At 64.4% G+C, this 115,343-nt stretch carries 87 protein-coding genes, 1 pseudogene and 1 riboswitch (1 of these 89 only partly in view); of the genes and pseudogenes, 51 read left to right on the top strand and 37 right to left on the bottom strand.

The genetic code is table 11. The features are described 5' to 3' along the window. Positions 1–185: 185 nt before the first annotated feature. Positions 186–365: pseudogene (locus J8F10_RS40620) on the top strand (helix-turn-helix domain-containing protein); the annotation flags it as partial. Here the strand turns inward: J8F10_RS40620 and J8F10_RS05535 are convergent. After that, a protein-coding gene (locus tag J8F10_RS05535; protein WP_210661762.1) for an ISNCY family transposase occupies positions 348–1,861 on the bottom strand; the annotation gives its coding sequence in 2 pieces (ribosomal slippage) (positions 348–977 and positions 980–1,861; 1,512 coding nt in all). The pseudogene J8F10_RS40620 and the gene J8F10_RS05535 sit on opposite strands and share 18 nt — an antisense overlap. 190 nt (positions 1,862–2,051) lie before the next feature. Between J8F10_RS05535 and J8F10_RS05530 the strand changes: the two genes are divergently transcribed. The 3 genes from J8F10_RS05530 to J8F10_RS05520 all read left to right on the top strand — a co-directional run bounded on the left by J8F10_RS05530 (position 2,052) and on the right by J8F10_RS05520 (position 2,823). Next, positions 2,052–2,189: a hypothetical protein gene (locus tag J8F10_RS05530; protein ID WP_210652862.1), complete on the top strand. Its 138-nt coding sequence runs from the start codon at positions 2,052–2,054 to the stop codon at positions 2,187–2,189. Positions 2,190–2,238: 49 nt separating this feature from the next. Beyond that, complete coding sequence (locus J8F10_RS05525; protein WP_210652861.1) at positions 2,239–2,556, top strand: hypothetical protein; 318 nt, start codon at positions 2,239–2,241, stop codon at positions 2,554–2,556. Between the two features lie 66 nt (positions 2,557–2,622). Beyond that, a complete protein-coding gene (locus J8F10_RS05520; protein WP_210652860.1) occupies positions 2,623–2,823 on the top strand; it encodes a hypothetical protein in 201 nt (66 codons plus the stop codon). A gap of 197 nt (positions 2,824–3,020) precedes the next feature. On the opposite strand, the gene J8F10_RS05515 is transcribed toward J8F10_RS05520, so the two are convergent. Together J8F10_RS05515 and J8F10_RS05510 are read right to left on the bottom strand one after the other, a co-directional pair. Then, positions 3,021–3,221, bottom strand: coding sequence for a hypothetical protein (locus J8F10_RS05515; protein WP_210652859.1), 201 nt, complete (start codon positions 3,219–3,221; stop codon positions 3,021–3,023). A gap of 18 nt (positions 3,222–3,239) precedes the next feature. Further along, positions 3,240–3,626 carry a hypothetical protein gene (locus tag J8F10_RS05510; protein ID WP_210652858.1) on the bottom strand — a complete coding sequence of 129 codons (387 nt, stop codon included), beginning with the start codon at positions 3,624–3,626 and terminating at the stop codon, positions 3,240–3,242. 396 nt (positions 3,627–4,022) lie between these two features. Between J8F10_RS05510 and J8F10_RS05505 the strand changes: the two genes are divergently transcribed. From J8F10_RS05505 to J8F10_RS05490, 4 genes are all read left to right on the top strand, one after another. Beyond that, positions 4,023–4,601, top strand: coding sequence for a sigma-70 family RNA polymerase sigma factor (locus J8F10_RS05505; protein ID WP_315854073.1), 579 nt, complete (start codon positions 4,023–4,025; stop codon positions 4,599–4,601). Further along, complete coding sequence (locus J8F10_RS05500) at positions 4,598–6,802, top strand: serine/threonine-protein kinase (protein WP_210652857.1); 2,205 nt, start codon at positions 4,598–4,600, stop codon at positions 6,800–6,802. The genes J8F10_RS05505 and J8F10_RS05500 overlap by 4 nt, the downstream gene beginning before the upstream one ends. A gap of 58 nt (positions 6,803–6,860) precedes the next feature. Beyond that, positions 6,861–10,844, top strand: coding sequence for a PVC-type heme-binding CxxCH protein (locus tag J8F10_RS05495; RefSeq protein ID WP_210652856.1), 3,984 nt, complete (start codon positions 6,861–6,863; stop codon positions 10,842–10,844). A gap of 283 nt (positions 10,845–11,127) precedes the next feature. Then, positions 11,128–11,448 (top strand): hypothetical protein, encoded by a 321-nt coding sequence (locus J8F10_RS05490; protein WP_390891095.1) that lies wholly within the window; start codon positions 11,128–11,130, stop codon positions 11,446–11,448. A 145-nt stretch (positions 11,449–11,593) separates the two neighbouring features. On the opposite strand, the gene J8F10_RS05485 is transcribed toward J8F10_RS05490, so the two are convergent. Further along, the gene (locus tag J8F10_RS05485; protein ID WP_210652854.1) at positions 11,594–12,763 is read right to left on the bottom strand and encodes a DUF7638 domain-containing protein; all 1,170 of its coding nucleotides are present in this window, start codon (positions 12,761–12,763) and stop codon (positions 11,594–11,596) included. 522 nt (positions 12,764–13,285) lie between these two features. On the opposite strand from J8F10_RS05485, the gene J8F10_RS05480 reads away from it, so the two are divergent. Next, entirely contained in the window at positions 13,286–16,489 is a 3,204-nt protein-coding gene (locus J8F10_RS05480) for an RNA polymerase sigma factor (protein ID WP_210652853.1), read from the top strand. A 16-nt stretch (positions 16,490–16,505) separates the two neighbouring features. Here J8F10_RS05480 and J8F10_RS05475 read toward each other — a convergent pair whose 3' ends face one another. After that, the gene (locus J8F10_RS05475) at positions 16,506–18,515 is read right to left on the bottom strand and encodes a protein kinase domain-containing protein (protein ID WP_210652852.1); all 2,010 of its coding nucleotides are present in this window, start codon (positions 18,513–18,515) and stop codon (positions 16,506–16,508) included. After that, complete coding sequence (locus tag J8F10_RS05470; RefSeq protein ID WP_210652851.1) at positions 18,512–19,117, bottom strand: ECF-type sigma factor; 606 nt, start codon at positions 19,115–19,117, stop codon at positions 18,512–18,514. Before J8F10_RS05470 ends, J8F10_RS05475 begins: the two co-directional genes overlap by 4 nt. 185 nt (positions 19,118–19,302) lie before the next feature. Here J8F10_RS05470 and J8F10_RS05465 point away from each other — a divergent pair, with 185 nt between their 5' ends. Beyond that, on the top strand, positions 19,303–19,779 hold the full coding sequence (locus J8F10_RS05465) for a sterol desaturase family protein (protein ID WP_210652850.1): 477 nt from the start codon (positions 19,303–19,305) through the stop codon (positions 19,777–19,779). After that, positions 19,776–20,519, top strand: coding sequence for a fatty acid desaturase CarF family protein (locus J8F10_RS05460; protein WP_210652849.1), 744 nt, complete (start codon positions 19,776–19,778; stop codon positions 20,517–20,519). Before J8F10_RS05465 ends, J8F10_RS05460 begins: the two co-directional genes overlap by 4 nt. A gap of 163 nt (positions 20,520–20,682) precedes the next feature. On the opposite strand, the gene ahcY is transcribed toward J8F10_RS05460, so the two are convergent. After that, on the bottom strand, positions 20,683–22,104 hold the full coding sequence (ahcY, locus tag J8F10_RS05455; protein WP_210652848.1) for an adenosylhomocysteinase: 1,422 nt from the start codon (positions 22,102–22,104) through the stop codon (positions 20,683–20,685). Between the two features lie 18 nt (positions 22,105–22,122). Further along, a riboswitch (S-adenosyl-L-homocysteine riboswitch) is annotated at positions 22,123–22,211 on the bottom strand. Between the two features lie 309 nt (positions 22,212–22,520). On the opposite strand from ahcY, the gene J8F10_RS05450 reads away from it, so the two are divergent. The 4 genes from J8F10_RS05450 to tsaD all read left to right on the top strand — a co-directional run bounded on the left by J8F10_RS05450 (position 22,521) and on the right by tsaD (position 27,170). Beyond that, positions 22,521–22,799 (top strand): type B 50S ribosomal protein L31, encoded by a 279-nt coding sequence (locus J8F10_RS05450; protein ID WP_210652847.1) that lies wholly within the window; start codon positions 22,521–22,523, stop codon positions 22,797–22,799. 153 nt (positions 22,800–22,952) lie between these two features. Further along, positions 22,953–24,029: a peptide chain release factor 1 gene (gene prfA, locus J8F10_RS05445; RefSeq protein WP_210652846.1), complete on the top strand. Its 1,077-nt coding sequence runs from the start codon at positions 22,953–22,955 to the stop codon at positions 24,027–24,029. A 330-nt stretch (positions 24,030–24,359) separates the two neighbouring features. Then, on the top strand, positions 24,360–26,117 hold the full coding sequence (locus J8F10_RS05440) for a serine/threonine-protein kinase (RefSeq protein WP_210652845.1): 1,758 nt from the start codon (positions 24,360–24,362) through the stop codon (positions 26,115–26,117). Between the two features lie 39 nt (positions 26,118–26,156). Beyond that, entirely contained in the window at positions 26,157–27,170 is a 1,014-nt protein-coding gene (gene tsaD, locus J8F10_RS05435; protein WP_210661758.1) for a tRNA (adenosine(37)-N6)-threonylcarbamoyltransferase complex transferase subunit TsaD, read from the top strand. 106 nt (positions 27,171–27,276) lie between these two features. Here the strand turns inward: tsaD and J8F10_RS05430 are convergent, their stop codons facing one another. Next, positions 27,277–27,528 carry a hypothetical protein gene (locus J8F10_RS05430; protein WP_210652844.1) on the bottom strand — a complete coding sequence of 84 codons (252 nt, stop codon included), beginning with the start codon at positions 27,526–27,528 and terminating at the stop codon, positions 27,277–27,279. 23 nt (positions 27,529–27,551) lie between these two features. Here J8F10_RS05430 and J8F10_RS05425 point away from each other — a divergent pair, with 23 nt between their 5' ends. The 3 genes from J8F10_RS05425 to J8F10_RS05415 all read left to right on the top strand — a co-directional run bounded on the left by J8F10_RS05425 (position 27,552) and on the right by J8F10_RS05415 (position 29,916). Next, on the top strand, positions 27,552–28,787 hold the full coding sequence (locus J8F10_RS05425; protein ID WP_210652843.1) for a class I SAM-dependent methyltransferase: 1,236 nt from the start codon (positions 27,552–27,554) through the stop codon (positions 28,785–28,787). Between the two features lie 92 nt (positions 28,788–28,879). Beyond that, positions 28,880–29,344, top strand: a complete 465-nt coding sequence (locus tag J8F10_RS05420) for a TIGR03067 domain-containing protein (protein WP_210652842.1) — start codon at positions 28,880–28,882, stop codon at positions 29,342–29,344. Between the two features lie 71 nt (positions 29,345–29,415). After that, positions 29,416–29,916, top strand: coding sequence for a hypothetical protein (locus J8F10_RS05415; RefSeq protein ID WP_210652841.1), 501 nt, complete (start codon positions 29,416–29,418; stop codon positions 29,914–29,916). A gap of 43 nt (positions 29,917–29,959) precedes the next feature. Here the strand turns inward: J8F10_RS05415 and J8F10_RS05410 are convergent, their stop codons facing one another. Together J8F10_RS05410 and J8F10_RS05405 are read right to left on the bottom strand one after the other, a co-directional pair. Further along, entirely contained in the window at positions 29,960–31,621 is a 1,662-nt protein-coding gene (locus tag J8F10_RS05410) for an amidohydrolase (RefSeq protein ID WP_210652840.1), read from the bottom strand. Positions 31,622–31,887: 266 nt separating this feature from the next. Beyond that, the gene (locus tag J8F10_RS05405; RefSeq protein ID WP_210652839.1) at positions 31,888–33,339 is read right to left on the bottom strand and encodes a Gfo/Idh/MocA family protein; all 1,452 of its coding nucleotides are present in this window, start codon (positions 33,337–33,339) and stop codon (positions 31,888–31,890) included. Positions 33,340–34,019: 680 nt separating this feature from the next. Here J8F10_RS05405 and J8F10_RS05400 point away from each other — a divergent pair. The 3 genes from J8F10_RS05400 (at position 34,020) to J8F10_RS05390 (ending at position 38,175) form a co-directional block, all read left to right on the top strand. Continuing rightward, positions 34,020–35,489 carry a DUF1501 domain-containing protein gene (locus J8F10_RS05400; protein ID WP_210652838.1) on the top strand — a complete coding sequence of 490 codons (1,470 nt, stop codon included), beginning with the start codon at positions 34,020–34,022 and terminating at the stop codon, positions 35,487–35,489. 178 nt (positions 35,490–35,667) lie between these two features. After that, positions 35,668–36,615 (top strand): response regulator, encoded by a 948-nt coding sequence (locus tag J8F10_RS05395; RefSeq protein ID WP_210652837.1) that lies wholly within the window; start codon positions 35,668–35,670, stop codon positions 36,613–36,615. Between the two features lie 51 nt (positions 36,616–36,666). Beyond that, the gene (locus J8F10_RS05390; protein ID WP_210652836.1) at positions 36,667–38,175 is read left to right on the top strand and encodes a hypothetical protein; all 1,509 of its coding nucleotides are present in this window, start codon (positions 36,667–36,669) and stop codon (positions 38,173–38,175) included. Positions 38,176–38,247: 72 nt separating this feature from the next. On the opposite strand, the gene J8F10_RS05385 is transcribed toward J8F10_RS05390, so the two are convergent. Further along, positions 38,248–38,793, bottom strand: a complete 546-nt coding sequence (locus tag J8F10_RS05385; RefSeq protein ID WP_210652835.1) for a MarR family winged helix-turn-helix transcriptional regulator — start codon at positions 38,791–38,793, stop codon at positions 38,248–38,250. 80 nt (positions 38,794–38,873) lie between these two features. On the opposite strand from J8F10_RS05385, the gene ilvC reads away from it, so the two are divergent. From ilvC to J8F10_RS05370, 3 genes are all read left to right on the top strand, one after another. Continuing rightward, complete coding sequence (ilvC, locus tag J8F10_RS05380; RefSeq protein ID WP_210652834.1) at positions 38,874–39,923, top strand: ketol-acid reductoisomerase; 1,050 nt, start codon at positions 38,874–38,876, stop codon at positions 39,921–39,923. A 519-nt stretch (positions 39,924–40,442) separates the two neighbouring features. Further along, a complete protein-coding gene (locus tag J8F10_RS05375) occupies positions 40,443–40,829 on the top strand; it encodes a hypothetical protein (protein WP_210652833.1) in 387 nt (128 codons plus the stop codon). 17 nt (positions 40,830–40,846) lie between these two features. Then, positions 40,847–41,617 carry an MlaE family ABC transporter permease gene (locus J8F10_RS05370; protein ID WP_210652832.1) on the top strand — a complete coding sequence of 257 codons (771 nt, stop codon included), beginning with the start codon at positions 40,847–40,849 and terminating at the stop codon, positions 41,615–41,617. A gap of 26 nt (positions 41,618–41,643) precedes the next feature. Here the strand turns inward: J8F10_RS05370 and J8F10_RS05365 are convergent, their stop codons facing one another. Continuing rightward, entirely contained in the window at positions 41,644–42,948 is a 1,305-nt protein-coding gene (locus J8F10_RS05365; RefSeq protein ID WP_210652831.1) for a Gfo/Idh/MocA family protein, read from the bottom strand. A gap of 501 nt (positions 42,949–43,449) precedes the next feature. Here J8F10_RS05365 and J8F10_RS05360 point away from each other — a divergent pair. Further along, on the top strand, positions 43,450–44,289 hold the full coding sequence (locus J8F10_RS05360) for a sugar phosphate isomerase/epimerase family protein (protein WP_210652830.1): 840 nt from the start codon (positions 43,450–43,452) through the stop codon (positions 44,287–44,289). Positions 44,290–44,582: 293 nt separating this feature from the next. Here J8F10_RS05360 and J8F10_RS05355 read toward each other — a convergent pair whose 3' ends face one another. Continuing rightward, positions 44,583–45,557, bottom strand: coding sequence for an SMP-30/gluconolactonase/LRE family protein (locus tag J8F10_RS05355; protein WP_210652829.1), 975 nt, complete (start codon positions 45,555–45,557; stop codon positions 44,583–44,585). 71 nt (positions 45,558–45,628) lie between these two features. On the opposite strand from J8F10_RS05355, the gene J8F10_RS05350 reads away from it, so the two are divergent. Then, entirely contained in the window at positions 45,629–46,432 is an 804-nt protein-coding gene (locus J8F10_RS05350; RefSeq protein ID WP_210652828.1) for an SDR family NAD(P)-dependent oxidoreductase, read from the top strand. 100 nt (positions 46,433–46,532) lie between these two features. Here J8F10_RS05350 and J8F10_RS05345 read toward each other — a convergent pair whose 3' ends face one another. The 3 genes from J8F10_RS05345 to J8F10_RS05335 all read right to left on the bottom strand — a co-directional run bounded on the left by J8F10_RS05345 (position 46,533) and on the right by J8F10_RS05335 (position 49,402). Next, positions 46,533–47,078 carry a hypothetical protein gene (locus J8F10_RS05345; RefSeq protein ID WP_210652827.1) on the bottom strand — a complete coding sequence of 182 codons (546 nt, stop codon included), beginning with the start codon at positions 47,076–47,078 and terminating at the stop codon, positions 46,533–46,535. Positions 47,079–47,146: 68 nt separating this feature from the next. Continuing rightward, positions 47,147–48,040: a sugar phosphate isomerase/epimerase family protein gene (locus tag J8F10_RS05340; RefSeq protein WP_210652826.1), complete on the bottom strand. Its 894-nt coding sequence runs from the start codon at positions 48,038–48,040 to the stop codon at positions 47,147–47,149. 633 nt (positions 48,041–48,673) lie between these two features. Beyond that, a complete protein-coding gene (locus J8F10_RS05335; RefSeq protein WP_210652825.1) occupies positions 48,674–49,402 on the bottom strand; it encodes a BON domain-containing protein in 729 nt (242 codons plus the stop codon). Between the two features lie 401 nt (positions 49,403–49,803). Here J8F10_RS05335 and J8F10_RS05330 point away from each other — a divergent pair, with 401 nt between their 5' ends. From J8F10_RS05330 to J8F10_RS05295, 8 genes are all read left to right on the top strand, one after another. Next, entirely contained in the window at positions 49,804–51,189 is a 1,386-nt protein-coding gene (locus J8F10_RS05330) for a hypothetical protein (RefSeq protein WP_210652824.1), read from the top strand. A gap of 74 nt (positions 51,190–51,263) precedes the next feature. Beyond that, positions 51,264–52,322, top strand: coding sequence for an AAA family ATPase (locus J8F10_RS05325; protein WP_210652823.1), 1,059 nt, complete (start codon positions 51,264–51,266; stop codon positions 52,320–52,322). Further along, positions 52,315–54,174 carry a hypothetical protein gene (locus J8F10_RS05320; protein WP_210652822.1) on the top strand — a complete coding sequence of 620 codons (1,860 nt, stop codon included), beginning with the start codon at positions 52,315–52,317 and terminating at the stop codon, positions 54,172–54,174. Before J8F10_RS05325 ends, J8F10_RS05320 begins: the two co-directional genes overlap by 8 nt. Continuing rightward, positions 54,164–55,102 carry an ABC transporter ATP-binding protein gene (locus J8F10_RS05315; protein ID WP_210652821.1) on the top strand — a complete coding sequence of 313 codons (939 nt, stop codon included), beginning with the start codon at positions 54,164–54,166 and terminating at the stop codon, positions 55,100–55,102. Before J8F10_RS05320 ends, J8F10_RS05315 begins: the two co-directional genes overlap by 11 nt. Further along, the gene (locus J8F10_RS05310; RefSeq protein ID WP_210652820.1) at positions 55,099–56,610 is read left to right on the top strand and encodes a hypothetical protein; all 1,512 of its coding nucleotides are present in this window, start codon (positions 55,099–55,101) and stop codon (positions 56,608–56,610) included. Before J8F10_RS05315 ends, J8F10_RS05310 begins: the two co-directional genes overlap by 4 nt. Continuing rightward, complete coding sequence (locus J8F10_RS05305) at positions 56,607–57,473, top strand: DUF58 domain-containing protein (protein WP_210652819.1); 867 nt, start codon at positions 56,607–56,609, stop codon at positions 57,471–57,473. The genes J8F10_RS05310 and J8F10_RS05305 overlap by 4 nt, the downstream gene beginning before the upstream one ends. Before the next feature lie 45 nt (positions 57,474–57,518). Next, positions 57,519–59,285, top strand: a complete 1,767-nt coding sequence (locus tag J8F10_RS05300) for a vWA domain-containing protein (protein WP_210652818.1) — start codon at positions 57,519–57,521, stop codon at positions 59,283–59,285. Beyond that, positions 59,282–62,068 (top strand): VWA domain-containing protein, encoded by a 2,787-nt coding sequence (locus tag J8F10_RS05295; protein WP_210652817.1) that lies wholly within the window; start codon positions 59,282–59,284, stop codon positions 62,066–62,068. Before J8F10_RS05300 ends, J8F10_RS05295 begins: the two co-directional genes overlap by 4 nt. Positions 62,069–62,080: 12 nt before the next feature. Here J8F10_RS05295 and J8F10_RS05290 read toward each other — a convergent pair whose 3' ends face one another. The 3 genes from J8F10_RS05290 to J8F10_RS05280 all read right to left on the bottom strand — a co-directional run bounded on the left by J8F10_RS05290 (position 62,081) and on the right by J8F10_RS05280 (position 65,907). Next, complete coding sequence (locus J8F10_RS05290) at positions 62,081–63,259, bottom strand: class I SAM-dependent rRNA methyltransferase (protein ID WP_210652816.1); 1,179 nt, start codon at positions 63,257–63,259, stop codon at positions 62,081–62,083. Between the two features lie 164 nt (positions 63,260–63,423). Then, positions 63,424–64,779 carry a serine/threonine protein kinase gene (locus tag J8F10_RS05285; RefSeq protein ID WP_210652815.1) on the bottom strand — a complete coding sequence of 452 codons (1,356 nt, stop codon included), beginning with the start codon at positions 64,777–64,779 and terminating at the stop codon, positions 63,424–63,426. 93 nt (positions 64,780–64,872) lie between these two features. Then, entirely contained in the window at positions 64,873–65,907 is a 1,035-nt protein-coding gene (locus J8F10_RS05280) for an aldose 1-epimerase (RefSeq protein WP_210652814.1), read from the bottom strand. Between the two features lie 78 nt (positions 65,908–65,985). Here J8F10_RS05280 and J8F10_RS05275 point away from each other — a divergent pair, with 78 nt between their 5' ends. Both J8F10_RS05275 and J8F10_RS05270 read left to right on the top strand, forming a co-directional pair. After that, a complete protein-coding gene (locus J8F10_RS05275; RefSeq protein WP_210652813.1) occupies positions 65,986–67,038 on the top strand; it encodes an Ldh family oxidoreductase in 1,053 nt (350 codons plus the stop codon). A gap of 70 nt (positions 67,039–67,108) precedes the next feature. Next, on the top strand, positions 67,109–67,681 hold the full coding sequence (locus J8F10_RS05270; RefSeq protein WP_210652812.1) for a DUF1990 family protein: 573 nt from the start codon (positions 67,109–67,111) through the stop codon (positions 67,679–67,681). On the opposite strand, the gene J8F10_RS40615 is transcribed toward J8F10_RS05270, so the two are convergent. Both J8F10_RS40615 and J8F10_RS05260 read right to left on the bottom strand, forming a co-directional pair. After that, positions 67,678–67,959 carry a CPBP family intramembrane glutamic endopeptidase gene (locus tag J8F10_RS40615; RefSeq protein ID WP_246523972.1) on the bottom strand — a complete coding sequence of 94 codons (282 nt, stop codon included), beginning with the start codon at positions 67,957–67,959 and terminating at the stop codon, positions 67,678–67,680. The genes J8F10_RS05270 and J8F10_RS40615 overlap by 4 nt on opposite strands. A gap of 574 nt (positions 67,960–68,533) precedes the next feature. Beyond that, positions 68,534–69,124 (bottom strand): D-sedoheptulose-7-phosphate isomerase, encoded by a 591-nt coding sequence (locus tag J8F10_RS05260; RefSeq protein ID WP_210652810.1) that lies wholly within the window; start codon positions 69,122–69,124, stop codon positions 68,534–68,536. A 647-nt stretch (positions 69,125–69,771) separates the two neighbouring features. On the opposite strand from J8F10_RS05260, the gene selB reads away from it, so the two are divergent. Beyond that, on the top strand, positions 69,772–71,868 hold the full coding sequence (selB, locus tag J8F10_RS05255; RefSeq protein WP_210652809.1) for a selenocysteine-specific translation elongation factor: 2,097 nt from the start codon (positions 69,772–69,774) through the stop codon (positions 71,866–71,868). 37 nt (positions 71,869–71,905) lie between these two features. On the opposite strand, the gene J8F10_RS05250 is transcribed toward selB, so the two are convergent. Further along, the gene (locus J8F10_RS05250; protein ID WP_210652808.1) at positions 71,906–72,493 is read right to left on the bottom strand and encodes an RNA polymerase sigma factor; all 588 of its coding nucleotides are present in this window, start codon (positions 72,491–72,493) and stop codon (positions 71,906–71,908) included. A gap of 127 nt (positions 72,494–72,620) precedes the next feature. After that, on the bottom strand, positions 72,621–73,469 hold the full coding sequence (locus tag J8F10_RS05245; protein ID WP_210652807.1) for a DUF6624 domain-containing protein: 849 nt from the start codon (positions 73,467–73,469) through the stop codon (positions 72,621–72,623). A gap of 102 nt (positions 73,470–73,571) precedes the next feature. On the opposite strand from J8F10_RS05245, the gene J8F10_RS05240 reads away from it, so the two are divergent. The 5 genes from J8F10_RS05240 to J8F10_RS05220 are packed head-to-tail and all read left to right on the top strand — an operon-like array spanning position 73,572 to position 81,694. Beyond that, positions 73,572–74,237, top strand: coding sequence for a hypothetical protein (locus J8F10_RS05240; protein WP_210652806.1), 666 nt, complete (start codon positions 73,572–73,574; stop codon positions 74,235–74,237). Next, entirely contained in the window at positions 74,230–75,366 is a 1,137-nt protein-coding gene (locus J8F10_RS05235; protein WP_210652805.1) for an AAA family ATPase, read from the top strand. The genes J8F10_RS05240 and J8F10_RS05235 overlap by 8 nt, the downstream gene beginning before the upstream one ends. Next, positions 75,363–76,100, top strand: coding sequence for a hypothetical protein (locus tag J8F10_RS05230; RefSeq protein WP_210652804.1), 738 nt, complete (start codon positions 75,363–75,365; stop codon positions 76,098–76,100). The genes J8F10_RS05235 and J8F10_RS05230 overlap by 4 nt, the downstream gene beginning before the upstream one ends. Next, complete coding sequence (locus J8F10_RS05225; RefSeq protein WP_210652803.1) at positions 76,093–78,987, top strand: hypothetical protein; 2,895 nt, start codon at positions 76,093–76,095, stop codon at positions 78,985–78,987. The genes J8F10_RS05230 and J8F10_RS05225 overlap by 8 nt, the downstream gene beginning before the upstream one ends. Continuing rightward, positions 78,935–81,694, top strand: coding sequence for a hypothetical protein (locus J8F10_RS05220; protein WP_210652802.1), 2,760 nt, complete (start codon positions 78,935–78,937; stop codon positions 81,692–81,694). The genes J8F10_RS05225 and J8F10_RS05220 overlap by 53 nt, the downstream gene beginning before the upstream one ends. Before the next feature lie 9 nt (positions 81,695–81,703). Here J8F10_RS05220 and J8F10_RS05215 read toward each other — a convergent pair whose 3' ends face one another. Then, positions 81,704–82,354 (bottom strand): GntR family transcriptional regulator, encoded by a 651-nt coding sequence (locus J8F10_RS05215; protein WP_210652801.1) that lies wholly within the window; start codon positions 82,352–82,354, stop codon positions 81,704–81,706. Between the two features lie 198 nt (positions 82,355–82,552). On the opposite strand from J8F10_RS05215, the gene J8F10_RS05210 reads away from it, so the two are divergent. Next, on the top strand, positions 82,553–85,741 hold the full coding sequence (locus J8F10_RS05210; RefSeq protein ID WP_210652800.1) for an efflux RND transporter permease subunit: 3,189 nt from the start codon (positions 82,553–82,555) through the stop codon (positions 85,739–85,741). Then, positions 85,738–86,991, top strand: coding sequence for an efflux RND transporter periplasmic adaptor subunit (locus J8F10_RS05205; protein WP_210652799.1), 1,254 nt, complete (start codon positions 85,738–85,740; stop codon positions 86,989–86,991). The genes J8F10_RS05210 and J8F10_RS05205 overlap by 4 nt, the downstream gene beginning before the upstream one ends. A gap of 89 nt (positions 86,992–87,080) precedes the next feature. Here J8F10_RS05205 and J8F10_RS05200 read toward each other — a convergent pair whose 3' ends face one another. From J8F10_RS05200 to J8F10_RS40610, 3 genes are all read right to left on the bottom strand, one after another. Next, the gene (locus J8F10_RS05200) at positions 87,081–88,763 is read right to left on the bottom strand and encodes a DEAD/DEAH box helicase (RefSeq protein ID WP_210652798.1); all 1,683 of its coding nucleotides are present in this window, start codon (positions 88,761–88,763) and stop codon (positions 87,081–87,083) included. A 599-nt stretch (positions 88,764–89,362) separates the two neighbouring features. Continuing rightward, positions 89,363–89,605, bottom strand: a complete 243-nt coding sequence (locus J8F10_RS05195) for a hypothetical protein (RefSeq protein ID WP_210652797.1) — start codon at positions 89,603–89,605, stop codon at positions 89,363–89,365. Positions 89,606–89,607: 2 nt separating this feature from the next. Continuing rightward, positions 89,608–89,754 carry a DUF6862 domain-containing protein gene (locus J8F10_RS40610; RefSeq protein ID WP_390891094.1) on the bottom strand — a complete coding sequence of 49 codons (147 nt, stop codon included), beginning with the start codon at positions 89,752–89,754 and terminating at the stop codon, positions 89,608–89,610. Positions 89,755–89,962: 208 nt separating this feature from the next. Here J8F10_RS40610 and J8F10_RS05190 point away from each other — a divergent pair, with 208 nt between their 5' ends. From J8F10_RS05190 to J8F10_RS05180, 3 genes are all read left to right on the top strand, one after another. Continuing rightward, positions 89,963–90,553 carry a sigma-70 family RNA polymerase sigma factor gene (locus J8F10_RS05190; RefSeq protein WP_210652796.1) on the top strand — a complete coding sequence of 197 codons (591 nt, stop codon included), beginning with the start codon at positions 89,963–89,965 and terminating at the stop codon, positions 90,551–90,553. Continuing rightward, a complete protein-coding gene (locus J8F10_RS40235; RefSeq protein WP_210652795.1) occupies positions 90,550–96,303 on the top strand; it encodes an alpha-2-macroglobulin family protein in 5,754 nt (1,917 codons plus the stop codon). The genes J8F10_RS05190 and J8F10_RS40235 overlap by 4 nt, the downstream gene beginning before the upstream one ends. Before the next feature lie 647 nt (positions 96,304–96,950). Then, positions 96,951–99,737 (top strand): sigma-70 family RNA polymerase sigma factor, encoded by a 2,787-nt coding sequence (locus tag J8F10_RS05180; protein ID WP_210652794.1) that lies wholly within the window; start codon positions 96,951–96,953, stop codon positions 99,735–99,737. 63 nt (positions 99,738–99,800) lie between these two features. On the opposite strand, the gene J8F10_RS05175 is transcribed toward J8F10_RS05180, so the two are convergent. The 6 genes from J8F10_RS05175 to J8F10_RS05150 form a co-directional block, all read right to left on the bottom strand. Then, positions 99,801–100,370: a hypothetical protein gene (locus J8F10_RS05175; RefSeq protein ID WP_210652793.1), complete on the bottom strand. Its 570-nt coding sequence runs from the start codon at positions 100,368–100,370 to the stop codon at positions 99,801–99,803. A gap of 82 nt (positions 100,371–100,452) precedes the next feature. Next, the gene (gene eutC / locus J8F10_RS05170; protein WP_210652792.1) at positions 100,453–101,241 is read right to left on the bottom strand and encodes an ethanolamine ammonia-lyase subunit EutC; all 789 of its coding nucleotides are present in this window, start codon (positions 101,239–101,241) and stop codon (positions 100,453–100,455) included. Continuing rightward, positions 101,238–102,809, bottom strand: a complete 1,572-nt coding sequence (locus J8F10_RS05165; RefSeq protein ID WP_210652791.1) for an amino acid permease — start codon at positions 102,807–102,809, stop codon at positions 101,238–101,240. The genes eutC and J8F10_RS05165 overlap by 4 nt, the downstream gene beginning before the upstream one ends. Positions 102,810–102,833: 24 nt before the next feature. Next, a complete protein-coding gene (locus tag J8F10_RS05160) occupies positions 102,834–103,316 on the bottom strand; it encodes a hypothetical protein (protein WP_210652790.1) in 483 nt (160 codons plus the stop codon). 36 nt (positions 103,317–103,352) lie between these two features. After that, the gene (locus tag J8F10_RS05155) at positions 103,353–103,592 is read right to left on the bottom strand and encodes a hypothetical protein (RefSeq protein WP_210652789.1); all 240 of its coding nucleotides are present in this window, start codon (positions 103,590–103,592) and stop codon (positions 103,353–103,355) included. A 504-nt stretch (positions 103,593–104,096) separates the two neighbouring features. Next, positions 104,097–104,657 (bottom strand): YybH family protein, encoded by a 561-nt coding sequence (locus J8F10_RS05150; RefSeq protein WP_210652788.1) that lies wholly within the window; start codon positions 104,655–104,657, stop codon positions 104,097–104,099. A gap of 151 nt (positions 104,658–104,808) precedes the next feature. On the opposite strand from J8F10_RS05150, the gene J8F10_RS05145 reads away from it, so the two are divergent. The 3 genes from J8F10_RS05145 (at position 104,809) to J8F10_RS05135 (ending at position 108,978) form a co-directional block, all read left to right on the top strand. Next, positions 104,809–106,209 (top strand): M20/M25/M40 family metallo-hydrolase, encoded by a 1,401-nt coding sequence (locus J8F10_RS05145; protein WP_210652787.1) that lies wholly within the window; start codon positions 104,809–104,811, stop codon positions 106,207–106,209. Between the two features lie 520 nt (positions 106,210–106,729). Then, entirely contained in the window at positions 106,730–107,350 is a 621-nt protein-coding gene (locus J8F10_RS05140) for a hypothetical protein (RefSeq protein WP_210652786.1), read from the top strand. A gap of 104 nt (positions 107,351–107,454) precedes the next feature. After that, on the top strand, positions 107,455–108,978 hold the full coding sequence (locus J8F10_RS05135) for an MlaD family protein (protein WP_210652785.1): 1,524 nt from the start codon (positions 107,455–107,457) through the stop codon (positions 108,976–108,978). A gap of 12 nt (positions 108,979–108,990) precedes the next feature. Here the strand turns inward: J8F10_RS05135 and J8F10_RS05130 are convergent, their stop codons facing one another. Beyond that, entirely contained in the window at positions 108,991–109,836 is an 846-nt protein-coding gene (locus tag J8F10_RS05130; protein ID WP_210652784.1) for a hypothetical protein, read from the bottom strand. Positions 109,837–110,062: 226 nt separating this feature from the next. On the opposite strand from J8F10_RS05130, the gene J8F10_RS05125 reads away from it, so the two are divergent. Further along, on the top strand, positions 110,063–111,094 hold the full coding sequence (locus J8F10_RS05125) for a sialate O-acetylesterase (protein ID WP_315854072.1): 1,032 nt from the start codon (positions 110,063–110,065) through the stop codon (positions 111,092–111,094). Positions 111,095–111,178: 84 nt separating this feature from the next. On the opposite strand, the gene J8F10_RS05120 is transcribed toward J8F10_RS05125, so the two are convergent. The 3 genes from J8F10_RS05120 to J8F10_RS05110 form a co-directional block, all read right to left on the bottom strand. After that, positions 111,179–112,009 carry a S8 family serine peptidase gene (locus J8F10_RS05120; RefSeq protein ID WP_210652782.1) on the bottom strand — a complete coding sequence of 277 codons (831 nt, stop codon included), beginning with the start codon at positions 112,007–112,009 and terminating at the stop codon, positions 111,179–111,181. A 127-nt stretch (positions 112,010–112,136) separates the two neighbouring features. Next, entirely contained in the window at positions 112,137–113,357 is a 1,221-nt protein-coding gene (locus tag J8F10_RS05115) for a response regulator (protein ID WP_210652781.1), read from the bottom strand. A gap of 166 nt (positions 113,358–113,523) precedes the next feature. Then, positions 113,524–115,343 carry the 3' portion of an RNA polymerase sigma factor gene (locus tag J8F10_RS05110; protein WP_210652780.1) on the bottom strand. It continues 274 nt past the right edge of the window, so only the last 1,820 of its 2,094 coding nucleotides appear in the window; its start codon lies off the right edge, out of view; it ends in the stop codon at positions 113,524–113,526.

Genomic DNA, 115,343 nt, shown 5'->3' with positions numbered 1-115,343 from the left:
GTCGGCAACCTCGTGGGCCCATCGGGTGTCACGGTCCGGGCCGTCCTCCACCACTGGAATGAACACGGACCCGATGGGCTGGTGGATCGGCGTCGGGGCAACGGAGCCGAGCCGAAGTTGACCACCCGGCGGCGAGGCGCGCTGTACGCGGCGCTCCAGAAAAGGCCCCGGGCGGCGGGCTCTGGACCGGTCCCAATGTCGCTCTCTACGTCCGAACGCGGTGGCAGGTGACCGTCCGTTCCGAGACCGGGTGGCGGTGGCTGGTGGAGTTGGGGTTCTCTCCTCAGGTGCCACGACCGAGCCATCCGAGCGCGGCCGATCCCCGACGCGCCGAGCCTGGAAAAAAGCTATGCCGGCAAGCCTGACTGGCGGGCCAGGTTTTCCAGGCTTTTGAGGTAGCTGGCGGGATCGCGTCGGAACTGCCGCTGTTGGGTCCGGGCCGCTTCACGAAACCCGAGCTCCTCTCGCAACTCGCGCCAGGCGAGCACCGACGTCGGTGCCAACTCCTCGGCCGTCGCCTCGCCCAGCCGCGTCATCAGCCCGGCCACCAGCCGCACGCTCCCGCGCACGACCAGCCCCGGCGACGCCACTTTCCGACCGCTGCACCGCCGCTCGTGGTGCCGGTGGCTCCCGAACAGTTGCTCCAGGTCGTTGTTGGTCCGCGGCAGGTCCCCCACGTCGTAGGTGTGGAACAAGCCCGGCTCGTAACTGCGGCTCACCTTCACGAAGTGATCCAGCGGCTCGGACAGGTCGGGGCGCTGTCGGCTCATCGCGTCCATCTCCCGGACCCGTTCGTCCCACCGGGCGCGGACCCCGGCCCCGGTCCGGCCGTCGTAGTTCGAGAGCTCGTGGGCGACCCGGTACACCCGATCGAACAGCTCCTTCACCGGCGCGAACAGTGCCGCCGTCCCTTCGAGCCCGCGTGTGATCATTCCGTGCAACCGGGTCAGCTCCCGGCCCGCCCCTTTTTCCCCGCGCCCAGCTTCTTCAGGCTCCCCGCCACCGCGTCGAGCCGCCCGCGCAGCCGCAGCCCGGCCGAGTCCAGCGGCGGACGCCCGTCGTCGGTCAGCGCGCTGCGGACCGCGGAACAGTACCCGCGCACGACCTCCGCCTCCGCATCGCTCCGGTCCTCGACTCGACGCTCGACCTCGCGCACCCCGCGGACGCGCTTCTTGAGCTCCTTCTTGGCGTGCCGGTCGGCCTCGTAAACCGGCCCGGCCGCCTCCCGCAGGTAGTGGAACTGGCACAACTGGTGCGGCACTCCGGGCAGCGCTTGGGCCACCGCGTTGCGGATCGAGTGCTGCCCGTCGGACACGACCCCGGCGATCGGCACCCCGACGGCTTCGGCGGCCTGGGCCAGCAAGGCGGCCAGATCCGCCCGGCACGCCGACAGCAGCGACTTGGCCAGGACCACACGCCCGCTGAGCACGTCGCGGATCACCCACAGCACCTCGTGCCCGACGTCCGGCTGGAGCCCGTCGAGCGCGAGTAATACCCGCCCCTGCTTCTCGAACGCCGGGCGCATCCGGTCCGGGTTGGTGGCACCCAAGGTGCGCAGCTCGTCGAACCGGTGGAGCAGGTTGGTGACCGTGCGAACTGACAGGGCCACACCGCGGGCAACGAGTTCGGCGTGGATCTCGGGCGCGGTCCGGTGCGCGGTGTACCGGCGGTTGCCGGCGTACGCGACGACGTCGAGCCCGAACTCGTGGTGCGGGAGGGCGATTCGGCCTTCGGCCTCGGGTCGGAACGGGACCGAATACAGGTCACACGGGCGGTGACGGCAGCGGCCGATGCGCAGTGTGTACCGGGCGACGCCGGCCAGCGTGGTGACGGTGCGGAAGTTGGAGTAGTCGAGGTACAGGTGATGCCCGCACGCCACACACGCGGTGGCGACCGGGGTCAGCGTTTGCTCGGCGGTTGGCGCGGGACGACAGGTGCGACGGGCCATACGAACACTCCGTGGAGGCGCAACCCATCATCACTCAACGCCTTCTGCACCACCAGTCAGGCTTGCCGGCATAGAAAAAAACTTACGACGACCGGTAAGGCGCGTGCGGGCGGCGAACCCCGGGAAGGCCGTCGAGGTGTGGGCCGAAGACGAGGCGCGGCTCGGATTGAAGCCCATCACGCGCCGGGTGTGGTGGCGCAAGGGATGCCGACCGGGGTCGTGCGGCCGGACCAAGCGCTAGTGCCTTTGTGTATATTATCGCCCGCCCGGCCACCGGGGGGACGTTCACGGTGATCCTCCCCCGCGTGAAGACCGAGCACATGGCCGAGGCGCGGGAGGCGTTCGCCACCCGCGCCGACCCGGGCCGGACCAAGATCGTGGTCCGGGTGGTGGACAACGCCGGGTGGCATCGGGCCAAGCGCCTGGCGGTCCCCGGCGACGTGCGGCTGCATGTCCTCCCCCCTGCACGCCGGAACTGCAACCGGTCGAGCCGTTCTGGGTGCGGGTTCGGTAGGCGCTGGCCAACGACACGTTCGCTCACCTCGCCGACCTGCGACGGCGCGTCGTCCGCCGATGCCAGCGACGGGCGGCCGACCCAGCGACCGTGAAAGGGGCCATCGGGTTCCACTGGGCCGTCAACCTTGAAAAGTAATGACTCAATGCAAAGTGGTCTCATGGCCGAATTGCGCCGAGGCCACCCCGACAAGGAGGTCGAACGGTGGTGCGAGGACGAGGCCCGGCTCGGGCTCAAGCCCGTGGCCCGGCGCGTGTGGGCGCTCGCGGGGAGGCGCCCGGCGAGCAACGGGCGGCACAAGTTCGAGTCCCTGTTCGTGTACGGGTTCGCGCACCCCAGAGCGGGCGCAGCCGGTTCCTGATCCTCCCCAAGGCGAACGCGGAACTCGTGGGCCAAGCGCGGAATGACTTCGCCAGGCGGGAGGTCGGCAATGGTGATCGTGAGGGTGGTGGGACGGGGCATCGGAGAATCCTCAGAGGCCCGCTCATTCCACCACATCGACTCACCCAGAGATAGACCTCATTCCTGACCGCGAAGAGTATAACCCACCGATCGCACTCATCCCTTACCGAACGGGGGCCACTTCCGATTGAGGCCCTCGTTCTCGACCGCGCGCACCACCTCGACATCGACCCCGAACCGGCGGGCGATCAGTTCCCGCGAGTCCCAGACGCTCAGTCCCTCGTCCTGCGCCGCGACCACGGCCACGAACAGTTCCCGCCGCCGCTCGAGTGTCAGCACCTCGGCTTCGTCGCTCATCGTTTGCTCCTTGCGTTACTATGCCCAGGCCCAGCGGCTCCGCGGGACCAATACGAACCCGTCCCGGTCCGGCGTCATGAACTTGTCGTACTTGCCACAGCGCTCCGGCGGCCCCGCGACCGCGAACTCGTCGCCCCGCCGCATCACGATCGCGGCCGGCGGTTCCGTGGTCCCCGTGCGATACGCGCGCCAAGCGAACGTGGTCGTCACCCGAATCCGCGTGCGGGACGTGACCCGCACGTGCTCGCCGCAAACGCTCTCCTGCCCCCACCGGAACACGGTCTGTGCCCACTGCCCGCACCGAGAACACCGGACCTCGGTTCCAACCTGCAACTCGTACACCCGGCTATCGTCACCCCAGAACACCCCGGGGACTTGTGTCATCTTCAGCCGAACGGATCGCATCCGCGTGCCTCACAGGTACCCAGCGGTCCGCGGTTCCACCCACGGGACCGATCGGGCGGGTCGGAGGTGAGAAGATTACAAACCAGAATTCGCACGGACAGGACTTGACCGCACAACCGGATTAACCGTGTGTAACACAACTCCCCAAGTCCCGGTCAGCTATCATGTTGTTTCCACTCCTTTCGCTGAAGAAAGACGGTGAGCGGCCCTCGTGCCCGGCGCGCGATTTGTTTTTGCCGGTGCGTTCAACGGGAGCTGTTTCTCACCACCAAAAGTCTGGCGAGACGAGTTCGGCCACTCAATGATATTCGGAAGAGCGCGGATCGAAAAAACTCCTCGCGCGCTGCGCCGGCGCCGGTGCCGCATCTAGTCAAGGAGAGGAGGGCGCGCACTACTGTGGAGAACCCACCAACGACCAACGATCGCACGCTGGGACGGTACCGCGACTACCTCCTGGTGCTCGCCCGTCTCCACCTGGGCGCGCGCCTGCGGGCCAAACTCGACGCCTCGGACATCGTGCAGCAAACGATCCTCCAGGCCCACACGCACAAAACGCAGTTCCGCGGGTCGAGCGAGGCCGAGTGGCTCGGTTGGCTCCGCGTCATCCTGGCGAACACGCTCGCGGGCGTTGTGAGGGAGTTCGAGACCGCGGCGCGCGATCTGAGTCGCGAGCGCTCGCTCGAAACCGAACTGGAACAGTCTTCGGCCCGGCTGGAATGCTTGCTCGCGGCCGATCAGTCGTCCCCGAGCGCGGGGGCCACCCGCAGAGAAGACCTGCTCCACCTGGCCCGGGCGCTGGGGCGCCTCCCGGACGACCAACGGATCGTGGTGGAACTGCATTATTTAAAAGGACTTCCGGTCGCCGATGTCGCAGCGCACGTCGGCCGCACGCGACCGGCCGTTGTCGGGCTTCTCTTCCGCGGGCTGAAGAAACTCCGTGAGTTGCTCCGCGAACCGGAGGAGGGTGCTGCGTGACTCGAAACCCGGCCGATGCCGGCCACGAGGACCGGTTGAACGAAGTTCTGCTCGCGTACCTGGAGGCGCGCCAAACGGGTGCGGAACCGGACCGGGCCGCGCTCCTGACCGCGCACCCCGAACTCCGAGACGACCTCGGCGCCTTTTTCGCAAGCCACGACGAAGTCGAGCGCCTGACCGCTCCCGCACGCGAGTTCGGAGCGGGTGCGGAAAGTCCGAAACCGGCGCCCGGATCTTCGCGCGCCGTTCCGCGCTCCGCACTCGGGTGTTTGGGCGACTTCCACCTCATTCGCGAGGTGGGTCGCGGGGGAATGGGGGTGGTCTACGAGGCCGAGCAGATTTCTCTGAACCGCCGGGTGGCCCTGAAGGTACTTCCCTTCGCGGCAGCCGTTGACCCCAGGCAGCTCCAGCGGTTCAAGAACGAGGCCACGGCCGCCGCCCACTTGCGCCACGAAAACATCGTTCCGGTGTTCGCGGTCGGTTCCGAGCGCGGCGTTCACTACTACGCGATGCAGTTCGTGGAAGGACAAAGCCTCGCAGCGCTAATCGCGGAACTACGGCGGCCCAAAACAGACGCTCCCGGCGCGCCCCCGACCGGAAGTACCGCCCCGATTGCTCAATTCGCGACCGAGCGCGAGTCCGGTGGACCCGCGTACTGGGACCGCGTCGCCGGACTCGGGAGGCAATCGGCGCTGGCCCTCGAACACGCGCACCAAATGGGCATCGTTCACCGCGACGTGAAGCCCGGGAACTTGCTCCTCGACCCACGCGGGCAACTCTGGGTCGCCGATTTCGGACTCGCTCAAGTCGTCGGCGACAGTGGGCTCACGGCAACGGGCGAACTCCTGGGCACGCTGCGTTACGCCAGCCCGGAACAGGCGCTCGGCCGGCGCGGGGTCGTCGACCACCGCAGCGACGTGTACTCTCTCGGCGCGACGCTTTACGAACTGCTGACGCTCCGCCCGCCGTTCGAGGGCCGTGACCGGCACGAACTCCTTCGACAAATCGCCGACGAAGCCCCGGCGCCGCTCCGGTCGATCAACTCCGCGGTACCAACGGGCCTGGAGACGATCGTCCTCAAAGCACTGCGGAAGGAACCCGCCGACCGCTACGCGACCGCTCAAGAACTGGCCGACGACCTTCAACGGTTCATCGAGCGCCGGCCGATTCTGGCCCGCCCGCCGAGTTCCGCCGAGCGGTTCCGCATGTGGGCGCGCCGGCACCCGTCCACGTTTTTCGTCTGCGCGGCCGTTCTGCTCCTCGTGACCGCCGGTTCGCTCGTGAGTGCTGCGCTCGTGAGCGCGGAGCGGGATCGGACGCGCGCGGAACACCACCGGGCCGAGGAGTCGTACCAGCGCGAGCGCCAGCGCGCGGAAGAGGCCGAAGCGCGGCTCGTGCTCGCGCGCCGGGCCGTCGACGAACTGTTCCGGGCGAGCGAGGAAGAACTCGCCGACCGCCCCGGAACCGAACACCTCCGCAAGCGCCTCCTACGGTCCGCCCTCGCGTACTATCAGGAACTTCTCGTCGAACTGCGGGACAACTCCCGGGCACAGGCCGAGCTTCTGGAAGCTACCCGGCGCGTGGAAACGATTCTGGCCGATCTCGCGGTCCTGCGCGCCGCGACGCACTTCTATCTGCTCTGTCAGCCGGCCGTTCTCGACGAACTCCGACTCGATTCCGACCAGCGAACTGCGATGAAGGAACTCACCGCGCGCGTGGGTAAGCAGTGGGGGGAGTGGTTCCGCGACGTCGGCCGTATGCCACCCACGGAGCGGGGCCGACGCGCGATCTCCCAGGCGCGGGGCAACGAAACGGGCCTCAACGCGATCCTCGACCACGCCCAACAAGTTCGGCTCCGCCAGATCGGGTTGCAGTCGGAAGGCCCGAGCGCGTTTCGTGACCCCGAAGTGGCCGCGGTTCTGGGTCTCACGTTGGACCAGCGCGAGCGCATCCGGGTGATCGAGGACGCGGCCACCTTCGCCTGGGCGCGGGGCATGAACCGCAACAATTTCGAGTCGCCGCCAGAAGTCCAGGAACCATCGCCCAACGAGCGCATCCTCGCGGTGCTAACGGGGGCGCAAGCCCAGAAGTGGCGCGAGATGACCGGCTCCCCTCTCAAGGAACCGCTCCTTCCGTTCGGCGCGCCCGTTCCCGCCGCTCCGAAGAAAGGCCCGAAAGGGCACTCCAAGAACGCGCAGTAACCTCGTTTCCCTCGTTCCCGTCGCGATCCCACGAGACGAACTCCGGGAGTAAATGACAATGATTAGACGATTTATGGCACGAGTTCCCGTGCCAATTTGCGGCTTCTTGCTCGCCGCGCTGCTCGGCGGCGCGCAACCCGTGCGACCCGCGGCGGCGGAAGACCCGAAGGCGGAGGTCACGAACGCCTTCGGGCTAACCAAGGTGTGGACCGTTCATCTCGATTTATCCGCGAAGGAATTTGATGCGCTGGCGCCCGCACTCGGCGGGTTCGGGTTCCCCGGTGGCCCGCCACCCAAGAAGGAAGAAAAGAAAGACGACAAAAAGCGCGACACCGAGAAGAACCTGTTCGGGACCGATTTCCCGTGGGTGGAAAGCGACGTCACGATCGAAGGCAAGACGCTGAAAAAGGTCGGGGTGCGCTACTCCGGCGACATGAGCTACTTCGTCTCCGCGCGCGGGCTCAAACGGCCACTCAAGATCGCGTTCGACAAGTTCGGCTCGCAGCAGTTCGGTGGGCTCTCCGCCGTTCAGCTCAACGCGATGCCGCTCGACGCCACGAAAGCGCGCGCGGCGCTCGCGAACGCGGTCTTCCGCGCGATGGGCGTACCGGCCCCGCAAACCGCGTTCGCGGAAGTCACCCTCACCGTCCCCGGCAAGTACGACAAGGAGTTCGTGGGGCTCTACACGGTAGTCGAGAACGTGGACGCGCAATTCCTTAATGACCACTTCGCGAGCGATAAGGGCCTGTTGATGAAGCCGTTCCGCGTGCGCGGAATTGATGCCCTCGGCGACGACTGGGAGCAGTACAAGGGGCAGTATCAGCCGCACCGCGCCGCGACGAAGGACGAATCGCAGCGCGTCATCGGCTTCGCGAAACTCGTCAACCAGTCCACGGACGAAGAGTTCAAAAAGCAAATCGACTCGTACCTCGACGTCGATACGTTCCTGCGCTTTTTAGCCGCGAACGCATTCATCTCGAACCTGGACAGTTTCTTCGCGGTGGGGTGGAACTACACGCTCTACCTCGACCCGAAAACTAACAAGTTCGCGTTCATTCCGGGCGATCTGGAAAGCACCTTCGCGAGTGTCTCGTTCCTGGGCACGCCCGAGCAGCTCATGGACTTGAGCCTCGCGAAGCCGTACCCGGGGGAGAACAAACTGCCCGACCGGTTGCTCGCGATCAAAGAGGTCAACGAGAAGTATCAGAAGCTGGTTAAGGAGCTTTCCACGACCGTCTTCACGAAGGAACGGCTCCTGAAGGACATGGAAGCCATCGACAAAGCGACGAAATCCGCGCGAGAGAAGGAAACAAAGGCGGTCGCGGCCCGCAAGGAGCCCGCGCCCGCCTTCGGACCGCCCGGGGCAATGGGACCGCAGGCGCCCGACATCAAGACGTTCGCCGAGAAGCGAACCGCGTCCATCGCCGCACAAGTTGCGGGGAAGAGCAAGGGCTACGTGCCGCAATTCAACTTCGGCCCCCCGCCCGGCGGGGGTGGCGGACCGGGGGGCGGGAACGCCCAGCCGATCGACGAGAAATCGTTCCGCGACACTGTGCAAGTCGCGCCCGAGTTCGAGGCCACGCTGTTCGCGATCCCGCCGAAGGTGAACTACCCCGTTGCGATCGCGGCCGAGCCGACGGGAGCGATCTACGTCGCGGTGGACGAACAGGGGTCGCTCGGCCGCACGCCCGGCGGCGGGAAGATCCTGCGCTGCGTCGATAAGGACGGCGACGGCAAGGTGGATGACGTGACCGTGTTCGCGAAGGTCGAGCACCCGCGCGGGGTGTGTTACCGGAACGGCTCGGTCTGGGTGATGCACCCACCCACGCTCTCCGTCTTCCACGACGACAACGGCGACGGCGTATCCGACCGACAGGAAGTGCTCGTCACCGGGCTCACGACCGACCAGGTCACCACCCGCGGCGGCGACCACACGACCAACTGTGTCCGCATGGGCATTGACGGCTGGCTCTACATCGGCGTCGGCGACTACGGCATCAAGGAGGCCAAAGGAAAAGACGGCAAAACGATTGTGCAGCGCGGCGGGGGCATCGTCCGCGTGCGGCCCGACGGCACGGACCTGGAAGTCTACTGCACCGGGTTGCGGAACCCGTTCGATATCGCGATCGACCCGTTCATGAACGTGTTCGCACGCGACAACACGAACGACGGCGCCGGGTGGGATACCCGCGTCAGCCTGCTCCGGCAATCCGCGCTCTACGGCTACACGCAATTGTTCGCCAACTTCACCGACGAAATCATGCCCGCGCTCGGCACCTTCGGCGGGGGCGGGGCTACGGGCGGGTTGTTCGTGCAGGACGCGCGCTGGCCGTCCCAGTACCGTAACGCGCTGTTTACCGGGGATTGGGGCCGGAGCGAGGTCTACTTCCACGACTTGAAGCCGAACGGCCCGACGTTCGATCTGAAGCAGGACGTGTTCATGAAGATGCCGCGTGCCACCGGCATGGACATTGATGGCAGCGGTCGGTTGTTCGTGGCGAGCTGGCGCAACGGCTCGGCGGTGGGGTTCGAGGGACCGAACATCGGGTTCGTGGCCCGCGTCACTCCCAAAGGGTTCAAAGCGGAACCGTTCCCCGATCTCAAGAGCGCCGGCCCCGCGCAACTCATCGAACTCCTGGGGTCGCCGAACTCCGTGACGCGCTTCCACACACAGGGCGAAGTGCTGCGCCGCGGAAAGAGCGCCGACACCTCGAAGGCACTGGTGGCCTTGGCCTCAGATGCGACCGCAGCCCCCGAGGGCCGCGTTGCAGCGATCTACACTCTGAAGCAACTCGACGGTAAGGATTCGCACGCCGCGCTTCTGAAGCTCAGCGAAGACACGGTCGTCCGCGAATCCGCGTTGCGAGCACTCACGGATCGAAAGGGAGAATTCGCGGAGCTCGAGACAAAAGCGTTCGTAACCGCCCTGACCGATGAATCGCCCCGCGTGCGGGCACAGGCGCTCATCAGTTTGGGCAGGCTGAATGACGCGGGAGCGATCAAGAGCATCATTCCGCTGACGGCGCGGCCAAAGGGGTCGGCGATACCGACCGCGAAGCCGCTCCAGAATCAGCCGGACCCGGATCGCGTCGTCCCGCACCTGGCCGTTCGCGCGCTCGTTGCACTCAACGCAACCGATGCGTGCCTCGAAGCGCTCGACGGCCCGCACTCGGAGGGCGCGCTATGGGCACTGCGGTACATGCACGATCCGAAGGCGGTCGAGGGGCTCATCAAGAAACTCGCTACAGCACGCACACCCGAACTGCGCCGCGGAATCCTGGTCACTCTGATTCGACTGTACCACCGCGAGGCCGATTACAAGGGAACGTGGTGGGGCATCCGGCCCGATAACACGGGGCCGTACTACGACCGCGTCGAGTGGGAGATGAGCAGGCGGATCGGCAGCGTTATTACCGCAGCAGTTCTCGACGGCGATAAGGAGACGGTCGCGTTCCTCAAGAGCGAACTCGCGCGGCACAAAGTCGCGCTCGCGGGCGTGCCGAGTGGGTCCGAAATCGCGAAAGTCGAGAAGGAGAACCCGATCGTACTGCCGAAGGCCGACCCGAAGAACCCGGACCAGATCGGTAACGCGACCTATGAGGCAGCGGCAAAGCTGACCCTTACGGCAAAAGGCGACGGCAAGAAGGGTGAGGCACTGTTCAAGACGCAGTCGTGTATCGCGTGCCACACGACCGCCGACGGCCAAACCCCGAAAGGTCCGCACCTGGCGGACATCGGCAAGCGGTACAAGGCGGACGAACTGGTGGAATCGATCCTGAAACCGAGTGCGAAACTCGCCCAGGGGTACGAGACGTACCGGTTCGTGACCACCGACGACCGGGTGTTCCAGGGTTTCGTCGTCAGCGAACGGGCCGACGCCACAATCATCCGCGAATCGACCGGGGTGCAGCGCGAACTCAAGCGCAGCGAAATTGCGACGCGCCAGCAACAGAAACAATCGGCGATGCCGGAGGGCCTTGCTGCGAACCTGACGCCGGCCGATCTCGCGGACCTCATTGCCTACTTGCAATCGTTGAAATAATTCCGCGCTCGTTCGCACCGCATTTTGCTTGGTGAGACCGGTTCTCACCAAGCAAAATGCGGTACACTTCCCTCAGATTCAGCCCGTCGCACTCCCCCGCGAGCACTCCGCCGTGCCGTGCCGTTCGCTTCGCACGGCCATTGTGAGAAAAGAATTACACTTCCCCTGGCAGTCACCTCTTGCTCTCCGCGGTTCGTGAGGTTAAATTCCACCTCAACTCGCAATATTCGCCCAACGTCGAACTCGCGTTCATGCAAACCTTCTTTTTCCACATCGCATGGAGATGCCCGTGCCCGTACGCCCCACATCCCATTTCACCTGGCAAGTGCTCCGAACCGCCAAGCGCAGCAAGAAGGCCCTGAACGGGCGCGCCCTGCGATTGGTCCCCACGCGCAACACGAAGGACGGCACGTTCCTGACGGCCCTGGTCGCGGACGGGCTCCTCGAGCGCGCGACCGGCTCCGAGGCCGATCCCTTCGAGGCGACCTACACGCTCACCGAAAAGGGAAAGTTCGCCGCCGAGTACGGCGAATACGAGTTCGATCTCAAGCGCCCCGAACCGGGCGCGGCCCAAAGCACCCCGACGCGCGGGCGGACGCGATAACCGCCGCGAACACACAAAGACAATTTTGAGCGGGGGTGCCCGGACAGTATTGATCGCCGGGCACACAAGCCGTGCCTCAACGACGCGCTCACTTGAGTGAGCGCGTCGTTTCGTTCTAAATAACGGCAGAAATACGAACACGGATTTATTCCGACTCGTCTTCGCGCTGGAAGCGAGCGAGGATGCTTCGGATCGGCCCGTCCTTCGAGTCCATGTCGCCGCAGAACCGGCGCAAGTGCTCGGGCACGGCCGCGTAAGCCGCGCGCAGGGTCTTGCGCCGGTCCCGGCTCGGGTCCGACCGGTAGGCTTGGTGGGCTTCGATGCAGCGCTGAATCGCACCCGGGCGGCCGTTCAACTGATCGAGGATGTCAGCGGCTTCACGCAGGCGCTCGGCGGGTTTAGTGGACCAGTACCCTTCCCCGGCCTGGAAGCGCCCGAGCCCGTCCAGAGTGACCCACGCCCCCGCCGGCACCGACAGCGTCAGCCGGCCCTCCTCGAACATCCGCGCGACCGCTCCCAGCGGGAACAGTTCGTTGGCGTAACCGAGTTGCGAGAGGCCGTCGGCGTAGATGAGCCAGCGGCGCAGTCGATAACCGTCTGCGACGACTTCGAGCACGGGGAGTTCCGCGCCCGCGATCTCATCGCCCTCCGGGGAGATGCGATACGGCTTCGCTTGGCCCAGACCGAGTTTGGCGTAGCGCACGCCGTTGCGTACCTCAATGTCCGTCCCCTGCATATCGAGTAACCCTTCCAACGACGGGTTCAACTCACTCAGAGTTTCCATCACTTCGCGTTGGATGTCCCGGCGAGTACGTCCCCAGTTCGCGGCGACCACACGGGCTTGGCCCAGATTGTGGATACTGACGGTTCCCCCAACTCGCGCCCGCGGCACCACCCAACCCTGAGCGAGTTTGTCCCGAAAAAGCGCTAAATCGACGAAGCCCCAGCAGTTGATCGCGCCGTCGGCGAACACGTCAACCGTCGAGAGGAAATAGCTGCCGTTGTGGATGAACGCCGAGATCGCCTTACCGTAGGTCTTCGGTGCCGGCTTCGTTCGGACGATCCGCCAACCGGCCTGCGGGCGGTCGACCTGCGCTAACCAGCGGGCGTCGAGTGCGCTCCGGGCCTGGTGGAGCCGCTCGCGCTGTTTGCGGGTTCGGGCGTCGGTTTCGGTTCGGTGCAACGCGACCTCGAGCCGCAGGAACGCGGCGCGCGGATCACCGCATTCTTCCAGCCAGTCGGCGTAGACCAACCGTAAGGTGTCTTCTTCCGGGCTCGCGAGCAGCCCGCGGAGAAAAGCCAGTTCGTCGGACATGGTTCGCTCCCAAATTTTACCGCAAGCCTCACGCCGACCCCGACAAGGTCAAATTCTTGATCGTTCAGACATCTTACAGCACCAGCCACACCGAAGCGGGATGTGCCCATCCAATCCATATTCTCCCGGTAGCCGCGCCACAAACCCATTTCGTCACAACTGAACTTGCGTATATTTTTAGCTCTGGTAACATCGCTTGAATAGGGAGAATCTCTTCTCAAAACGGTCGAGAGATTTACACACGAACAACACTTGAGATGGCCGGCGGAACACGGGATTTCAGGTTAACATCCCGTGTTCCAGCGACTGATCCGTAATCGCTTTTCGGGTAAGCGATTACGCCAATTCGCTAACGTGGCTTGGGGTCCGAAAATGTTAGCGAATGTTAGCCGCCCGAAGCTCTACCCAACGATAGATTATCGCGTGCGGCGCTGTCGATTTAGCTGGTCGCGTGCGAAACGCGCGACGCGCCGGCGATCAGCCACACACTATTGGGGCGAACCGTAATTCGGAGGGTCGATCATGCCCCGCTCCGCCGTCGCGCTCGTGCGCTTTGCCGCACCGCCCGCGTCCAGAACCACGGACACTCAACTCCTCCGCACGTTCATCAGCGCGCGCACCGACGATGCGTTCGCCGAACTGGTCCGGCGGCACGGGCCGATGGTGCTCGCGGTGTGTCGCCGCATTCTGTCCGACGCGCACGACGCGGAAGACGCCTTCCAAGCCGTGTTCCTGGTACTCGCGCGCAAAGCGGGCGCGGTTCGTGGGTCGAACGTGGCGGGGTGGCTCTACAGCGTGGCCGTGCGAACCGCCCGGGGAGTACGCATCATGCGCGATCGGCGGAAACACCTACTCACGGCTCCGGGAACCAGAGCCAGCGCCCCCACAACCCCGGACGCACTCGTCGTCACGGAGCAAGCCGCCATCATTGACGAGGAACTGGCGAAACTCCCCGATTTCCTGCGTGAAGCCGTTGTGATGTGTGAACTGCGTGGGCTGTCCCGCAAGCAGGCCGCGCTCGAGCTGGGCATCGCCGAAGGTACCCTCTCCAGTCGGCTCGCCGCCGCGAAACGGAAACTCGCGGAGCGTCTATCGGCGCGGGGTGTAACGTCCGCCGTCGCGCTGAGCGCACTGCTCCCGTCCGTCGCGGTGTCCGCCGGGTTGCTCCGAACGACGACGGCCGCCGTGCGCGGGGCCGCGGGGGGCGTGGCGAACGCGGCCGCGTCCACGGTGCTCAAGGGAATGCTATTCGACCAACTGAGGGCCGTTGCGCTCACCGCCGCACTGGTCGCTACTGTCGTGTGTGGCGGATACGCGATGACGACTTCGCCCGGCTCCCCTTCGGACGCGAAGCCCCTCGCACCCGCTCCGCGTCTCGCCGAAGACCCGGCCGCCCCGCTGGTAAAACAACTCGGCAGCGAAGACTTCAACGAGCGCGAGACCGCGGACAAAGAACTGCGCAAACTCGGCTCGAGAGCCGAACCCGCGCTGAAAGCCGGTCTGAAGTCCGAAAACCCCGAAGTGCGCACACGCGCCGCAGCGATCCTGACTGTGGCCCGGAAGACCGCGCTCGATGATCTGGTAAAAACCTTTGACCCTACTAAAGCCGACGACGAACCGAGCCACCCCATCTGGAAGCGCTACCGGGCCATCACCGGGAACACCCGTGCGAGCCGCGATTTGTTCGCACTGATCGTTAAGCACGCGGACTGGCTGCACCGGCTCGACACCGCGGAAGCCGGTCCCGAATCAGCGGAGCAACAATACCGTGAGGCAATGGTTCACGTTGGCCGGCATTTCCTGGGCAACCTGCGCGTGTTCTTCGAGATCTCGGTGTGGCCGTGCGACCGTGGCGAAGAGACCGCGTACCTGATGCTCCTCGGCAGTTACCCCGGCACCGAAAAGGCGCGGTCCAAATGTGCCGGTGAAGAGGCTGAACTGCTCTTGCACGGCGAGGGGCGCGTCCACTTCGCACGCGGATTGGAACTCGGGCTCCAGGGTAAGATACTCGAACAGAGCCCCAAGTTTCGCCCCGATGCGGTTGATGCAGCGCCGGGAATGAATCGCGTTTTTGGAAAATTGCTCGCATCGTGGCTCACCCACCGGACCGAACCGGCCGTCATCTACTGTGCGTTCGAGCTGGCCGTGAAGTGGCGCATAGCAGACGTGTTATCCGCGGCTCGAACCATCGCGGCCGACAAGGGCCGCGGACCGGATTCCCGGTGCGCCGCCCTGCACGCCGTCGCCCAGTTCGGCAATATCGCGGACCTACCGCTATTCACCCCGCTCTACGACGACCCAACGGCTCTCGTCGTTCCCCCTTCGCCGTCGGTCGGACTCGGCCCGCGCTCGCGCCGCATGCAGGTCAGCGACCACGCCATCGGTCTCGCGCTCTTACTGTGCGATCAAGACCCGTTCGAGTTCGGGTTCCCCTACGCACAGAACCGTTTCGCGCGCGAGAACGGCCGCCCGGTCGTCGCGGTCTACTTCGGGGAGCCGTTCGGCTTTTCCAACGAAGAAGCTCGCACCGCGGCCCACACGAAGGCGCGAGCGTTCCTCGATAAGCAGAAGGACGTAGTGAAACCGGACCCGGCGCACATGAAGTTCGTCGAGCAACTCGGCAGCGAGGATTTCGCCGAGCGGGAGGCGGCGCAGAAACAGCTGAAGGAACTCGGATCGAAAGCCCGTGCCGCTCTCGAAATTGGGCTGAAGTCCGGGAACGCGGAGATCACAAAGCGGTGCCGCGAGTTGCTCGACCAACTGTTCCGCGCCGAGTTCGACGCGACACACTGGAAGCGGTTCGCAAAGGTGATCGGCGACGACAAGCCGAGTCGTGCCCTCTTCGAGCGCATTCGGAGCCTACCCCACAACGTCGCGTTGCTCGACGCCGTTGCCGCGGACCCGAGCACGGCCGGCAAACTCTACCACGACCGCTGGGCCGAACTGAACAAGGCCGCGCGCATCCCGATCGGGGTCGGATCGTTCCAGCTCGTTGCCGCGCCGCTCGCGGACGTGGTGGGATGGATGTATTTGGGTACCTTCCCCGGCACGGAAGGGGCGTTCCACACGTCCCACAGCCTCGACTTCCTGCCCGGTGGGAAGCACTCAAATGATGCGATTGCGGCCGCACTCAAGGACAAAACTGTTGCGCCCGCGATTCGTCAACTCGTCGGTAAATGGACTGCGGCGCGGGTCGATTACACCGGCCGCGCGCATGGCCTCCAACTCGCGCTCGATTTTGGTATCGAAGAGGTGCTCCCCGCCGCGCGCGAGACCGTTCGAGCGAAAGTCAAGGACGACCCGTACCCGGGAAACACGGCGCGGAATGTCGGGCTTGCAATTCTCGCTGTTGGCAAACTCGGCACGAAGGACGATCTCCCGTTGCTGGAGGCACACGCGGCAAACGGTGCCCAGTCCGGTGTCTTCCTCCACGATCCGCCGACGAAACCGGGCGAACCGGTCTTCCGCATCTACCGGACACCAGTCGAGGGGCAGGACACCACGACCCAGTTGCGCGACGTGGCCACCGCGATGCGGCTGCACCTACTCGGCCAAGACCCGGACGACTTCGGCTTCTACTGGCGCTGGCCCCACGGCCCGGACGCCGGGAAGCGCATGAATCCCGAAGATCGATTCGGCCCGTACTCGGTTGGGTTCCTGCGCGACGCCGATCGCGTTGCGGCACACAAGAAAGCAAAGGAGTGGTTCGACAAGCAGAAGAAGTGATTCGCGACGTGATCGGTCAGCGCGCCCACTGGTCGCGAATCCGATCGAATTCGCCGTCGTCTTTCATGGCCCGGAGCGCGTCCTCGATCGCTTTTCGGAGCGCGCGAGCCTCCGTTCGGAGCGCGATCCCGAGCGGTTCGGAGTCGAGGGCACACCCGACCTCGCCCTGGATCACCAGTTTGCGCTCCCGGCTCGCGTACCGGGCGATCAACTGGTGATCCAGGGCGAGGTCGGCAGTCCCGGACTGAACGGCGGCGAACGGTTCGGGTGAACTACGATAGCGCACGATCTCCTTGCTCCCCAAACCCTCGCGCTGCAAGCGCTCGACGGTGTCCTGCGCGGTGGTACCCTCCTGCACCGCGATGATCTTACCAACCAAGTCGCGCGGACTTGCGAAGAGCGCTCCGGGGCGCGCGGTGAACACGAGCGGGTCGCGCGCGTACTCAATGAACGCGACCTGCTGTTTCCGCTCCTCGGTGATGGTCGTGGCCGAAAGGAGAACATCAAGGCGCCGGGTCTTAAGTTCGCGGTTCATCCCGGCCCAATCCCAATACAACTCGTGGTGCTCCGCCTCCACCCCTAATCGGGCGGCGATCGCGCGCGCCAGTTCCACGTCGAACCCCGTGAGCTGGCCGTCTTTCTTGAAGGCGTAAGGCGGACAATTCGGATCGATGCCGACGGTCAGCTTGTGGGAGCGCTGGACGCGCCAGAGGGAATCATCGCGGGGCGGTAGAGTGACTCCGAGTGCGACCAGCGCGACGAGGCTGAAGAAGCCGGTAAAACTCACTATTTTCGTGAGCACCGGCTTGCGCCGACACCGCCGGCGGAACCGTGCCCAAGCACCGGGTACTTTGACGTGAGCCATAGGCTTCCCGGCGAGGAAGTTGGCGACGTCTTCTGCGAGCGCGAGCGCGGTTGGGTACCGGTGACTCGGCTCCTTTTCCAGACACTTCAGACAGACCGCCTCCAGCTCTTTTGGCACCGCGGGGGAAAACGACCTCGGCGCGGGAGCCTCTTCGCTCTCGACCATGCGCAAGAGCGCGGCCGTGGTCTCGGCAACAAAGGGAACGCGCCCGGTGAGTAACTCGAACAGGATCACCCCGAGCGCGTACACGTCCGCGGCCGCGTCGACGCTCTTGCCGTCCCCGCGCGCCTGTTCGGGCGCCATGTAACTGGGGCTACCCATCACCGCGCCGGTCACGGTCAGGCTCGCCCCGACGTCAGCCACTTTCGCCAGCCCGAAATCGGCGATCTTCGGCTCACCGGCTTCGGTCAAAAGCACGTTCCCCGGTTTCAGGTCGCGGTGTACGACCCCGCGCTCGTGAGCGTAGGAAACGGCCCGCGCGAGTAGTTCGACCAACCGGGCGGCAGCGCGAAACGGTTGCGGGGACCCATCGAGTTTCTGCGCCAGGTTCCCGCCCTCGACGAACTCCAGAACGAAGTAGGGCAGGTGATCGGCCTCGCCGATTTCGTGGATCTGCACGATATGGGGGTGGCGCAGCCGGGCGATCGCGTGCGCTTCCGCCAAGAACCGGGCCTGCTGCCCCGTGTCCGCGTGTGCCCCGGCCAGGATCATTTTGAGCGCCACCGGGCGGTTCAATTTGATTTGCCGCGCCTCGTACACGACGCCCATCCCGCCGCGCCCCAACTCGCCGAGCAATTCGTAGCCGGGTACCTCAACCCGGGGACGTTCGGGCACCGTATTGGTGCTCGAACTCTCAACCAACGTCGGCGGTTCTGTGGGTACCCCGGTGAAGGCGCGTGCGACCAACTCGGGGTACTCCGGGAAACGCCGGTGGTACTCGTCGGGGTTCGGCGCATCACCCGTCCGGCCGCGGTAGTGCAACTCCAGTAGCAGCAGCTCGCGAAGGAGCGTCGGCCGGTCGAGTTCCGCGGCGCGGCCCAATAAATCTTCGATCAAAGGACGAAGGCCCGCGCGCAAGGCGTCCTCGAACTCGTCGCACGCCCGCTCTACCCGGAGCAGCCGCGCACGCGCGTCATCGTCCCATGATAAAGTGGCACTCACGGCGGCAGCTCCTGCCCCCAGAGGGTTCGGATCACGCGCAACTTCCGCTCCACACTACCCAGCGATCGACCCAGTTTGGCGGCGATTTCCTCGTTCGTGTGGCCCTCCATCTTCCAGACCGCCACCGCGCGCAGTTCGGGATCGCTCAACTTTTCCAAGAGCCGCCGACACTCCTCTGCCACTTCGACCGCGACCCCCGGATCCGGTTCCCGGTCGATCAGTTGAGCCAGCGCGGCCTCGTCGCCGCTCGTATCACCGAGGTTGGCAGAGGCACGCGGCGCCCGACCACCACGTTTCAGGGCGTTCTCGTGCTTCAACAGGTTGACGGTTTTGCGGACGGTGAGGACCAACAAGATTTGCCACAAATCGTCCCGATCGAGCAGTCGCGGGAACCGCCCCTCGACCGCGCCGCGACAGAAGTTGTCGAACGCACTGAGGGCGGCGTCTTCTTCGTCCGCGGCCCGGCGCGGGGCGGAACCGAGTTTCTTCCGGGCGAGGCTCACAAGGCGCTCGTAGTAGGTCTCCCAGATCTTCTGAACGGCCCGTTCGTCGCCGGCTCGGAGCGGGCCGAGGAAGCGAGTGATGGAACCCTCAGCGGACATGTGCGGTCGCCTTTGGCAGCCCCGTAATCGGGTCGAAGTGAGAATGAGTCTAGAGGCGGACCAGACAGTTGACAAGCACGAGTACGGCCGGGCCGATTCTGAAAAAGAACACGGGCGCGCAGGGTTCGGGAACCGGTTGTTGAGGAACGGGTAGCGGGCCATTCCCGTACACCGGAGCCGACCCCATGTTAACCGTGACCACGATCCTGATTGCGTTCGCATTAGCGTTTCCCGTTGGAACACTCGTCGAGTACGTCCTCCACCGGTGGCTCCTCCACGCCCGGAGCCGCACGTTCGTGTCACACCGGCACCGGATGCACCACAAATCGAACGAAGCCGACACGCTGTGGGGCGACTTCCGCGACTTCTCCCTCGGGGCGGTTCCGTTCTGCTGGTTGGGGTTCCTGCACTCGCCGGTCGCGGGCACCGGGTTCCTTCTGGGCGGTGCGGCCTACGTGTTCGTGCTCGCGCTGGTCCACAAACTGTCCCACGAGCGCCCGCGGCTCGTGTTCTGGATGCGCCCGACCTCACACGAACTGCACCACGGCGAAACCCCGCGCTACAACTTCGGCATCGTCACCCGGTTATGGGACCGCGTGTTCGGCACCTTCGCCGACCACGGAATCACGTCACGTCACCCGCGCCACGGGGGCACGCGATGAATACCCCGGCGCGACCAAGCACTCAGGGTGAGCCCGAATTCCCGCTCCAGCCGATCGAAGTGGTCTCGGTCCTCGGAGCGATCGGGCTGGTACTGACACACGTGGCCCTGTTCGCCCGCATGCCCGAGTTCTGGCACTGGACAACACCGGTCGTCATCGTGCTCGGGCTGCTCGGCGCGGACTTCTTCGCCGCGGTACTTCATTGGGCCGGGGACACATGGGGAACAGAACACACGCCGTGGGTCGGCAGGCGCTTCTTGCACCCGTTCCGGTACCACCACGCCCGCCCACTCGAGATGCTGAAGAGTAACTTCTTCACCACCAACGGCGACACGGCTCTCTCCGCCCTTCCCTTTCTCCTGGTGCCGTTCTTGATCCCGCTCGGTACCGCGGGCGGGCGCATCACCGCCTTGTTCTTCGCCGCAGTTGGCGGCTGGGGAATGTGGACGAGCCAGTTTCACCAGTGGGCGCACATGAAATCGCCGCCGCGCGTGGTCGCGTGGTTGCAGCGGCGCGGGGCGATTCTGAGTCGCGAGCACCATCGCAAACATCACAAGGCGCCGTTCGCAACGAACTACGGCATTACCACGGGCTGGTGCGACGGGTTCCTGAACGCGATCCGCTTCTTCCAAACTCTCGAATGGAGCGTGACCAAACTTACCGGATGCGAACCGCGAAGTGAGTCCGTTCCCATTGCAACTGAGCGCCCGCGTGGAACCAACCAACAGGAGGTTTCCTGATCGCGCTGGGGCGCATCAACAACCAGTCGGTCTCCGATTCGGCACCTGTTGTCGCGTTCCGCACTGTCCAAAGAAATGGGTATCGGACTACCACCCGGCGTTGAAGACGTCCGGGTATTCAAACGCGGCACCAGGGAGCGACTCCCTGGTGCCGCGCCGCCGATCAATAGCGGTAGTGGTCGGTCTTGTAGGGGCCTTCCTTCGGGACGTGGATGTAGGCGGCCTGTTCAGTCGTCAGCTCGGTGAGTTGGACGTTCAACTTCTTGAGCTGCAACCGGGCGACGTGCTCGTCCAGTTTCTTGGGCAGGACGTAAACGCCGACGGGGTACTTGGCGTTGTGCTGCCAGAGCTCGATCTGCGCGAGGGTCTGGTTCGCGAAGGAGGAACTCATCACGTAAGAGGGGTGGCCGGTGCCGCAGCCGAGGTTGACCAGGCGCCCCTTGGCGAGCAGGATGATCCGCTTGCCGTCCGGGAAGATGACGTGATCGACCTGCGGCTTGATCTCCTCCCAGCGGTAGTCTTCCAGCGACGCCACGTCGATCTCGTTGTCGAAGTGACCGATGTTGCAGACGATGGCCTGGTTCTTCATCGCCTTCATGTGGTCGTGCGTGATGACCCTGAAGTTGCCAGTGGTCGTCACGAAGATGTCGGCCTTGTCAGCGGCGTACTCCATCGTCACGACGCGGTACCCTTCCATCGCGGCTTGCAGCGCGCAAATGGGGTCGATCTCGGTGACCCACACCTGGGCGGAGAGGGCGCGCAGGGCCTGGGCCGAGCCCTTGCCCACGTCCCCGTAGCCGGCGACGACGGCGACCTTGCCCGCGATCATCACGTCGGTGGCCCGCTTGATGCCGTCCACCAGCGACTCGCGGCACCCGTACAGGTTGTCGAACTTGGACTTGGTGACCGAGTCGTTCACGTTGATGGCGGGGAACTTCAGCTCGCCGCGCTTGTGCATCTGGTAGAGGCGGTGGACGCCGGTGGTGGTTTCCTCGGTCACGCCCTTGACGGCGGCGAGCCGCTCGGCGTACCAGCCCGGCTGCGACGCGATCCGCTTCTTGATGGCGGCGTAGAGGACGCGCTCCTCCTCACTGGTGGGCTTGTCGAGGACGTGAATGTCCGCCTCGGCGCGGGCGCCGAGGTGCAGCAGCAGGGTCGCGTCGCCGCCGTCGTCGAGGATCATGTTCGTGTGCCCGCCGTCGGCCCACTCGAAGATGTTGTGGGTGTACTCCCAGTACTCGGTGAGGGACTCGCCCTTGTAGGCGAACACGGGGATACCGACGGCGGCGATGGCGGCGGCGGCGTGGTCCTGGGTCGAGAAGATGTTGCACGAGGCCCAGCGGACCTCGGCCCCGAGAGCCTTAAGCGTCTCGATCAGGACGGCCGTCTGAATGGTCATGTGGAGCGAGCCGGTAACGCGGGCACCCTTGAGGGGCTGGCGCGCAGCGTACTCCTCGCGGATGGCCATGAGGCCGGGCATCTCGGTTTCGGCGATGGCGATCTCGCGGCGGCCCCAGGGGGCGAGCGCGATGTCGGCGACGTGGTAGTCGTTGAAAGTAGCAGGTTTTTGCGCAACAGTGGTCACGTTCAAAGTCTCCTAAACGATGAACGGGCGCCGTTGCACGGTAGTAATCCACCCCATCGAGCCTGGCAAGTACGCCCATGCGTCCCGTTGCAGCGCCCCTCGAGAAGTGGTGGTGGTTCATAGACTCTATGTAAAGCCCCGTCGAATGTTCATCCGTTGACTATATACATAGAATGAGGAATAGGTCAGGGTCAAGGGGAAGGACCCAAAATCCGGGCGACCAACATTCCTCGTGCGTCGGTCTCGGTGACGGCCCGATCTGTGTGAAAAAGGCGACTCTGTAGCGAGGAACGGAAGTTATTCCCCTCTCGACTGTTTAATGGAGAGGGACGGGGACAGGTTCTTCTGATTGCCTTGTCGCATTGCGGCCAGATTCCTACCATAACAAGCCTAACCGACATCCGCGGAGCAGAGTCATGAAGAAGGGCATTCACCCGAACTACCGGCCGGTCGTGTTCCAAGACGCCGCCGCGAACTTCGCTTTCCTGTCGCAGTCGTGCGCCCCGACCACTGAGACGATCAAGTGGACCGACGGCAACGAGTACCCGCTGTACAAACTGGAAATCTCCAGCGCCAGCCACCCGTTCTTCACGGGCAAAATGAAGCTGCTCGACACCACCGGGCGCGTCCAGAAGTTCAACGACAAGTACAAGAAGACCGGCGCCGGCTACGCCAAGAAGGACGGCGCGAAGTAATCGCGTCGCGTTCGGGGTTCACCTCCGGCGGAGAGTGTTTGTGACGGGTACTTCACAGAACCGTGCCGCATACGACCTGGGGCCGCTTTAGCGCCCCGGGCCGGCTCGCGTTTTTGAGTACCAAACACTCACACTCAACTCCAAGCACGAACTATGTTTCCGGCACTCGAATCGCAACTCGCGCGCTATCTCGAACTCGAACAACAACTCTACGACCCCGTCATTGCCAGCGACCCGTCGAAGGCCGGCGCCATCGGCAAGGAGCGCGGGGCGCTCGCCAAAACCATCGAGCCGTACATCGAGTACAAGCGGCTCTGCGCCGCGATCGCGGACGCGGAGGCAATGGCCGCCGATCCCGACCTCAAAGCGATGGCGGACGAGGAGTTAGCGGAACTGCGCCCCAAGCGCGACACGCTCCACACGAAAATCGAAGAACAACTCCTGGTCGACCCGGGCGAAGACTACTCGAAACTGATCGTCGAAATCCGGGCCGGGACCGGGGGGGACGAGGCCGCGCTGTTCGCGGGCGACTTGTACGAAATGTACACGCGCTACGCTCGCGAAAAGGGCTGGAAACTCGAAGAGATCGCGTTCAGCCCCGGCGAGGCGGGCGGGTTCAAGGAAATCACCTTCGGCGTGTCCGGCGACGACGTGTACCAGTACCTGCGGTACGAGTCCGGCGGGCACCGGGTCCAGCGCGTCCCCGCCACGGAAACGCAGGGCCGCATCCACACGTCCGCCGCGACCGTCGCGGTGATGCCGGAGCCGGAAGAGGCGCAGGTCTTTGTCAACGAGGCCGCGGACATCGAGTGGGAGCGGATGCGGGCCGGCGGCGCGGGCGGTCAGCACGTCAACAAGACCGAGAGCGCGGTCCGCATCTGGTACAAGAAGGGCACGCCCGAAGAGATGGAAGTGAAGTGCCAGGACGGGCGGAGCCAGGGCAAGAACTACGAGCAGGCGATGCGCATTCTGCGCTCGCGCCTGTTCGAGCGGCAGCAGGAGAAGCTGCACAAAGAGCGGTCCGACATGCGGAAGTCGCTGATCGGCACCGGCGACCGGAACGCTCGCATTCGGACGTACAACTTCCCGCAGAACCGCTGCTCGGATCACCGCATCGAGTTCACCGCGTACCGGCTCGACGCGATCATGGCCGGTGACCTCGAGCAGATGGTCCAGCCCATGCGCGACCACGTGCGAAAAGAGAAGCTGGCCGCGAACAGCCCGAAGTGAGCCGCCCCGCCCACGTACCACGAACTCACAGTTGGCGCGAACCGGTGAGAGTTCCTCGATCCGGGGCTGCGAACGGGATTCTCTGTTCTCGGGAACCTCCCGTATTACCGGGGCGAGTTCCTGAATGAGTACCCAAATCACGGCGCGAAGCCCGTGGCAGGCGACGAAGAACAAACCCAATCCGTTCGATGAGTGGTCCGGTATCCCTTCCCCCGTCGCCCGCCCCTAATTCCTGATTCGGTGCACGCGATGAAATCCCTCTGGCCCACCCGAAGTAGTGCTAGGATGTAATGTTCTACTTTCCTGGAATTGCGCTCGTTGAGCCGCCTCATGCCGGATATTTCGGACTTCACCGCAACTCACCCGCCTGAACCGGACGTGTCGGGCGCCACGATCGTGCGCGAGGCACCAAGGACCACCGACGAAACGCTCGTGCGCCCGTCCGAGCCCGGCCCTCAGACGGGCGTCACGCTCCCGCGCGCGACCTCGACCGGTTCCGCGGGCTTCGTCGAGGAAACGCGCCAACTGCTCCGCAAACGGTTGCTCGTCACACACGGTGCGATCGGTATTGCAACGGGCCTGATTACGCTTTTTGGAATCACCGGGCTCGCGGTGCTGCCGGCCGAGGCCGGATTGGGCCGGTGGGCAATCGGGCTCCCGCTCCTCGGGTTCGCGCAGAGTATCGCCGGCCTCGTGTTCATCCTGCGGAACCCGGACGTGGCGCTCCCCGCACTGCGTACCGTCGAAGTGAGTCAGTTCGCCGTACTCGGGTGGGCCGCGGGCACCGCCCGGTTCGCCGTGCTGTACGCGACCCCCGCCGAATCGACGGACCTGCGCTACTACGACCTCGTTTACCGGTTCGATGCCGTTATGACGAACTACCCGATCGTGTTCGCCGTCATCTTCTACGGCGTGCTGATCCCGAACACCCGGCGGCGCAGTTTAATCGGTGCCGGGCTCCTGATCCTCGTTCCGATCGTGGCGACCGCACTGGCCGTTGCGCTCAACCCCGCGGTGCGCCCCTCGCTCCCGCGCCTCCTCCCCGGGACCGCGATCCCGCTGCTCATGGCCGGGATCATCGCGGTGTTCAGCGCGTCGCGCTCGATCGCGCTCCAGCGCCAGGCGTTCGACGCGATCCGCGAGGCGAAGCAACTCGGCGCGTACACGCTCCGCAAGAAACTCGGCCAGGGCGGGATGGGCGAAGTGTGGCTCGCCGAACACCGACTGCTCAAGCGCCCGTGCGCGATGAAGTTCGTGCGCTCCGAACTCGCGGCCGAACCCGCGACCGCGGCCCGGTTCGAGCGCGAGGTGCGCGCCGTAACGACCCTGACGCACTTCAACACGGTCCGCATTTACGACTACGGGCGCAGCGACGACGGTAGTTTTTATTACGTGATGGAGTACCTCGAGGGGCCGACCCTCGACCGCTTGGTGAAAGAACACGGACCATTGGCGCCGGGGCGTGCCGTGTATTTGTTGCGCCAGTTGTGCGGCGCGCTCGCGGAGGCGCACGCGGGCGGGATGGTTCACCGCGACCTCAAGCCGAGCAACATCCTCGTGGCCACCCTCGGCGGGCAACGGGACGTTGCCAAGCTCCTCGACTTCGGGCTCGTGCAGGACCACGGTTCAGAGGCCGACGTGAAGATCACGCGGGCCGGGACGGTGCTCGGCACGCCGTCGTACATGTGCCCGGAACAGGCCGCGGGCGAGAACGTGGACCCGCGCGGCGATATTTACAGCCTCGGGGCGGTCGCGTTCTTTGTGCTGGCGGGGCGCCCGCCCTTTGAAGGCACGAGCGTGGGGAAGTTGCTTACCGCGCACCTCACGCAGCACGCGCCGGACCTTTCGACACTGCGAAGCGACGTTCCGGCCGACCTCGCAACAGTCGTGGCGAAGTGTTTGGCAAAAGACCCGGCCGAGCGGTTTCAAAGTGCGCGGGATCTGGAAGCCGCACTCGCAGGCTGTGCGTGCAGCGCGGAGTGGAACGCGACGCACGCCGCAAGGTGGTGGGAACCGACCGCGCTAATCGAAACGCCCGCGCCTTCAGTAACCACGGAACACACAAGGACGCTGGTTCGTGGGGCGTAGTGACGGGCACGCTTCGGCGCGCTCGCTACTATGAACCTCATGACACACTTTCTGGCTCTGGAAACCTCGTGCGACGAAACCGCCGCGGCGGTGTTCACGGACGATTTGCAGGTACTCTCGAGCGTGGTCGCGTCGCAAACGGACCTGCACGCCCGGTTCGGGGGCGTGGTGCCCGAAATCGCGTCCCGCGCGCACCTCAGAAGTCTCCTTCCGGTTGTGGATGAAGCACTGGCCCGCGCGAACGTGTCGCTCAAAGACATCGGCTGCGTCGCGGTTCACAACACGCCCGGTTTGGTTGGCGCGCTGCTCGTGGGGGTCAGCGCGGCGAAGGCGTTCGCGTTCGGTCTGGGCGTTCCGCTGATCGCGGTGAACCACGTCGCGAGTCACATTTTCGCGTGCCGACTCGCGGCCAATCGCGACATCTTCCCCTGTTTGGGCCTCGTCGTGAGCGGCGGGCACACCGCGCTGTTCCGCTGCGATACGGCGTTGTCGCTCGAACTCCTGGGTAGCACGCGCGATGATGCGGCCGGCGAAGCGTTCGACAAGGTCGCGGCCATCTTGGGCTTGGGGTTCCCCGGCGGACCGGCGGTCGAGCGCGAAGCCGCGACCGGCAACCCGAAAGCCTACAGCTTCCCGCGCGCGTTCATTGACGACGGCCGGTTGGAGTTCAGTTTCAGCGGACTGAAAACGGCAGTTCTGTACGCCTGTCACGGACAGGATGTGAAGAAAGCGACTCCGCCCGGACCGGGCCAAAAGCGCGCCGACCTCGCCGCGAGCTTTCAGGCCGCGGTGGTCGACGTACTCACAATGAAGTGCAAACACGCGCTGCGCAAAACGGGCCTTTCGCGACTCGCCGTGGGAGGCGGGGTAAGTGCAAACAAGCCGCTCCGGGCGTCACTGGAAGCGATGTGTGTAAAGGAGGGGGCGGAGTTGGTCATTCCCCCACTCGACCTCTGCACGGACAACGCGGCAATGGCGGCGCTCGCGGTGGAGAAGTGGAAGCGCAAGGAGTTCGCCCCGCCGGACTTAGACGCCGAACCGAACTGGCTGTAATTTCAGGAATTGTGCGGTCGAGCGTACCGAACGGCTTACGAGAACACGTGACGGAAACGAAGACGGCCGGCTTTCGCCGGCCGCACACTCTATCGATAGAGCGAAACTACTCTTTCGGCTTATCCGCGGGGGCCGGAGCCGCCGCCTTCGGAGCGGCCTTCTTCGCCTTCCGCTTGGCTTCGCGCTCCACTTTCACCTTCGCTTGCCGCTCCTTCTCGGTGGCAGCAAACTTTTCCATCTCGGCGTTCACCTTCAAGCGCTCGTCTTTCGGGAGGTACACGCCCGGCCCGAGGCGCTGTTCGTACTTCTTGCGGCGCTTTTCGGTCGCCTTCCGCTTCACGGTTGCGGGATTACCCATGATCGGCTCCGTTAATGGTCTGTGTGCCTAAACTGATTCGGTTTAAGGTAGCGGAGCAGTACGCGAACGTCGAGGGCGAGCGGGTAATCATGGACCTAGAAGCGTTTCGTCAGTTGCTGAGCCCGTTGGGGCAAAGCGCACTCGGGCAGGCGGTCGCGCTCCAACCGACGGAGGCCACGTTCCTCGCGTGCAGCGCGGCCCTTCGCAAGCACCATTCGCCGGAACTCGCGAAGATCGCCCTCGAAACGGCCCTTCTGCGGATCAAAGCCCGCGACAAGTTCGCCGACGCGGACCGGATGTACTTCACACGAGAAGCGTTGGAGCAATCGACGAGCGATGTCGTCGCCCGGTACCGCGCGGCTCGTTCCGCGGGGTTCGGGCACGTCGCGGACTTGTGTTGTGGAATCGGTGGCGACGCGCTCGCCCTCGCCTCAACGGGTTTGACTGTGGATGCGGTGGATATTGATCCGCTCCGCGTCGCAATGACGGAGGCGAATGCCGCCGCGCTGGGGTTGAGTGATCGGGTGCTAGGGATTGTGGGGGATGCACTGACTGTGCCGCTCGTCGCGAAGGCCGCGTTCGCCGATCCGAACCGGCGCAGCGGGAATCGCCGGTTCCTCAGCCCCGAAGACTACACGCCTTCATTGAGTGCTCTCCGGGCACGGTTCCCCGCGGGTTTCCCACTCGCGGTAAAGATCGCTCCCGGGGTCGCGAAATCGGACCTCCCTTCGGATGCGGAAGCGGAATTTGTCTCGCTTCGCGGGGAACTGAAAGAGTGCGTGCTGTGGTTCGGACCGCTGCGCGGGGCCGCGCGACGCGCGACGCTGCTCCCGTCCGGAGACACGCTCTCGGCCGAAACGCCGTCCGATTCACTTCCGCTCGCTGAGAAAGTGGGCGCGGTGGTGTACGATCCCGACTCCGCGGTCACTCGGGCCGGATTAGTGCGCGAACTGGCCGAGCGCATAGGCGCGGACCCGATCGACTTCGAGGTGCAACTACTCACTTCGGATCAGCACACGGCCACACCCTTCGCAACCGCGTTCGCTGTGGAACATGCTGTACCATTCCACCCGAAACAACTGCGGGACTATTTACGAGAGCACGGCATCGGCCGGGTCACGCTCATCAAGCGCGGGTCGCCCGCGGACGCCGACGAGGTGCTCAAGAAACTGAAACTGGACGGCCCGAACCACCGCACGCTGCTCCTCACCCGGGTTGCCGGCACGCACACCGCGGTCGTGTGCGAACGGCTCAGTTGAGGTTGACGCGAACCCCGCGCGAAGCCATATCGCGTGCCCAAAGCCAGTCGAGTTCCCGAAGAGGGCATGCGATGATTCGCGTGGGGGCGTTGATGAGCGCGTTAGCTTTCGGTGCAGTCGCGTGGGCCGATCCGCCCGCGGCGGTCCCGGCGGGTGATCTGGACAAGGTGCAGGGCTACTGGAAGCCGCTCCAGTGCGACTACGAGGGCAAAGCGCAGATGCCCACCGAGGTGATGAAACAGGTCACCGTGGTGTTCGATAAGAGCGAGTACCACTTGTACTTCAAGGACACGAAACTCGATAAGGACGGGAAGCCGATCATCTTCCGGCTCGCCCTCGCCGGCGTCAGCTTCGACTCGAGCACGTCGCCGAAGTCGATCACGTTCGAGTTCGCCGAAGGCCCGCTGAAGGGCAAAAAGAGCCACGGCATCTACGAACTGGCCGGGAACCAACTGAAAATGTGCTACGGCTCGACCGACAAACCGAAGCCGACCAAGTTCGAGGCCCCCGCCAACAGCGGGCTCTTCCTCGAAACGTGGGCGCGCCAGGTGAAGTGAGTTTGGACTGGCGGCGCCCACCGTCCGACGCGAAAATACCTCCGGTTCGTGCAAGTCTCAGGAGGTACGCGATGAACCCCGTGCTAAAAATGATTGCCGCGGTCGCACTGCTGTCGGTGCCGACCGCCGGTGCGTTGGTACAGGCGGCGCCGGCCAAAGACGGCGACCCGGTTCTGGTCGGTACCGTGTGGAAGGGCAAACTGACGCAGAAGGGCGAGTTCAAAGGGATGGGCGGCGGGCCGCCGGAGTTCGACTGCGCGCTCACCGTGACCAAGCGCGACGGGGAAAAGTTCGAGGCCGATCTCGTCGAAAAGACCGACGAGTTGAAGGTGACCTACCTCGTCCGCGGAACGATCGCCCTCGTGGACAAGGACAACAAGGACAAGGGCTACAAGATCGAGTTCGAGTCGGTCGGCTCGAAGGACGTCGAGAACACCGAGGCCATCACCAAGATTCCGTACACGGGAACGGTGAAGGACATGAAGCTCAAGGGCACCTGGAAGTACCCGGCGAACGAAGACGGGACCACACTCGAGGGCACCTTCGAGTTCGAGTTGACGAAGAAAGATTAGCTCTTGTCCGGGGCCGCGGGCAACTGACGCGCGGCCCCGACGTTCACTTCCGCTCGAAGACCACCTTTCCGCCGACGACCGTGAGTAGCACTTTTGTGTCAGCGATTTTGTCTTTCTCCGCGGGCACGAAGATGTCGCGCGAGAGCAGTACGAAATCTGCCAACTTGCCGGCCGCGATGCTCCCACGATCCTTCTCCTGAAACCCCGCGAACGCACTACCGAGCGTGTACCCCTCGACCGCCTCCGCAACGGTGATCCGCTGTTCCGGGTACCATCCGTTCGGGTGCTTGCCGTCGAGCGTGCGGCGGTTCACGGCCGCGTCGATACCGGGTAGCGGGTCGATCGGCGCCACCGGCCAGTCCGAGCCGAACGCGAGCTTCGCCCCGGAATCGAGCAGCGAACGGTAGGCATACGAACTGGCACAGCGCTTCGCCCCGATGCGCCCCTCGGCCCAGCGCCCGTCATCGATCACGTGGTACGGCTGCATCGAGGCGATCACACGCTGGTCTTTGAAGCGCGTGTAGTCCTCCGGGCGCAAGTGCTGAGCGTGCTCAATGCGGAACCTACGATCCTTCGCGCCGTTCTGCTTCGCCGCGTCCGCGAACAGGTCGAGCAGCACGGCATTCGCTTGATCGCCGATCGCGTGAACACACACGTTGAGCCCCGCCGCGTCCGCGCCCCGGATGTAACTCCGCATCGTGTCCGGTTCGGTGACGTAAACGCCGGTGACCTTCGCGTCCGTTTCATACGGCGAGAACATCTTCGCGGTGCTGCTCCCGAGTGACCCGTCCATGTACCCCTTCACGCCACCAATGCGCACGAAATCGTTGCCGAAATCCGCGGTCGTGCCGGTGTTCGCGAGTTCCTTGTAAAACGCGATCGGCCAGCGCAGATCGATGCGGCACGTGAGCTTCCCCCCGCGCGCGAGCCGCTGGTAAGTGCGGAAGAGCGTGCGCCGCGTTTCGGGCGCGTTCCCGTCGAGGTCTTGGACGCTCGTCACGCCGACTTCGGCCGCGGCCTTTTGAGCCGCAAGTACGGCTTCGAGGATTTCTTCGTCGCCGGGTTCGGGAACGAGCCGGTCCACGAGTGACATCGCGTTGTCTTTGAGAATCCCTGACGGCGTTTTGCCGTCCGCGAGCCGGTAGATCACCCCGCCGGCCGGGTCTTTGGTGCCGGCCGTGATACCGGCGAGTTTAAGCGCCGCGGAGTTCGCGAGCCCCATGTGCCCGTCGTACCGGCGGATGAATACGGGGCGGTCCTTCACGAACTTGTCGACGGTCGCGGCAGTCGGCAGTTCGCCCTTAAAGGTACGATCGTGGTCCCACAACCCGCCCACGATCCACCGCTCGCGCGAGGTGCTTTTGTCGAATGCGGTGAGCCGCTTACCGAACTCCACTTCGTCCTCCGCATCCTTGAGATCAACCCGAGAGAGCGATTGCCCGCCCGCCAGGAAGTGCAAGTGGCTGTCGTAGAACCCGGGAACGAGTCGCCCGCCCTTCAGGTCGATGAGCTTCGTGTTCGCTCCCGCAAGAGCCTTCACTTCGGCATTGGTACCGACCTTCAGGATGCGATCGCGCCACACTGCCACCGCTTGTGCTTCGGGTTGCTTGGCGTCCCCGGTCCATACTTTGCCGTTGTGAACGATGAGATCGGCTGCGACCGGCGGTTCTGCAGCGGGGGCGAGGAGAAGCAACAGAGGAAGCATGGGTTCACCCCGAGAAAACGAAAGAGCCGCGGATCACACGGATAACGCGGATCACAACAAAAGACAGGATGGCCACAAAAAAGCACAAAGGGCACAAAAGGAAACAGAAGAGAAAGGACAATATCAGAATGAATTTCAGCTCTGATTTCTGTTTTCCTTTTGTGCCCTTTGTGCTTTTTTGTGGCTAATCCGTCTTCTTGCCCTCTGTCGTGTCTGATCCGCGTTATCTGCGTAATCCGCGGTTCTTCTTTTCTCCCCGACTTCGCCTACACCTTGTCCGGTACGGTGAACGGCGCGCGGTACTTTCGCGTCAGGAGCGCGTTGGCTTCCGAGTCTTTGGAGAACGTTTCGGTCTTCGCGTCGAAGTCGAGTTTGCGCCCGGCGAAGAAGTTCTTGCCGTCGAACTTGATGCCACTGTCTTTGAGGTGTTCGGTCATTCGTTCCAGCGCGTCGGTGCCGGACTCGCTACCCGCGACCTTGCCAAGCTTCGGGTCGTAGCTCGATGCCTTACCTAACCGGTAGCTGATGTTCCCCAGGTGGCACAGGCCGGCGGAGACGTGCCCCACCTCGATGTCCGCGTGGAGCTTCGCGGTGTCGCGGCTGCGGACGCAGTCGATGAAGTTCGTGAAGTGGTCCCCATTGAGTTTCACGTCCGACGCCACCTTCGGGATCGGCTGCCCCTCGTCCTTCCCCTTCGGGTAGAACTTGGTGCCCGCAACCACACCTTCCTCGAAGTGCAAGATGTTCCCGACCGACTGCCCCCGGAACGCCGGCGACTTCAGCCCGCGCGTCTCGAAGATCAGTTGCGTTTCGCCGTAATCGAACACGCTCACGAGTGCGTTCGGCGTTTCGGCCTGGTCGCTGTTCGCGTAGCGCCCGCCGAAACTGATGACCGACTTCGGCCACGTCGCACCTGGAATGAGCCAGCGGGCCTTATCCATCTCGTGAACGCCCTGGTTGCCCGCGTCGCCGTTGCCGAACGCCCAGAACCAGTGCCAGCGGTAGTGAACGAGATTCTCGTGGTACGGCTGCTCCTGCGCCGGCCCGAGCCAGATGTTGAAGTCGAGGTCCGCGGGCGGGGCCTTTGTGGGCTTGGTGCCGATATCGCCGCGGGTGCTACCACCGGTGCCACCGTCCTTGTAACACAGCCCGCGCGACACGAGCAACTTGCCGAGTTTCCCGGACTTGGCGAGCACCGCGAGGTCGGACCACCCCTGCGAACTGCGGTTCTGCGTCCCGTGCTGGACGACCCGCTTGTGCTTGCGGGCCATTTCGACCGCGATCCGGCCCTCGTGAATGTTGTGCGAGCACGGCTTCTCGACGTAGACGTCCTTTCCCGCCTCGCACGCCCAGATGGTCATCAGCGCGTGCCAGTGGTTCGGCGTGGCGATGGAAACCGCGTTGAGGTCTTTGTCTTCGAGCGCTTTGCGAATGTCTTGCAGGCACGGCGCGGCGGGGCGCTCCTTGCGGGCGATCTGGTCGAGCCGCTTCTGATAGGTCCGCTTGTCCGGGTCCACGAGGTACGCGATCTCGACGTTCTTCATGCCCAAGTACGCGCCGACGTGCGACTCGCCGCGCCCGTTCAAGCCGGCGACCGCGATCCGGATACGGTCGTTCGCCCCCATCACGCGGCCGGACGACTTCGTCCCCGAAATGGTGATGGTAGCGGCCGTGGCGAGCGACGTTTGAAGGAACCTTCGGCGCGAAACGCGAGTCATGGATTGGCTCCGGCAGCATGGAGAGACGGGCGGTCACGGTGAACCATACCCGCCCCTCGTGCGCCGAGCAAACGTGATCTTCACGGGATAAAAGGCACGGAATGGCCACAAAAGGCACGAGAGCAGACAGAGGACAGAGATCAGAAGGCAGAGATCAGAGATCAGAAGGCAGAGATCAGAGATCAGAAGGCAGAGCCGCGGATCACGCCGATAACGCGGATCAAAACAAAAGGCGGATTAACCACAAAAAAGCACAAAGGGCACAAAAGAGGACAGACGTGTGTTGTTTTATAGCCCCGGCCGGGGCGACCGATTGTAGCCAGGGGTGCAAGCGAGCTATGCGAGCTAAACCCCTGGCGAACCCCCGCGAACCCTGGCGCCCCGCCAGGGGTTGCGCTGCGCTCCACCCCTGGCTACAATCGGTCGCCCCGGCCGGGGCTACAAAACAACACACGTCTGTCCTCTGTCCTCTGTCCTCTGTCCTCTGATCTCTTCCTTTTGTGCCTTTTTGTGGCCATTCCACGCCTTCTGTCTTGATCGGCGTGATCCGCGTTATCTGCGGTTCATTTTCACTCTTTGCCAACTCATAAAAACCGTTTGCGGGCGCCCCCCATTTCGGGTACGCTTCTAACACCTACCAAACGGTCCGACCCTCCTCCCAACTCCCCACGGAGTTTCACATGCTGGTCATTCCCGGTGCAGCCGCAAAGAGCGATTGTGATGGCGTGACGCGCCGCGACCTCCTGCGCGTGGGCGGGTCCGGGGTTTTAGGACTCACTCTCGGCGACCTGTTTTCGCTGCAAAAGGCCAGCGCGAGCACCAACAAGGGCGAAGCCGGGAACGGGCCGGGTTTCGGTAAGGCGAAGAGCGTCATCTTCATCTACCTGCAGGGCGGGCCGAGCCACCTCGACTTGTGGGACCCGAAGGACAACGTCCCGGACAAGGTGAAGAGCGTCTTTAAGCACCAGCAGACGAAACTCACCGGCACGCACGTCACCGAATTGATGCCCAAACTCGCGAACGTGCTCGACAAGACCACCCTGATGCGCGCGGTGAGCTACACCCCCTACGGGTTGTTCAACCACACCGCGGCCATCTACCAGATGCACACGGGCTACACCACCGACAAGGTGAGCGCGTCCGGGCAACTGGAACCGCCCAGCCCGAAGGACTTCCCCACGCTCGGCTCGAACATCATCAAGATGAAGCCGCCGACCGTGCCGATGCTGCCCTTCGTGATGATGCCGCGGCCGTTGCAAGAGTCGAACGTCGTGGGCAAGGGCGGCAGCGCGGGGTTCCTGGGTAAGGGGTATGACCCGTACCTGCTCTACCCGCCCGGTGACGACATGGACATGGCGAAGATGGACCGCATCCGCACCGACGACCTGAAGCTCCGCGAGGAACTCACGCCGGTCCGGATGGAGCGCCGGGCCACGCTCCGCGAGACCATCAGCAAGGGCATGCCGGAAGTGGAAGCGGCGGTCGCGAAACACGACCTCGACGAGTACTACGGCAAGGCGCTCGGGCTGGTCGTGAGCGGGCGCGCGAAGAAAGCGTTTGAATTGACAGAGGAAAAGGCCGAACTCCGAGAGAAGTACGGCAAGAACACCTTCGGCCAGAGCCTCCTCTTGGCCCGCCGACTCGTTGAAGCCGGCACCCGGTTCGTCGAAGTCGTGTGGCCGAAGGTCGCGAACAGCGACAACCACTCGTGGGACGTTCACACGGGCCTGTCCACGCGAATGAAGACCCAGGCCGCCCCGATGCTCGACAGCGGGCTCTCGACCCTGATTACCGACCTCGACGAGCGCGGGCTGTTGAAGGAAACGCTCGTGGTGTGCGTCGGCGAGTTCGGGCGCAGCCCGCAGCGCGGGGTCAGCACCTCGGGCAACCAGAACAACGACGACGGCCGCGACCACTGGCCGTACTGCTACACCGGCGTCATCGCGGGCGCGGGCGTCAAGCGCGGGTACGTTCACGGGAAGAGCGACAAGACCGCCAGCGCCCCGGTCGAAGGTGCGATCCACCCGACGGAATTGCTCGCCACAATCTACCACTCGGTCGGCATCAAGCCGGACACGATCGTTTACAACCACCTGAACCAGCCGCGCGAACTGGTCAAGGGCGAGGTCGTCAGCGGTTTGTTGAGCTAACCGCGCCCCGAACGGGAACAAACGAAGGCACCCGCGTCCAGGTGGCGCGGGTGCCTTCGTTTATTATAACGGACGAACCGCTTAACATTCGGAAACCCGTCGGTTGTGCCACCGGACCGGGAATCTGGTAGAATTTTCGCACACTGCACACGTCGCCCGTGCCGCGAGGTAGCCGCTGATGGCCGGCCCGCCCCCTGTCTCTGCGCCCAACGCGGTACCGGATTTACCCGTTATTCTCGTCGCGGACGATTCGCTCCTCGAGCAGCGCTACGTGGGCCGATTACTCGATCAGCACGGCGGGTGGCGCGTGGTGTTCGCCCGGAGCGGCGAGGAGGCGCTCGCGGCTATTACCAAGTCGCAACCGGCGCTGCTGCTCACCGACATGAACATGACCGGGATGGACGGGCTGACGCTCGTCGAGAAGGTGCGCGAGCAGTTCGCGCGCGTGCCCGTTGTGCTCATGACCGGTAGCGGGAGCGAGCGCGTGGCCGTCGCCGCGCTCAAGGCCGGGGCCGCGGACTACGTCGCCAAACAGTCCCTCGCGCACGACCTCATTCCCGTCCTCGATCGCGTCCTGTCCGTCGGCCAGGCGGCCCACCGGCGGTACCAGGTCCTCCAGGGGATGACGCGCCGCAGTTCGCAGTACGTGATCGAAAGTGATCCGCTGCTGGTTCCGCCGCTCGTCGCACAGTTCCGCGAAGACCTCATCGAGATGGGCTTGTGCGATCTCACCGGCGCGACCCGGGCCGGCATCGCGATCGAAGAAGCGCTCCTCAACGCCATCTACCACGGCAACTTGGAAGTGAGTTCCGACCTGCGCGAGAACGGCGACGAGGAGTTCCACAAACTGGCCCGCGAGCGCCGGGGTACCGAGCCCTACAGCGCGCGGCGGGTGCGGGTCACCGCGCGCCTCACCCCCGCGCGCGCCGTATTCGTTGTTCTCGACCAGGGACCGGGGTTCGATATCACGAAACTCCCCGACCCGACCGACCCCTCGTTCATCGAGCGCGCGAGCGGGCGCGGCGTGCTCCTCATGCGCGCCTTCATGGACGAGGTGCGGTACAACACGACCGGCAACCGCGTCACCCTCGTGAAGCGCCGTGATCGTTCTTCGCGCGACGACTGATGACGCGCGGTACAATGCGTTCGGATCGCCCACCTCTCCCGGAGCGATAGCATGTCCACTTCTCCCGATCGCAGATCGTTCCTCCAAACGTCCGCCGCGCTGGGCGCGGGGAGCCTCGGGTTCCTCTCCGGACTCCCCGTTGTGAGCGCCGACGACGCGAAGCTCGAGAAGGACTTGGTGCGGCTCGCACCCGACATCGAACCGCTGGTGTGCCTCATCGAAGACACCGGGCGCGACAAGTTACTCGAAGAGATCGGTTCGCGCATCAAGAAGGGCTTGGCCTACCGCGATGTACTCGCGGGGCTACTGCTCGCGGGCGTGCGCAACGTGCAACCGAGGCCGAGCGTCGGGTTCAAGTTCCACGCGGTGCTGGTGGTGAACTCGGCGCACCAGGCCGCGCTCGCGGGGCCGGACAACGAGCGCTGGCTCCCGCTGTTCTGGGCGCTCGACAACTTCAAGAGCGCGCAAGCCACCAACCTGAAAGAAAGCGGCTGGCGGATGAAGCCGGCCGACGAGTCAAAGGTACCGACCGCACCGCGAGCGCGCGAGGCGTTTGTAACCGCGATGGACAACTGGGACGTCGAAGCCGCGGACGCGGCCGTGACCGGATTGGTACGCACCGCGACCGCGGGCGAACTGTTCGACGTGTTCGCGAAGTACGGCAGCCGCGACTTCCGCGACATCGGGCACAAGATCATCTACGTGTGCAATGCGTTCCGCGTGCTGGACGTGATCGGCTGGCACCACGCGGAACCGGTGCTGCGTTCGCTCACTTTTGCCCTCCTGAAGCACGACGGCAAGAATCCCGCGAAAGAGGATCTCGAGCCGGACCGCCCCGGGCGCAAGAACGTGCTGCGTGTGAAGGAGTTCCGCGCGCCGAACGCGGTCAAGCCCGCGCGCCCCGCGACTACCGACGTGCTGAACGAGCTGCGGACGGAATCGGCAGACGATCTGGCCCGAACCGTTACCGCGCTCACCCAAAACGGGGCCGCCCCGCGCTCGGTTTGGGACGGGCTGTTCCTCGGTGCCGGCGAACTCCTGATGCGGCAACCGGGCATCGTGAGCCTGCACACGCTCACCACACTGAACGCGCTGCACTACGCCTACCGCACCACCAACGACGGCGCGCTGCGGCAATTCACGCTCCTGCAAGCCGCGTCTTTTTTGCCGATGTTCCGCGACGCGATGAAATCGCGGGGGAAGCTTGGCGATGCGAAGATCGATGAACTCTCCCCGCGCGATGAGAACACCAAATTCACGGTACCGCAAGTGTACGGGGAGTTGTCTCGTAACAAGGAGAAGGCCGCGCAAACCGCGCTCAGCGTTTTGGGTGGGAGCCCCACCGCTGCGAAAGAACTCATCGACGAGGGGCGCCGACTGATCTTCCTGAAGGGTACCGACTCGCACGACTACAAGTTCAGCGCGTCGGTGATGGAGGACGCGGCGTTCATCGCACCGGAGTGGCGCGCCCGGTTCCTGGCCGCGAGCGTGTTCTGGCTGAAGGGGTCAGACACGCCCGATTCGCCGCTCGTGACGCGCACCCGCGCGGCACTGGCCTGAGCGTCATACAGAGCGGAGATAGCCGCGATTTAAGAGCCCACTCGCGCGTGCCAACGAGCGGGTGGTGCAGCATCACCCCGCGACTTCGGTGAGCCAGCGCCGGAGCAGTCCGGTCAGCACCGTCATCTCGTTCTCGTTCAGAGCGGGGAGCGAGTCCTTGGCCTCGTTGAAGCGCGTCTTGGTCGCGGTGTCGATCACCCGGCGCCCCTTCGAGGTGAGTTCGATCAGCACCATGCGGCGGTCGGTCGGGCTCGGCTTGCGGGAGATGTACCCCGCCTCCGCGAGCGCGTCGAGCCGGGCCGTCATCCCGCCGCTGGAGAGCACCACGCTCTCGAGCAACTGTGTCGGCGTCAGCCCGCCCTTCTTCCCGCGGCGCCGGAGCGTCGCGAGGATGTCGAACTGGCCCAGTGTGAGTTTGTGTTTCTCTAAACTAATTTCGACGCTGCGCTCCAGGTGCTGCGCCAGCACGATGACGCGGCCCACGACCTCCAGCGGCGACGGGTCCAGGTCCGGGCGCGCCGCGCGCCACTGCACGAGGAGCCGGTCCACCACGTCGCGCTCGGCCCGGGCGCCGAGGTCGGGGGAACCGGCCGGCCGCTGTGCGTCTGTCGTGTCCATGTTTGATTTCTTGACGTCGAGGTAATTTCCCGTACCCTCTCGGGAGAGCATATTCCCTTCCTCTTCAGGCGAGTAGACCCATGAAAGAGATTCGCATCGGCGACACCGTGGAGCAGGCGATCGAGCGCGCCGACTACCCACTGGACCGCGTCCGGGGCATCCTCAAGGACGAAGTGGTCGCGGTCCTCGGGTACGGCGTCCAGGGCCGCGGCCAGTCGCTCAACATGCGCGACAACGGCATCAAGGTGATCGTCGGCCAGCGCAAGGGCGGCAAGGCCTACGACCTGTGCATCGAGGACGGCTGGAAGCCGGGCGAGACGCTGTTCGACCCGGAAGAGGCCGCCACGAAGGGGACGGTGATCCAGTACCTGCTCTCCGACGCCGGCCAGAAGGAGATGTGGCCCAAGATCAAGCCGCTGCTCACCAAGGGCAAGGCGCTGTACTTCTCCCACGGCTTCTCGATCGTGTTCAGCGACCAGACGGGCGTGATCCCGGGGCCGGACATTGACGTGATCCTCGTCGCCCCGAAGGGCTCGGGCACCACCGTCCGGCGCCTGTTCCTCGAGGGCCGCGGGATCAACTCCAGCTTCGCGATCCACCAGGACGCGAGTGGCAAGGCCCGCGAGCGCTGCCTGGCGCTCGGCATCGCGATCGGGTCCGGGTACCTGTTCGAGACCACGTTCAAGAAGGAAGTCGTCTCCGACCTCACCGGCGAGCGCGGCGTGCTCATGGGCGCGATCTACGGGCTGTGGCTCGCGCAGTACGAGGTGCTCCGCGCGAACGGGCACTCCCCGAGCGAAGCGTTCAACGAGACGGTCGAGGAAGCGACCCAGAGCCTGTACCCGCTGATCGCGGAAAAGGGCATGGACTGGATGTACGCGAACTGCTCGACCACCGCCCAGCGCGGCGCGCTCGACTGGTTCAAGGCGTTCCGCGACGCCTCGAAGCCGGTGTTCGAGCAACTGTACCAGTCCGTCGCGACCGGCGAAGAGGCGCGGCGCACGCTCGACGCCAACAGCCGCCCCGATTACCGCCAGCAGCTCGAGAAGGAACTGAAGGAGATCGCCGAGAGCGAGATGTGGAAGGCCGGCGCCCAGGTGCGGGCGCTGCGCCCCGAGCGCCAGGAGTGATCGGCACAAGTGGGACCGAGCCGCGGCGGGTGAGTGACAACACATTGTCACTCACCCGCCGCGGCTCATTTTTATCCGGCGGCGCCCATTTCCTTACAAGTGCCCAGCAATCCCAGTTGTTCCACACTATAAAGTGACACCCCATAATCACAAACGAATGTAATTACGACTAAAGCGATTTCCAATATTTCCTCTACCGACTTCAATTTAGTTAGAATTTTTTTTCGCCCCACATCCGTCGCAGCCGTCGGCCATAACTGCTTACCCCTCCCGCTGAACCGCGTACCACCCGGGACGCTATCACCATCGGGCGATTGTCGCCGGAGGGGTGGCCTATTGACACCCCTTAAAACCACCTTCTATGATGCCCTCACTCAACTGAGCCGCCGCCACTGTCATCCCTGTGCGGCCCAGACGATTCGTGCCGATGATTTGACCTATCATACCGGCACACAAGCTTTTACAGTCAGAACTTCGTTTCCGCCGGTCCGCGGTCCGGTTCCGCGGGGGAGTGTCGCCGTGCCGACTCACGATCCCGTGTCCGAGTTTCGGGTCGAATGGCTGCCGCACGTTACGAAAGACGGGCTTTCGCGCATTATCGAGCTGCTGGAAAAGGACAGCCCGCTGCTGATCCACGGTGCGTTTACGCGAACAATGCCGATGGGCTGTCTCGCGTCGCACATTGCCTGGAATCACCCGCAAACGTGCAAGTACCAGCACGAGGCGGGCGTGATGTGGCTCTCGCGGGTCGCGAAGCTGAATCCCGCGACGTCGTCTGTGATTCTGGCCTGGGACCGCCACGGGGCCGCGGACTTCTCTCTGCGGTCCGACTTGCTCGAAGCCTGCCTGGAAGAGCAACAACGGCGCGAAGAAGCCTATGATACCTGCGAACCCGTGCTCTGCTGATCCTCCCGGCGCCCAGCGTGCTCAACGCGATCACGAATCTCGAACGTTTCGGCCGGCTCGTGGCGTTCGCGCTGCGGGCCGTGCCCACTTCCGTCACCGCCCTTCCCCGACTCGGACAGTGGCTCCGGCCGTTTTACAGCGTCGTCGTCGGTGGGCTCCCGCTCGCGATCGTCACGGGCCTGGCACTCGGGGTCGTGATCTGGATGCACACGCGCGACGTCCTCGCGCGCACCGGGACTGGGGCCGTTGAGTATTTACCGACCTTCCTGGCTGCGGCCGTATTGCTCGAGCTCGCACCCGTGGGGGCGGGATTGATCGTCGCGGCGCGCACGGGCGCGAGTTTGGGGGCGGAACTTGCTTCGATGCGTGTGACGGAACAGATCGATGCGCTCGAATTGCTCGGTGTGTCCCCACTGCGTCGATTGGTCGGTCCGCGGATCGTCGCGTGCGTGTTCGCGGTGCCCGTATTGCACGTTCTGATCGCCGCGACCGCACTCGGGAGCGGGTTCGTCGCGGAACAGGCGACCGGTTCAACGACTTACCTGAAGTACGACACAGCGGCCGTGCGCGAATTGCTGCTGCAAGACGTGATCCCGGCGGGCCTCAAGACCCTCGTTTTTGGTCTCGTGGTCGGCGTGACGGGCTGTTTCATTGGGCTGAACGCGCGCGAAGGGTCCGAAGGTGTGGGCCGCGCCGCGACCGACAGCGTGGTCGCGTGCGTGCTGCTCGTACTCGCGGTGGACGTGCTGCTCGTTGGGCTCATCAAGGCGGCCCAGCAGTTCTTGTAGGAGCTGCTGCGCCCGCTCAAGGCAAACTACTTCGGCAGTTCCCATCCCTTGCGATACTCGCGACTCAGGAACACATCGGCCGCGGCGTCGCCGGTCGTGCCCTTCGCTGCGTCCCAACTGATCTCTTTGCCCGCACGGAACGCGACGTTCCCCAAAAGCACCGCTTCGGCGAGGCGCCCCGAGTAGGCGAAGTTGCAGAGCGTGGTGCCGTTACCCTTTATCGCTTCGGTCCACTCTTTGTGGTGCCCGATCGACGGCTTGATGCTCTTTTCCGGCGCCTTGAACCCCTTCGCGAACTCGCCCGGCAGAATCAGGTACTTGCCGTAGTCCGCGACGAGTTTCCCCTTCGTGCCCTCGAACAAAATCCCCGAGCCGTAGCCCTTGTAGGTGTCCTTCCCGCCGTTCGGCCCCGTCACCCCGTGTTCCCACGACAGTTTGACCGCGGGGCGGGTCTTGATTGCGGGGAACGTGTACGCCACCTGCATCACGTCCGGCGTGGTGTTGTCACCGGTGTAGGTCTTGGTGCCGGTGGCCGAAGCCGAGGTCGGTGACGTGAGCCCGAGCGCCCAGTACGGCAGGTCGATGTAATGGCAGCCGAGGTCCGCGAGCGTGCCGCCGCCGAACTCCCACCACCAGCGCCAGTGGAAGTGCGGCCACGCGAAGTTCCAGCTCGACTTATTCATCTCCGCTTCAAAGAACTCCGCCCTGGTCGGCCCGAGCCAGAGGTCGAGATCGAATGCCGCCGACGGCTTGGTCGCGAGCCGCTTCCCGCCCACCGGCTTGCTGCTGTTCCACACGCGAACTTGCGTGATGTCGCCGAGCAGCCCGGACTGCACGATCTCCACCACGCGGCGATAGTTTTCGCCCTCGTGGATCTGCGTACCCATTTGCGTCACGACTTTGTACTTCGCCGCTAACTCACGCATGTGGCGCACTTCGGCCACCGTCTCGGCCATCGGCTTTTCGCAATAGACGGGCTTCCCCAGGCTCATCGCGATGCACGCGGGCAGCGCGTGCGTGTGGTCCGGCGTGCTCACGACCACTGCGTCGATGCCCTTCGCCGACTTGTCGAACATTTGCCGGAAATCGGTGTAGAACTCCGCCTTCGGGAACTGTTCGCGGGCCTTCTTCGCGTTGTTCGGGTCCACATCGCACAGTGCCACGATGTTTTCGTGGGTTACGCCCTTCAGGTTCTCCGCGCCGCGGTTCGCGACCCCGATCACAGCGACGTTGAGCTTCTCGTTCGCGTTGCGCGCGCGAACGATCGAAGGCGCAGCGAGCGCGACCGCGGACGCGGCCAGGAACCTTCGGCGATTGAGTTTGGCAGCCATCGTACCTCCAGGAGCGAACCCGGGCCGCGCAGCGCGACCAGGGGTTGCTTCGAGTGTACCCGGAGGAGTTCGTGCGGGAAGTCCGAAGACGTGACGAAAACCGGACGAGGGAGGACGGCGCGTAGGGCGAACCTGGGCGACGCGCCGTCCTCAACCCCGACCCGTGCTCCTGGGCGACTTGGAGCTTGCTCGGTGGTAAGGCTCGTGTGAGCCGTTTGTCTGCTGCTATTACTGTCTAACGCATTGAATCATTGCATTCGGCCTGCCAATCTCGCTAACCATTCTCTAATTTTCTCGCAAACCCATACTCATCAAGTCATTACGGGTTAAAAAATTTTACGGATCGGTGTCCGCTCGACACGAAGAGCTGTCCGGTGCTCCGACACAGTCAGACATTCTCGACAACGCTCGCTCAGGGCACTTGTGCCGATCGCCTCGCGACATTGGTCAGGCGAGTCATTACAATCGCGGCGAGACGCTCCACGTTCCGAGGATCTTGCCATGCCGATTCCGCCGCTCGCGATTGGGGTTTGTAGCTGGTCGCTCCAGGTAACCAACGTTCCGGAGCTGAAGGGCTTTCTCGACAAACTCGGAATTAAGGTGGTGCAAATTGCGTGTGGCGACCCGCACCACGCGAGTTGGGCGGAAGGGGACGCGATGCCCGCGGCCGCGCGCGCGGCCGGGTTCCAGATGTCCGGCGCGATGCTGGGCTTCCCGGGAGAGGACTACACCTCGCCGCAAACGATCGAGAAAACTGGCGGGTTCGGCGACCCGGCCACGCGCCCGGAGCGCCTGGAGCGCTTCAAATGGAGCCTGGCGCGCACGAAGGAACTCGGGCTGACCGACATCATGCTGCACGCGGGGTTCATCCCCGAAGTGGGCGCCCCCGAGCGCAAAGCCTTCCTGGACACGTTGACGCAGGTCGCGGACCTCGCGAAGCAAGCCGGTGTGATTGTCGCGTTCGAGACGGGTCAGGAGTCCGCTACCCTGCTCCGCCGGACGCTCGATGACCTGAAAGCGCCGAACCTGAAGGTGAACTTCGACCCCGCGAACATGCTGCTCTACGACAAGGACGAGCCGCTCAAAGTGCTCGACCTACTCGCGCCCGACATCCGCAGCGTTCACCTCAAAGACGCCAAGCGCCCGACCGTAAAAGGCTCGTGGGGCGAGGAAGTGCCGCTCGGCACGGGCCAAACGGACACGAAGGGGTTCGTGAAAGCGCTCCAGCGGATCGGGTACGCCGGGGCGCTGTGCATCGAGCGCGAAGTGGGTACGCAAGCCGACCGGTACCGCGACATCGAGCACGGCGTCCGGTTCCTGCGCGAGTGCCTCGCCGAGTGACTGCCGTTGTGGGGCTCAAAAACGAGCCGCGACCGCAAGGGAGCGGGAAGCGCAACCTGTCTCGTGAAGCTCCGACTTAGCACCTTGAGAGCCGCAGCCAGAAGGCAAACGAGCCGCGACCGCAAGGGAGCGGGAAGCGCAACGTATCTCGGGAACGCGGTTTAACATTGGGGAAGCCGCGGCTCCGCTCCCTTGTGGTCGCGGCTCGTTCAAACGGCTCCATCTCGTGACCTGGTTCGAGCCGCAGCCCCGCTCCCTTGCGGTCACGGCTCGTTTAGATTGCTACGACGGGACTACGACACCTGAACGAGTTCGGGCGCCGGGCAATCGGTGAACTGTGTGTCCGCAATGAACAGGCAGCCGGCATTCGGGCACTTCGCCCGCATGTCGGCGGGCATGCCCTCGGCCGCGGTCGTGAGGACGAGTTTCACGCCCCCGGGTCGCTTCACGAGTAACGGGCACGTGACACGCGGCGAACCGGGCGTGGTCCACTCTTCGAGTGCCTCACCCGTCGTGAGTGAGAACCGCACCGCCCTCCCCTTCTCTGCAAAGTCCGGATTGAAGAACGCGACAATCACGGTCCCGTCGCCGCAACCACACATCCCATCTGGAAAACCAACTTGATTCGCGAGGTCGAGTGCCACGCCGTCGGGGGTCGCGGTGCGGGCCGCCACATCGAGTCGGTAGCGCACAACCTTCCGCGTCGGGGTGTCGATGTCGAACAGAATCAGCCCGTTCGCGTCACTCGCGAACACCTTCCCGTTGGAACAGACCTGCTTATCCACCAACACAGTTACTTGGTCGTCATCGGCGGTGTAGAGGTACAACTGAGCGAGCTTCGCGTCGGCGTCGAACTGCGTGTCCTTCGTGCCGAAGACGACGGCTTTTCCGCCGGGAACAATTTCGGCGTCGTTGATGATCGTTCGCGGGTTGTCGTCGGGAACGGTCGCGAGCGGTTCGGTCCAGGTCGAGTCCGCGAGGTTACAGATCCGTAGCGCTTTCTCCACTCCGACGAGAACACAATCCGAATCATCCGCGGGAAGAATGAAGCCGGGCCGACCGGGACAGGGTAGCCCCGAATCGCTGCTTCCATCAGTGCCGGGGAAATGAACGTTAATCTCGCCTTCGCGTGCGCTCGCATCCAGTTGGATGTTGACCCACACCAGCGCCGGCTGCCCCCCGATCGTCGCCCAACGCGGGCCTTCGGGCAGGAACCGATCGGGTTCTTCCGTGAAGTCGATGTACACGCTGGCTTCGGTGCTTCTCATGTGGTACTCCCGTTGCGGTGCGGTTGCTACGTTAGGCGGTACTCGCTCCCGCGGCGAGCCGGAGATTCGGCATGTTGAAGGGTAAGTCCGCACTCATTACCGGGAGCAGTCAGGGCATCGGCCTCGGCGTCGCGCAAGCGTTCGCCGCGAGCGGAGCCAATGTCGTTGTTACCTCGGAGAAACCGCTCGCGAAGTGCCCCGAAGTGCAGCGCTTGCTCAGCGACTACGAGCACACCCGGTACGTGCAGGCCGATTTACTCGCGGACGACGAGCCCGAGCGCCTGGTTGCGGAAGCGTGGGCCGCGTTCGGTGGAATCGACGTGCTGGTGAACAACCTGGGCACGTACAAGGAACCGCCGCTTCCGCAGATCACGCGCGACCACTTCGACTTCATTTTCAGGCTGAACGTCTGGATTCCCGTTGCCCTGTCGCGCGAAGTTGTTCGGCGCGCGCAAGCCGCCAAGCGCGGGGGCCGAATCTTGTTCAGCACCTCGCTCAACGCGACCCGCTCCGAACCGCTCCACACGCTCTACGACGCGAGCAAAGGTGCGGTGAACGCCCTCACGCGGCAATTAGCGGTCGAACTCGCGCCTCACGGCTTCACGACGGCCGCCGTTGCGCCGGGGTTGGTGGAAACGCCACTCACCGACTTCGGGTTGCAGTCCTCACCGACCGAGCGCGAGGCCGTGATCGCCCAGATCCCGATCCGGCGCATCGCGACGGTGGAAGACGTCGCGTGGTGGTACGTGTTCCTCGCGTCCGACCGCGCGAGCTACAGCACCGGGAGCGTCTTCACGGTGGATGGCGGACTCGATGCTCAACAAATGGCCCAGCGCCCCGTGACGGAAGCCGAAAAAGGGGACAAGAAAGAATGAGCCGCGGATCACGCAGATAACGCGGATCAAGATCGAAGACTGAACCTACGCCTAACGGCGGCGTATTGCAGGGCCGACCGCGGGATGAAACTATCTGACATTAATATACACCTCTAATGGGAATGAGACATACTCCCTTCAGCTCTTGTTCCGGTAGCCGCTCAGTTATGGCATTTGAAACGATCAGCGCGGGCTCCTCCTTTGCAAGTCGAAATACATGCAGATGCTCAGGAATTTTGTCGACTTGAACCTCAAATTGAGTGATGAGTGGTTCTGATGCTATGCACTGCGGAGTGAGTGCGCTCAAGACTCGGAGTGGGTTGACGAGGTGATAACCGGTCACCCGCTGCCCTGTGAATTCGGAATAAATCGGCGCACCGAGAATTTGCACCTCTTCCTGATTGACCAACGGACTGAGAATACCGAGCAACCGATCTGAAACGATCGTGAGTGAGAGAGGATTGGGCAGTAAGTCCGTGCGGGGATTATCATTCACCATGAACCGTATTGAATTCAACCCTTTCTGATCAAACGCTTTCCCCCGCCAGAAGCCCCGAATGTCAACTCCCCCAGCGTCATATTCAACGACCCATTGAAGATCAGTCCTCGCCGCATCGTCGGATAAAATTGAGTAGGATCGTGTCACGTTTACCCCACCATCAGAATCGAGTAGGCGGCACACTAAGTTGGTGCCCGCCCTGGCATCAATTCAGATCACTTCCAAGTGCGGTACGTGGGTCGCGGTCCCGGCTCTTTGCCAGCGAGTTCCGGGAGTAACCACTTCAACCCGTCGAGATTGTCCGCGAGGCGCTCGGCCGCATCGTCCTGTGTGTGGCCGAGGATGCCAATCGGCCCGCTGTAGCCGCTCGCGCGGATCGTGCGAAGCAATGTCAAATCGAGTTCGCCCGCGCCGAGGGGCAGAATCTTCTTGCCGACCTTATCGCCGCCCTTCGCACTGCCGTTGATGTTCAGCGCGAGCAAGTGCGGCTTCATCAGCTTGAGGAGTTCCGGGAACCGGTCGAAGTGGTCGTGGCCGTGGTGCTGGTTGTACACGATGCCGACGTTCTTGAGCTTGATCGCTTCGATGACCGCGATCTGATTTTCCGGTTCACCGAACCAGCCGCCGTGGTTGTACAGCGCCAGCTTGCACCCGTGCTTCGCGGCTTCCTCCGCGATGGGTTTGAGAGCCTTCGCCGTACTCTCGACTTTGGCCGCCTGATCCTTCCCCGCGGGGTCGCCCATCGTCACCCAGAGTTGCGTCTTGATCTCGTGCTTTTTGAGGACTTCAAGGAGCTTCTGCGCATCGGCGCCGAGGTTCGCGGGGAACCAGACCGCCGTCAGCTCGATCTTCGCCTTCTTCAGCAACCCGACTTCCTCGTCGAACGTCGGGAGGTGTTCCGCGCGCCAGTCGTAGGCGTACTTTTTGAACCCGAGTTTCTGGAGCATCTCCACCCGCTCCGCCGGCGTTCGCTTCTTCGCGTCGAAGGGAACAATGCACCACGCGACGAGGTTGTCTTGCTTGAAGACGTCCGCGGGAGCCGGCTCCGCGGCGCGCGCGGGTTGAGGAAAACACGCGACGAGGGTGGCGAGTAGCAGTGCTCGTGACATGGGAATATGGGTGCTGGGGAGGGAGTGAAGCGTGACACCCTCTAACTACGCGCCGTCGAACCGACGGGCCATCGCGAAAGCGGAATCGCACAGGGCTTCCGCCCTGTGCGATAAACGCCGGCCGCTCCGCGGCGGAATGCACTGTCTGTTCTTCGCCCCGGAGGGGCTGACTTTCGTAGCACAGGGCGGAAGCCCTGTGTGCTCTTTCTACATCGTGATTCGGGACGAAACTATTTGTATCCTTCCGTCCACTAGCGTACAATTTGTCATATAGCACCGACCGTTCGCCAAATGCTCTCTGAGCGCCGGCCATAGCTGCGAGATGAATGTTAGCCGAGTTCACCGAATGTTAGGCGATGTTAGCCGCCGGCAAAGCATCACTGATTGAGGTTGTGGGCCTTAAAGCCTTGAAATATCAACACTTGGAGCATTCGAGTCTTGTACTGCGGACCCCAAAATAGGCCCCAGGCCAGAAATGTTAGCAATTGTTAGCTTGGCCTGGGGATGAAGAAGTGCAAAGTGTTTGTACTGCACGAGATGTGATGATCGACGGGGCACGATGGCCCCGCCGAGTCCGAACCACGAAGCTTTAACCGCTACATCCCATAGAACCGGGAGTTGTATTCTAACCGATCACCAGAACTTGACGCGCCAGTAGTCGTGCGGGGCGGACTGACGACCGAGGTACCAGTGGCCGTCGTCCCATTCGAGGGTCACTTTCCGCCAGCCGAGCGGAACCTTCGGGAACGGGTAGTACGGCCCGATGAACGGGAAGGCGTTGTACGGGTACGCTTGCGGGTACGCGACGCGGCTAACGTTCCCGTAAGGAGCGTAGGTCGGCCACGCATACGGGGGCATGTTCGGGGCTTGCATGTCGGGAGCGGCCTGGCCCTGGAAGCCGAGGGGCACCGGCTCCACGATCGGGCCACCCACCGGGGGGTTCGGGGCCAGCGCGAAGTTCTGCGGGGTACCGGTCGGGCCGAGCGGGGTCGGCGCGATCGGAGCCAAGTTGACCGGCGGGTCTTGGACCTGCACAACGCCCGCGGCGATCGTGCGGATCTTATCGCTCACGACGATGACGCCGGTCACGCCCTTCGCGTCCGCGATGATGCGGGCCTTTTGGGTCGCGTCCTTCGCGGTGCCGGAGAGGGTCACGGTCCCTTCTTGGGCCACGATGGACACATCGGCGCCGGCCGCGTTCCCGCTGGAACGCAGGCGGTACGCCACGTCATCGGCGAGGGTCTGGTTCGGGTTGGTGCTGGAAGCAGCAGCCGAGGCCGGGAGCGGAGCCGGCGGAGTTGCGATCGCGGAACCGGACAAGCCGGCAGCGATAGTCAGAGAGAACAATGCACGCACTTTCACAGCGGACCTCCATGTACGGGAGAAGGTGCGGGGCACTCATCACCGAAAGGATCATTGCCCCGGGTCGTGCTCCGGTCAAATTACCAGCGGGAAAGTTTCCCTCCGCTCGGAGCCCGCGCCCCAGCACGTTGCGTGCAACCATTCGGACGGCTACACCCCGCGGAAGTCGGCGCAATTCCCGGGTTAATGGCCCTAATTCGGTCAGAATCGTTCAAGTCGGCCGCGTTGAAATGTACTGGCGCGAGATCGGACACAAGCAACGGGTGAATTGGGTTCGCGGCACAAGCGTTTCTTGCTCCGGGATCGCAGCGCGAACACGACTCGCGGCTTGACATCCCCTTCATTCTCCGGTCTGATACAACAATACATACAGATCTGAGTCGATTCACGAGGCGCGTCTCATGTCGCACGACGAGCAACTGGTCGGCCGGTTCTACAAGCACCTCGCGCGCTGGTTCATTCTCCGGCAAGCCGTCGCCGCCGTGACCGTGTGGGCCTTCCTCTGGGGCACCGCGATCCTCGTGCTGAAAGTCACGCAGAGCACATCAGTACCCACTCTCGCGTGGGGCGCGATCGGGCTCCCGATTGCTCTCGGCATCGCCGCGTGGGTCGCGCTTCGCAGCTTGCCCGATCGCACTTCGGTCCGGGCACTGCTCGACGGGCGCGGGGAGTGCGGCGGGTTGCTCATGGCCGGCGCCGAGTGCGATCTCGGCGCGTGGGAAGCAAAACCGACCACTGAAATGCCCACTCTTCAGTGGCGCGGCCGGCGCCCTCTCGCGTTTCTCACCGTGGCGATCGTGTACGTTGCGCTCGGCTTCCTCCTGCCCGCGCGCAGCCTCGCCGTCAACGAAACGCCGCTCGACATTAACCGCCCCGCGGATCGGCTCGTGGAGCAAGTCCGCGTGCTGCAGGAAGAGAAGATCCTCGATCCCGAGCGCGCTGAGAACTTGAAGCAGAAGATCGAAGAACTGCGTTCACAATCCACCGGCAAAGATCCGGCCAAAGCACTCGAAGCGCTCGACCACCTCAACGAAGTGGTACGTCAGGCCGCGCGGCAAGCCGCCGAAAACAATGCCCGGCAAGTGAATCAACTGGGCAAGGTCGATGCTGCGGCCGAAGCACTTCAAAAGGCCGCAGCGGGACTCGATCCGCAAGCCGCGGCCGAATTGATGAAGGAGTTGGCCGCGCTCGCACAGAAAGCCGCATCGGAAGGCGACGCCCTGGAAAGTGAACTCGGATCGGAACTGGCCGAAGCACTCAAAGAGGGTAAGTTATCGCCCGAACAACTGGCGAAACTCGCGGCCGCCGCCAAGAGCGGTAAAGGGTCGATCTCGAAGACCGGCAAGAAGCTGCACAACGCCAAACTCATCGACGCGGACCAACTCAAAGCGTGCGAGGGAGGCCAGTGCGACTCGGATGCCTTAGCCAAATACCTCGCAAAAAACGGGAAGAAAAGCCTGAAGGAAGGGCTCAAAGACCAAGAGGGGAACGGCGGGCTCGGTGACGACGGCCCCGGAAATACGGCCCTGAATTTCGGCGACCGAGCGAGCGAAGAGGGGGCGAAATTCAAAGAGGAAGCGTTGCCGCCTTCGGACTTATCCGCACTGAAAGAGAGTCAGCTCTCGGGCGTCAGTAAGATACCGCCCAAACCGGATACCAAAGCGGGTGCGCCGCAATCGGGCGGGCTGACCGGCGCCGCGGCCGGAGGCGGATCAGCGAACGCCGCGCCGGTGTTGCCGCAGCACCGCGGCGCGGTCGGCCGCTACTTCGATCGACCGATGAAGTGACCTCGGTACTTTACACGGCGTTTTCCGAGTTCGGTCGGCCCGGTTCATCCGGTCCAGAATGGAATGAGGCCCGCATGTCCGACCCCGCGAAGCCCGCCGCGCTGCTGGAACCCGATGAACTGAAACCGGCCACCGAACTCGCCGGCCGACTGCTAGAACAACTCGACACGATGCTCTTCGGGCGGCCCGAATTGCACCGGCTCGTCATGATCGGCATTCTGAGCCGCGGGCACGTGCTGCTCGAAGGGGTTCCCGGCGTCGGCAAGACCGCACTCGTCAAAGCCCTCAGCCAGCTTCTCGGGCTCGATTTCAAGCGCGTGCAGTTCACCCCGGACCTGATGCCCGGCGACATCCTCGGTTCGCACATTCTGCAAGAGGTGCCCGGCGCGGGGCGCGAAATGGTGTTCCGCCCCGGACCGATCTTCACACACTTGTTACTGGCCGACGAAATCAACCGTGCCTCGCCGAAGACGCAGTCGGCCCTTCTCGAAGCGATGCAGGAGCGCTGCGTCACGCTGCTCGGCGCGACCCGGCCGCTCCCCGATCCGTTCTTCGTGCTCGCGACTCAAAACCCGATCGAACTCGAGGGCACGTACCCGCTGCCCGAAGCACAACTAGACCGGTTCCTGTTCAAGCTCGTTGTTGCCCCCGCGGACGCGGACACCCTCGATCGAATCATCAGTTCTCGGCGCCGCGGCGAGCCGCCACAACCGACGTGGACGATGAGTGCCGAACAACTGCGCAACGTGTTCGGCATCATGGACCGGATCTTCTTGCCGCGCCCGGTGGCCCGCTTCATCTCGCGGCTCGTCGCGGCGACGCACAGCAGTTCGGCCGAAGCGCCGCCTCTCGTGAAGACGTACATCGCCTTCGGAGCGTCCCCGCGGGCCGCGATCGCCATTGCGGAAGCGGCCCGCGCCGCAGCGCTGCTCGCGGGCCGACCGACGGTCGGGTTCGCTGACGTTCGCGCGGTGGCCCCCGCCGTTCTGAACCACCGGCTCATTCTCAATTACAAGGCCCGCCTCGACGCGGTTGATGCGTTCGCGATCGTTCGCGAACTGTTCGACAAGACGGACGAGGCCGGTTTGAATCTCCCCCGCGATCTGACCGTTGCCGAGGTGAACCGTGCGTGACATCCAGAACGAGCGGGGACGAACGACGGCACTGGTACTCGGCCCGCGGGGGCAATTGGTTCTCGCGCTTCTCGCCATTCTCTTCAGTTCGTCACTCGCACGGGCTGCCAAGTACGGCGACATTGAGGTGACGATCAAGAGCGAGCCGCGCGGGACCGCGGTCCACGGGTACGCCGAGGTCGAGTTCGTCGTCACCAACCGTTCGTCGCAGGCCGCACACGACGTCCGCATTACCTACCCGAAGTCGAGTTACTCTTACGGTGGCGATTACCTCCGGGCCGTTTCTCGAAACGTGAGCGTTGGAGCGGGCGAGAGCGCCCGGGTGGTCATCGCGTACCCCGAGAGGATCGATCTCCGGGGCAACGGTGCCGGTGTCACCATTGACGGGCGCGAAGAGGACTCAGCGCTCCCGGTCGGGACCAGCACCGGCTCGCGCGGGCACTCGTCGTATGGCTCCGCTCGCAGTTGGGGGACTCAGTTACTCGCGCTCTACAGCAAGAGCGTCGATACTCGGTTCTCGGACTGGACCGCGCAAACGCAAGCTCAGCTCCAGTCCGCGGGCAAGTACCTCACTGCCGAGACCGTTCGTGCGGACCAGGCGGTCGATCAGTGGAGCACCAACTGGCTCGGGTACACGCGGTACGACGGTGTCGTGGTCACCGCCGACGACCTGCGGCGCATGCCGGCCGAGGTTCGCAGCGCCATCGGGCAGTACGTGGAGTGCGGCGGGGCACTTTTCGTGCTCGGGCGCGATCCGCAATTGCCCGGCCCGTGGAAGCTCAAACCCGACCCACAGCACCCCGTTTCCGTCGCAGCGCCCGGCTTTGGGCAGTGCATTACCACGGACCAGACCGATATCGCGACGTTCCCGGCCCGTGTACTGACTCCCGTACTCGAATCCTGGTCCAGTACGGCCGCACCGTGGCTGCGCACGCGGACGCCGAGCGACGCGAACCGCACCTTCCCGGTTGTCGAAGACATCGGTGTTCCGGTGAAGGGTTTGCTGGCCCTCATGTTCGTGTTCGCGATCGCTATCGGGCCGGTGAACTTGATAATCCTGATCCGTAAGAAGCGGAAGCTCTGGCTCTTCTGGACCGTGCCGCTCATTTCGTTCGTCACGTGCCTCACCGTGTTCGCTTACATGGCGCTCACCGAAGGGTGGCAGGGTCGCAGCCGGATCGAAGGATTCACTGTGTTGGACGAAAACAGCCGACGGGCTTCGACGCTGGGGTGGACCGGGTTCTACACGCCGCTCCTTCCCAGCGGCGGGTTGCGGTTCAGCGCCGAGACGGAGGTGAGCTACCAGAACGGCGAAGACCCGTACTCGTCCTCGTACAGCCGGCGCGGGTCTTCCAACTCGGCCCTCACCATCGACTGGACGCGGGAACAACACCTCGCCTCCGGTTGGTTGACCCCGCGCGTGCCCGCACACTTCGCGCTCCGCAAGAGCGAACTCCGGCGCGAACGCATGACGATCTCGAAAGGGGCCGATGGAGCGCCCGAAGCCGTGAACGGGCTCGGCGCCGATTTGAGCCAGTTCTGGTACCGGGACGAGGGCGGGAACGTGTTCTTCGCGGAGGGGATTCCCGGGGGCGGGCGCGCCGCTCTGAAACCGTTGCCGGGCGCTCCAGCCACCGCCGGAGCGAAGACATTGCGCAGTATTTATGCGGGCGACTGGTCTACGCTCCCGGACCGGATGAAATCCGATGGTCCGGCACTGCTCGCGCCGCGCACCTACCTCGGTGTGATGGAAGCCGCCCCGTTCGTGGACGACGGCATGCCCGGCGCGTCCGTTCGGAAGACGCGGTCCGTCGTGTATGGAATCTTGAAGGAGGGCGGCGATGGAAGTTGAGATCCAGAACCTGCGCAAGCAGTACGGCCAGACGCGCGCCGTGAACGGCATCTCGTTCAGCTTCTCGTCCGGCCAGATCTTCGGTTTCATCGGTCCCAACGGGGCCGGAAAATCGACCACGATGCGCGTGCTGGCCACGCTGGAGGAACCCACGTCCGGGAACGCCACCATCGACGGCGTCTCCGTGATCGAGGAGCCCGAGAAGGCCCACAAGTACATCGGCTACGTACCCGACAACCTGCCGTCGCACCGCGACGTCACGGTCCACGAGTACCTCGACTTCTTCGCCCGGGCCTACAACATTCGCGGCGAGAAGCGCCGACAGACCGTGGAGGGTGTCGAGGAGTTCACCAACCTGCTCGGCATCCGCGACAAGACCCTCAACGCGCTTTCCAAGGGGATGAAGAACCGGGTGAGTATCGCCCGGGCGCTCGTCCACGACCCGCCCGTGTTGCTCATGGACGAACCGGCGGCCGGTCTCGATCCCCGTGCGCGCATCGAACTGCGCGAACTGCTCAAGGTGCTCGCCTCCCAGGGGAAGGCGATCCTCATCAGCTCGCACATTCTCTCGGAACTGGCGGAGATCTGTACCGGCGCCGTAATCATCGAGCGCGGGACGATCCTCCGCGCCGGCACGCTCCAACAAATTCTGTCGCGTAACAACAAGGGCAAGGCGCACCGTACCGTCGTGATCCGCCCATTGAACCGCACCGAGGAGTTGCTCAAAGCGGTGCTGGAGCTACCGGGAGTCGAGGACGCGCGGCCCGTCGAGGGAGCGGTGGAAGTGGACCACTCCGGAGACGACGAGGGGTGCTGCGACCTCTTGGAGAACGTCATTCGCGCCGGGTTCCGGCTCCTCGAGTTCCGGCCCCGGCGGGCCGATTTGGAGCAGATCTTCCTGGACGTGACGCGGGGGGACGTGCAATGACCGAGTTCCTGACGCGCGTCGGCGACCGCATCAACCCGATCGTGGTGAAGGAGACGCGCCAGGCCGTCAACAGCCGGCTCGTCGCCGGGTTCTTGCTGCTGTTCCTCACCGTCCAACTGGTGGTCATGCTGCTCATGATTACCGGGCGCGAACTGGCGGACTCGGACGACATCAACCTCCGGGCCGGGCGCGACATGTTCACGTTCGTGCAGGGCATCTTGCTCGCCGCGTGCATGATCCTGATCCCGACGATGACGGGCGCGCGGCTCGCCTCGGAGCGCTCCGATGTGAACGTCGATCTTCTGTTCATCTCGTCACTGACCCCTCGGGCGGTGCTCGCGGGGAAGTTGATCGCGGCGGGCGCTCTGGCGCTGCTCATTTTCAGCGCCTGTGCGCCGTTCATGACCTTCGCCTACGTGATGCGCGGGCTCGACGTTCCCACCATTCTCGTCGTGCTCGCCGCGGACTACCTCGTCGTGTTGACGGGAACGACGTTCGCCCTGTTCCTGGCCGCCGTGCCCGCGAACCGCGGGTTGCGCATCCTGCTGGGGCTCGGCGGTTTCATCACCATTTGCTACCTCGGCGCGGGGTTGTTGGCACTGTCGACCGCGTTCCTCCAGGGCGAGACCGCACTCGACACCCTTTCTTGGGAATTTTGGGCCGGTTGTGCGGGGCTCGTGGTAGTGATTTTCGGCACCATCGGCCTCCTGTTCGTGTGGGCCGTGGCCCTGATTAGCCCGCCGGCCGCGAACCGGGCGTTCACCGTGCGGGTCTACACGCTCGCCTTGTGGGTCGTTCAGGCCGTCGGCTTCGGTATTTGGAGCCTCCACATCAGACGGCCCGAACCGATGGCCGTTTGGGGCGTGCTGGGTTGCGTGCTCTTTTCGCTCCAGATGATTATCGCGAGCTGCGAGCGCGACGGATGGGGCGCACGAGTCGCGCGGCGCATCCCGAGCCGGGTCGTCCTCCGCGCGCCGGCGTTCTTCTTCTACAGTGGCGCGGCCGGCGGGCTCGCCTTCGGCGTCATCGGCGCCGGGCTCAGCGCACTCGGTCTCGCCGCGTGGTACCTCGTCGTGCCCTCAACGAGACTGCCCGACTCCGAAACGAAAATCGTGCTGATTGTGGCCCTGATCGCCGCATACACGTACTGCTACAGCCTCTCCGCGATCGTGCTCCGTCGCGCGCTCGCCGGGTCCGGGTTTCGCTGCGGCTACACGTGGATCATCGGTGCCCTTCTCTTCGGGATCGGTTGCACGCTACCGTACATCGTTCGCTTCGCCCTGTTCGAGCGCTCGTCGCGGTACACGGACGATGTGATCGGCCTCTACCTAACGAACCCCGTCGTGATGATCGACGACGCGATTCGGTCCTCGGGCAGTCACGTCGGGCTCACGACCTTCTTTTTGGTCGCGTGGGCCGGTGTCGTAACGCTGGCGAACGTTACGTGGCTCGCGAAACAGGTCATGAACTTCCGGCCGCCCGAAGCGGAGAGCGAGGCGGACGAATGAGCGCGTCCGCGTTCCTGCAAAAAGGGGTAGTAGCGGCCCAGCGGTTCACACTGGCCGCCCCGCGCCACGGCCCCGCGAACCGCACCGGTTCAGCGCTCGGCGCGCGCGCCGGCTCCTCGCTGGAGTTCCGCGACTACCGCGGGTACGAACCCGGCGACGATTTGCGGCACGTGGATTGGGGCGCCTTCGCCCGTAACGACCAACTGAGCGTGAAGCTGTTTCGCGAAGAGGTCGCGCCGCACCTGGACGTGCTCATTGACGGATCGAAGTCAATGGCACTGGCGGGTTCGGCGAAGTTGCAGGGCACGCTGGCCCTCGCCGGGTTCTTCGCGGCGGCAGCGGTGAACGCGGGGTACTCGCATTCGGGGTGGCTCCTCGGCGCCGACGCGGTACCACTCGGCGACCACCGGCACCGCCCCGCCGAATGGGACGCGATTCGGTTCGAGCACCGCACCAGCCCCGTGCAAGCTCTCGCGAGTGTCGCGGCGCGCTGGCGCCCCCGCAGCGCGCGCGTTCTGCTCAGCGACTTGTTGTGGAACGCGGACCCGGGGCAAGCCGTTCGGATGCTGGCCGATCGCGCATCGACCGCGGTCGTGGTTCAGGTGCTCGCCCACGCCGACGCGAACCCGCCGACCGGCGGGTACTTGCGCCTTCTCGACAGCGAGACGGACCAGGTGCGCGAAGTGCGCATTGATGCGACGGCCGCCAACCGCTACCGCGAAAACCTGGCCCGGCTCCAGGGCCACTGGCACGACGCCTGTCGCGCGGCCGGCGCGGTCTTCACCACCGTCGTGGCCGAAGACGTTCTCCGCGACTGGCGCCTGGACCCGCTCGTCGCCGCGGGGGTGCTAGAAGTCGGGTGACGTGTCCCGAAGTGAACCTCGTCCCGGGCCTCGCAGAGCCGCTACATGCTCCCCGTGCTCTCGACTCCACTGGCGCTCCTTGGGTTCGCAGCGCTCCCGGCGCTGGCGGCGATTTACTACCTGCACACGCGCTCGCGGCTCCACCCCGTTTCGAGCTTGCTCCTGTGGACGGACGCCCGGGTCGCCCCCGACGGCGGGCGCCAAGTCGATCGCCCGCGCCTTCCGCTCGTGTTCTGGCTCGAACTTCTCGTGCTCGCGCTCCTGGCACTCGCGGCGGCCGGGGTTCACGTGCCCGCGACTACGGGCGCCGGTCCCCTCATTGTTGTGCTCGACGATTCGTTCTCGATGCGGGCCGGGGCGCCCGAGTCGCCCCGCAAGCGCGCAGCCGAAGCTCTACTCGATGACCTCCACCGCGTACCGCGAAGTTCGGTGCGATTCGTCCTCGCGGGCGACCGCCCGCAAATCCTGGGAGAAGCGGTTTCGCACACGAGCGAAATCGAACACCTCCTGGAAGGGTGGACGTGCCAAACGGCGACCGCTCGACTCGACTCCGCGGTTGCCCTCGCACTGGAATTCGGTGGGGAATCGGCCCGCGTGCTCGTACTCACCGACCACGCCCCCGAAGCGCCACTAAAAGAGGGGCGCGTGCGCTGGTGGGCACTCGGTTCGGCCGCACCCAACTGGGCGTTCGTGAACGCGAGCCGGACCGCCGGGCCGCGCGGCGACCGTCTCTTAATCGAAGTCGCGAACCTCGCCCCGGAAGCCCGTTCAACGACACTCCGCATCGAAGAAGTGCAGCCCGCCCGCGAGCTGCGCCGCTCGGAGCTGAAGGTCGGCGCCGGCGAAACGCAGCGGCTCGTGTTGGAACTGCCCGAAGCGACGGGGACCGTGCGTGCCATCGTAGACGACAGCGAACTGGACATCGACAATTCCGCGTCACTTCTCGCGGCAGCGCGCAAGTCCGTGACTTACGAAGTGCGACTCGCCGACAAGGAACTGCGGTCGGCGTTCGAGCGAGCACTGAAGGCGACCGGCACCGCCGTCCCCACCAATCTTCGACCACAACTCGTTCTGGTTGATGGCGCAGTGGTCGCACCGGATGTTGAGGATTCCTGGGCCGTGCGCGTGCTCCGGGAACCCGAGGCCGAGGCGTTCACCGGGCCGTTCGTGCTCGATCGCGCGCACCCGTTGACGGACGGGCTTTCGCTGACGGGTGTCGTTTGGGGCGCGGGCAAAGGCCCGTTGTCCGGTTCCCCGGTGGTGATGGCGGGGAACGTTCCGCTCCTCACCGACACCGAATCCGCGACCGGGCGGCACGAAGTCCAGTTGCGCCTCCGACCCGATCTCTCGACGTTGACGCAATCCCCCGCGTGGCCCGCGCTCGTCTGGAACCTAGTTCACTGGCGCGCGTCGTTCCAACCCGGCCTCCAGCGCGCGAACGTGCGCCTCGGTGAAGAAGCCGTATGGACGCTGAACACGTCACCCGGCTCGATCGAGGTCACCAAGCCGGGGGGCGAACGGTCCACTGTGCCGGTCTACGCCCGGCGCGCGGCCATCCGCGCGGAACGGCCCGGCGTCTATTCCTTGCGGGGCGGAACCGAGAGTGCCGACTTCGCCGCGAACGCGCTGAACCGCGACGAATCGGACCTCACGAAATGTGTGACCGGGCGCTGGGGCGATGAACTCAATGAAACGACGCTCCGCAACGATTACCGTGACGTGACCGCGTGGTTCGTATTGGTGGCCCTGGCAATCGCCACGCTGCACGTGAGGCTGTTGGCCCGAAAGCCTGCCACGGGAGCGAATCCGTGACGCTGCTCGAACCCCTCTGGCTGCTGCTCGCCGTGCCACTCCTGGCCGCACTGGTTCGGTACCCGTTGCCCGGTCGGTTGCTGAACGGGCTCCGCGTGGCGATCGTCCTCTTAACCATTGCCGCACTCGCGGGGCTGGCGCTGCGCTTCCCGAGTCGCGCGGGCACCGTCGTCGTCGTCGTGGACCGCAGCCGGTCCATGCCGGCCGGCTCGGACGCCGACCACAAGGAACTCATCGACCTACTACACTCTGCGATGGGCTCGAACGACCGGCTCGCAGTAGTGTCGTTCGGGGAAACGGTGGTCGTTGAACGCGCACCGAGCAGCGACAAGTTCACAGGTTTTACACACGAAGTCGGCGCCGATGGGTCCAATTTGGGTGAGGGGATCGATGCCGCTTTGTCGTTGGTTCCGAAAGACGCACCGGGGCGCGTGTTGGTGCTCTCCGACGGTCGGTGGACGGGGCGCGACCCATCGGCCCTCGCCGGGTTAGCCGCGGATCGCCGCATCGCGGTCGATTATCGCCACCGCAGCCGACCGACCGCGGGCGATCTGGCCGTGGCCCGGGTCGATGCGCCCACAGCGGTCGCGCCCGGCGAAGGGTTCCTCATCACGGCCTGGGTGCAATCACCCGTCGAAGACACCATTCGGTTCGAGGTGACACGCGGGGACAAGGTCATCGCCAGTGGCGAACAGCGCGTGACGGCCGGGCTGAACCGCCTGACGTTCCGCGACCGCGCCGCCGAACCCGGGAGCCAAAACTACCGCGTCCGCGTTCGTGCTGCGGCCGACGACCCGGTGCCCGAGAACAACACCGCTCGTGTACTGGTCGGTGTCAACGGCCCGCGCCCGATCCTGCACCTCACACCGACCGCGTCCTCGGGTCTGACAGCCCTCTTAAAATCCGGGGGACTCGATGTTCGTGCGATCCAAGCAGACCGCTTCAACTTCACGCTCGAAGAACTCTCGGGGTATTCGGCGGTGATCCTGGAGAACGTGCCCGCCGAGAAAATCGGCACACGGAACATGGAGACGCTGGCGAGTTGGGTTCGGGCGAGCGGGTCCGGCCTCATGGTCACCGGTGGGAAGCAGTCTTACGGCCCCGGCGGCTACTACAAATCACCGCTGGAGCCGATCATGCCCGTATCGATGGAGCTCCGCCAGGAGCACCGCAAACTCGCGCTGGCGATCGTTGTCGCCCTCGATCGCTCGGGCAGCATGGCGATCCCGGCCGGAGGGGGGCGAGTGAAGATGGACCTCGCGAACCTCGGCGCGGCGCAGGTGCTCGACATGCTCGGCCCACTGGACGAGTTCGGGTGCTTCGCCGTCGATACCTCCGCCCACGAGATCGCCGAACTCGGTCTGGTGAAAGACAAGGACCGCGTTCGCGACAAGATCCTCCGGATTCAGTCCTCGGGCGGTGGCATCTACGTGGACGAAGCATTGACCGCGTCTGCGGACATGATCCGCCACGCGAAAGCGGGTACCAAACACATCGTGCTATTTGCGGACGCCGCGGACGCCGAGCAGCCCGGAAACTACAAGGAGCTTCTCGCCAACACCCGTAAGGCCGGCATCACGGTGAGCGTCATTGGCCTCGGAAAGAACACCGACAAAGACGCCGCACTGCTGGAAGACGTGGCAAAGCGCGGGGGCGGGCGCATCTTCATCACCGATAGTCCGGAAGAACTCCCGCGGCTCTTTGCTCAGGACACGTTCGTGGTTGCGCGGAACAGCTTCCTCGAAGACCCGGTCCGCGTGCAGCCCACCGCCGGGCTCGCGGCTCTCGCCGGTCGATCGTTCGCGCTCGATCGCAGTATCGGTGGATACAACCTGTGCTATCTGCGTCCCGAAGCCACGTTAGGCGTCGTGAGCCGGGACGAGTACAAGGCACCGGTCGTCGCGTCGTGGCAAGCGGGTTCCGGGCGCGTGCTGTGTTACACGGGAGAGGCGGACGGCAAATTCGCCGGGGCGTTCGCCAAGTCACCCGAAACCGGCGAGTTCTATGCGAGCCTGGCTCGCTGGACCGCCGGGCAATCGGGCGCCTTGGCCGACGGCATGGCCGTGACACAAGAAGTGAGAAACGGGGTGAGCCGAATTCAGTTGCACCTCGACCCGGAACGAAAGGCAGAGCCGTTCGCGGGCGTTCCGCAACTCCGCACGCTGCGCGCGCGTCCCGGCGAGGCGCCGCGAACCGAAACCGTCCCACTCGTCTGGGCCGGACCCGATACGCTGGTCGCCGATGTTTCGTTGGAAGGCGAAGAAACGGCTCTGAGTACGGTTTCGGTCCCGGGGCAAAAGCCGCAATCGCTCCCGCCCGTCTGTTTGCCGTTCTCGCCCGAGTATGCCCCAGCACCGCTCGGCGCGAGCGACGATCGCGGGCGCGCAACACTCGAACGGCTCGCGCGGTCCACAGGCGGTGTCGAACGGGTCGACCTTTCGGGCGTCTGGAAAGATCTCCCGCGGCGCCCGCGATCGTTCCCGCTAACCCCGTGGCTCTTACTCACGGCCGTCGTGTGTTTGCTACTCGAAGTGCTGGAACGGCGAACGGGCTTGGTCACATCCGCCATCGCTGCAATACGACCGAAGTCGTTCCGGTTCCGGTTCAAGAGAAAACTAATCGCCTCTACGCCGGTTGCCGTGACGAGCAAACCGGCCGCGAAGGAATCGACCGCACCGAGCACGGCCCCCGAACAACCGAAAGTGGTCCCGCCCCCCGAAGTCAAAGGCGGTTTGCTCGATGCCATGCGCCAAGTGCGGGATCGCAAGCGTGGCGACGGTTGAGCGGCGGGGCACTTACTCGACGCGACAGAACACGGCCTTCAGGTAGCGGCCTTCGGGCACGTGCAACAAGAACGGGTGGTCCGAAGCCGCACCGGTGATCTTGAACACCTGGATCGTGCGCCCGGCCTGCCACGCGGCCCGGCGAATCGACTCGAGGAAGTCGTATTCACTCACCAGCCCGGTGCAGGAACACGTGAGCAACACGCCGCCGGGCTTCACCACGTGCAGCGCGAGCCGGTTCATGTCGCAATATTTTTTCAGCGCCTGCTCGACGTCTTCGCGGTCGCGAGTGAGCTTCGCAGGGTCGAGTACGACCGTATCGAACTTCTCGCCGTTCGGGATGATGTCTCGCAGCCACGCGAACAGGTCGGCTTGTACGTAGCGGATCTGGGCGCCGTTCAGTTTGGCGTTCTGTTTCGCCATGTCGAGCGCTTGTTCATCGAGGTCCAGCCCGACCACCTCCGACGCGCCGCCGAGCGCCTTCGCATACACGCCGAAACCGCCCGTGTTGCAGCAGATGTCCAGCACGCGCTTCCCGCGGCAGAACTCGGAGAGGGTCTTGCGGTTGTCGCGCTGGTCGACGAAGAAGCCCGTTTTGTGCTTGCTCCCAGGAGCCACGCGGAACTTCAGTCCGTGTTCGGTAATCACGTCGGGCGGCGGTGGTTCGGGCGCGCGGCAGTCGAACGATTCTTGCTTGCCGACGTGTTCTTCGGCAAAGTAGTAGAACCGCGCAGCGGGGTAGTGCGCGCGGAGGGCGTCCATAATCACGCCGCGCTGCTTGTACATGCCGGCCGCGAAGAACTCCAACACGATCGTGTCGCCGAAGCGATCCACGATCAGCCCACTGAGTGCATCGGCCTCGGAGTGGACGAGGCGGTAAGCGTTTGTCACGTCGTCGAGTTTGAGGGCCTCGCGCCGGAACGCGACCGCGGCGGCAATCTTCCGCGCGAAGTAGTCCGCGTCCACGGCTTCGTCTTGCTTCGTGGTGAGTACGCGGAGTGTTATGCGCGAGTGGCCGTTGTAGAAGCCGCGGGCGACCCACAGGCCGTTCTTGTCCTGAATGTCGACGATGCTGCCCGGCGCGATGCGCGCAGCGGGCTTCTCGACCATCTTTTGGAAGATCCAGGGGTGCGACGATCGACGCTCGATCTTCAGCGCAACAACGGGAATCGGAGCAATTTCGGAGTTCATCTAGTCATGATAGTAGTGAAGGCCAAAGACAGAATGGCGACGAAAGAGCACACGGGGCACAAAAAGGAACCGAAGAGAAAAATTGAGTTCCACGAACTCGTTCTCTCAGTTCCCTTTGTGACTCGTGTGCTCTTTCTGGTTGCTCGAGCCTCATTTACCGGAAATTACGCCCCCAAATACTGCCGCAGCGCCATGTGAAGTTTGTCGCAGCGCTCGTGCCAGTGGTTCTGGTCCTTCGGCGGGTAGTCCTTGAGTGGGCGAAAGGCCGCAACAACACACAACCGCGGTTGGCCGGGGTCGGGCTTGTCCATCTGGAGTTCGAGTTCGATCGGCTCCTGACCACGTGGCACGGAAGGCCGGCGCGCGGCGAACCACCCGAGGAGGCCGCTGCCCTCTTTGGCTTCCTTGTAACCGTTAGGGACGCCGAGGCGCATCCGAATCACCCCGGGTTCGCTCGTGAGCACCTGCCCGCCGAAATCCTCCACGAACCCGCGGAGCTTGGCCGCGGCAAGGCGCTCCGGCATGAACGCCTCGAACTCGTGGGTCACGTGGTAGGGATCGATCGATGCCCGCGTCACCTGAGCCGGTGGGGGTGCATCACCGTCGTCTTCCGCGACCGCCATCGGCTCCCAGCCCTCGGGCATCGCGGCTTCCCAGTAATCGTCACCGAGTGCCTGACCGAACATCATGGCGAGTTCGCGCGCGGACTGCTGGCGCTCGTTCGGGTACTTGCACAGTGCGAGCTGTACCACCGCTTCGACCATCGGCGGAACGTCCCCGCGCCCGATCTTGGTAAACTTGGGCGGCGACTCCTTGATGTGGGCCGCGAGGAGCTTGTCCTGATAGTCGTAGTTGAACGGCAACCGACCCGTGAGCATCTCGTACAGGATTACACCGACCGAGTAGAGGTCGCTGCGCGAGTCGACGCGATCGCCGCGGACCATCTCCGGGCTCACATAGCCGGGGGTGCCGATCGCGTAGATCGGGCCGTGTCCCGTGAGTTCGGCGAGCTGAATGTGCGGCTTCGCGGCGAACCCGGCGAACCCGAAGTCCATGACCTTGAGCGTTTCCCGTTCCGTGTCCGCGTTCAGTACCATTAAGTTCGAGGGCTTCAGGTCGCGGTGAACGATCCCCGCGTCGTGCGCGGCCTGGAGCGCCTGACAGAAGCACGCCAGCAACCGCCCCACGCGCTCCGGCGGGAGTCGGCGGTGCTTGGCGAGTAGGTCTTCGAGCGTGATCCCGGGCACGTACTCCATCACGAGGCACGGGCCGATCGGGTCATCGACCGCGGCTTCGAGGAGTTGCACCGCATAGGGGTGATTGAAGTTCGCCATCGACCGAACTTCCGCCTCAAAGAGCTGGCGGAACTTCGGATGCGTGACAACGTGATCGTGGATGCGCTTCACCACGACGCGGAAATCGGGGTGCTGGAGCGGTTGGGCCAGAAACACTTCGGCGTTGCTCCCGCTGCCGAGTGAGTTGAGCAGCCGGTACTTGCCGAGCGCCGTGGTCCCCGCCATCCCGCGTACCCCCACCGAGCGTACATCGAAGTACGCAAAGCTAGGATGCGTTCGGCCGGCCGGCAACCGCTTACTGCCAGAGGTGAAACCCGGTCAGAGTTCGGTCGGCTCCCAAACGTATTCGACGGCCCCCTCCCAATCGCCCCCCGGTGGAAGAATCCGCCACCCGCTGTCGATTCCGCGCGCCTGCAAGTTCGAGGCGTCGGCGGAACAGGTGTAGGGCTCGATCGCGAGCGCGTGACGGTGGGCGGGCGTGAACAATACGAGTTCACGGAAAGAAGCGTCCGCGCGCACGCGAAGGCTGCCCGCCGCGTTCGGGTGCGAGAGCCGCGCGAGGTCGACAAAACCGCTGTTACGGGTCTCACTACTCAGCACGCCCGTAAACACATTATCGAGGGCGGTGCTTCCGACTGCGCGCGGTTGCCGGAAGTTGAGGTCGGCGGGCAGTTCCTTGCGCCAGCCGGTCGGGAGGTTGTTCTCGTTCACTTCCCAGACCTCGTTTACGTTCGCCTGGAGCACGCAATCGGCGACGTCGGGAGTACTCATTCCGGGAAGCCGAAAGTAGCCGTGGTAGCCCAATCCGAAGGGAAGTGGTCCCGATCCGACGTTCTCAACGCGGGCGTCCACACGCAACTTGTTCGCGTAGAGCCGGTACGTCACGCTGAACCGAAAATCCGACGGCCATAGCGATAGAGATTCGGGCAGATCTTTCGCGAGGTTGAACTCACCCGTAACGAATGCGAACTCTGAATCGCCGTTCCAGTCCGTGACGCGCCACTTGTTGCGCGGGGTGAACCCGTGGATCGCGTGGAGCTTCGTCGATTCATTGAGCGGGAGCTGGTACGTCTTGCCCTCAAACGTGAAACGCCCGTCGCGCAGCCTTCCGGGAAATGGGAACAGTATCGGGTGCCCGCTCCGCGTCGGGACCGGGTTACTCTCCCAGTCCGGCATGTGAAAGAGGATGTCGGCCCAGCGATTATCTTCCTGCCGGACCTGCCACTTGAGGCAGTTGAACCCCCACTGCGGCCACACTTCGGCCCGTACCGTGCCGGTGTCGTTCGTGAGTTCGTACACTTCGCCGCTGCGGTCCCCCGCCCCGCCCTGCGTTGTGCGCACTTCAAAGGCCATGATTCCCCTCCCCTACGATAATGACGGTTCGCGAGGTGATTGTACCCGCAGCCTCTCCCCAAATTCACGGGCCTTCTGATGCCGACTTTCTCCTCTTCCACACTCGTCACCTTCACGCAGGCACTGTTCGAGTCGGTGAGCGTTCCCGCGGCCGATGCGAATGTGGTCGCGCGAAGCCTGGTAGATGCGAACCTGTGTGGGCACGATTCCCACGGCGTGATGCGCGTACCGCAGTACATCGACTTCTTGAGGAAGGGGACGTACAAGGCCGGCGCGCCATTAACAGTGATCTCCGAAACTCCGGCCGTCGTCGCTGCGGACGCGGGTTGGGGATTGGGGCAGGTTCAGACCTACCGGTTGCTCGACAAACTGCTCCCCAAGGCCAAAGCGCTCGGGATCGCGGCCGGCACGCTGCGGAACTGCGGTCACACCGGGCGCCTGGGTGAGTACGCGGAGTTCGCGGCGAAGAATAACATGGCCCTGTTCGCGGCGGTGAACTCACACGGTTCGGGCCGCCGCGTTGCGCCGCCGGGAGGCACCGAGGGCCGTATCAGTACCAACCCGATTTGCATGGGTGCGCCAACGTCCAACGCGCCGGTGGTCATCGACTTCGGCACAAGTGCGGCAGCCGAAGGTAAGGTTCGCGCCCAGTTCCAGAAGAAAGAGCCCGCGCCGGACGGCTGGCTCATCGACCACACCGGCGCACCCACAAACGACCCCGGCGTGCTCTACAGCGAACCGCGTGGCAGCCTGATTCCGTTCGGTGGAACGCAAGCCTACAAGGGCTTCGGCCTGGGCTTGCTGCTCGACCTCTTGTGCGGTGGATTGTCAGGCGGAGCGTGTAGCAATCCCACATTCCCGCTCGCGGGTCAGGGAAACGCCGCCGTGTTCGTGCTGTTCAATCCGGCGCTTTTTGGCGGCACTGAGCACTTCCTGAAGGAAACCGACAGCCTCACGGCATACGTCCGCTCGTGCCCGACGGTCGCAGGTGTGAACGCGATCACACTCCCAGGTGACCCCGAACGGTTCACAAAGCAAAAGCGCCTCGTGAGCGGCATCCCGGTACCCGACGGCACGTGGGAACTCATTGCAAAGGCCGCAGCGGAGTTGAAAGTATCGCTCCCGGTGTAGGCCGCCGTTAAAAAACCGGGCCGATCCGCGGTTCGATTCACGTGGATTCGGCACCGCAACGAGCACCACCATGCCCCTACTCCGCAAGCCTTCGCCCGAAGTTATTCAGAAGTTTCTCGCCGCGCAATCCCGGCTCGATTTCTCTTACGCAGCCGTTGGCACCACCGCGACCACACCGCCACCCGGCTATGTCGTGGATCGCACGCGGGTCAAACTCGGCGACGGCGAAGGCACGTTCCTCGCTGCAAAGGCGGCCCTCACACGCTGGGAGCACTTTCGCCTCGGTTGGGTCGAAGCCGAACCAGCAGACACGCTCATCCAAACCGGCTCGTGCGTGGCGGTTATTGCGCGCGTGATGGGGTTCTGGTGGCTCAATGCGTGCCGGATCGTTTATGTCGTGAACGAAACGGACTCCGTAGCCCGTTTCGGATTCGCTTACGGCACCCTTCCAGGACACGCCGAATCGGGCGAAGAACGGTTCATGGTCGAATGGGACCAAGCCAGTGACGCCGTCTGGTACGACATTCTGGCGTTCTCGCGCCCGAACCATCTGCTGGCCCGATTGGGCTACCCGCTCACGCGGATGACGCAGCGCCGCTTTGCCCGAGACTCGGGCCGCGCGATGCAACAGGCCGCACACTAACTGAGCATCAGTTCCAACCGGATATTGTAAAGCGCATGGGCCAAAACCAACGGCCACACGCGCCCAATACCCAAGAAGATCATCCCGTACATCACCCCGAATACGAACACGTCAATGAACCCTTGCAGCCCCTGATACACGTGGTACGAGGCGAACAGGATCGCAGCCACGAGCACGGCCTCTCCGCGCGACCTCAACAATGTCGTTAAGCGAGTAATCAGGTACGCACGAGTCACGATCTCCTCGGCGCACGCGGCGAAGCCGTATTTCAGCGCCATCATCGCGTAATCAACCCTGGCGCGCGGGCGCGGGAAGTAGTCGTGCGCGAGTGGTTTCTCCGGCAGTCCGAAGTCTGGTATCAAGCGCCAAATGAGTATCGATGCGATGAGAACAATGAACGCAAACGGCGCATCGATCGGGCAGACCGGTGCGACACCGAAGTGCTCCCATGATTCCCCGCTTCGGCTCATCAAATAGAGGGTCACAAGGATCGTGCAGCCGCTCAAGAACACGAGTTGAAGTGAATCGAGCCAGTAGGGTACAGGCGGCGGCGGATGAACCAAAGAGTGTACCGCACCAAGCAGGTTCGGCACGACCCCGACGGCCACCACCGCCGCAACCTCCCACCACAACCCCCGCGGCACGGAACCGGATACCAAGGGCGCGCTAGTGGAGGTAGGCACTAACGCCAGCTCGGACTCGTTCACTAGCGAGTCCGAGCCGGCCACTTCGCTCGTTCCAGTTGCCCCCGGGCGCCCGCAGGTGGGGCAATTGTTCACCATGCGCTCTCCGTTCCGCCGAAACGAGTGATCCGATCAATCGAGTCGCTCATCCGCCGCAGGAGCAGGGCACTCACATGCTGATCCGGCGGTAGGTGTCGTCCACGACCCAGTGGAACGCGGTCAGGTGGATCGACTCGACGATCCCCATGTCGTCGAGCGGCACGTGCAGCCCGAAGTGCGCGAGCCCGCGGAGCTTCCCACCCGAAAAGCCGGTACAGCCGTAGGTGGTCAGCCCGTGCGCGTTGGCCCACTCGACCGCGCGCAGGATGTTCGGACTGTTCCCACTCCCACTAATCGCGATCAGCAAATCCCCAGGGCTGGCGAGGTTCTTCAACTGCTCCGAAAACACACGGTCGAAGCCCTCGTCGTTGCCCCAAGCCAAAATGTACGGCGTGTTGTCGGTGAGGCTCAGCACCTTCAGCCGCTTCTTCGTGTCGTCGTCGAAGAACTTGCGTGCGAGCGTGCCCTTCCCCATGTCCTCGCAAAAGTGCGAAGCGTTCGACCCGCTCCCACCGTTACCGATCACGAACACGAACCGCCCCGCGACGTACCGCTCGTGAACCAGATCGGAGAGTTTTTGGATTTCGGCCGGGTCGATGCGGTCCATCTCTTCGGCCACGCGGGAGAGGAACTGCTTCGGATTGAGCGTCGAGCCAAGCATGTGTCATTCTCAGTTCGAGAGGATCGGATGACGTGACCCCGGTACGCGGGCGTACCAAGTCGGGTCGAGTCAGTGCAGCGGTAAGGAGTGTTCTATCGCCGCAGCCACTACGATGGCACCGTTTACCCTCGAACCACATTGGTGGAAAACCTACCGACGGTACGGTCCGAAAACCTATCGCCCGAAGATCAAAAGATTATCAATTAAACGTAAATTTGTTTCTAATGTAGCCAGCCACCGCGCCGGCCGCACAGGTCCGATTCGCTAAGCCCCTCAAACCTGCGGCAACTTTGGCTAACAATTGCTAACTTTTTTGGATCGGGCAAATGTTACCATTTCAACACAAAGTCAATCACTACAATAGTTTAAATCTACCTTATTCGCAGCAGCGCCGGACTCGACGGCAATACCATTTTGACTCTAAAACGCTTAGGACAAACTCCCAAGGGAAGAAGAAACACCAAATTATACGCTATCACAAATAAAAAGTATACCCAAGAATAAAATTCACTTCTGTCGAGTACAGGAATCCGAGTCGCGGCCCGTCCCCGAAGATGCTGTCACGATAGCCGAACGCTCGGTCGCGTCAGCCGGTGCGCGCTGGGATAGAATGCGCGGGGGAACAGCACCGTTGCGAGCCGTTTCACATGCCACGCGACCTCATACTCGGCACCGCCGGGCACATCGATCACGGGAAAACGTCGCTCATCAAAGCGCTCACCGGAATCGATTGCGACCGGCTCCCCGAAGAGAAGGCGCGGGGCATCACCATCGATATCGGGTTCGCCAACCTCGATCTGGGCGACGTGCGCCTCGGTATCGTGGACGTTCCCGGCCACGAGCGGTTCGTGAAGAACATGCTCGCAGGGGCGACCGGTATCGACTTCGCGCTCCTCGTCGTCGCGGCCGACGACTCGATCATGCCGCAAACGCGCGAGCACCTCGAAATCCTCAAACTCCTGGGAATCCGAAACGGCCTCGTCGCTCTCACAAAAGCCGATCTGGTAGACGAAACGACGCGCGACGTGGTCGGCCTCGAACTCCGCGAACTCGTGCGCGGATCGTTCCTCGAAGACGCGCCGATCATTCCCACTTCCGCACACACCGGGCTCGGCATTGCAGAATTGAAGGGCGCGCTGCGGGAGATGTGCGTGCGTGTGGGGGGCGAAGAACCTAACCCCCTAACCCCCTTCCCTAAAAAGGAAGGGGGAACAGAACTGAACACAAAGACAGAAACACTACAAGCGCCGGTTTTAAGCCCCTCTCCTCTTGGGGGAGGGGTTAGGGAGGGGTTACAGGCAGCCCCCCACCAGCCCCCCTTCCCTTCAGCGAAGGGACACGGAGGCGGTTCCTCCTGGTTCCGGCTCCCCATCGACCGCGCGTTCGTGGTGCAGGGTCACGGCACGGTCGTCACCGGGTCGGTCGTGTCGGGGTCGATCGCGGTCGGCGATGAACTCGAATGGCACCGAGGAGACGGAAGCACTGAACTCGTGCGCGTGCGCGGATTGAACAACCACGGGCGGCCCGTCACGGAAGTCCACCGCGGACAGCGTGCGGCTATCAATCTCGCGGGCGTGCCGCACGACCAGGTGCGCCGCGGGCAAGAACTCGCGCGCCCCAGCTATCTCGTTCCGAGCAAGGTACTTACAGTAAGGCTCTTCGCTTCGGCCGAAGGAAAACACGGTATCAAGCACCGCCTTCCAGTGCGGTTACACGTCGGTACCGCGGAAATCATGGCCACGGTGTCACTCCTCGACTGCGACACCGTTGATCCCGGACAATGGGGGCTTGCGCAACTCTTCCTCACGGAACCAGTCACGACCGCGTGGGGGCAACCGTTCGTGCTGCGTGATTCGTCTGCGGAACAAACGCTCGGCGGTGGACAAGTTGTGCAACCGACCGCGACAAAGGTGCGACGCAGACACATCGAAGCCATCGAACACATCGAAAAGTTGTGGTCCGATGCGGCGGAAACACGGGCACTTGCGGTCGCGTGGCTCGCGGGCTCCCACGGCTTCGCGCCGAACGATCTCGTGCGCGCGGCGGGGGTCGAGCCGGGTCGAGTGGAAATACTCGCTTTGCAACTCACATCGAGCGGTAAACTCACGGATCTAACGCTCGCGTCCAACCGGCGGTTGCTCGTCCACAGCGAGCGCGTCGCGGAACTGGAAGCGCGCGTTCTCGATACGCTCGGCACGATGCACGCCGAGAACCCACTGATGACGACTCACGACCGCCAGAAGGCGCTCGCCCGGCTCGACTACGTGAACGACGAGCAACTCCTTCAAGCGGTTACCGATCGCCTCATTCGCGCGAAGAAGGTTGTGGGGGACGCTCGACGGATCGCGCGCGCGGACTTCAAGCCCAAGCTCAGTGCGAACCAGCGCAAACTGAAGGACAAGATCGTCGAGGCGCACGCCGGAGCGGGATTCGCGCCACCGGAGCCAAAAGAGTTCGCGAACCAGGCCGGAGGGAACGCGGGCGCACTCAAAGACATCTTTGAAGTCGCGTGTGCGGAAGGTTTTTTGGTGCGTTTGACCGACGAGTTCTACTTGTCGGCGGAAGCGGAGGCAGAAATGCGCCGGCGCGTTGTCCAGCGGTTGCAGAACGGATCGGGCGCGACCGTCGCCGAGATCCGCGACCTACTCGGCACGACGCGGAAGTTCGCCGTGCCCGTGTGCGAATACCTGGATCGCGTCGGGTTAACGAAGCGCGCGGGCGACCTGCGCGTGTTGGTGGAGTAGATCGTTCACCGGGGCACCAACGCACGGCCAAGAACACTCAAACGCGATCGTCACCGATGATCGCGCGGAGCCGGTCGCAGGCCCGGGACCAGCGGCGGCGAATGGTGCGCTCGTCCACGCTGAACAATTGCGCGATCTTCACCTGCGTCCAGCCGTGGTAAAACACCAGCCCGACGACCTCGCGTTCCTCGACCGGCAGCACGTCCACGGCTTCGTGGAATCGCACCCACAGATCGAAATCCGGCGGAGCGTCCGCAGCCGGTTCAACGGGCGGGTTGGAATCACCGGGCACATCGAACGGGAGCCACGCTTTCCCGCGACACCGGCGGGCCAAGTCGATTAACTCGCGCCGAATGTGGACCGCCGCGAGGTTGAAGAAATCCCGGGTCGTTTCCGGGTGCATCGTGCGGAGGGACCGCAGGAGCCGAATCGTGCTGTTTTGCAGCACATCGCCCGTGTCCGCCTGCGCACGAATGTTCGGAAACGAGCGCGTCATCCGCCGGGCGAGTTTCTCCAACCGTTTACCCGTTGCGCGCAGCAATTCGTCCGCCGCTTCACGATCCCCCGAGCGCCACCGGTTCAGGCAGTCCTGGAGGTTAATCGAGTCAAATGTGGTGTCAGCCATACGAGTGCCGCATAAAGGGATTGGTGCGAGCAGAAATATCCTACCCGACCCGAACACCCGATGCCAAGCGCGGTGTTTGAAGTTTAGAACGCTGGTCTTCTCCCACTTACACCATACGCTCTGGCGACTACGGGAATATCAATACGGCTTCCGCTTTTCCGTTCGTGATCCAAACGCTGACCTTCACCCCATCCTTGATGTCACTTAGCTCGGCCGCCGGTACGAGTTTTCCCATTTGTTTGTGGATCGCGGTCGTCTTGGTGACCGGGATGCCCGCGTCACGGCCCTTCACGAACACGGTGGCCAGCACGTCCTTCTCGCCCTCTTTAGCGGGAAGAACCTTCGACACGACGGCCTCGAACTCCGGTTTACGGATCGGGATCGCGGGCTTGAGCTTGTACATCCGCTCGGCGAACGCCACGTACTCGGCCATTGGCATGAGCCCGAGTTCCTTGCGGCGCACATCGAGTTTCTCTTGATCCTCAACGGGTTTGGGGACGAGCTTGCCGTCCTTCTGTTCGAGCTGCGTGCCGTAGCGCTGCTTTTTGCCCTCGGCGGCGAGGACGCGGTCGGTGAGGTACGCCAGGTCCGTGCCCGTGGCCTCACCCGCCTTCACCGCGGTTTCGAGCAAGCCCAGGCACTTCTTCTGGAACGGGAGGTCCGCGTCTGAGTGCTGAACTAATAGCCACGCGGCGTGAGCCCCGTCCGTCCCAACGAGCGCCTTGCCGGGCCAACCGTGCTTCTCGACCACGCCCTTGAGCCACGCCCGGTTCGTGTCATCAACCTTCTTGAGAGCCTCAATCAGTTCCTTGGGGGGCGGGGAGCCTGCCTCAATCAGTTTGGTGCGGGCGTCCTGATCGGTCTTCACACGCGCGAGCAGTTCCTCGCGCAGTGCAGGCTCCTTCGCCGCGTCCAGCGGGGCGGCTTGAAGCACGGTGGCGAAGATCAGGACGGCGGAGACGACAATCTGTCGCATATCGCATGACTCCGAGGGTGCGAGGTATCATCCCATTTTCGAGCCGTGCGGTCGAGATTCTGTAACGACATAATCTCGAACCCGGAGCCGGTACTGGATGTCGTGCTGCTGTATTATGATGGCGGAACCCGACACTGGTTGCACATGCGCCCGTTCTACGATTGGCTCGACCGCGTACTCACCGCCGGCGAATCCGTACAGGACGCGCCCCCTCAACTCGCGCCGGCCGAACGGCCCGCGGTCGAGGCGCAGTTGCGTTCCGCGTTCGATACGCACGCGCTGGACGTGGCGGGGCCGCCGGTCGCGTTCGATGCAGACATTGCACTTCGTGCGGCCACAGCCCTCGCTCGGGCGTGTTGGCTGTTGGTCGGCGCCGAAGAGGACGAGCCCGTAGCGATTTCACTTGATGCCGTGGAATCGCCGGCCGCGAACCTTTCGGCCGATGTGGTGCTCCGGTTCATGCCGGCCGTCTACCGCCGCGCGCAGGTGCGCGCTCCCGACGACGCGCTCGCGACCGAGCTCGCGCGCCTGCTCCGGGCGTGGCCGTTATCCGGCGTTCTGGCGGACCTCGCGGGTGCTCCAACGGCCCCGCTCGATTTCGGCGGGCACCCGGGTTTGCAGTTGCTTTATGCTGAGCGCCTCGTCGCCACGCCCCGTCTAAACTGGATGCCGGTACACGGTCCCGCCCGGGCGTGGGCCGAGCGAATATTCGCCGAGCGCGGGGCACAAATCCCCGTCGAACTCCCAACTGGTGACGCCCATGCTTGATGCGCCCGCCGACCGCCTCCGTCACTCGGCCACCGATCGACTCAAAGCGCGATTCGTCGGGCGCGACGAGGTCATCGACCTGATCGCCCTGGCGATCGTTGCGGGCGAACACCTGTTCCTGTTCGGCCCCCCGGGGACCGCGAAATCGCTCCTCGTCCGCGAGTTCGCCGGGGCCGTTCACTGCCGGTACTTCGAGTACCTCCTCACCCGATTCTCCGAACCAACCGAACTGTTCGGCCCGGTCGATCTTGCCCGATTACGAGAGGGCGTGGTCGCCACCGTCACCACCGGAATGCTGCCGGAAGCCGAGTTCGCGTTCCTCGACGAACTCTTCAACGCGAACAGCGCGATCCTGAACAACCTGCTCACGGTGCTCAACGAGCGCGTGTACCGGCGCGGCGCGGAGACGCACCGGTTGCCGCTCTTGAGTGCGTTCGCGGCGTCCAATCACTTGCCGGAAGACGATGCGCTCCAGGCGCTGTTCGACCGGTTCCTACTCCGGTGCAAGGTGGACGCGCTGCCGCGCTCACAACTTCCCGCACTGCTCGCTGCGGGCTGGGCGATCGAGCGCAACGGCAAGCCGACGGCCGATGCGCGCGACGCGCTAACCGCGGAGGATCTGCACGCGATGGGCCGACTCGTAAAGGATGTGGCCCTTGATCCGGTGATGGAAACCTATGCCGACGCGGTGGAGAAGGTGCGCGACCTTGGCGTCGCCCTGTCCGACCGGCGCGCGGTGAAAGTTCTGAAGTTGGTCGCAGCTTCGGCGGTCATGTGCGGGCGTGCATCGGCGAACGTGTCGGACCTGTGGGTGCTCCGGTACGTGTGGGACCGGGTCGAACAAATCGGCCCGCTGGGGGCGCTGGTGTCCGGTATTTTGGATCGCGCCGAGAAGCCGGACTCCCCTCACCCGCGCGCGGCCCGGCCCGAAGAGATCGATGCCGAAGCCCTGGCCGCGGAACTGGCTACCGCCGAGCGCGAACTGGCGAGCGGCCCCAAACTGGTGGAAATCGCGCGCCTGCGCGAGCGCGTACAGGCGGTTGCCGATCGCGCCGCGTGGGTGACTGATGCGACCAGTCGGGGACACCTTCTGGCCCAAACGGGCGCACTTCTGAAGAGGCTCGGATGACCACGCCCACACACGACCCGTGGCGCAGCGTCTCGGCCGCTCGGCTGCCCAGAGAGCACCTCACCGCGCTCGCCGCGGTCCGTAACTACGCGGACGTGCGTGTGCGCCTGGCTGATGAAACGGCGTGGGTCAATTGGCCCACAGGCCGAAACGAAGTCATTCGCTGCCTGCTGCCCGTTCCCGGCGTGGTGTTCTTCACCCGGCGCGCGGAGGGGTGGGTCCGCTTCGGGCGCCTCGTCCCCACCGATGATGCGCCACCCGATGGAGAGGGGAAGCCGATAGCCGAAGTGCTGGTGCCGGCCCGATTCGAGCCGCTCGCGCCGGACGAAGTGGTACCGACACCGGTCGTGCTCACGGTGGCACGCGGGGGCGCACCGAGGCCAGCGACGGCACTCGTCTGCACTCTCACCGAACTCGCGAATTGGGCCGACAGTGCGACCACAAGCGAACTCGCGCGCGTTCGAGCAGCGCAGTCCGGCGAGCGCGTCGTCGTGCTCGGCGAACGGCTCCCCACAATCCCCAGCGCGTTGCGCTTCTGGGGCCGGGACGTCCTCGTCCCGATTGGGTTCCGACCCGAACCAGATTTGCCGACAGCCGCCCTCCTCTCGGCAGCCGGGGTCACAACCGGCGAGTTCTTACTCCTCGACGAGACCGGCGCAGATGTGATCCCCCGGGCGGTGTTCGAGCCGCTCACGCGCGCCGGGGTGCGGTTGGGGCACGCAACACATGAATGAACTCGACCGCGCCGAACAGTACCTCACGATCCCGCCGCAATACGGTGCCGAATTGGGCGGCCTGTGGTGGTCGTCGCGCCGCGACGCGATCGAACGGCGCGACGGGACCACGCTCGCCGTCGCTGACGAGATCCGCACCGTCCTTGAAGGTGCCCTGGCCCACCCCGCGGTGCCAGCGTTCGCGTTCGTGCTGAACGTGCTGTGTTTGATGAAATCCGATGGCGAGCCCCGGTTCGCTCCGCTCCGGCAGGCCTATGCGAACACGCGCGGAGTCACCGCGCGCGGCCGCAACGTCGGGCTACTGATCGCCCGGTTGTGCCGCGACCTGCCCCGAGTTCCGGGCGCGATCAAAATCGAAGACGTCACAGTTGCGCTCCGCTCGCTCCGCATGTACGGGCCGCACACGCGACCCGAAGCGGTCGAAGAACCGCCGCTCACGCGCGCCGAATTCGAGCACCACCTTGCGGACCAATTAACCCACTTCGATAGTACGGCGCTGGTTCACTGGCTCACGCACGGGTGCGCGCCCGGCACCGGTGGAAGGGAGTTGGCCGAGCGCGCCGAGACGCTGCCGGAGCGCGTGGTCAAGTTGCTGGCTCTCGCGCGCAAACGTGCCCGACTCGTCGGCGCGGCGGCCCTCGTTCCCGCACTCGATGCCGCACTCACGCTCCCTCCGCGGGGCCGGCCGCCCAACGCGCTGCCGCTCGGCGGGTACTGCGACGTCACGACCCGCGGCGACCCGGAGCGCCTCCTCCCCGGGCAGTTCGCCCTCGACCCGGACGAGTTCGTGCGCCGGTTCGCCGCGAGCGAACTGCTTTACTTCAAGCGCGAGGAACCGCACGAGGCCGTGCGCCCCGAGCGCATCATCGTTCTCGATCAGGGGGTCCGAACCTGGGGGAGCGTTCGGCTCGCGCTGGCCGCGGCTGCGTTCGCGCTGCTCCGCGTGGACGCGAAACGGTCCGGCCCCGCGCGACTGTTCACCACCTCCAGCGCCGACGCGATCGAGCTACTCCACCCGAATCCGACCACGATCGCGGAGCGGTTGGAAGCGAGCGACTTGACCCCGAACCCGGGTGAGTGCCTCGCCCGGGCACTGGGTACGGGCGGGGGAGAACCGCGCGACATCATCGTGCTGACGCACCCACGGAACCTGCGCGAACCGAGCGTGACTTCGGCCACAGCGGAATACGGGCCTAACGATCGCCTGTTCGCGGTAACGGTCGACGAAACGGGCCGGGCCGAACTCTCACAGTGGGCGCCCCACGGCGTACAGGCCCTGCGGTCGTTCCGCGTCGATCTCGTTGCCGCAGAAGCCGCACGGCCCGAAAGCGATCCGCGCCCCGCACACCCGCGCACGGCCTCCCGCGCACCCGCACTCTCGTGGAGCGGTGACGTCGAGCCGGTGCCCTTCCCGTTCCGCCCGGGGATCGTCAGCGAACCACTGCACTTCGGCTTCGCCGCCCACTGCAACTGGCTCGTGGCCGCCGGGCGCGACGGCGTGCTGCACGGGCTCGCGTTCGACGGCTCGGCCCCGGAAGTGCTCCCGCGCCCGTACCGCAACGGCGCGGTGCTAAGACAAGTAGACGCCGTTCTCGGCGCGACCGGGGGCGTGGTCGTGTGCGGGCGCATGTCCGTACCAGGCGGGACAACGGTCATTGCGCCCGCGCCCCAAGCCGAAACCCTGCACGCAGCCGGCACACCGATCGTGGCGTCCGGCGCATCGGAGCCACCCGTCGCTGAGCAACTCGTCGCCGCGCACTACGACCGGGAAGCGCGCCGGGTCACGTTGCACGTGCTCGGCCCGGCTGCGAGCGACGCGCACTGGTCCGCTCACTCGGACCTGCACTGTATCACGGTCCGCACGGCTTCGGGCACCGGGTGCGCCCTCGATCTCGGCACGCACGGCCGGTTCCCCTTCCCCGGGCCGCCCGTTTCGACACTCATCAGCCTGGCGTGCCTCGCATGGGACCGCGCTGTGTACGGGGCACCGCCCTTCGAGCTGCCCGTGGTGACCCAGTTCCCGAGTACCAGCACATGGGCCACACCGTTCCTGCTCCACACAAATCGGGGCGCCATCACGATCCAACAACCGCCGACCGCCTGGCGCACCCCGGCCCCGCTCCGGGACGGGAAGTTGTTCCTCGCCGGCGCGGAGTTCCACCGCGTCCAACTCGCCGGTGACGTCTTGGCCCTGTCCTACTCGAACGCCGGCGAACGAAACCTCCTACTGCTCCGCGGACCCGACGGCGACGTTCTCGGCGAGGTCCAGCACCCCCCGCGCAACGCCTTCGCGCTATCCGCCAACGGGATGCTACTCGCCCGCTGCGACGCACTGCACGCGGTCGTGGTGACGGACACGGCGGTACCCGCCCAGCCCATCGCCACCGAAGCGCACGCCGCACTGCATAACGGGTTACAGGTCGATTTCAACGCGACACCATTCATGCTGACGATCAAGATCGGCGGGCACCAACACCGGTTCCGCACCGAAGCCGGCGCGCTCCACTATGCGTCGCGCTGGGAGGTAACCGAACAGGCAAAACCACAGAGAACTATGGCTTATTACTCCCCGGCCAACTACGACCCGGTTCGGTTCCCGCTCCGCGAATCGGTCTACGTTGACGGGTGGAGCGCGATCGTCGATCGGCTCGGGCAGGTTCTGCTGTCCCGGCGCGACGGATCGTTGGTGGCGGCGTTCGTGGTCCGACGAGAACGCGCGGCAGCATGGATTCCCGGCGGGGTATTTTGGGGCGACGTGCGACTGATCGGCGGCCCGGCCACACCGGACGCGGACAAGAAAATCGGACGGGCCATTCTTGATGCGGGAGAGAACCGTGGAAGTACCGTTTCGGCTGGTTCGGCGCGAGCCGACCACCAACCCGGCTGATGCGTTCCTGCTACCGGCCGCCGACGCGAGTTCGATAGCCGGCGCGTGCGCGCGATTCAACGAGCTGCCGGCGGTATTCGCGGTGCGCGGGGGCTTCCTGCTAGTCCCGCCCGCACCGGACGCGCGCGCGGTCCCCGGCGCGATCAGGCTGCGCCGGTCGGCCGGCGATCTGTTCGTACCCGTCGACGCGAACCTGCTCCCGGCCCTGCTCCCCGATGAGGCCACGAGTCTGACTCGGACCCGCGGGCTGATCGTGACGGCGGGCGGAACTGTGCTCGCGTTCGACGTAACGGCACCGCTCCCGATCACCGATTGGCTCAAACCTCGCGCAGTGCGCCGCTCCGAATGGCGATCGTTCCCGGAGCGCCCGGACCGCCCCAACACCTTAATGGTAATCGAGCGCCCGGTCCCACCGATGGAGGCCGTGATCGAGATCCTGGGTGCGGGTGCGCCCGACGCCGATCCCCTTCCCGGTGCCGGTCAAGGCGCGAAGAGCGGCACCGGGAAGGCCGTCCCCGAGGCCGCGCGCCCGCCCGCGTCCGGGTCAATGCTGGGTCGGGCCGTCGCGGGCGCGGGGCTCGCGGTGGGGGGGGTGCTCGCGTGGCTCGGCAAGCAACTCGGTGCGGGCGGACTGGCGCGGGCCGGCGCCGACCTCGCGCGCCGGGCGATCGAGCGCGTGCCGCGACTGAGTGAGAAACTGTTCGGCGAGCAGGAGGCGGCGCTGCGCGAGGTGCTCCGCCAGTTGCAATCGGGCGACGTCGAGAAGGGGCTCCAGCACGCGCCGATCGCGGTAGCCGATCCCGACCAACCGGCCCGCGTGGGCACCGACGCCAAGCTCACCCGGCGCGATCCGCGGTACTCGCTCCGCGACTTGGTTGGGACCGGGCGCGGGGGCGCGGGGGCGGTGTGGCTGGGTGGCGCTGACGTGTGGGACGAGTTGGCCCGCGAGTACCGCCGGCTGGCGGCCGAGGCGAGCGCCCGCGGCGACCACCGGCGCGCCGCGTACCTGTACGGCGTGCTCCTCCGCGACCTGCGCGGGGCCGCGAACGCGCTCCTGGCCGGCGGACTGTTCCGCGACGCAGCGGTGCTGTTCCGGGACCGGCTGAACGACCCGCGCGCCGCGGCCGAAGCGTTCGAGCGCGCCGGGATTCACGACGAGGCACTGCGGTTGTACGACCGGATGGGTCTACACGAAAACGCGGCCGAGTTGCTCCGGCGCTTGGGGCACGAAGAGCGGGCGGTGGCGCGCTTTCTCATGGCCGCCAACCGATTGAAGGCGGACGGGCGGTTCCTCGCCGCCGGCGACCTGATGCGGGCGAAGGCGCACCGCCGCGACCCCGCGACCGAGTTCTACCGCCTGGGCTGGCTGGCCTCAACTACCGCGGAATCCGTGACCTGCGGCACGCGGTTACTCGACGAGTACAGCGCGGCCGACAACCGACCCGGCTACGAGATCCTGGTGAACGAAGCGGGAAGCGCTCTCCTCGACCGGCCGCGCGACGCGGGCCGATTCTTCAACCACGCTCTCCGCACAAGTATGGATTTTCTCCCCGAAGACGCCCGCGCGGATCTGGCGGACCGGGTGCGTTTGATGTTCGCTGAGCACCTGCGCACGCACGCCCTCCTCGGCGAAGCGGGCACGCTGGCGGACGACTTGTTCCGCTCCGAACAGGTTTGGGCGCCACCCGTCAACCGCGACGCGATGTTCGCGGTGCGCGGTCGATCGGCGCCACCCGCGCCGCCCGAATCACCCAAACCGGATCACCCGCGGGAACCGGACCGGCGCCTGATCGCTGGTCCCGTGACCGCGGTGGTGGCCGTGCGCGGAACGTTTGATGTGGTCGTGGCCGGCGCGGGCGAGATCGTCTGTTGGCGGGTATCGGACGGACGGGTTCAATCGGTGGCGACAAAGAGCGAACGAGTCACCGCACTGTCGGCGTCCGCTCGCGGTGATGTGATCTACGCGGTCACCAACGGGGCAGATGGGAAATGGCGGCTCCGCTGTTTCGCTGCGGACCGCGGGGGCACATTCCGCCCCACAACGCAGTACACTCTCCCGACCGGCGAGAGCACAGACCCCACAATCTACCTGCAATCGGCGGCAACGTTTCGTGCGGGCGAACACCGAATCGCGGTTTCGACGCCCGTCGAGAACCTCGCCTTCGCGGGACCGTATCTCCAATCTGATCCCACCGCCTTGTTCATCGGTGACGAATTACCCGTGCGTTTGCTCGCGAGGTTTGCCGATGGGGGCGTCTGGTGCTGGGCGGGTACGGGCATCTGGTACCGCCCGGACTCCGATGCGCCCGTGTGTTTGTGGAAAGCCCCCGCTATTCCGGGCGCCGAAATCGATTGGTTGACACCCGCGCCATCCGTGCTGGAAGTTGTGACAGTAGATCGCGGCGGTTATCTGTGTTGGGCGGAGTTCGACGCAAGAGATGAGAATCAACCTCGCACGCGCAGCTCGTTCGCCGAACACCCAACCGGGGTCACGGTAGCCTGCTTGGTCGCGCCGAGTACCATTGCCGCAGCCACCAACACGAACGAGATTCACTGGCTTCGCGTCGCGGGAAATCAATTGATCGTGTCGGCCTCAGTCACGCTCTCCGTGCCATCCTGTGTCGTCTCCCTTACCGCTCGCCCCGACTCCAATGAGGTGATCGTGATCTTCGCCGATGGAGGTGGGTGCCGGGTGCGCCGGCCGTGATCCTGTTCCCTACGCACTGGTTGTCGTAACGGCCGACTCAGCCGGAGGTGCAAACGCTTCGGCGTGTTCCCGGAGGAGTTGACCGGCCGCAGCGCCGTCGCCACGCTCCAGAGTCGCGAGAATCCGGGCGTAAGACGTTTCGGCCAGTTTGCGGTTAATTTCGCCCCAACCGAGGCGGATGCGCACCCAGGTCTCGAACGCCAGCGATTCCCAGAGGCGGAGAAGCGTCGCGTTCCCAGAAGCCGCGACGATCATTCTGTGGAGCGTATAAACGTGGGCCGCTTGGTCGGCGTAATCCTTTGCATCGGCCGCACGCAGAATGCACGCCACCTCCGCACGCAGCTCCTCGACCCCGCTCACGAATGCCGCGGCAGCAGTACCCGCTGCGGCTTGCTCCAACAGCCCACGAGCCGAATACGCTTCGCGGATCTCCGGTACCCCGACGATCCGTACCCGTGTTCCGCGGTGGGGAGTCGTTTCGACTAAGTGTGTTGCCTCCAATTCGCGCAGGGCCTCGCGAACAGACCCCTGGCTCGTGCCCAGTTCCCGCGCAACTTGAAGCTCGATGAGCCGTTCCCCGGGTTTGTAATGCCCTGCCAAAATGCGTTCCGTAAGGGTTCGGCGGACCTGATCCCGGACGCTCGCTTTTTTCACGGACATCGTGCGAACCTCGGAGAGTAGGTCTTTGGGTATTATTCGTCCCATGCGGGCAATCCGCCAACAAGTCGAATCGCGAATTATCAATTATCGATAATTCCTGTCAGCCCCCCTTTCTGTGTCGGTATCCCTTAAGCGAACGGGTCGGCCCGCACGCATTTCTTGGAGCGGGCCGACCGGTGCTTTCCGAGGGGCCGGCAAATGTGGATCGTCAGGCTCGCCCTTGATCGCTCGTATACGTTCGTCGTCGCGTCCATCCTCATCCTCGTGGTCGGGATGGTGGCGATCCGCAAGATGCCCGTGGACAACTTCCCGGACATCGACATCCCGGTCGTTACCGTCGTCTACCTCTACCCCGGAATGCCGCCCGACGATGTGGAGAAGCGCATCTTGCTCGTGACCGAGCGGGTGCTGACCGCGTCGGTGAACGACATCGAGCACATGGAGAGTCAGGCGTACACCGGGACCGGGGTGATTCGCATCTATTTCCAGCCGAAGGCCAAGATCGAGGCCGCGACCGCACAAGTCACTGCTACTTGCCAAACCGTTTTGAACAACATGCCACCCGGCACGACGCCGCCGTACATCGTCCGGTACAGCGCGACGAGCGTACCGGTCGCGCAAATCGCGGTGTCGAGCGACACGCTGACCGAAGCCGAACTGTACGACTTCGCGGCCAACTTCATTATTCAACGGCTCGGCACGGTCCAGGGCGCGCGGGTGCCGCAGCCTTATGGTGGTAAACCGCGCCAGATCATGGTGGACCTCCAGCCGGATCAGCTCTACGCCCGAGGACTGTCCGCGGCCGACGTTAGCGCCGCGGTGAACGCCCAGAACCTGATTCTTCCTGCCGGAACCGCGAAGATCGGCGACACCGATTTCAACATCAAGGTGAACAGCAGCCCGGAAGTGGTGGATGCGTTCAACCAGATCCCGGTCAAGACGGTTAACGGCGCCCCGGTGTACCTGCGCGACGTGGCGCAAGTCCGAGACGGTTACGCGGTCCAAACGAACGTCGTTCGGCGCGACGGTAAGCGCGCGGTACTGCTACCGATTCTCAAGAGCGAGGGGGCGTCCACGCTGGACGTCGTGGCCCGCGTTCGGGCCGCGCTACCCGGGATTCAGGCGCAACTTCCGCCGGAACTGAAGCTGGAAATTCTCTTCGACCAATCAGTGTTCGTCCGCGAGTCGGTCGATGGGGTGCTGAAGGAAGGCGCGATCGCCGCGGGCCTCACGGCGCTCCTGATCCTCGTCTTCCTCGGGTCGTGGCGCTCGACGCTCATCGTCGTGATTTCTATCCCGCTGTCGGTCCTGTGCTCGATTATCGCGATGTGGGCGGTCGGTGAAACGCTCAACGTGATGACACTCGGCGGTCTGGCGCTGGCGGTCGGCATCTTGGTGGACGACGCGACGGTCGAAATCGAGAACGTTCACCGAAACCTGGGAATGCGGAAGCCGCTGCGCGAGGCCATCCTTGACGGGGCCGCTCAAATCGCGGTACCGGCTCTCGTGTCGACGTTGGCCATCTGCATCGTGTTCGTTCCGGTCGTGTTCCTGACCGGTCCGGCCGCGTATCTGTTCGTGCCGCTCGCGCTGGCGGTCATCTTCGCCATGCTCGCGAGCTACTTCTTGTCGCGGACGCTCGTGCCGACGCTGATGCTGTTCCTGTTGGGCCGCGAGGCCGAACAGTACGCGAGCGGGCACCACGAATCGGGTGGGGTGTTCGGTCGGCTGCACGCCCGGTTCGAGCAAGCCTTCGAGATGGTGCGGCAAGCCTACCGCGGGCTGCTGGCCTGGGCGCTCGCCAACCGCGGAATCACGGTCGCGCTGATGTTGGCGTTTGCGGTCGGCTCGTTCGCACTGATACCGTTCATCGGGCGCGACTTCTTCCCCGCGGTCGATGCGGGCCAGATCCGGCTCCACGTCCGGGCACCGGTCGGCACACGCATTGAGGAAACGGAACGAATATTCGGACAGATCGAGGACGTGATCCGCGAAGAGGTGCCGGCCGAGGAACGCGACACGATCCTCGACAACATGGGCGTGTCCCCGTTCTATACGAACACCGCCTACATCAACAACGAGCTCGTGAGCGTCTACGACGGCGAGATCCTGGTGTCGCTCAAACCCGGCCACCAGCCAACGGCGGAACACATCCGCCGACTGCGGCAGGAACTACCGAAGCGGTTCCCGGGCTGCACGTTCGACTTCCTCCCGGCCGACGTGACCGGGCAGGTACTCACGTTCGGTAAGTCGGCACCGATCAATGTTCAGGTCGTGGGTGTTCGGCGCGAAGAGAACCTCGCGGTCGCGAAGCGACTTCGAGAGCGGCTCGCGCGCGTTCCGGGTGTGGTAGACGTGCGCCTGCGGCAAATCCCGGACGCACCGGAACTGCGCATCGATGTGGACCGCGTGATGGCGAGCGGGCTGAACGTGACGCAGCAGGAAGCGGCGCGGTCACTGCTCGTGTCGCTGAGTTCATCGTTCCAGGGCACGCCGAACTTCTGGGTGAGCCCCAAGAACGGCGTGAACTACCGCGTCGCGGTACAAACTCCGCAGGGGAAGATCGACTCCGTCGATGCCCTGCTCAGCACGCCGGTTACCACGACCGGCGGGATCGGCCAGCCGCAACTGTTGACCAACATGGCTTCACTGCGGCGGTCGGAATCGGCCGGGCTCATCAGCCACTACAACGTGCAAACCGTTTACGAAGTGTGCGCGACCGTACAGGACCGCGACCTCGGCGGCGCGGCGAGCGAGATCCGCACTTTGGTCGAAGAAACCCGCGGAACGCTCCCGAAGGGGAGCACGATCGCGATCCGCGGGCAGATTGAGAGCATGGACGAATCGTTCGCGGGTCTCGGTTTCGGACTGCTGTTCGCGGTCTTGCTCGTCTACATGCTGATGGTCGTCAACTTCCAGTCGTGGATCGACCCGTTCGTCATCCTCACCGCGCTCCCGGGGGCTGCCGCCGGTATCCTCTGGGCGCTTTTCGCCACGGGAACCACTGTCAGCGTCCCGGCCCTGATGGGCGGGATCATGACCGTGGGCGTGGCGACCGCGAACAGCATCCTGATGGTGACGTTCGCCAACGAGCAGCGGGCCACGGGCCTGGACGGACGAGAAGCCGCCCTCGCCGCTGGTTCGACCCGCCTGCGGCCCGTGCTCATGACCGCGATGGCGATGATCGCCGGCATGTTGCCGATGTCGCTGGGTCACGGCGAGGGCGGCGAGCAAAACGCCCCGCTCGGTCGGGCCGTCATCGGTGGGTTGACCATTGCGACCATGTACACGCTGTTCTTCGTGCCCGTTATGTACAGCCTGCTTCGCCGCCGGTCCTCGGGCGAAGCGGCGAGCAACGCCCCCCGCCCCGAAGGGAGCCAGTCATGAGCACTCCGAACCCCGCTTCGCACCCCGCGCACGCGGCCCACGAAGGCCCTGAAGCGGCTCCGGCGCGACCGTCCTTTTTGCGACTGGCTCTCCTGGCCGTACTCGCGCTCGCGGCCCTCAGCGCACTGGGGGTTGCCGGTGTACGGGCACGAAACAAGCAACTGACCGACCGTACCGAAGTCGCAGAGGCCGCGCGTTCGGACCGTCCGCGCGTCCTCACGGCGATCGCCGAACGTGCCCCGTCCCGCGTCGAGCAGGTGCTTCCCGGCACAGCGTCCCCGTTACGCGAAACGGCCGTCTACGCCCGAACGAGTGGGTACCTGCGCCGGTGGTTGGTGGACATCGGGGACCAAGTGAAAGAAGGACAGTTGCTCGCCGAGATCGAAACGCCGGAAGTGGACGCGCAATTGCTCCAGGCGCGAGCGTCCGTGACCGAGTCGATCGCGACACGGGACCGGAACCGTGCGAGCGCAGAACTCGCTCGCTTGAATTTGGTCCGCGTCCGACAAACCTTCGAGACGGGCGTCGGCTCGCGCCAGGAAATGGACGAAGCGGAGGCGGCTCTAAAGGTCGCGCAAGCCACAGTCCGCCTGTCCGAAGCCACGATCCGAGCGGGCGAAGCGAACGTCAAGCGCCTGGAAGACCTTCAGCAGTTCCAGAAAGTTATCGCGCCCTTCGGCGGGGTCATCACGGCCCGGAACTACGACTCGGGAGCGCTCGTCGTCGCCGACAGTTCGGTGGGCCGCGAAATGTTCCACCTCGCGCAGATCGACACACTGAGGGTGTTCGCGGACATTCCCCAAACGTTCGCGACCGCTGTTCATGCCGGTCAGTCAGCGCCCGTGTCTCGCCGGGAAGTTCCGGGGCGCGAGTACAAAGGGGCCGTGGCGCGGACGACGAACTCCGTGAACGTGCAGACGCGCACGCTTCGCGTAGAAGTCGATGTTCCGAACCAGGACCACGCGCTTCTGCCGGGCATGTACCTGCAGGTGAAGTTCCAGTTGGATGCACCGGTCAACGTGGTCCGCGTACCCGGGGCCGCGGTCGTCATCCGCGCCGAGGGAGCGAAGGTGGCCGTCGTCGAATCTACCGGCAAGGTCGGGTATCGGGCGGTGAAGTTGGGTCGCGACTACGGCACCGTGGTGGAAGTCACAGAGGGGTTGGTCGGCGGGGAGAAGCTCGTGGTGCGCCCGGGGGACGATCTCGCTGAAGGAACGGAAGTCGAACCCGTCGCCGCGAGTGATCGCTAACGCGGCATCTTACTCAGTACGATAAAAGCGAAGCGGGACCGAGCCAACGTTGGCTCGGTCCCGCTTCGCTTTTCGAGATCAACCCGCGCTCAATGCCGATCGCGACGAGCGCTGACCCGTCGGCCTCGCAAGCGGGCGCCGTTCAGTGATTCGATCACGTGCTCGGCCGCGTCCTCGGGCACTTCGACGATGGAGAACCGGTCGGTGATTTCGATCCCGCGGATGTCGCGGCCGGGAAGCCCCGCTTCGTTCGCGATCGCCCCGACCAAGTCGCGCGGCGCGATCCCGGCTTCGCGGCCCGCGCTAATGTAGATGCGGGCCAACCGCGGACCGGGCGAGCGCGTCTGCTGCTGGTGCGGCCCGCGTGCCCGCATTGGGGTGCGGGCCGCTTCCGGTACGGTGGTGGGGATGTCGGGTTCGTCCGGGGCGTCGCCGATCTCCGCACGGTGGGCCAACTTCAGTGCGGCCAGGGCAATGGCCGTCGGGTCGAACTCGCTGGCCAGCGATTCGACGATCCCGCGGAACCGATCGAGTTCGCCTTCCGCGATGGTCGCGCGAATCGCGTCCTTGGTTCGCTCCGCTCGGCGCGCGTGCAGGTCGGCCGCGGTGGGCACTCGCGCGAACTCGATCCGCTGACCGGTCACGCGCTCGATGGCCCGCAGTGCCGACTGCTCACGCGGCTCGGCCACGGTGAGGGCCACGCCCTCGCGTCCGGCCCGACCCACGCGCCCGATCCGGTGGACGTAAGCCTCGGTCCCGAGCGGGAGTTGGTAGTTGACGACGTGCGTGAGGTGGTCGACGTCCAGTCCGCGTGCCGCCACGTCGGTCGCCACGAGCAGGTCGGCTTGGCCCGACCGGAATAGCCGCATCACGCGGTCGCGCTGGTCCTGCGACATCCCGCCGTGCAGTGCTTCCGGGCGGTACCCGCGTGCGGCCAAGGCTTCGGTCAGTTGATCGACTTCCGAGCGCGTCTTGCAGAAGATCAGCGCGGCTTTCGGTGCTTCCACGTCGAGCACGCGACCGAGCGCGGCCAACTTGTGCGCACGCGGAACGAGGTATGCCGTCTGGCGCACGCGCGGAGCGGACCCGGCCGCGACCGGAGCGCGGGCGATCACGATTTCGACCGCGTTCGTCAGGTGGCGGCCGGCGATCGATCGGATACGGGGAGCCATCGTCGCGGAGAACAGAACCGTTTGCCGGGTCGTCGGGGTCGCGGACAGAAGTGCTTCGATGTCTTCGGCGAACCCCATGTCGAGCATTTCGTCGGCTTCGTCCAGCACCACGACCGCGACTTCGCTGAGCGTGAGCGATCCGCGGCGCAGGTGGTCGAGTGCCCGGCCCGGCGTCGCGACGACGACATCGACGCCGCGGTGCAGCGCGCGGAGTTGCACGTCCATGCCCGTGCCGCCGTAAACGGGCAGCACGCGGATACCGAGCGGCTTACCATAGCGCTCGACGGATTCCGCGACCTGCATTGCCAGTTCACGTGTGGGAACCAGAATCAAAGCGGTCGGGCGAGTGCGGGTGGCGAGGGTCGAGAGCCGGTGAAGGACCGGGAGCGCGAACGCGGCGGTTTTGCCGGTGCCCGTCGCGGCCTGTCCGATGAGGTCGCGGCCCTCAATGAGTGGCGGGATCGCTTCGCGCTGGATGGGGGTCGGCTCTTCGTAGCCGAGACCGGATAGTGCATCAACGAGGCGATTATCCAGACCCAAGTTCGCGAACCCCGACACCGTCGTGACCGTCGCCGTCGTTGCCGCTATCGTCTCGACCATATGGTCATTCCCCGGTTGTAGATCCAGCAAGCGTAATCTCTTAAAGTATGAGTTTCACTGAAAACCGGCGCCGCAAAACGCTGCGCAACACCGTTTTACCCGCAGCACGCGGGCCGAGCGATGGCTAACATTTGCTAACATTTTCCGGGCCGCTATTGTTGGCGATTTGCCGTAACGACATGCCAGTTAGCGACTTGCAAATAGTCGCTTTGGGCGTTTCGGAGGTGATTGTTAGCAGCGACTAACCCTCGGTTATTGACACCAAAACACTCACGAAATATCTCGGCAGAATGCAATCGATTGCTGTTTTGGTTGCAGTAGGCATTGTACCAGAAAGCCAAGAGAAATTGGTGTCAGATTCCACTTCCCAGATGATTTTTCTGCATTTTCTTTGTGGTGAACACGCTTCAGGAGTTCGCAAGAGCGTTTCACCGCAGAGGGCACAGAGAGCGCGGAGAAAGGCCGAAAGGATTCGTTTTCAATCCGGCCTTTCTCCGCGCTCTCTGTGCCCTCTGCGGTGAAACGCTCTTAACGAGAGTTACCCCTACCAAAGGAGCGCGGGAACAGCGATCCGCGAGATGCGTGTGCGCGGCAAGAAATCACGACGCCTTCCGCGCGACGAGCGAGACGAGGCGCAGCCACACGACAGGCGGTTCCTGTTCGGCTGCGGCCAGGAGCAACGGCGCTTCCGCGCGCCCGCCCCGCTCCACGCGCACGCGCTGGCCGGGCGACAACCCGAGCCGCTCCCAGTCGTCGGCCGACACGCGGACCCGCAACTCGTCCGCGTCCGCGAGGACGTATGCGTATACCGTCACGCCGTTCAACCCGACTTGCCCGACCATAATCAGCGCCCCCAGTTCCCGGTCCCGAGCGCATAGAGTGCCAGTCGGGACCACGAACCGCAAGCGGCAGACCCGTGCGCTGCACACGCCAATTTCACGGCGCGCTGGCGCCACCCCGACAGTCTGCGTCGCCGGAACAGACGGAACACAAATCGGCTTGAGTGCTTGTCGCGTGAACCGCGGAATTTTTCTTCCAATCCGCGGTTTCGGTGTCAACTAAGTAGCGGATACGGATCGCACCAGTGCCACACCCAAAAGTTCGGGTGCCTTGTCCGCTTTGCTGTAAAGATGCGGACGAGGCACCCGCGCGCCCGGGAACCGGCTGCGATCCTCCTCTTCCCCACAAGGGCTCCTGTTATGGCAGTGGACGCCGACTACGGATCGGTCTCGCCCGCAGAGCCGGACGAAGCCGACCACCCGACCCCGGACAAGAACCGACTGTTCCTCCGGTTGTTTCTCCAGAACCAGCGCCGCCTGTACGCCTACGTCCTCACGCTGCTCCCGAACCGTGCGGACGCGGACGACGTGCTGCAGGAAACCAGCCTCACGATGTGGGACAAGTTCGATGCGACCGAGCCCCCGACGGAGTTCCTGGCGTGGGCGCGCCGGGTCGCGTACCACAAGGTGCTCGACTTCAACAAGAAGTCGAACCGCGCGCAGGCCCGTTTGAGTCAGATCTTTCTGAAGCGCATCGCCGAAACCGCGGCCGGGCAAGCGGATGCGCTGAAACTCGACGAACGCCGGGACGCACTCGCGACATGTATCGAAAAGCTCCCGGGCACGGACCGCGATCTCCTCACGCGACGGTTCGCCGACGGCGCGACCACGCAATCCACATCGGAACAAGTCGGGCGCTCCGTGGACGCGGTGTACAAGGCACTGGCCAAGGTCCGCGAAGCGCTCATGCAGTGCGTCCAGAAGACGCTCACCCAGGAGGGCCGCGCGTGACCCCCGAATCTGACGTTATTGCGGAGCTACAGCCGCTCCTCGACGCCCTCTGCGAAGAGACGATCAGCCCGGAGCAGCTCCACCGGCTGGAAGAACTCGTCCTCATGCACCCCGAGGCCGAGGAGCATTACATCCGGTTCATGAGCTTCTTCGCGGACCTCATCGGCCACGTGGCCGGTCTCCCCGAACCCCGCGCGCTCCCCCAGGCGCCGCCCGAATCCCCAGCGCCTGGCCCGAAGCCGGCGCCCGTTCCGCGTGCGCCGGCCGAAGTGCCATCCGCGCGCGTTTCACCTAATTCCTCACCCAAACAGCAGGAGAACGTCATGCGCCGCCCACGTTCCCGCAGGTTGGTGGTCTGGCTGGCCGTCGTCGGCACGCTCGGCACACTGGCCGGATCGCAGTATTACGGCTGGTATTCGCGCTCACGCGAGGTCGCCGACAAGCAGCTCGCGCTCCAGGCCCAACTCGACGAGGTCGCGCGCGTCGAGGTCGAAAAAGCGGAAGCCATAAGGGAATCGCGGAAGCACATGGATGCCGCACTCGCGGCGGAAGCCGCGCTCACGGCCCAGTATCAGGCGGCCTACGAGAGCGCCCGCAAAGCGATCGAGGACAAGGATTTCGTCGTCCGGCTGACCGGCCCCGCGCACATTCAGCCCGGTGCGCCGAACAAGTGGCAGATCGAAACGCTGCGGCACGGCGCGATCGGTCGGCCACAAAAGATGGACGTCGTGGTGAAGGACGCGAAGGACCAGGAACTCTTGCGTCAAACGCACGACAAGCCCGTCGGCGCCACGACGCTCGAGCTCCCGGTCGCGTTCTGGGAGAAGGTGAAGCCCGGCTCCGATCTCTTCCTCGAAGTGACCGCATTCACCGACGACCGCAAGAGCGTATTGGCCGAACGGTTGCCGCTCGCGCGCCCGGTATTCGTCACGCACCTCGTCACGGACAAGCCGCTCTACAAGCCGGGCGAAACGATCCGGTTCCGCTCGCTCACGCTGGATCGCTCCACGCTCCGCCCGCCGGGAACGGACCTGCACCTGAAGTTCCGACTGCGCGACCCGGGCGACGCCGTCACCGCGCTCGACGAGGGCAACGGCCGACTACTCCAAGACATTCGCCCCGTCCTGGGACCGGATAACAAGCCGCTCCGCGGAATCGGGGTCGGCGAACACACGCTGGCATCGGACGCGCCTGGCGGTGAATACAAGCTCGATCTCTTCGAGGCAAGCGCCGAAACGGGCAAAGAAGTGCTCCTCGAAACGCGCAAGTTCATTGTGAACCGGTACGTCCCGGATACGTTCGAGAAGAAACTGGAGTTCGATGGCAAGTCATACGGTCCCAACGAGTTCGTGCAGGCGCGGATCGATGTTTCGCGCACCGCCGGCGGACCGATGAAGAACGCGACCGCCAACGTCGTCGCCTCAACGGACCGCTCGGCCTTCTTCCAACAACCGGATTCGCGCTTCATCACCGATGCGAGCGGAACGAAGGTCTTCCTGGACGTGCGCTTTAAGCTCCCGGCTGAAGTCTTCGAGAAGGTCACTCCGGGCGCGGCCCCCGCAGCCACTCTGAGCGTGAACATTCGCGACGGCAGCGATTCTGAAACGATCGTCCGACCGATTCCGCTCGTAACGAAGAACCTCCGCGTCGAGTTCTTCCCCGAAGGTGGGGACATGGTCGAAGGCGTGCCCGGTCGCGTGTACTTCATGGTCCGCACGCCCGCCCCAAGCGCTAAACCTGCCGATCTCAAAGGTATCATCACCGACGGCACAAATACGCTTGCAGAAGTGAGCACGCTCACGGACCCCGAGAACCCGGGCGTCAATCGCGGGCACGGCGTCTTCACGCTGACGCCGAAAGCGGGAACGAATTACTTCCTCAAGCTCACGTCGCCCAGCGGCATCACCGCGCCGACCAAGGACGGGTTTCCGCTGCCCGAAGTGAAGCCCGACGGTGTGGCGCTCACCGCACTCGATGCCGTGACCGAAAAGGGCGGCACGATCCGCGTGCAACTGCAAACCGCTCGCGGGCCGAAGACGGTACACGTGGGCGCGTATGTCCGTGAGCGGCTCATCGCGCAACAGAAGGTCACCCTGAATGCGAACAAACCCACAGAAGTCTGGCTCAAGAGCGACGACACCGCGGGCGGTGTCACGCGCGTCACCGTGTTCGAGGAACGAGCCGATGATGCCGGCCAAACGACGCTCGTTCCCCGATCCGAACGGCTCGTCTTCCGCGGTCCCGGTGAGCGCCTCGTTCTGAGCGCGAACCCGGAGCGAGCCCGGTACACGCCCAGCGGCAAAGTTCGTCTTGATCTGTCCGCGACTACAGAAAAGGGCACGCCAACTCCCGCGGTGCTGATGGTGGGCGTGGTAAACCGCAGCGTTATCACGATGGCGGACAACAAGAACGATCGCCTGCTCCCCACACACTTCCTGTTGTCGGGCGAGGTGAAGAACTCGGCCGAACTCGAGCACGCGGACTTCCTGCTCACGGACCACCCGAAAGCGGCCGTAGCTCTTGACCTGCTCCTGGGCACGCAGGGCTGGCGCCGGTTCGCCGAACAGGACGTGCCGCCTCCTCAACCGGTGGACCGAACGGACGTGAACACGATGCTGGTCGCGCACGGTCAGCGCCCGACTGCACCGCTCCAGTTACTCGAACTCGAAAAGCAGCGCGTGAACGCGGAATTCATGCCGCAAATGGAAACGGCCCGCATCCGAACGGCCACGACCGAAACACAGTGGAGCGCGATCCCCGCAACGCTGACTCAGAAGCTAGCGGACGCCCAGGCGCACGTTTCGGCGGCCCAGGCACTGAAGACCGAGGCGCAAGGCGCACTATCGGCCTACAAGGAACGGTACGAACGGTTCGGTGCGGCGCTGCTGCCGCTGCTGATCGCCGCGCTGGTTGCGATCGTGATCTTCATTGTGGTCTCGCGCCTGATGTCCGCGACCGCAACGAAACCGGCCGGGCGCCTGCGCCCGTACATCGCGGGCATCACCACGCTGGCTATTTGCGGAGTGCTGGTGTCGCTGTCAAGCAACATGGGTTCCAACGCGAACTCGACGTTCTCCTTCGTCGGCAGCTCGATCAAGCCTCCGGGTGGCATGGTCGACCAAACCGTCTCAGGACCAGTGCCACGGATTGAGGCTGTGCAAGGAGGCCGAGGAACACGAACACCTAGACCGGTAGACGATTCCGGTTCGATGCCCGACTTAGACACACCTTTACGTCCCCCCGGTGCTCCGGCGGGACCGAAAGCCGCGCCCCCAGGCTTACCCGCTGTGGGGATGCCTGCGACCGGCGGAGCCCCCCCGGGGTCAGGCGGCAAGCCTTCCCCGCGCCTCGGGAATGGCAGGAACGGCATTCCCTCGAAAGGTGGGATGTTTGCCAACGACGGCACTAGCCGTGATCGAGGTAGCGTGGACTACGACGCCCGCGTCGCCGTCGCTGCCGCCGCACTCCGACGTAGCGCAAAACTAGGGAGTGAAGGATTCAATCACAAAAGCGACGGTCGTAGGTCGGCTCTGCCCGTGATTATGCCGTTCATGGTGCGTGAGTACGCCCACGAGCGAGACCCGCAACTGGGTGAAGTGCGTTCGGATTTCACGGAAACCGTGTACTGGCACCCGGTTCTGGTGCTGCCCGAGAACGGCAAGTCCACGATCGAGTTCCAGCTTTCGGACGACATCGCGCGGTACCAGGTGCTCGTCGCCGGGCACACGCTCGACGGGCGCATTGGGGCAATTACCACGACCATCGAAGCGCGCAAGCCGTTCAGCCTCGATCCCAAACTGCCGCTAGAAATTTCGCACACGGACACGGTGGAGACACCGATCCGCGTGACCAACGACAGCGACGTGGCACGGAGCGTGACGTTCAACACGACGGCCACCGGGTTCAAGACCAAAGGGCCGCTCCAGGAGACGATCGAACTCTCACCGAATGCGAAGGGCCGCAAGCTCCTGCGCCTGAACGCGGATCAACTCCAGGGCGACGCGAGCCTACTGATTGAGGGCCGGAGCACGGGCGGCGACCCGGACATCATCAAGCGGTCAATCCGCGTCGTGCCCGATGGCTTCCCGCGTGTCGGCTCGGTCAGCGACATGCTGGAGAAGGGCCGCGCGCGCGGGAGCATCACGCTGCCCAAGGACGTGGTGCCGGGCTCGCTCCAGGTGCGGCTCGAAATGTACCCGACGTCAATGGCCGATCTCGTGAAGGGCCTGGACGGGTTGCTCCGCGAACCTTACGGGTGCTTCGAGCAGACCTCGACCACGAACTACCCGAACGCGCTGATCCTCGACTACATGAACCAGACGAACCAAACCAACCCGGCGGCCGCTGCAAAGGCGAAGGGGTTGCTCGATAAGGGGTACGGCCGACTGACTTCGTTCGAGTGCCCGGACACCCCCGAGCGGACGAAGCACGGCTTCGAGTGGTTCGGGGCCGCGGACCGGCAACACGAGGCGCTCACCGCTTACGGGTTGCTCCAGTTCAAGGACATGGCCCGGGTTCACCCGGTCGACCCGGTGCTGATCCAACGGACACAAGCGTACCTGCTCTCTCGGCGCGACGGGAAAGGCGGCTTCAAGCGCGGACCGGACGGGCACAGCTTCGGCTCCGCCCCCAAGCACACGGTGGACGCCTACATCGTCTGGGCACTCGTCGAGAGCGACCCGGACGACCAAGAGAAGCTGGACCTCAAGACTGAAATCGCCACGCTGAAGGCCGAGGCGCTCAACGAGAACTCGGTCGGCGGTAAGGATGCGTACTTCGTTGCGCTGGTCGCGAACGTGATGCTCCAGCGCGGCGACCGCGAAACCGCCCACAAACTGCTCGACCGACTGAAGGAAAAGCACCTCAAGAACGGCGGGGTTACTGGAGCGGTGACGAGCATCACCCGGTCCGGCGGGCGCGATCTGGAGATCGAAGTGACTGCCCTGGCACTCCTCGGCTGGCTGCGGACCAACGACCCGGCCTACGGCACGGCGATCAAGGACGCCACGAAGTGGATCGCGCAACAGCGCGGTGGGTACGGCGGGTTCGGCTCGACGCAATCGACCGTCATGGCGCTCAAAGCGCTCGCACTCTTCGCGAAGAAGAACGCGCACCCGGCGGAGAGCGGCGAACTGAGTGTGCGCGTGGGCGACAACGTGGTCAGCGCGCGCCAGTTTACCGAAAAAGACGTTGAGGTAATCGCCCTCGACATCCCGAACTCGGAAGCGGTCTTCAAGCTCGGGAGTAAGACCGAACTGGAAGTCGTCACGACCGCGAAGCAACCGTACCCGTTCGCTCTGAGCTACACCTACACGACGCTGACCCCGCTGAGCGCGGAGAAGTGCGCGGTGCAGATCTCCACGAAGCTGGCCAAAGCCGAAGCCACCGAGGGCGATACGGTTCCGCTCGCGGTGACCCTGGAGAACCGCCAGAAGCAAGGACAGGGGATGACGATGGCGATCGTCGGCATCCCGGCCGGGATGAAAGTCCCGACCGACATGAAGCAACTGACCGACCTGCGCGAAAAGGGCCAGATCAGTTACTTCGAGACCCGTGACCGCGAACTGATCCTCTACTGGCGCGAACTGGCGCCGGAACAGAAGATCGCGCTATCGGTAGACTTGGTGTGCGACGTTCCCGGCACGTACCGCGGCCCTGCAAGCCGCGGGTACCTGTACTACGACGCGGACCACAAGCACTGGGTCGAACCGCTGTCGATCAAGATCGCCCCGATGCCCGGTAACGAGTGACAGGCGTTCGCGATGTGTCTTAAGTGTAGTCCGCTCGCTCCGCGAGCGGGGCATTTGGTCTTTGGTTTGGTGGCACGTGCCTCTGGGCTGTGTAGCGCCTCCACAGGCCAGAGCCCCGTGCCACGAGCAGAAAGCACAGGCTTTCAACACAGTGTCAGCGGGGCAACCGCTCGCGGAGCGAGCGGACTACACTCAAGAACCAGTTTGTTGCGATCCGCCCACACCGGGTATAGCTTTGTCATCGTTTGGGGCAGCTTTTGTGAGAGCGTTTCACCGCAGAGGGCACATGAGGGCGCGGAGGAAAGCAAGGACTGAAATGATTCGTTTTCAATCCGGTCTTCTCCGCGCCCTCATGTGCCCTCTGCGGTGAAACGCTCTTGTCGAGTCCGGGCGTTGCCGTGAGCGTTCCGCGCCTCAGGAAGAGAAGTAGACAACACGGGAACATTGATCGGGCTTGGTGGAACGTTCGCGTTCTGCCAAAGCCGGTCACAAAACACGCGGGCCGGGGGCGAAATCCCCGGCCCGCGTCATTTCATCCGGTAGTTCTCATCAATCCTTCGGTTGTAATCTCACCAGCGCTTGTATCAAACTGAGGCACTGCGGGAAGTAATGGGTGTGGAACGCAACGAAGCCAACAGCGAGGGCGCGTGAACACCGTCGTTCAGATCCTCGACACCATCGCCGAAGAAGCCGCCCGCGGGGACCGCACCGACGGCCAGTTGCTCGACCTCTTCGTGCGATTGCGGGACGAGCGCGCGTTCGCAGCGGTCGTGCGCCGACACGGTCCGATGGTGCTGGGCGTGTGCCGGCGCGTGCTCGGCAACGCGACCGACGCGGACGATGCGTTTCAGGCCGCGTTCCTGGTCCTCGCGCGTCGGGCCACAACCATCGACACGCAGCGCCCGCTCGCGCAGTGGCTGCACGGCGTCGCGTACAACACGGCCCGCAAGCTCCGGCAATCGAACGCGCGCCGGGCGGCGCGCGTCCGGCCGCTCGCAGAAATCACCGAACCGCCCGCCCCGTCACCGGACGAACACAACGAATTGCTCGCGGTCCTCGACGACGAACTGAGCCGCTTGCCCGAGCGCTACCGGGCGCTCATCGTGCTGTGCGACCTTGAGGGCCACACGCGCAAAGAGGTCGCGCACCGGCTCGCGTGCCCCGAGGGAACGGTCGCGGGGCGCCTAGCACGAGCACGCGAGTTGCTCGCGGCTCGCCTGACGGCGCGCGTGGGTACACCCGCAGCGGGGGTGCTCTTGGCCGCACTCACGGACCGTATCGCGAGCGCAACGCTCCCCGCAACAGTGACGAACACGGTTCGCGCGGTCGCAATCGATAATCTCGTGCGCGCGACGGCCAACGGCCTGATCTCGCGCCGCGCCGCGGACACAACCGAAGGAGTATTGAGAGCCATGTTCTTGAAAAACGTCCGGGCCGTAGCGTCCGTAATCGTGTGCTGCGGACTGGTGCTCGCGAGCGCCGTCGGTCTGTTTCATTTCACGAACGCCAGCGCGCAACCCGCGCCGGAACCGAAATCCCCGCTGGAATTACTCGGGCTTAAAGAGGCGGAGAAACCGGCCGCCGTAACCAGCGGGCCGAAGGCGCTCACCGTTGTTCCGCTGCGCGTGCTCGATAGCGGCGAAGCTGCCGCCACACTCACGAAACTATTCGACGCGAGAACCACAACGATCACGCCCCTTCCAGAAGACAAAGCACTGCTCGTCTTCGCCGACGCCAAGACAACATCACAGATCGAATCCGTGCTCGTGAAACTCGGCGAACCGGCCACCAAGAAGCCGAGCGTGTTCCGCCTCGACAAAAAGGCGGATTGCGCCGAAACCGCCAAGACGCTCGCGGAAGCGTTCGGCAAGTCGCGTGTGACCATCGTCCCGGTCCCGGGTGACCACGTGCTGCTCGTGTACGCGACAGAAAAGGACACACAGACCGTTCAGAAACTGCTCGCGAAGGTGCTCGCCGGCGAACCTGCCGAGTCTACCACGCGCGTGCTACGGTTGAGGAATCGGAAAGCCGAGGAAGTAACCCCAGTCATTCAAACGCTCATAGCACCACGACGCTTGCAGGTGGTGGCATTGCCGGCACAAAATCAACTAATCCTCGTCGGCCCACCGGACGAGATCGAAACCGCTACCCGGATCGTCGATGAGATGGAGAAGTTGATCGTGAAACAAGAGGCCAAGCCGACACCACCCGGCACGGACCCGCAATTCGGGGCGGAAGGACTCGACCCGTTCCACACCAAGCCGGGTGTCGACCCGCACATGGTTCTGCCGAGTGCCAAGACGTTCACCTTCAACGTGAAAGACGCACCCTGGGACGAAGTGCTCGACACGTACTCCAAGCTCTCCGGTCTCTCGCTCGTCACCACCGTGAAACCCACCGGGAAATTCACCTGCACCCCGGGGAACCGCACGTTCTCCCTCACCGAGATTACCGATTTCATCAACGAAGGGATGATGCAACAAAAGATGATCCTGGTGCGCGGGAAGCTCACGTTCTTCATTCACCCCGCGGACGAGAAACTCGACGCCAAAATGATTCACCAGATCGAGCTGAAAGACCTCGGGAGCTACGGTCGCACGGAACTGGTGCAAGTTGCTATTCCGCTCCGCGTGTTAGACGCGGCAGACGTCAAAGACGAACTCCGCAAACTCCTGTCACCGTTCGGCGAGATCGTGTTCGCGCGAGGGAATCGCATCGTCGTCTGCGACACGGCCGGGAACGTCGCGCGGATCGTCAAAACTCTCGAAGACATCGAAAAAGCGGCCCCGAACCCGAAACCCAACCCGGTCACCCCTCCGGGCGGATTCGATCCGCGAAAGCCCGCGGGCGGACCAACAGCGCCCGGATTCGATCCGCGCTTCGGCAACGACAGAACCGCCCGGCCCGATACTGATCCACACATGGTTCTGCCAGAAGTAAAGGCGCTCACACTCAACTTCAAAAACGCGCCCTGGGCCGAAGTGCTCGACGCCTACGCGACTGTAACGGGACTGAAAGCCAATGTCAGTTCCAAGCCCACGGGAACGTTTACGTTCGCACCACCTAAAGTGGACCAGCGGTTCACGATCGCCGAAATCACCGACATTCTCAACGAAGCACTGATCCCGAAAGGATTCCTCGTCATTCGCAGCGAAAAGAGTTTCACCCTCATCTTGGCTGACGAGAAAGTGGACCCGTTACTTGTCCGGGCCGTTTCAGGTGCCGAACTGGAAACTAGCGGAAAAACCGAGTTAGTACGGGTTGAGGTTCTGATTGAGTGGGACGTTGATGACAAGTTAGTTGCTGATTTGAAGCAGATACTCGGGCAGTTCGGTAGGATCACTCTTTTAAAAGATCGGCTCGTGGTTCAGGGGATCGCGAGCCACGTCACGAAGATGTTGAGCGCGCTCCCCCAAGTGAAATCCAAGAAGTGATTCAGGACGGGTCCGCGAGAGTGGGCAAAAACATACCGGCCGGGCTGTACCCGGCCGACGCTCTTAGCGCTTGCCCGGCGTGAAGGACTTCAGCTCCTTTATCAACCCACCACCCGCCTTCACGACCCCGACCTCGGGCGCGTACCAGAACGTCACTTTGTTGTTCTGGACCCACTCGACTTCGACTCGAATGGCCTGAAACTTACCCGCCCCGACCTCGACCGGTTCCGGCCCGTGGGACGCGAACAGCCCCCGAATTTTGTCCGCGTTCAGGCTCTGGGAGGTCCACGCTGCGCCTTTCTCGTGTGGGAGTCTGAGCATCGGGATAGCCGGATTACAGACCTCTTTGCCCATCGACACGATGAACACGCCCGCCCCGGACACCTGCCAACAGGTCGGGTCGTTAGAGTTGCCGTTGACCGTCACGAGCTTCCCGCCGCCCTTATCCTCGACGGCCGTAATCTCATCGGTCGTCTCGTTCTGGCCGTTGAGCACATAGACCCACTTCGTCCCGACCGTCGTCGGGAAGTACAGCGCCTCGTTATTCCGCATGAGGTGTTTGGGAACGGGCGCGGCCTGCGTAGAAGCAATGAGGACCGCAACGGCGAGGAGCGGGGCGAGCGCACGGAGCATGGCGACACCTCCGAGTGGAGAAGCAGATTCGATGGTACCCCACCCAATTGCGCGCGTCCAGGCGCTGAATGTCACACGCGACTCACGTTGATTCCGAGATTGATGCGGGATGTGTCGAGAGGCAGGAACCCAACACTTCAGTCATTCCGACGCCGCTGCGCCCGGCCGCCCGGAACTGATCGGCGAGCGCGATGATTCGCTGTGCGGCTTCGGTCAGTCCGACGCCGCGCGCGTGGATGTTCGAGATGAGGTTGCGATCCGCATCCGTGTGCCCCCCGCGCGGGTGGAACGCCATGTACGCGGACAGGCTCTCGGCCGTCGCCAGTCCCGGTCGCTCGCCGATCAGCAGCACCACCACGGCCGGCGCGAGCAGGTCACCGATGTCGTTCATTACTCCAACGCGGCAGTAGCGTACAAAAACCGGTCTGCCGAACGACCACCCGCGTTGCGTCGCCGCTGCGTGCAACCGGTCGAGCAGTTCCGGCGCCTGGGTCGCGACCGCGGTGGCGGAAAGCCCGTCGCCGATTATCACCTGAACGTCACACCCCGACGAGCACTCCGCGCGAACACGTTCGCGGGATGTGTCACTGAGTTTTCGCCCCAAATCGGGCCTTCGCAGGTATTCCCCTTTTGACGCGACTTGCGACTCGACACCGAACAGACCGAAGCGCGCGACCCGCTCGGCCCCGAAGTCACGTTCCAGATCCACTTCAGTGTGGACCGCGTCGCGTGCGGCAGCGTGATCTTCGCGGAGCCGGAGCCACGTCGACGTCCGATAGCCGAGCCCCGCGCGCCCGACCAGCACGCGGGCCGGTGTTTGGGCCAGCGCGAGTTCGACCGGATCGAGCGGTGCCGGCGAGTTGTCACTCACGGCGCGGCTCCTTTTTCGCCCTCGTGGACCGCGGCTTCGGCCGCGGCAATCGAATCCGCCTGTGCCCGCGTTTCGATCCCGTGCGGAGGACCCGGGAACGTGTAGCGAGCCACAGTGAACCACATCACCGTGAGCACCGCGACCATCGCCCCTACCACATACGCGGCCTTCTCGCTCGGCGGTTGCACGCCAATCACCAGCAACAGCCCGCACCCGAGAACGCTAATCACCGCGAGCGGCCGGAACCACCGGCCGAGGGTCCACGGCCCCATCGCCGTCCACCACCGCCCGTAAGCGATCACGCCGATCGCGGTCGGCAACACATACGAGATGTACAGCAGCACCGCGGCGGACGCGGCGATGGTCGCGTAGGCTTCGGCGAACAGCGTGAACAACACCGCCAATGTCGCGACGAGCCAAATCGATACCGGCGGCGTGCGGAACCTCGGCGACACGAATCGCACCCACTTCGAGAACGGTAGCCCACCGTCGCGTGCGAACGCGAACGCCATGCGCGAGGTCGAGGTGACCGTGGCGAGTCCGCACAGGTATTGCGCGAGCACGATTCCACCGCACAACACGAGGCACAGCCAGCGCGGGAGCACATCGCCCATCGTGAACACGAACGCCTGCTCTCCCCTCTCCGCTACCGCAGTCGGGTCGCGCATCGCCAGCACCACCGCACACAACATGAACCAGCCGAAGAGCGCGGACACCCAGACGGACCGGACGATTCCCCGCGGGACGTTCCGGGCGGCGTTCTCCGTTTCCTCCGAGACGTGTGCGGACGCATCGAACCCGGTGATGGTGTACGCGGGGAGCAGGAAGCCGAGAGCGAACAACCACACAAGTGATTGCTTCGCCGGCCACACCGGATCGACGCTTTCCGCCCCCTCAACACCGGGTTCGGGTGAGTGGGGGAAGCCGCTGTAGTTCGTGAACGTCCAGAGTCGCTCGAAGTCGTAACTCGGCGCGGCCACACCCAGCGCGACCGTAATCACGACTGCAACAAACAGAATCCAGTACCCACTGAAATCAGTGAGGATGCGCGTGACGCGGATACCCAGGTGATTGATGATCGCGTGCGACGCGGTGATGAGTGCCACGACCGCGAACTGCATCGCGGGGGTGGGCTTCACGTCCGGGGCGAACGCACCCAGCGCGAACCGGAACGTGCCGACGTTGATCGCTGCCAGCACCGCAACCAGCCCCGCGAGGTTGAACCACGCGGTCGCCCACCCCCACCCGCGCCCGCCGAGAGTGGCCGCCCAGTGGTACAACCCGCCGGCCGTCGGGAACGCGGACGCGATCTGCCCCATCGTTGCGGCCACGCACAGCGCGAACAGCCCGACTAGCGGCCACGCGATGCCAATAGAGGCCCCACCGACGGAACAGAACCCCACGTGAAAGGAGGTGATCCCCCCTGCGAGAATGCAGATGATGGACAGCGAGATGGCGAAGTTCGAGAACCCGCCGAGTACGCGGGCGAGTTCCTGCGCGTACCCGAGTTTGTGCAGGGTGCGAACGTCGTCGGACTCTTCCGGCGCGGGCGGGGCTGGTGTTGACATGCAAACGTTGTATGGAAGGCCGAGCTACCGCCCCGCCTCGGCTTCGTTCCGGCGCGCGGCTTCGGACGCGACACCCTCAACAATGCTTTGTGCGCCGGCTTCCACAGTTTGCTCTAGCAACGATTCGTACCGACACGGGACACCTGCGGTTTCTCCCAAATATCGATCGCGGTCACACCCCGCCATAAACACGACCGCGAACAGTGCCGCGGCCCGCGCCGAGCGCCGGTCGAGCCACTTCCAGACGCGCTCGCGTTTCGTCGCACAGTCGGACGTCATCACGTGCCCGTCGGGGCGCCGGTAGATGCGCAGACACGGGAGTTTGTCCCCGCCGGCCACCAACTGCACGGCTTCGGCGCGCGTGAGTTCGCTCACGTCGTGGACGTTCTGGCTGCACTTGTCGCAGAACCGGGTACGGTTGTCACCTCGCATTGCGTCCCACGACACCGGGCACGCGATTGGAATCGTGATCGAATCCAGCGCATCGATCGTGGGCAACGGGATCATCGCCGAACCTCGGGGAAGTGATTGCTACATGCCTGTTTACTTACTCACACCTAAAAATTTCGGGAACGCCTTCTCCGCACCGATTCCGAATTGGCTGATTTGAACCCCATCGGGCGCGGTCGTCTGTACGAGAACGCATTTGATCCCGTCAGGCTGATGCACCAACGTGAGCCGATACGTCTTACCCCAAGGATCAATGGTGTCACTCTTGCCGTTCGGCAAGAACGAAGCCTCACGAAACGGCGGGACGTTCAGGTCCGCCACACTCACGGGCATTCTTTCGTCGTCCGTGACAGCCGGGTTCGATGAACTCACTGCGTAAGAATCAACGGCGTGTGATAGCAGCCGACAGCCGAGTTGCGCTTTATTTTTCGCGGACTCCAGTTCTTCCGACGCTCGAACCGGAGGTAAAACAGCCGCCCCCGCCCCTTCCCTTTGAGCGTTTCGGTCGGGTGTCTCTGCTTTCATTTCTTGGAGCCGCTCATGAGCCGCAAGCCATGCGCCACTGCCCCCGAGGAGTATCCCAACCGATAACCCTAGCGCAGTTCCGCGGTTCCACCAATTCGAGTGACGCATATTTGCCTCGCAATGAGTTTCCTCCAGATAAACTAGGAGTTACGCAGTTGATGGCATGTCATGCCCTAAAGCATTGCTAGATAACAGCTTGCGCCTTAGAAAGCTCGCACAAGCGGCCGCATCGCAAGAGGTTGAAATCAAACAACTTAGGGCGCGAGATGCCCTCAACTGCGTAACTCCTATAAACATAAATTCCTTCGCCGTTCACTTCTTTTCTTCGGCCGAAGTGTGATCGTGGACGATCTTCCAGCCGTCCGGGGTCTTGCGCAGGATCAGTGTGAAGCGCCCGCGCGCGGTCTTCTTCGCGTCGTCCTTCTCCTTCTCGAACGTTAACTCGAACTTCCCGCGCATCATGGCCGCGTTCGGGCTAAACGTCTCGACATGCAGATCACTGAACACGAGCTTGCCCATCTCCTTACCGTCGGCCTTATACCGCTTCTCGTAGCGCTCTTTCGTCTTCTTCCACCCGGTCGTGATGTCGCCACCGGAGATGAACGTCAGTTGGTCGTCGTTCCAGTACCCGGCCATGAACCCGTCGAGATCGCCCTTGTTCCACGCGATCACTTGTGCGTCGAGCACGGCACGGATGTCCTTCTCGTCGCCCGCCGCAGTGCTGGCCCCAGTCGCCCGCGCCACCGTGGTGATGAGTGCGGTTCCGCCGCCGACCAGCAGCACGAACAGCACGATGTTGGCCAAGCACGCGATCCGAAGGAACTTCGCGCGAAACGCGAGTTCGGTCGCCAGTGCGGAGGGGGACGTGGACATGAGGAGCCTCGTGGGTGGTGCCCGCGTGCGGCCCGCGCTCGGAATCAGCGGACCGCACCAAATGGAACGGTTCCGGATAGCATACCACGCGGGTTTACCCTGACCCGCCCGACCGGTAGAGTGATGGCACCTATTCACGGGGGCTACCCTCATGCAAGCCGCACTCGACTGGCTGAACAAGAATCACGAAGACATCGTTCAGGGGTTGGCCGAACTGGTCGCGATCCAGAGCATCAGTACCGACGGTGAACACAACCCCGAAATCGATCGCACCGCGAAGCTCACCTGCGATCAGATGCGGCAGGCCGGGCTGCACAACGTCGACATCCTGCGCGTCGGCCAGTCGCTGCCGTATGCCTACGGCGAGTGGCTCGAGGCCCCCGGTAAGCCGACAGTGTTCCTCTACGCGCACCACGACGTTCAGCCGGTGAACTTCGTCGAGCAGTGGCTCAGCGACCCGTGGAAACTCACCCGGCGCGACGGCCGACTCTATGCTCGCGGGTCCGCCGACGATAAAGCCGCGATCTCGGCCCAACTCGCTGCGATCGCGGCGTACCGAAAGACCGGCAACACGCTCCCCGTGAACATCAAGATGCTCGTGGAGGGCGAAGAAGAGGTCGGCTCGAAGAACCTCCTGAAGTTCTTTGAAACGCACCGAGACAGGCTCAAGTCCGATGTGATCGTCGTGTGCGACACGGAGAACATCGAAGTCGGGATTCCGAGCATTACCTACTCACTGCGTGGGATCGTCGCCGTGCGGGTTGACGTGACCACGGCGAAGATCCCGGTCCATAGCGGAATGGGCGGCGGAACGCTGCCGGATGCGGCCATCGCACTGAACGCGATCCTCGGCCGACTGTATTGGGACAACGGGCCGCTCCCGATCCCGGGCTATTACGACGAGGTGCGCCCGCTCACCGATAAGGAGCGCGCCGCGTTCAACAAACTGCCGGCCGACGCCGAGAAGGTCCGGCAGTCGATCGGCATGGTTCCCGGCGCACGATTATCGACGGAGAAAGGGTACAGCGACTACGCCCAGACGTGGCGCCGACCGGCCATCACGGTGATCGCGCAGGAAGCGAGCTCGATCAAGGGTGCATCGAACCAGGTGCTGCCGAAGGCGTCGGCGATCGTGAGTTGCCGAATCGTGCCGGACCAGACCCCGGAAAACGTCCTGGAGAAGCTCACGGCGTTCCTCACCGCGAACCCGCCGTGGGGCTGCGAGGTGGCTGTAACTCCGGCCGGCCCGCCGGTGAAGTGGTGGATGACCGACCCGAACGGCCCCGCGTTCGAGGCCGCCCTTTCCGCGATGCGCACAGGCTTCGACCGCGACCCGGTCGCGATCGGCGGCGGAGGAAGCATCGGGTTCGTCGGCCCGCTCTCGGAACTGTTCGGCGGCGCCCCCGCGCTGCTCATGGGCATCGAAGACCCGGCGAGTAACGCGCACGCCCCCAACGAGAGCCTGCACGAAGGCGACTTCAAGAAGCTCATGGCCTCGCTCGTCGGGCTGTTCGCCAACTTGGGGAAACTCACACCCAGTAGCGTGAAGTGACCCGGAAGTGGTCCGGTCGCCCGGACCGTTACCAACCGGCTCCACCGGTTCGACGAACGGCGCCCTCGCGCCCACGGCCCCGAACCGGATGACCGTGCTCCCGTGGCGGGAGTTGCGAGCCGAACTCGGGTACCGCAAGGCCACCCGCGCCCGCCGCGGCTCCGCCAACTACCTCAAGAGCTGGACTCCTTGGCCCACCGGCCGGACTTGCCGACATGTTTTTTGAGGCCTATCGCTGGCCATCGGCTTGATAGAGATCAGCGAGAAGTCTCCTAAAATAATGAGGCGCGAGCGCGCGGGAGGTGCTCTCGCGGTCGCGCCTCGTTCAATCCACCACGGGAACCCGATCAACCGAAATAGCCCCTCTTCCCAATCGCCCGATTTCAATTCGCACAAAATGGGTTAACGGCCCGCAATCGCGCGCTGTTCGCGCGAACCGCTCAACACTGACTTGACCGCAGCGCCCCGCGCTGGCATACCGGCGCCCTTCACGCCAACGGCTGGACGAGAGGCACCCCGCATGGGCACGCGGCGAGTAGTTACGCACCGGCTCCGGGCCGCCGCGATCGCGGTCTGTGCCCTCGCCCTCGGTCAGACCGGCTGCGCCGTCGCTCCGCCCCTTGACAACCCGCTGACCGTTCGCCGCACGGAGATCGAGAACCCGGTCCTCGTGTCGCCCGGCCAGCCCACGGCCGAATCGTACCGCGAGGTCTTTGAAAAGGTCATCGAGGTGCTCGACGACTACTTCGAGCTCCAAACGCCCAACCCGTATGAGGGGCGCGTGACGACCAAGCCGCGCGTCGCCCCCGGGTACGAGCAGTTCTGGAAGGCCGGGAACCCGGACGCGCGCCAGCGCCTGTTCGCGACGTTCCAGAGCGTGCGCCAGATCGCGACCGTGGAGATTCGCGCCGGGGACCGCGGCGGGTATCTTGTGTACGTCGTCGTCGAGAAGGAGCTCGAAGACGTCCCGCGCCCGGCCCGCGCGACGGTGGGCAACGCGGTGTTCCAGGAATCGCCCACGGTGGACCGACAGTTGGAAGTCGTCAGTCCCGAAACCGCCACGAACCGGTCCTGGTTCAAGGTCGGACGGGACTACGCCTTCGAGCAGGAAATTCTGCGGCGGATTCGCCAGTGCAAATAGGAGAGTTCCGAGTCCCGAGTTGCACGTTCCGAGTTAAAAACGCGAAAGCCGAGCCGATCGTCTTCGCGCGGAACGTGCAACACGGAACGTGGAACTTGTGAACGATGGCGGAGCGGGCGCTACGGCTACGCTTGGGGCTGTTCATGGGCGCGTCGCTGATCGCGCTCGCGGGCCTCGTCGTACTGTTCGGCGGCACGCCGCGGCTGTTCTCGACCGACGCCAAATACTCCGTTCTGTTTCCCGAAGCGCCGGGGATCGGGCCGGGAACACCCATCCGCAAATCGGGCGTGCGCATCGGCCAGGTGACGGCACTCGACCTCGACCCGGTGAGCGGGCAGGTCCGGGTGCGGATCGCCGTCGAGCGCAAGTACCTCCCGCGCACCTCGGAAGAAGCCCACATCACGCGCGGGCTGCTCAGCGGGGACACGGCGATCGACTTTCTGCCCAAACTCGGGCCGGACAATCAGCCGGTCCCGCGCGGCGACGAATGGCCCCCCGAGAGCGATATTCTCGGCGCCCCGCCCATCACGCCCCGGAGCTTCGTCGGGCCGGCCACCAACGCGCTGGCCACCGCGCAACAGTCGCTCGACAAAATCACCAGAGCTTTCGAGAAGATGGAGAAGATCGGCGACCTGAGCCCGAAAATGGAACTGGCGGTGGACGAAGCGACCGGGCTGTTCAAGGACGTCCGCGCGTTCATTCCCGAACTCAAGAAGACCAACGCGAAGCTCCAGAACCTTCTGGGTGCGGACGGACCCGCGCCTCCACGAGCCGGTGCGCCGGCCGCGGGCGCCGACCTGCCTGTCGGCTTCGTTGTCGCAGCGCAACCGGCCGGCCCAGAAGAACCGAACATCAAAGCGCTCATCCGCGACGCCCAGGAAGCGCTCCGCACGATCAAGCCCGCGGTGGACGACTTCCGCGCCACGATGAAGCGCCTCGAACCCGAGGTGGCCGCAGCCGTGAAGGGCGCGCGCCAGGCGTTCGATGGGGTGAACGACGTTCTGTCCCCGGAGAACCGCAAACAGTTCGCGGAGGTGCTGAAGAACCTCAACAGCGTTGCTGTGACCGTTGTCAAGTTCGCCGGTTCGCTCGGTGCGATCCTCGATACCGCCGAGAAAACCATCAAGAACATTGACGGCCGCGTGACCGAGGTCGGGCAGATCGTTGCCGACGTGCGGGCCGTGACCCGCCCGCTCGCGGCGCGGTCCGAGAGCCTGGTGAAAAACGTGACGGACGCGGCGGACCAGTTGAGCAAGATGATCGCGGAGATTCGCGGCATCGTGACCGCGTTCGGTAAAGAGAACGGCACGATTCAAAAGCTAATCACCGAGCCCGGCGTGTACCAGAACCTCGACGCCGCGGCCGGGTCGCTGGCCCGCATTCTGGCGCGCTCGGAGAAAGTCACCCGCGACTTGGAAGTGTTCGCCGATAAGGTCGCCCGCCGGCCGGAACTGATCGGCATCGGCGGGGCGCTGCGCCCCAGCGCGGGGCTAAAAGACCTGCCCGGCGTGCCGAGCTTCCGCCCGGACTGGCCCCCGGCCTCGTCCGCCCGCCCGTTCAGCGGACCGAGTTGGCTGGAACCGGCTCCCGGCGGAAAGCCCCCACCCGTGCAGGGCTATCCGCCATAAATGAACGCCCTCTTACTTCTTCTTCGGTGGGCTGAACTCCTGATCGCTGATGGTCGCGGGGAATTCCCACTTCTCGACGGTCAACTTTTCAACGACCGAGCCGTTGTGTCGGCACTCAAACTGGTGCGGGAGCATCAGCCCCTCTACGGCCTTGTGGCCCGAGAAGACCATCGTGGTGGGCCGCAACACGTTGTCCAGGCTGCTCGTGTACTCGGCCCGCAGCAACAGATCGGTCTTCGCATCGAACGTGAGCAGATAGAACGGGAAATCGCCCAGTGACAATTTGAGGCGAGAAAGCTCAAGCTTCCCCGCCGTGATCTGCTCGAGGTCGAAGACCACCGCCTTCGGATCGGTTACCGGTAGCAGCAGTGGCATCCAGTTCTGCCCCACCACGTCGGCCGCGAAGTAGCGCTCGAACACGTCAATGTTCGAGAGCGGAACCGACACACCGTTGCTGGCGATGGCCAGGTCCGGTCGGCGCAACCAGACTTCGTCCAGCACGCGACCGGTGGCCGGGAACCGCTCGTTGGCTGAGAAGAACCGGTCCGGCCAGGCGGTCACCACCGTCCGGTTCGTGTCTTCGGCCTGATTCGCCTGAGTGATCGAGAAAATCTGCCCCTTCATCACGCAGCGAGAGAACTTCCCCTTCGCGAGGAGTTCGGGCTTCCCGCCCGTGAGCGCCTTCACCGCCTTATCAATAACGGCCCGCGCCTCGGGATCGGATTTTGCTGGCGCGACCGGCTGCTGGTTCCCACTATCGCTTTGCGGCACGGCCGTGGGCAGTTCCTTCTCCGGCCCGCACCCGGCGACGAGCACCACGGTCCCCACGAACGCCGCCCAAGCCGTGTACCGTGCCATCCCGTTGCCTCCCAGAATCCAAGAACACTCGCTCTGTTTTGTACCGCATTACGGAGTGCCGCGTCTATTGGATAACCGCGGTGCGGCCGGTCACGTTGGGGAGCGGCGTCGGATTGAAGGGGAGAGGCGCGGAATGCGGTCGGGCAGTTTTCGGTTGCGATGCCGCGCGCCGTTCGGGAACAATGGGCACTCCCGCCGCTCCTACCCTCGCGCCGAGGCCCGAACCGTGCGAACGCTGCTCGTTCTGTCGCTTCTCTTGACGTCCCTTTCACCACTCACGGCCGCGGATCCACCGAAACCGGTGAAAGTGTTCGTCCTCGCCGGGCAGTCGAACATGGAGGGCAAGGCGAAGATAGCGCTGGTCGACTACCAGGCCCAACAGCCGGCCACGCGCGACCTCTTCAAACACTGGCAGAAGGACGGTCAGTGGATCGAGCGCGACGACGTGTGGATCAAGTTTCTCGAGCGTAAGGGCAAACTCACAGTCGGGTACGGGTCGCCGAAGTGCATCGGGCCGGAACTCGAATTCGGCGCGGTGGTCGGCGACCGGCTCACCGAACCCGTGCTGCTCATCAAGACCGCGTGGGGCGGGCGCAGCCTGTACCGCGACTTCCGCTCGCCCTCCGCGGGCCTCCCCCCAGATGCGGCCCTCGACAAAATGCTCGCCGACCTCCGAAAGCAGAAGGGCAAGGAGAACGCGACACTCGCCGACGTGAAGAAACCGTTCGGGGACTCGTACCGGGCGATGCTCGACGAAGTTGGGGACACGCTCGCGAACCTGAAAAAGCACTTCCCGGCCTACGGGGACCAGGGATACGAAATCGCCGGGCTCGTGTGGTTCCAGGGTTGGAACGATATGATTAGCGCCGATGCGACCGCCGAGTACGCCGCCAATCTCACGCACTTCATCCGCGACGTGCGGAAAGACCTGAAGGCGCCGAAGCTCCCGTTCGTGGTCGGGCAAATGGGCGTGGAAGGATCGAAGCCGAGCGCGAACATCAAGAAATTCAAGGACGCTCAGGCGGCCGTGATGGACGTACCCGAGTTCCGCGGGAACGTCGCACTGGTGAAGACGGATGCGTTCTGGGACACCGACGCGGAGGCGATCTTCAAGAAGGGCTGGCGTGAGAACGCCGACGAGTGGAACAAGGTGGGCAGCGACTATCCGTACCACTACCTCGGCAGCGCGAAGACGATGTGCAAAATCGGCCGCGCGTTCGGCGACGCGGTACTCGAACTGCGCGGCGAAAAGAAGTGACGTTAAACCGGGTGACGATCGGCAGATGCCCGCCCCATCAGCGCCGGCGCGGTGGGAGCTCTCCGTCAAGAGGTTCCACGATCCCTATACCGGTGCCGCGGTCGCGTGACCGTTCCAACCACTGCGGAACAGCCAGTACAGGATCGTTTTGATCTCGAACGGCTTCAGGTCCGGTTTCAGAGAGAGAATGCGGGCCGCGATGCCGGCCAAGTGGGGCGTCGCCCAGCTCGTTGCCGGTTCGCGGGCGAACGGTCCCAAGTACCCGCGGCTGTGCGCCTGGAACTCGACCTGCTCGCTCAGCTTGTACGCGAACCGCAGCGGGTCATCGAACAAGCCCTTGTCCACCGAGATGAGCGGCGGCGCGAACGCGGCCGGGTAACTCCGCGTCAGCGGGTGCTCGTTGTGGGCGGCGGCGAACACCAGTACGTCGCGGAAGTACGCTTCTTCGATCGCCCGCTGCAACTGTTGGCGCCGCGGGAGTTGCTGCAGCTTGTGTTCGGGCACCCCGAGCGAGAGGTTGATAACTTTCACCTTCCACACGTCGATCGCGTGGTGCAGTGCAGCGATTACCGTTTCCACCTCGCACGACCCGGTCGGGCCGAACACGTCGGCGGAGTAGAGCTTCACTCGCGGCGCGAGCGTGAGAACGATGTCCGCGACGGTGGTCCCGTGCGGCGAGGACTGGTGCCCGGTGTACTCGAGCGGCGGACCGGTCGGCCGGAACACCGCGCCCTCGATGAGCTGAATGGACGTGCCCGCGTCGCGGAACTTGGTTTCGAGCACGGCGCGTTCCACGCCGGAGTCGATCACGGCGACGGCGATACCCTCCCCGGTCGCCCGGGCATCCTGAAAGATGCTGTTCGGGGTCAACCGGGCGAAGATCTCGTCGAACACGGTGGGAGCCATTTCGGTCATCAGAGTTCCAGCAGAAAACAAACCAGAAGCGCTTTTGACGGGGTGAACGGGATCGACGGGAGAAGTCCGGTACAGATTCCTCTTCGATCCCGTCTGCCCTGTTGATACCGTCACAAACGCTTCTCTGTCACGCGCTGCCAGTGATTTCGTCGAGGAGTTCGCGGAGGTCGTTCACCACCTTAACGCAGTGCTCCACGGCACTCGGGCCGTGCCTCACGGCGAGCGTTCGGACCGCTTCCACGAGCCGGAGTGTGGTTTCCGGCGGGGCGGTCGCGTTCGAGTCCGCTCCCAGCCCTTCCCTCAGTCGGGCCATGACCGAAGGGAGCGGAACGGCGGCGTCCGACGAGAGCATCGGCGCGTCGCTGAAGTGCGCCGTCGCCTGGAGCGCGGCGTCTACCGCGTCGAAGAGCAGCTTGTGCGTTTGTCGCTCCGCGACCGCCTGGCGCAGGAGGTCCGTCCCGACTTCGGCCGCGGACGTGACCAGGCGCCGGTCCTCGTCACTGAACCCGGGCGCGGCCTTATCGAACAGTTCCACGACCACAACCGTGTCGCTCGCCACGCGCAGCGGCGCCGCGAGAATACACGAGCGGTTCGCTTCAAACGGCAGCAGTTCCAGAGGGCCGAGCGCCTTCGGGTCGAAGTCGTTCAGCGCGACCGGTTCCTGAAAGCTAATGACACTCGCGGCGAGCGACCGCCCGAAGGGTACCAGCGGGGCCGGCAGCGGCTCGCCGTCCGAGCCGTAAGCGACCGTGGACTCGGTGCCGTCGGCCGCCGTGTGGCGCACGATCAGCGCGCCGTCCGCGGCGCGCGTGCCACGGATCACGAACCGCAGGAGGGATTTCACCGCGGCCGGGAGCGGAACCGGGTCGTTGAACGCGGCCGACGTTTGGACGATCGGCAGCACCTTCTCGACGGCTTCGCGGAACGCGGCGAGCCGGAGGTTCAGTTCGCGCTGCTGCTTGACCGGGCGGATGCGGTCGAGTTGCCGGCGAACGGCCGCGACGAACGTGTCGCGGTTCAAGTCCTGGTTCTTGTCGATGTAGTCGCGCACGCCCATGCGGAGCGCGTCGAGCGGCGTCGCTTGGTGCGCGAACCCGGTGACGAGGATGGCGACCACGTCCGGCCGGAACTCGACGAGGTCTTCGAGCAGCCGGAGCCCGTCGCTCCCGGACCCGAGGTTCCAGTCGAGGACGGCGAGATCGACCGCGTGTTCGTTGGCGATCCGGAGCGCCGATTCCGAATCCGCGACCGCGAACACGCGCGCCTCCGGCATCGCGCTCGCAAGCCACTCATGGAACGTGCGGCGGACGGATTCCTCGTCGTCCACGATGATTACAGTGTCGGTCATATAGGGTCATCATAGGCATTGACACGCGGGGAACGCGCGCACGGTGCCGAGTTGCGCGCCGGCACGCTTGCGAATGTGCCAAAAAATGAGCGGGTAGCCGTTCGTGCCGCCTGTGACGGCACGAACGGCTACCCGCTGTTTGCTCGCGTTCCCCAGTGCCCCGGCGTTACCAGAACAGGGTTGTTGGTTGCCAGCCATCTTTCGTGAAGGTGACACCGGCGGCAGTGTCCGGGTAGTCATCGAGCATCCGAGCGTAAACGTTAAGTCCTTCCGTCACTTTGGCCTCCCCCGGCCCGACCCCATTAAACGTAACTTTCGTCACGGAGGCGAGTTTCACCTCCGTGCGTTTCGCCCGGTCGCCGCGTTTGGCCGGAGGCGATTCCACCGTGAACGATTTGCCGTCCTTCGCCACCGAGACAATCTTGCCGGTCACGATCGCCCACCGCTCGGGGGTGCTCCCGGTGAACGTCACCTTTGCGGCCGTGTCCTTCGATCCGTCCGCGAGCCACACTTGCGCTTGCATGCCCGGAGCGGCTTTCGCGCCGTCGAGTGGCACATCACGAAACACTTCAGTCGTTTTGTCATTCAAATGGACCGCAACCCGCGTCGGGGCTTCTGCGGCTAGTTTGGGAGGAACCTCGACCACAATGGCCTTGTCGTCGGCCACACGCGTGACGGTGCCTGCAACATCCGGCAGCTTCCCCTCGCGTCCCCCCGGGTCCTGGCCATTGAAAAACACTTTACCAGCGGTTCGGCCGTCGTCCGCGTACCACACCGTGCTGTAATGACTCGGTGTGAGCTTGGCCTTACCCCGCGCGACGTTCGAGAAGGTGAGCACCGTTTTGTCATCAAATGGGATGTCAATCTTCGTCACACTAATTTTAGCATTACCATATGGGCGAATGGGAAAAGGCCCCAGAATGCTCGTTTGTGCCAATGAGAAGGACTTACCATCATCCGCGACCGCATCGACGCTACCGCTAATGGATTGATTCCGTTGCACTTGTGTCGATCCGTTGAACTCGATGGTAGCTGCAATATCCTTCATGGCGCCAGCAAACATCACATACGCATCGTGGCCTCTCGTGAATTTCGCCCCATTCATGCCAACGCCCTGGTAAGTCACGACCGTTTTTTCACTCAATTTGACGACCACCACCGTTGGTTCCGGGTCTTCTGGGAGGCGGTTTCCGCCGTACCACGCATACGCACCCGCCACGCCGGTGATGGTGACGGACTTCCCATCTTTCGCAATATCAGTCACTCGCCCCCGAATGGGCGGAGCGGGCCGCTCGGTCTCGACGGACGGCGCAACTTTGGGGTCCGCAGTCGGCGGTGCCTTCGGCTCTTCGACCAGAACAAGAGGTTCAACCGATCCGGGGGCGCCACCATCGTCGAACGCCGCCCAGGTGACTCCGATCCCCAGAACGACAAGCGAGACCAGAGCGAGCGCTGCGGTCTTAACGTGCCTGAACGTCATCGCGCGTAACACTCCGTTGGTGAGGGCGGCGATGTGTGCGGGAACCCGTTCACTTCCCGCTTTGCCCGCCGCGAACGGGATCGCGACGTTGATCGTGGTCGGCACCAGTGCGGGCGGAACGGTCGCCGTGGCCGCATTTCGAGAAAGGGTGATGGCCAGCGCACTGGCCGTGAGCGCGACTCCGCGGCGTGCGAGTCGATCCCGCAACCGCTCGCGCCCGCGGGAGAGACGCGACAACACGGTTCCCTTTGGGCAACCGAGTTGTGCTGCGGCCTCTTCGTTGGTGCGCCCTTCGAGATAGCAGAGAACGAAGGGCGCGCGATACTTGTCCGGCAATCGCGCGATTTCGTCATCGAGTACCGGGCGCAGGTCGCGCCATTCCGCGTCGTCGGGCGTTTCTGGGGCCAAAACAGCGTCCGGTGATTCGGTCCCGAGTTGTCGCTTCACGGCCGTCGTCCGAAGGCGCACGGCGATACGGTGCGCGACCTTGTACAGCCAGCACGCGA

Source organism: Gemmata palustris, from assembly GCF_017939745.1.
In the GTDB taxonomy this organism is placed as follows: Bacteria; Planctomycetota; Planctomycetia; order Gemmatales; family Gemmataceae; genus Gemmata; species Gemmata palustris.
Note: the sequence above shows the minus strand (reverse complement) of the source record. Positions and strands in the feature narration are given on the sequence as shown.

Bases quoted from the DNA above. Each gene is read 5' to 3' on its own strand.
- J8F10_RS05520 (WP_210652860.1), top strand. From the start codon at position 2,623: ATGGCCGAATTGCGCCGAGGCCACCCCGACAAGGAGGTCGAACGGTGG.
- J8F10_RS05515 (WP_210652859.1), bottom strand. From the start codon at position 3,221: ATGAGCGACGAAGCCGAGGTGCTGACACTCGAGCGGCGGCGGGAACTG.
- J8F10_RS05510 (WP_210652858.1), bottom strand. From the start codon at position 3,626: ATGCGATCCGTTCGGCTGAAGATGACACAAGTCCCCGGGGTGTTCTGG.
- J8F10_RS05495 (WP_210652856.1), top strand. From the start codon at position 6,861: ATGATTAGACGATTTATGGCACGAGTTCCCGTGCCAATTTGCGGCTTC.
- J8F10_RS05490 (WP_390891095.1), top strand. From the start codon at position 11,128: ATGCCCGTGCCCGTACGCCCCACATCCCATTTCACCTGGCAAGTGCTC.
- J8F10_RS05485 (WP_210652854.1), bottom strand. From the start codon at position 12,763: ATGTCCGACGAACTGGCTTTTCTCCGCGGGCTGCTCGCGAGCCCGGAA.
- J8F10_RS05480 (WP_210652853.1), top strand. From the start codon at position 13,286: ATGCCCCGCTCCGCCGTCGCGCTCGTGCGCTTTGCCGCACCGCCCGCG.
- J8F10_RS05470 (WP_210652851.1), bottom strand. From the start codon at position 19,117: ATGTCCGCTGAGGGTTCCATCACTCGCTTCCTCGGCCCGCTCCGAGCC.
- J8F10_RS05465 (WP_210652850.1), top strand. From the start codon at position 19,303: ATGTTAACCGTGACCACGATCCTGATTGCGTTCGCATTAGCGTTTCCC.
- J8F10_RS05460 (WP_210652849.1), top strand. From the start codon at position 19,776: ATGAATACCCCGGCGCGACCAAGCACTCAGGGTGAGCCCGAATTCCCG.
- J8F10_RS05450 (WP_210652847.1), top strand. From the start codon at position 22,521: ATGAAGAAGGGCATTCACCCGAACTACCGGCCGGTCGTGTTCCAAGAC.
- prfA (WP_210652846.1), top strand. From the start codon at position 22,953: ATGTTTCCGGCACTCGAATCGCAACTCGCGCGCTATCTCGAACTCGAA.
- J8F10_RS05440 (WP_210652845.1), top strand. From the start codon at position 24,360: ATGCCGGATATTTCGGACTTCACCGCAACTCACCCGCCTGAACCGGAC.
- tsaD (WP_210661758.1), top strand. From the start codon at position 26,157: ATGACACACTTTCTGGCTCTGGAAACCTCGTGCGACGAAACCGCCGCG.
- J8F10_RS05430 (WP_210652844.1), bottom strand. From the start codon at position 27,528: ATGGGTAATCCCGCAACCGTGAAGCGGAAGGCGACCGAAAAGCGCCGC.
- J8F10_RS05420 (WP_210652842.1), top strand. From the start codon at position 28,880: ATGAGCGCGTTAGCTTTCGGTGCAGTCGCGTGGGCCGATCCGCCCGCG.
- J8F10_RS05415 (WP_210652841.1), top strand. From the start codon at position 29,416: ATGAACCCCGTGCTAAAAATGATTGCCGCGGTCGCACTGCTGTCGGTG.
- J8F10_RS05410 (WP_210652840.1), bottom strand. From the start codon at position 31,621: ATGCTTCCTCTGTTGCTTCTCCTCGCCCCCGCTGCAGAACCGCCGGTC.
- J8F10_RS05405 (WP_210652839.1), bottom strand. From the start codon at position 33,339: ATGACTCGCGTTTCGCGCCGAAGGTTCCTTCAAACGTCGCTCGCCACG.
- J8F10_RS05400 (WP_210652838.1), top strand. From the start codon at position 34,020: ATGCTGGTCATTCCCGGTGCAGCCGCAAAGAGCGATTGTGATGGCGTG.
- J8F10_RS05395 (WP_210652837.1), top strand. From the start codon at position 35,668: ATGGCCGGCCCGCCCCCTGTCTCTGCGCCCAACGCGGTACCGGATTTA.
- J8F10_RS05390 (WP_210652836.1), top strand. From the start codon at position 36,667: ATGTCCACTTCTCCCGATCGCAGATCGTTCCTCCAAACGTCCGCCGCG.
- J8F10_RS05385 (WP_210652835.1), bottom strand. From the start codon at position 38,793: ATGGACACGACAGACGCACAGCGGCCGGCCGGTTCCCCCGACCTCGGC.
- ilvC (WP_210652834.1), top strand. From the start codon at position 38,874: ATGAAAGAGATTCGCATCGGCGACACCGTGGAGCAGGCGATCGAGCGC.
- J8F10_RS05365 (WP_210652831.1), bottom strand. From the start codon at position 42,948: ATGGCTGCCAAACTCAATCGCCGAAGGTTCCTGGCCGCGTCCGCGGTC.
- J8F10_RS05360 (WP_210652830.1), top strand. From the start codon at position 43,450: ATGCCGATTCCGCCGCTCGCGATTGGGGTTTGTAGCTGGTCGCTCCAG.
- J8F10_RS05355 (WP_210652829.1), bottom strand. From the start codon at position 45,557: ATGAGAAGCACCGAAGCCAGCGTGTACATCGACTTCACGGAAGAACCC.
- J8F10_RS05350 (WP_210652828.1), top strand. From the start codon at position 45,629: ATGTTGAAGGGTAAGTCCGCACTCATTACCGGGAGCAGTCAGGGCATC.
- J8F10_RS05340 (WP_210652826.1), bottom strand. From the start codon at position 48,040: ATGTCACGAGCACTGCTACTCGCCACCCTCGTCGCGTGTTTTCCTCAA.
- J8F10_RS05330 (WP_210652824.1), top strand. From the start codon at position 49,804: ATGTCGCACGACGAGCAACTGGTCGGCCGGTTCTACAAGCACCTCGCG.
- J8F10_RS05325 (WP_210652823.1), top strand. From the start codon at position 51,264: ATGTCCGACCCCGCGAAGCCCGCCGCGCTGCTGGAACCCGATGAACTG.
- J8F10_RS05315 (WP_210652821.1), top strand. From the start codon at position 54,164: ATGGAAGTTGAGATCCAGAACCTGCGCAAGCAGTACGGCCAGACGCGC.
- J8F10_RS05310 (WP_210652820.1), top strand. From the start codon at position 55,099: ATGACCGAGTTCCTGACGCGCGTCGGCGACCGCATCAACCCGATCGTG.
- J8F10_RS05305 (WP_210652819.1), top strand. From the start codon at position 56,607: ATGAGCGCGTCCGCGTTCCTGCAAAAAGGGGTAGTAGCGGCCCAGCGG.
- J8F10_RS05300 (WP_210652818.1), top strand. From the start codon at position 57,519: ATGCTCCCCGTGCTCTCGACTCCACTGGCGCTCCTTGGGTTCGCAGCG.
- J8F10_RS05290 (WP_210652816.1), bottom strand. From the start codon at position 63,259: ATGAACTCCGAAATTGCTCCGATTCCCGTTGTTGCGCTGAAGATCGAG.
- J8F10_RS05285 (WP_210652815.1), bottom strand. From the start codon at position 64,779: ATGGCGGGGACCACGGCGCTCGGCAAGTACCGGCTGCTCAACTCACTC.
- J8F10_RS05280 (WP_210652814.1), bottom strand. From the start codon at position 65,907: ATGGCCTTTGAAGTGCGCACAACGCAGGGCGGGGCGGGGGACCGCAGC.
- J8F10_RS05275 (WP_210652813.1), top strand. From the start codon at position 65,986: ATGCCGACTTTCTCCTCTTCCACACTCGTCACCTTCACGCAGGCACTG.
- J8F10_RS05270 (WP_210652812.1), top strand. From the start codon at position 67,109: ATGCCCCTACTCCGCAAGCCTTCGCCCGAAGTTATTCAGAAGTTTCTC.
- J8F10_RS40615 (WP_246523972.1), bottom strand. From the start codon at position 67,959: ATGGCGCTGAAATACGGCTTCGCCGCGTGCGCCGAGGAGATCGTGACT.
- J8F10_RS05260 (WP_210652810.1), bottom strand. From the start codon at position 69,124: ATGCTTGGCTCGACGCTCAATCCGAAGCAGTTCCTCTCCCGCGTGGCC.
- selB (WP_210652809.1), top strand. From the start codon at position 69,772: ATGCCACGCGACCTCATACTCGGCACCGCCGGGCACATCGATCACGGG.
- J8F10_RS05250 (WP_210652808.1), bottom strand. From the start codon at position 72,493: ATGGCTGACACCACATTTGACTCGATTAACCTCCAGGACTGCCTGAAC.
- J8F10_RS05245 (WP_210652807.1), bottom strand. From the start codon at position 73,469: ATGCGACAGATTGTCGTCTCCGCCGTCCTGATCTTCGCCACCGTGCTT.
- J8F10_RS05235 (WP_210652805.1), top strand. From the start codon at position 74,230: ATGCTTGATGCGCCCGCCGACCGCCTCCGTCACTCGGCCACCGATCGA.
- J8F10_RS05230 (WP_210652804.1), top strand. From the start codon at position 75,363: ATGACCACGCCCACACACGACCCGTGGCGCAGCGTCTCGGCCGCTCGG.
- J8F10_RS05225 (WP_210652803.1), top strand. From the start codon at position 76,093: ATGAATGAACTCGACCGCGCCGAACAGTACCTCACGATCCCGCCGCAA.
- J8F10_RS05215 (WP_210652801.1), bottom strand. From the start codon at position 82,354: ATGTCCGTGAAAAAAGCGAGCGTCCGGGATCAGGTCCGCCGAACCCTT.
- J8F10_RS05210 (WP_210652800.1), top strand. From the start codon at position 82,553: ATGTGGATCGTCAGGCTCGCCCTTGATCGCTCGTATACGTTCGTCGTC.
- J8F10_RS05205 (WP_210652799.1), top strand. From the start codon at position 85,738: ATGAGCACTCCGAACCCCGCTTCGCACCCCGCGCACGCGGCCCACGAA.
- J8F10_RS05200 (WP_210652798.1), bottom strand. From the start codon at position 88,763: ATGGTCGAGACGATAGCGGCAACGACGGCGACGGTCACGACGGTGTCG.
- J8F10_RS05195 (WP_210652797.1), bottom strand. From the start codon at position 89,605: ATGGTCGGGCAAGTCGGGTTGAACGGCGTGACGGTATACGCATACGTC.
- J8F10_RS05190 (WP_210652796.1), top strand. From the start codon at position 89,963: ATGGCAGTGGACGCCGACTACGGATCGGTCTCGCCCGCAGAGCCGGAC.
- J8F10_RS05175 (WP_210652793.1), bottom strand. From the start codon at position 100,370: ATGCTCCGTGCGCTCGCCCCGCTCCTCGCCGTTGCGGTCCTCATTGCT.
- J8F10_RS05165 (WP_210652791.1), bottom strand. From the start codon at position 102,809: ATGTCAACACCAGCCCCGCCCGCGCCGGAAGAGTCCGACGACGTTCGC.
- J8F10_RS05160 (WP_210652790.1), bottom strand. From the start codon at position 103,316: ATGATCCCGTTGCCCACGATCGATGCGCTGGATTCGATCACGATTCCA.
- J8F10_RS05155 (WP_210652789.1), bottom strand. From the start codon at position 103,592: ATGCCCGTGAGTGTGGCGGACCTGAACGTCCCGCCGTTTCGTGAGGCT.
- J8F10_RS05150 (WP_210652788.1), bottom strand. From the start codon at position 104,657: ATGTCCACGTCCCCCTCCGCACTGGCGACCGAACTCGCGTTTCGCGCG.
- J8F10_RS05145 (WP_210652787.1), top strand. From the start codon at position 104,809: ATGCAAGCCGCACTCGACTGGCTGAACAAGAATCACGAAGACATCGTT.
- J8F10_RS05140 (WP_210652786.1), top strand. From the start codon at position 106,730: ATGGGCACGCGGCGAGTAGTTACGCACCGGCTCCGGGCCGCCGCGATC.
- J8F10_RS05135 (WP_210652785.1), top strand. From the start codon at position 107,455: ATGGCGGAGCGGGCGCTACGGCTACGCTTGGGGCTGTTCATGGGCGCG.
- J8F10_RS05130 (WP_210652784.1), bottom strand. From the start codon at position 109,836: ATGGCACGGTACACGGCTTGGGCGGCGTTCGTGGGGACCGTGGTGCTC.
- J8F10_RS05120 (WP_210652782.1), bottom strand. From the start codon at position 112,009: ATGACCGAAATGGCTCCCACCGTGTTCGACGAGATCTTCGCCCGGTTG.
- J8F10_RS05115 (WP_210652781.1), bottom strand. From the start codon at position 113,357: ATGACCGACACTGTAATCATCGTGGACGACGAGGAATCCGTCCGCCGC.